Annotated in this window: 78 protein-coding genes and 6 tRNA genes; 65 read left to right on the plus strand and 19 right to left on the minus strand. The window is 39.2% G+C overall.

Features of this window, described 5'->3' with window-relative positions; translation table 11 throughout:
- Nucleotides 1-102 precede the first annotated feature (102 nt).
- Nucleotides 103-178, plus strand: a tRNA-Lys gene (locus BT797_RS15760).
- 203 nt (nucleotides 179-381) lie between these two features.
- Nucleotides 382-1,389 carry a quinolinate synthase NadA gene (gene nadA, locus BT797_RS15765; protein ID WP_045111135.1) on the plus strand — a complete coding sequence of 336 codons (1,008 nt, stop codon included), beginning with the start codon at nucleotides 382-384 and terminating at the stop codon, nucleotides 1,387-1,389.
- An 81-nt stretch (nucleotides 1,390-1,470) separates the two neighbouring features.
- Here nadA and BT797_RS15770 read toward each other — a convergent pair whose 3' ends face one another.
- The 3 genes from BT797_RS15770 to BT797_RS15780 form a co-directional block, all read right to left on the minus strand.
- Entirely contained in the window at nucleotides 1,471-1,860 is a 390-nt protein-coding gene (locus tag BT797_RS15770) for a ComEA family DNA-binding protein (protein WP_045111134.1), read from the minus strand.
- A gap of 246 nt (nucleotides 1,861-2,106) precedes the next feature.
- Nucleotides 2,107-2,652, minus strand: coding sequence for a septation protein A (locus tag BT797_RS15775; RefSeq protein ID WP_045111133.1), 546 nt, complete (start codon nucleotides 2,650-2,652; stop codon nucleotides 2,107-2,109).
- A 113-nt stretch (nucleotides 2,653-2,765) separates the two neighbouring features.
- On the minus strand, nucleotides 2,766-4,214 hold the full coding sequence (locus BT797_RS15780; RefSeq protein WP_045111132.1) for a peptide MFS transporter: 1,449 nt from the start codon (nucleotides 4,212-4,214) through the stop codon (nucleotides 2,766-2,768).
- Nucleotides 4,215-4,559: 345 nt separating this feature from the next.
- On the opposite strand from BT797_RS15780, the gene rfaH reads away from it, so the two are divergent.
- Nucleotides 4,560-5,084: a transcription/translation regulatory transformer protein RfaH gene (rfaH, locus tag BT797_RS15785; protein WP_045111131.1), complete on the plus strand. Its 525-nt coding sequence runs from the start codon at nucleotides 4,560-4,562 to the stop codon at nucleotides 5,082-5,084.
- A gap of 60 nt (nucleotides 5,085-5,144) precedes the next feature.
- Here rfaH and BT797_RS15790 read toward each other — a convergent pair whose 3' ends face one another.
- The gene (locus BT797_RS15790) at nucleotides 5,145-5,540 is read right to left on the minus strand and encodes a type IV pilin protein (protein WP_280173726.1); all 396 of its coding nucleotides are present in this window, start codon (nucleotides 5,538-5,540) and stop codon (nucleotides 5,145-5,147) included.
- A 205-nt stretch (nucleotides 5,541-5,745) separates the two neighbouring features.
- On the opposite strand from BT797_RS15790, the gene glnS reads away from it, so the two are divergent.
- Nucleotides 5,746-7,392, plus strand: a complete 1,647-nt coding sequence (glnS, locus tag BT797_RS15795; protein ID WP_075472720.1) for a glutamine--tRNA ligase — start codon at nucleotides 5,746-5,748, stop codon at nucleotides 7,390-7,392.
- A 116-nt stretch (nucleotides 7,393-7,508) separates the two neighbouring features.
- On the opposite strand, the gene fur is transcribed toward glnS, so the two are convergent.
- Nucleotides 7,509-7,934 carry a ferric iron uptake transcriptional regulator gene (gene fur, locus BT797_RS15800; protein ID WP_045111128.1) on the minus strand — a complete coding sequence of 142 codons (426 nt, stop codon included), beginning with the start codon at nucleotides 7,932-7,934 and terminating at the stop codon, nucleotides 7,509-7,511.
- Nucleotides 7,935-8,115: 181 nt separating this feature from the next.
- Between fur and BT797_RS15805 the strand changes: the two genes are divergently transcribed.
- Nucleotides 8,116-8,604 (plus strand): DUF4442 domain-containing protein, encoded by a 489-nt coding sequence (locus BT797_RS15805; protein ID WP_045111127.1) that lies wholly within the window; start codon nucleotides 8,116-8,118, stop codon nucleotides 8,602-8,604.
- Between the two features lie 153 nt (nucleotides 8,605-8,757).
- Here BT797_RS15805 and fldA read toward each other — a convergent pair whose 3' ends face one another.
- The 4 genes from fldA to BT797_RS15825 form a co-directional block, all read right to left on the minus strand.
- A complete protein-coding gene (gene fldA / locus BT797_RS15810) occupies nucleotides 8,758-9,285 on the minus strand; it encodes a flavodoxin FldA (RefSeq protein ID WP_045111126.1) in 528 nt (175 codons plus the stop codon).
- A 32-nt stretch (nucleotides 9,286-9,317) separates the two neighbouring features.
- A complete protein-coding gene (gene ybfE / locus BT797_RS15815; protein WP_045111125.1) occupies nucleotides 9,318-9,590 on the minus strand; it encodes a LexA regulated protein in 273 nt (90 codons plus the stop codon).
- 72 nt (nucleotides 9,591-9,662) lie between these two features.
- Nucleotides 9,663-9,842, minus strand: a complete 180-nt coding sequence (locus tag BT797_RS15820) for a DUF2788 domain-containing protein (RefSeq protein WP_075472722.1) — start codon at nucleotides 9,840-9,842, stop codon at nucleotides 9,663-9,665.
- A gap of 70 nt (nucleotides 9,843-9,912) precedes the next feature.
- On the minus strand, nucleotides 9,913-10,680 hold the full coding sequence (locus BT797_RS15825) for an alpha/beta fold hydrolase (RefSeq protein ID WP_075472724.1): 768 nt from the start codon (nucleotides 10,678-10,680) through the stop codon (nucleotides 9,913-9,915).
- 170 nt (nucleotides 10,681-10,850) lie between these two features.
- Between BT797_RS15825 and seqA the strand changes: the two genes are divergently transcribed.
- The 10 genes from seqA to nagZ all read left to right on the plus strand — a co-directional run bounded on the left by seqA (nucleotide 10,851) and on the right by nagZ (nucleotide 18,847).
- Complete coding sequence (gene seqA / locus BT797_RS15830; protein WP_045111122.1) at nucleotides 10,851-11,465, plus strand: replication initiation negative regulator SeqA; 615 nt, start codon at nucleotides 10,851-10,853, stop codon at nucleotides 11,463-11,465.
- A gap of 102 nt (nucleotides 11,466-11,567) precedes the next feature.
- Nucleotides 11,568-12,587 carry a vitamin B12 ABC transporter permease BtuC gene (btuC, locus tag BT797_RS15835; protein ID WP_075472726.1) on the plus strand — a complete coding sequence of 340 codons (1,020 nt, stop codon included), beginning with the start codon at nucleotides 11,568-11,570 and terminating at the stop codon, nucleotides 12,585-12,587.
- A gap of 12 nt (nucleotides 12,588-12,599) precedes the next feature.
- On the plus strand, nucleotides 12,600-13,415 hold the full coding sequence (locus BT797_RS15840) for an ABC transporter ATP-binding protein (protein WP_244534204.1): 816 nt from the start codon (nucleotides 12,600-12,602) through the stop codon (nucleotides 13,413-13,415).
- Between the two features lie 34 nt (nucleotides 13,416-13,449).
- A complete protein-coding gene (locus BT797_RS15845) occupies nucleotides 13,450-14,394 on the plus strand; it encodes a pyridoxal-phosphate dependent enzyme (protein ID WP_075472728.1) in 945 nt (314 codons plus the stop codon).
- A gap of 132 nt (nucleotides 14,395-14,526) precedes the next feature.
- Complete coding sequence (locus BT797_RS15850) at nucleotides 14,527-14,919, plus strand: DUF2750 domain-containing protein (protein WP_045111118.1); 393 nt, start codon at nucleotides 14,527-14,529, stop codon at nucleotides 14,917-14,919.
- Nucleotides 14,920-14,972: 53 nt separating this feature from the next.
- On the plus strand, nucleotides 14,973-15,845 hold the full coding sequence (locus tag BT797_RS15855) for a 6-pyruvoyl trahydropterin synthase family protein (protein ID WP_045111117.1): 873 nt from the start codon (nucleotides 14,973-14,975) through the stop codon (nucleotides 15,843-15,845).
- Between the two features lie 225 nt (nucleotides 15,846-16,070).
- The gene (locus BT797_RS15860; RefSeq protein ID WP_045111116.1) at nucleotides 16,071-16,424 is read left to right on the plus strand and encodes an HIT domain-containing protein; all 354 of its coding nucleotides are present in this window, start codon (nucleotides 16,071-16,073) and stop codon (nucleotides 16,422-16,424) included.
- A 49-nt stretch (nucleotides 16,425-16,473) separates the two neighbouring features.
- On the plus strand, nucleotides 16,474-16,965 hold the full coding sequence (locus BT797_RS15865; protein ID WP_075472730.1) for a penicillin-binding protein activator LpoB: 492 nt from the start codon (nucleotides 16,474-16,476) through the stop codon (nucleotides 16,963-16,965).
- Nucleotides 16,962-17,846 (plus strand): phosphotransferase, encoded by an 885-nt coding sequence (locus BT797_RS15870; RefSeq protein WP_075472732.1) that lies wholly within the window; start codon nucleotides 16,962-16,964, stop codon nucleotides 17,844-17,846. Before BT797_RS15865 ends, BT797_RS15870 begins: the two co-directional genes overlap by 4 nt.
- Complete coding sequence (gene nagZ, locus BT797_RS15875; protein WP_045111113.1) at nucleotides 17,834-18,847, plus strand: beta-N-acetylhexosaminidase; 1,014 nt, start codon at nucleotides 17,834-17,836, stop codon at nucleotides 18,845-18,847. The genes BT797_RS15870 and nagZ overlap by 13 nt, the downstream gene beginning before the upstream one ends.
- A 31-nt stretch (nucleotides 18,848-18,878) precedes the next feature.
- Here nagZ and BT797_RS15880 read toward each other — a convergent pair whose 3' ends face one another.
- Nucleotides 18,879-20,711: an ATP-binding protein gene (locus BT797_RS15880; protein WP_082293719.1), complete on the minus strand. Its 1,833-nt coding sequence runs from the start codon at nucleotides 20,709-20,711 to the stop codon at nucleotides 18,879-18,881.
- On the minus strand, nucleotides 20,708-21,607 hold the full coding sequence (locus tag BT797_RS15885) for a PhnD/SsuA/transferrin family substrate-binding protein (RefSeq protein WP_244534205.1): 900 nt from the start codon (nucleotides 21,605-21,607) through the stop codon (nucleotides 20,708-20,710). Before BT797_RS15885 ends, BT797_RS15880 begins: the two co-directional genes overlap by 4 nt.
- A 454-nt stretch (nucleotides 21,608-22,061) precedes the next feature.
- On the opposite strand from BT797_RS15885, the gene fabB reads away from it, so the two are divergent.
- The 10 genes from fabB to purF all read left to right on the plus strand — a co-directional run bounded on the left by fabB (nucleotide 22,062) and on the right by purF (nucleotide 34,465).
- Nucleotides 22,062-23,279, plus strand: a complete 1,218-nt coding sequence (gene fabB / locus BT797_RS15890; protein ID WP_075472734.1) for a beta-ketoacyl-ACP synthase I — start codon at nucleotides 22,062-22,064, stop codon at nucleotides 23,277-23,279.
- Nucleotides 23,280-23,440: 161 nt separating this feature from the next.
- Nucleotides 23,441-24,559, plus strand: coding sequence for a 4-phosphoerythronate dehydrogenase (locus BT797_RS15895; RefSeq protein WP_045111111.1), 1,119 nt, complete (start codon nucleotides 23,441-23,443; stop codon nucleotides 24,557-24,559).
- Between the two features lie 17 nt (nucleotides 24,560-24,576).
- Nucleotides 24,577-25,593 (plus strand): aspartate-semialdehyde dehydrogenase, encoded by a 1,017-nt coding sequence (locus BT797_RS15900; RefSeq protein WP_075472736.1) that lies wholly within the window; start codon nucleotides 24,577-24,579, stop codon nucleotides 25,591-25,593.
- A 254-nt stretch (nucleotides 25,594-25,847) separates the two neighbouring features.
- Nucleotides 25,848-28,091: a FimV/HubP family polar landmark protein gene (locus tag BT797_RS15905; RefSeq protein WP_075472738.1), complete on the plus strand. Its 2,244-nt coding sequence runs from the start codon at nucleotides 25,848-25,850 to the stop codon at nucleotides 28,089-28,091.
- A 152-nt stretch (nucleotides 28,092-28,243) separates the two neighbouring features.
- Entirely contained in the window at nucleotides 28,244-29,035 is a 792-nt protein-coding gene (truA, locus tag BT797_RS15910) for a tRNA pseudouridine(38-40) synthase TruA (RefSeq protein ID WP_075472739.1), read from the plus strand.
- Between the two features lie 347 nt (nucleotides 29,036-29,382).
- Complete coding sequence (gene accD, locus BT797_RS15915; protein ID WP_075472741.1) at nucleotides 29,383-30,339, plus strand: acetyl-CoA carboxylase, carboxyltransferase subunit beta; 957 nt, start codon at nucleotides 29,383-29,385, stop codon at nucleotides 30,337-30,339.
- A 23-nt stretch (nucleotides 30,340-30,362) separates the two neighbouring features.
- Nucleotides 30,363-31,688, plus strand: coding sequence for a bifunctional tetrahydrofolate synthase/dihydrofolate synthase (gene folC, locus BT797_RS15920; protein ID WP_075472743.1), 1,326 nt, complete (start codon nucleotides 30,363-30,365; stop codon nucleotides 31,686-31,688).
- A gap of 6 nt (nucleotides 31,689-31,694) precedes the next feature.
- Nucleotides 31,695-32,279, plus strand: coding sequence for an SPOR domain-containing protein (locus tag BT797_RS15925; protein ID WP_075472745.1), 585 nt, complete (start codon nucleotides 31,695-31,697; stop codon nucleotides 32,277-32,279).
- Nucleotides 32,280-32,382: 103 nt separating this feature from the next.
- Nucleotides 32,383-32,892, plus strand: a complete 510-nt coding sequence (locus BT797_RS15930) for a CvpA family protein (RefSeq protein ID WP_045111104.1) — start codon at nucleotides 32,383-32,385, stop codon at nucleotides 32,890-32,892.
- 58 nt (nucleotides 32,893-32,950) lie between these two features.
- Nucleotides 32,951-34,465: an amidophosphoribosyltransferase gene (gene purF, locus BT797_RS15935; protein ID WP_075472747.1), complete on the plus strand. Its 1,515-nt coding sequence runs from the start codon at nucleotides 32,951-32,953 to the stop codon at nucleotides 34,463-34,465.
- A 96-nt stretch (nucleotides 34,466-34,561) separates the two neighbouring features.
- Here the strand turns inward: purF and lpxH are convergent, their stop codons facing one another.
- Nucleotides 34,562-35,299: a UDP-2,3-diacylglucosamine diphosphatase gene (gene lpxH / locus BT797_RS15940; protein WP_045111102.1), complete on the minus strand. Its 738-nt coding sequence runs from the start codon at nucleotides 35,297-35,299 to the stop codon at nucleotides 34,562-34,564.
- Nucleotides 35,300-35,378: 79 nt separating this feature from the next.
- Nucleotides 35,379-35,876, minus strand: coding sequence for a peptidylprolyl isomerase (locus BT797_RS15945; RefSeq protein WP_045111101.1), 498 nt, complete (start codon nucleotides 35,874-35,876; stop codon nucleotides 35,379-35,381).
- Between the two features lie 249 nt (nucleotides 35,877-36,125).
- Here BT797_RS15945 and cysS point away from each other — a divergent pair, with 249 nt between their 5' ends.
- Nucleotides 36,126-37,517 (plus strand): cysteine--tRNA ligase, encoded by a 1,392-nt coding sequence (cysS, locus tag BT797_RS15950; RefSeq protein WP_045111100.1) that lies wholly within the window; start codon nucleotides 36,126-36,128, stop codon nucleotides 37,515-37,517.
- A gap of 167 nt (nucleotides 37,518-37,684) precedes the next feature.
- Nucleotides 37,685-38,107, plus strand: a complete 423-nt coding sequence (gene bamJ / locus BT797_RS15955) for a BamJ family beta-barrel-assembly machinery protein (protein ID WP_370443636.1) — start codon at nucleotides 37,685-37,687, stop codon at nucleotides 38,105-38,107.
- Nucleotides 38,108-38,236: 129 nt separating this feature from the next.
- On the opposite strand, the gene folD is transcribed toward bamJ, so the two are convergent.
- Nucleotides 38,237-39,094 carry a bifunctional methylenetetrahydrofolate dehydrogenase/methenyltetrahydrofolate cyclohydrolase FolD gene (gene folD, locus BT797_RS15960; protein WP_045111098.1) on the minus strand — a complete coding sequence of 286 codons (858 nt, stop codon included), beginning with the start codon at nucleotides 39,092-39,094 and terminating at the stop codon, nucleotides 38,237-38,239.
- A 155-nt stretch (nucleotides 39,095-39,249) separates the two neighbouring features.
- On the opposite strand from folD, the gene BT797_RS15965 reads away from it, so the two are divergent.
- The 7 genes from BT797_RS15965 (at nucleotide 39,250) to BT797_RS15995 (ending at nucleotide 41,066) form a co-directional block, all read left to right on the plus strand.
- Entirely contained in the window at nucleotides 39,250-39,843 is a 594-nt protein-coding gene (locus tag BT797_RS15965) for an NUDIX domain-containing protein (protein ID WP_045111097.1), read from the plus strand.
- 232 nt (nucleotides 39,844-40,075) lie between these two features.
- Nucleotides 40,076-40,152 (plus strand) — tRNA-Pro (locus BT797_RS15970).
- Between the two features lies 1 nt (nucleotide 40,153).
- Nucleotides 40,154-40,230 (plus strand) — tRNA-Arg (locus BT797_RS15975).
- A gap of 63 nt (nucleotides 40,231-40,293) precedes the next feature.
- Nucleotides 40,294-40,369: transfer RNA gene (locus BT797_RS15980), tRNA-His, on the plus strand.
- 70 nt (nucleotides 40,370-40,439) lie between these two features.
- Nucleotides 40,440-40,524 (plus strand) — tRNA-Leu (locus tag BT797_RS15985).
- Between the two features lie 4 nt (nucleotides 40,525-40,528).
- A tRNA-Pro gene (locus BT797_RS15990) sits at nucleotides 40,529-40,605 on the plus strand.
- A gap of 125 nt (nucleotides 40,606-40,730) precedes the next feature.
- Nucleotides 40,731-41,066, plus strand: coding sequence for a hypothetical protein (locus BT797_RS15995; RefSeq protein WP_045111096.1), 336 nt, complete (start codon nucleotides 40,731-40,733; stop codon nucleotides 41,064-41,066).
- A 133-nt stretch (nucleotides 41,067-41,199) separates the two neighbouring features.
- Here the strand turns inward: BT797_RS15995 and BT797_RS16000 are convergent, their stop codons facing one another.
- From BT797_RS16000 to BT797_RS16010, 3 genes are read right to left on the minus strand one after another with little or no spacing between them, the layout of a single operon-like run.
- On the minus strand, nucleotides 41,200-41,496 hold the full coding sequence (locus tag BT797_RS16000; RefSeq protein ID WP_045111095.1) for a PAAR domain-containing protein: 297 nt from the start codon (nucleotides 41,494-41,496) through the stop codon (nucleotides 41,200-41,202).
- A gap of 2 nt (nucleotides 41,497-41,498) precedes the next feature.
- Nucleotides 41,499-42,068 carry a DUF6931 family protein gene (locus BT797_RS16005; protein WP_045111094.1) on the minus strand — a complete coding sequence of 190 codons (570 nt, stop codon included), beginning with the start codon at nucleotides 42,066-42,068 and terminating at the stop codon, nucleotides 41,499-41,501.
- Nucleotides 42,068-44,074 carry a type VI secretion system Vgr family protein gene (locus tag BT797_RS16010; protein ID WP_075472751.1) on the minus strand — a complete coding sequence of 669 codons (2,007 nt, stop codon included), beginning with the start codon at nucleotides 44,072-44,074 and terminating at the stop codon, nucleotides 42,068-42,070. Before BT797_RS16010 ends, BT797_RS16005 begins: the two co-directional genes overlap by 1 nt.
- Before the next feature lie 554 nt (nucleotides 44,075-44,628).
- Between BT797_RS16010 and BT797_RS16015 the strand changes: the two genes are divergently transcribed.
- The 19 genes from BT797_RS16015 (at nucleotide 44,629) to tssM (ending at nucleotide 69,935) form a co-directional block, all read left to right on the plus strand.
- Nucleotides 44,629-46,044 (plus strand): type VI secretion system protein TssA, encoded by a 1,416-nt coding sequence (locus BT797_RS16015; protein ID WP_045111092.1) that lies wholly within the window; start codon nucleotides 44,629-44,631, stop codon nucleotides 46,042-46,044.
- 217 nt (nucleotides 46,045-46,261) lie between these two features.
- Complete coding sequence (locus BT797_RS16020) at nucleotides 46,262-46,780, plus strand: Hcp family type VI secretion system effector (RefSeq protein ID WP_045111091.1); 519 nt, start codon at nucleotides 46,262-46,264, stop codon at nucleotides 46,778-46,780.
- Between the two features lie 77 nt (nucleotides 46,781-46,857).
- The gene (gene tssB, locus BT797_RS16025) at nucleotides 46,858-47,367 is read left to right on the plus strand and encodes a type VI secretion system contractile sheath small subunit (protein WP_045111090.1); all 510 of its coding nucleotides are present in this window, start codon (nucleotides 46,858-46,860) and stop codon (nucleotides 47,365-47,367) included.
- Nucleotides 47,367-48,845 (plus strand): type VI secretion system contractile sheath large subunit, encoded by a 1,479-nt coding sequence (gene tssC, locus BT797_RS16030; RefSeq protein ID WP_045111089.1) that lies wholly within the window; start codon nucleotides 47,367-47,369, stop codon nucleotides 48,843-48,845. The genes tssB and tssC overlap by 1 nt, the downstream gene beginning before the upstream one ends.
- A gap of 40 nt (nucleotides 48,846-48,885) precedes the next feature.
- Entirely contained in the window at nucleotides 48,886-50,253 is a 1,368-nt protein-coding gene (locus tag BT797_RS16035; protein WP_075472753.1) for a type VI secretion system contractile sheath domain-containing protein, read from the plus strand.
- Between the two features lie 2 nt (nucleotides 50,254-50,255).
- Complete coding sequence (gene tssE, locus BT797_RS16040; protein ID WP_045111087.1) at nucleotides 50,256-50,678, plus strand: type VI secretion system baseplate subunit TssE; 423 nt, start codon at nucleotides 50,256-50,258, stop codon at nucleotides 50,676-50,678.
- Nucleotides 50,671-52,452 (plus strand): type VI secretion system baseplate subunit TssF, encoded by a 1,782-nt coding sequence (gene tssF, locus BT797_RS16045; protein ID WP_045111086.1) that lies wholly within the window; start codon nucleotides 50,671-50,673, stop codon nucleotides 52,450-52,452. The genes tssE and tssF overlap by 8 nt, the downstream gene beginning before the upstream one ends.
- Nucleotides 52,434-53,411: a type VI secretion system baseplate subunit TssG gene (locus BT797_RS16050; RefSeq protein WP_075472755.1), complete on the plus strand. Its 978-nt coding sequence runs from the start codon at nucleotides 52,434-52,436 to the stop codon at nucleotides 53,409-53,411. The genes tssF and BT797_RS16050 overlap by 19 nt, the downstream gene beginning before the upstream one ends.
- Before the next feature lie 15 nt (nucleotides 53,412-53,426).
- A complete protein-coding gene (gene tssH, locus BT797_RS16055) occupies nucleotides 53,427-56,048 on the plus strand; it encodes a type VI secretion system ATPase TssH (RefSeq protein ID WP_045111084.1) in 2,622 nt (873 codons plus the stop codon).
- 112 nt (nucleotides 56,049-56,160) lie between these two features.
- Complete coding sequence (locus tag BT797_RS16060; protein ID WP_045111083.1) at nucleotides 56,161-57,138, plus strand: hypothetical protein; 978 nt, start codon at nucleotides 56,161-56,163, stop codon at nucleotides 57,136-57,138.
- A 135-nt stretch (nucleotides 57,139-57,273) separates the two neighbouring features.
- Nucleotides 57,274-58,440 (plus strand): D-alanine--D-alanine ligase family protein, encoded by a 1,167-nt coding sequence (locus BT797_RS16065; protein ID WP_045111082.1) that lies wholly within the window; start codon nucleotides 57,274-57,276, stop codon nucleotides 58,438-58,440.
- Nucleotides 58,437-60,650 (plus strand): MFS transporter, encoded by a 2,214-nt coding sequence (locus BT797_RS16070; RefSeq protein ID WP_045111081.1) that lies wholly within the window; start codon nucleotides 58,437-58,439, stop codon nucleotides 60,648-60,650. The genes BT797_RS16065 and BT797_RS16070 overlap by 4 nt, the downstream gene beginning before the upstream one ends.
- On the plus strand, nucleotides 60,647-61,798 hold the full coding sequence (locus BT797_RS16075; RefSeq protein ID WP_075472757.1) for an ABC transporter substrate binding protein: 1,152 nt from the start codon (nucleotides 60,647-60,649) through the stop codon (nucleotides 61,796-61,798). Before BT797_RS16070 ends, BT797_RS16075 begins: the two co-directional genes overlap by 4 nt.
- The gene (locus tag BT797_RS16080; RefSeq protein WP_082276070.1) at nucleotides 61,795-62,526 is read left to right on the plus strand and encodes a substrate-binding periplasmic protein; all 732 of its coding nucleotides are present in this window, start codon (nucleotides 61,795-61,797) and stop codon (nucleotides 62,524-62,526) included. The genes BT797_RS16075 and BT797_RS16080 overlap by 4 nt, the downstream gene beginning before the upstream one ends.
- A gap of 1 nt (nucleotide 62,527) precedes the next feature.
- Nucleotides 62,528-63,523 (plus strand): type VI secretion system-associated FHA domain protein, encoded by a 996-nt coding sequence (locus BT797_RS16085; protein WP_045111079.1) that lies wholly within the window; start codon nucleotides 62,528-62,530, stop codon nucleotides 63,521-63,523.
- Nucleotide 63,524: 1 nt separating this feature from the next.
- Nucleotides 63,525-63,998, plus strand: coding sequence for a type VI secretion system lipoprotein TssJ (tssJ, locus tag BT797_RS16090; RefSeq protein ID WP_045111078.1), 474 nt, complete (start codon nucleotides 63,525-63,527; stop codon nucleotides 63,996-63,998).
- A 5-nt stretch (nucleotides 63,999-64,003) separates the two neighbouring features.
- Nucleotides 64,004-65,326: a type VI secretion system baseplate subunit TssK gene (gene tssK, locus BT797_RS16095; protein WP_045111077.1), complete on the plus strand. Its 1,323-nt coding sequence runs from the start codon at nucleotides 64,004-64,006 to the stop codon at nucleotides 65,324-65,326.
- Nucleotides 65,327-65,337: 11 nt separating this feature from the next.
- Nucleotides 65,338-66,477 (plus strand): type IVB secretion system protein IcmH/DotU, encoded by a 1,140-nt coding sequence (icmH, locus tag BT797_RS16100; protein ID WP_075472759.1) that lies wholly within the window; start codon nucleotides 65,338-65,340, stop codon nucleotides 66,475-66,477.
- 8 nt (nucleotides 66,478-66,485) lie between these two features.
- On the plus strand, nucleotides 66,486-69,935 hold the full coding sequence (tssM, locus tag BT797_RS16105; protein ID WP_075472778.1) for a type VI secretion system membrane subunit TssM: 3,450 nt from the start codon (nucleotides 66,486-66,488) through the stop codon (nucleotides 69,933-69,935).
- Between the two features lie 72 nt (nucleotides 69,936-70,007).
- Here the strand turns inward: tssM and BT797_RS16110 are convergent, their stop codons facing one another.
- Nucleotides 70,008-70,658, minus strand: coding sequence for a protein kinase domain-containing protein (locus BT797_RS16110; protein WP_082293720.1), 651 nt, complete (start codon nucleotides 70,656-70,658; stop codon nucleotides 70,008-70,010).
- A gap of 862 nt (nucleotides 70,659-71,520) precedes the next feature.
- Here BT797_RS16110 and fdhD point away from each other — a divergent pair.
- The 12 genes from fdhD (at nucleotide 71,521) to BT797_RS16175 (ending at nucleotide 86,883) form a co-directional block, all read left to right on the plus strand.
- Complete coding sequence (gene fdhD, locus BT797_RS16115; protein WP_075472761.1) at nucleotides 71,521-72,540, plus strand: formate dehydrogenase accessory sulfurtransferase FdhD; 1,020 nt, start codon at nucleotides 71,521-71,523, stop codon at nucleotides 72,538-72,540.
- Nucleotides 72,530-74,845: an FdhF/YdeP family oxidoreductase gene (locus tag BT797_RS16120; RefSeq protein ID WP_075472763.1), complete on the plus strand. Its 2,316-nt coding sequence runs from the start codon at nucleotides 72,530-72,532 to the stop codon at nucleotides 74,843-74,845. The genes fdhD and BT797_RS16120 overlap by 11 nt, the downstream gene beginning before the upstream one ends.
- A gap of 158 nt (nucleotides 74,846-75,003) precedes the next feature.
- The gene (locus tag BT797_RS16125) at nucleotides 75,004-75,354 is read left to right on the plus strand and encodes a hypothetical protein (RefSeq protein WP_045111073.1); all 351 of its coding nucleotides are present in this window, start codon (nucleotides 75,004-75,006) and stop codon (nucleotides 75,352-75,354) included.
- Nucleotides 75,355-75,580: 226 nt separating this feature from the next.
- Nucleotides 75,581-77,050, plus strand: a complete 1,470-nt coding sequence (locus BT797_RS16130; protein ID WP_075472765.1) for a PepSY-associated TM helix domain-containing protein — start codon at nucleotides 75,581-75,583, stop codon at nucleotides 77,048-77,050.
- A gap of 485 nt (nucleotides 77,051-77,535) precedes the next feature.
- Nucleotides 77,536-78,141: a transcriptional regulator BetI gene (gene betI, locus BT797_RS16140; RefSeq protein WP_075472769.1), complete on the plus strand. Its 606-nt coding sequence runs from the start codon at nucleotides 77,536-77,538 to the stop codon at nucleotides 78,139-78,141.
- Entirely contained in the window at nucleotides 78,132-79,595 is a 1,464-nt protein-coding gene (gene betB / locus BT797_RS16145) for a betaine-aldehyde dehydrogenase (protein WP_075472771.1), read from the plus strand. The genes betI and betB overlap by 10 nt, the downstream gene beginning before the upstream one ends.
- 9 nt (nucleotides 79,596-79,604) lie before the next feature.
- The gene (gene betA / locus BT797_RS16150) at nucleotides 79,605-81,296 is read left to right on the plus strand and encodes a choline dehydrogenase (RefSeq protein ID WP_075472773.1); all 1,692 of its coding nucleotides are present in this window, start codon (nucleotides 79,605-79,607) and stop codon (nucleotides 81,294-81,296) included.
- A 321-nt stretch (nucleotides 81,297-81,617) separates the two neighbouring features.
- Nucleotides 81,618-82,835, plus strand: coding sequence for a choline transporter (locus tag BT797_RS16155; protein WP_045112607.1), 1,218 nt, complete (start codon nucleotides 81,618-81,620; stop codon nucleotides 82,833-82,835).
- Nucleotides 82,836-83,006: 171 nt separating this feature from the next.
- Nucleotides 83,007-83,483 carry a MarR family winged helix-turn-helix transcriptional regulator gene (locus tag BT797_RS16160; RefSeq protein ID WP_045111067.1) on the plus strand — a complete coding sequence of 159 codons (477 nt, stop codon included), beginning with the start codon at nucleotides 83,007-83,009 and terminating at the stop codon, nucleotides 83,481-83,483.
- Between the two features lie 164 nt (nucleotides 83,484-83,647).
- On the plus strand, nucleotides 83,648-84,652 hold the full coding sequence (locus BT797_RS16165) for an ABC transporter substrate-binding protein (RefSeq protein ID WP_075472774.1): 1,005 nt from the start codon (nucleotides 83,648-83,650) through the stop codon (nucleotides 84,650-84,652).
- A gap of 109 nt (nucleotides 84,653-84,761) precedes the next feature.
- Nucleotides 84,762-85,652, plus strand: coding sequence for an ABC transporter permease (locus tag BT797_RS16170; RefSeq protein ID WP_045111065.1), 891 nt, complete (start codon nucleotides 84,762-84,764; stop codon nucleotides 85,650-85,652).
- Nucleotide 85,653: 1 nt separating this feature from the next.
- On the plus strand, nucleotides 85,654-86,883 hold the full coding sequence (locus tag BT797_RS16175) for a quaternary amine ABC transporter ATP-binding protein (protein WP_045111064.1): 1,230 nt from the start codon (nucleotides 85,654-85,656) through the stop codon (nucleotides 86,881-86,883).
- A 78-nt stretch (nucleotides 86,884-86,961) separates the two neighbouring features.
- Here the strand turns inward: BT797_RS16175 and BT797_RS16180 are convergent, their stop codons facing one another.
- Nucleotides 86,962-87,150 (minus strand): hypothetical protein, encoded by a 189-nt coding sequence (locus BT797_RS16180; protein ID WP_244534206.1) that lies wholly within the window; start codon nucleotides 87,148-87,150, stop codon nucleotides 86,962-86,964.
- Nucleotides 87,151-87,466: the final 316 nt, after the last annotated feature.

Below are 87,466 nucleotides of genomic sequence, written 5' to 3' on the forward strand. Positions count from 1 at the left end.
AAATCCGGCTCCCGCAACCACTTATTTGTGGTGTTATGTCATTAGAACATAATCTACAAGACTTCTATTTAAGGAATCCTTGATAGAAGAAATAAAGTAAAAGGGCTGTTAGCTCAGTTGGTAGAGCAGTTGACTTTTAATCAATTGGTCGAAGGTTCAAATCCTTCACAGCCCACCACTTTATCACTACTTATTTTCGTTAGAATAGAGAAAAGTAGCACCAAGAATAAAACAAAAAAGCCTCGCTAATAGCGAGGCTTTTTTGTATTCGCCGAAAAAAAATCACGCTAAATTACGTTTTCATGACAATGCCATGTATAATGCCCGAAGATATATTTTTTGAGCTCTGAGTAATTAGCTATGATCCCCAATGTAGTAGAAATGGAATACCCATTCCCAAAAAAACCAGTTCCGTTATCGGCACAAGAAAAACTGGACTATAAAGCCCGCATTAAACTGCTTTTAAAAGAAAAAGATGCAGTATTAATTGCACACTATTATACCGATCCTGAAATTCAAGCACTTGCAGAAGAGACTGGCGGTTGTGTTGCTGATTCTTTGGAAATGGCTCGCTTTGGGAATAACCACCCAGCTAAAACGCTAATTATTGCTGGTGTTCGTTTTATGGGTGAAACGGCGAAGATCTTAGCACCAAGCAAACGTATTATTATGCCTGCATTAGATGCAACTTGTTCATTGGACCTTGGCTGTCCTGTTGAAGAATTTTCAGCATTTTGTGATGCACATCCTGATCACACCGTTGTGGTATATGCAAATACGTCAGCTGCCGTTAAAGCACGCGCTGACTGGATTGTAACATCAAGTATTGCATTGGATGTGGTTGATCACCTTGATTGTGATGGTCAAAAATTAATTTGGGGTCCAGATCGCCATTTGGGTGCTTGGATTGAAAAGCAAACTGGCGCTAAAATGGTTCGCTGGCAGGGTGCTTGTATCGTCCATGATGAATTTAAAGCATCTGCATTAAAACGCTTGAAAGAAGAGAACCCTGACGCCGCGATTCTGGTTCATCCTGAATCACCTGCCGATGTAATCGATCTTGCAGATGCGGTTGGTTCAACGAGCCAATTGATTAAAGCAGCAAAAGAACTGCCACAACAAAAACTGATTGTTGCTACGGATAAAGGTATCTTCTTTAAGATGCAACAAGCGTGTCCTGAAAAAGAAATGATAGCGGCTCCAACCGGTGGTAATGGTGCGAGTTGTCGTAGTTGTGCAATGTGTCCTTGGATGGGGATGAATGGCCTACAAACGATTGAAGATTCATTGGTTAATGATGAAGGTCATGAGATTTTCGTTGATGAAGAAATTCGTGTTAAAGCACTTATCCCGTTAAAGCGTATGTTGAACTTTAACGTATCAAACTAAGTGTTTAATAAGCATTAACGAATTAAGCCTGAATGCTATGCTTCAGGCTTTTTTATCGCTAATAATCGTACTGAGAGGTGTTTATAAGTCTGTTACACTAATTTTCCCCACTAACTTTGTAACAGTTACCTTTCCTATACCATTGACTCTCACTAAGTCTGTTATTGTTCTAAATTCCCCGTTACGTTCACGCCATTGGATTATTTGCACAGCTTTATATTTTCCTATGCCAGGTAAAGCAGTAAGCTCTAGCTCATTCGCGGTATTAATATTTAGTGGCATTAATGATGCGTCACGTGAAATTGACGAATGGCTGAGATCAAAAGCTGTCGTTTCTGTTGGGGTGATGAGTACATGCTCATTATTTATATTAGAAAGTGTTTTTACTTGTTCTGCATTTGCTTGAGGTAAAATAAATAAAGGTGCAGTAACTGCGACGTATAGTGCTAAGCGAGTAATTTTTTTCAACATTGATATTCCTTCATAGTCATGATGATATTGTATGTTCAGAATAAAATTGTAGTGTGATTTTACATTGTTGTTACCGCTAAGTAGTTAGTTGTGCGAACTATCACATGCTCATAGACGAAATTATACGGGGGCTCAAATTGTCAGTATTAGGAAAGTAATAGGGATCTGAAAGGGGGGATTGAGAAGAAGCATCGTATTTAATTCATAGGTTTTTAATCAAATACGATACCTGATACTTACTTAAGCTTATTTATTATTGCTGTTTTCTTTAGGCATATAACGGTATAGGTAAATGACTGTTAACACCGTAAAGGCTAACATGATCCCCAGTACGCCAAAGACTTTAAAATCAACCCATAACTCTTCTGACATGTTAAACGCAATGTAATGATTTAAACCAGCAAGCGAGAGAAAGAATATTGCCCATGCTGTATTCACACGTGACCACACAAACTCAGGTAAAACCATTTCTTTACCTAACATCTTTTTAAGTAAATTTTGTTTGAAGGCATATTGGCTAACCAATAAAACAATTGAAAATAGGCAGTAAATAACGGTTACTTTCCATTTAATAAAACTCGAATCTTGCGTAAATAAGGTAATGCCACCAAACACGGTCACCATTGCAAACGTGATTAATTGCATTTTTTCAACTTTACGGTATTTATACCAGCTAAAGAGTAATGTACATGCCGTTACTATGATTAATGCTGCTGTGGCGGAATAAATATCGTACATTTTATAAATAACGAAAAAGACGATCAGGGGAATAAATTCATTAAATTGTTTCATAAAGTTTTGGCTCACGACTAACGATTAACCCAGTTTATCATGAAAATCGCAGATATAAAAAAACAGCCTCATATGAGGCTGTTTTTACATTTCTTTAAATCAGATTTTCAGTGTTAAGCTATTGCTGCAACAGGTTTTTGATTCGTAGTATCTTCTTGCGTAATAACTTGACCTTCTGCACCGTGCATCCAGTAAATCAGCTTGCGTGCAGATGCAAATAGGATCAGAGATGAAATGACAGCTGCTATTGCAATACCGCCAAAGATAGCTATTGGACCTGCTTCTCCGATTTGTGCGCCAATCATACCTGCAACTTTATTTGCAATCGCGTTAAAGCCAAACCATGCGCCCATCATCAGTGATGCCAAGCGTAATGGTGCTAACTTGGTGATCATAGATAGACCGATTGGAGAAAGACACAATTCACCCATAGTATGGAAGAAATATGCACCAATTAACCAGTACATACTTGTTTTAACTGTTAAATCTCCACCTTGCTCTAATGTTGCAAAGATCATGAAAACAAAACCAATCGCCAGCATTAATAATGCCATTGCAAATTTAACGGGTGATGTTGGTTCTTTCGGGCCCATTTTAATCCAAAGCATACTGACGATAGGTGCACAGGTAATAATAAAGAATGGGTTTAGTGATTGGAACCAAGCAACAGGCACTTCGAAATTACCGATCATACGGTCGGTATAATCATTAGCATATAGGTTCATTAGACCACCGGCTTGCTCGAAACCAGCCCAGAAAATGATCACAAATAGGCCCAAGATTAAGATCACTTTAATACGATCCACTTCAACGGCTGTTAAAGTTTGTTTTTTACCTTTGTTTGCAGCCAATTCTTTCTTCGCTGCTGCTTCAATACCAATATTGCCTAGGTATTTATTAGCGAATAATTTTTGTAAGACAACACTTAATACCATCGCGATACCAGCCATTAAGAAGCCATACTTATAATCGCCAGTGTAAACAACGACTGCACCAACGATGATACCAGATAAGAAAGCACCAATATTAATGCCCATGTAGAAGATGGTAAATGCACCATCACGACGATTATCGCCTTCTTCATACAGGTCACCAACCATCGTGGAGATATTAGGTTTGAACATACCATTACCAGCAATAATGAATGCAAGACCAAGATAAAGACTAGCTGTATTGCTTAATGGTAAAATAGAGTCTGGTACAAATAATGCGAATTGGCCTAATGCCATTAATACGCCACCAATTAAAACACTTTTACGTTTCCCTAGGAAGTTATCTGCTAACCAGCCACCAATAAGTGGGGTGATGTATACTAAACCCGTGTATGTACCATAAAGAGAAAGCGCATCTGCTTGGGTCCAACCTAAACCAGGAATACCACCTTGGTAGTTCGGATCGGTTAATAATGCTGCCGCTTGTTGGTCTTGAGTTATTGAAACCAGAAAAAGAACAAGAATTGCACGCATGCCGTAATAACTAAAGCGTTCCATCATTTCTGTACTGAATAAAAGGAATAAACCTTTTGGGTGTCCCATAAATGTATCTGAATTATTAGGATTCATAATATCGCCTGTTTTATATTTGTTTTTATAATTTTATGCTGATAATTGCTCTATTATCAGATTATTCATTCTTTTATATCCCTTTTACTAGTTGTTAACAAGTGTAAAAATCAATTATAAGAGCTCAGTCTACATAATTTTAGTCCTTGTTCAACATTTGTCTTATCAATGTTAACTGCATGTTATTCTTATGGTTATTTATGGTTATTTATGGTTATTTATGGTTATTTATGGTTATTTATGGTTGATATATGTGCATTTAATGCTGATTCTAATTTAGACTTTAATTTAATATTTTTTAACGTAATATTGGATTGTAATCATGGTTAGGATAATCAAGTTTAAATGATGGAAAGTAAAAATGAGTGGTACTTGCTGTACTGCAAAGGAAAGGAAGAAATTAGAGCTCAAACTAATCTTAAAAATCAAGGGATTAAAAGTTTTTATCCAACGATGAAAATGGAAAAAAAAGTACGAAATAAACTTGTATGTAAAGATGTGGTCATTTTTCCTAATTATTTATTTGTTGAAATTGATACGCAGACGGCTAATTTTAATAGTATTCGTTCTACCCGTGGGGTTATTGATTTTGTTAAGTGCGGTGCAAATTATACCAAAGTACCTGATAATTTGGTTGCAGAGCTAAAAGCAAAACAACAATGTCGAGATAAATCTGAAATTGAAGTCACCTTATTTACCGAAGGCGAAAAAGTGATTATTCAGGACGGTGCTTTTAAAGGTATTGAGGCTATTTATCAATGCAAAGATGGATTAGAGCGTTCAATGCTATTGATTAACCTAATTAACAAAACGACGACAATGAGTGTTGCTAACGCTGAAATTAAAAATAAATCAGAAAACCAACAGTAATTCATCGTAAGTTCAGCCTTATTATTTAGATAAGGCTACTTTCTATATATCTTCTTTTTATTACCAGCATACTTTCGGTAATCGCGTTAAATTATGGTCTAAACTCAATTTTCGGCAGTGGCTATCACTGCGCTGATTACCTATCGCTGTCGCAATCACTTGGTACTGATTATTTGCTGTGATCTTTATGCTGTATTGGTAAGTTTCACTACTAAGATCAATCGCTAAATTATGCAATTCAATATATTCGTGATGCCGACTATAATTATCGGTTTCTAATAAGCTAATTGTTGTTAATGTCATTTTGGCTTGATCACGATGTGTTTTTAACGTGTAGTGTTGGTAATTAGGGAGCCCTATACCGGCTAAAATAGCCACGATGGCCATAGTTATAAGCAATTCGATTAATGTAAAGCCGGGTGAAATTGACCATTTATACATACTATTTTCCGCCATTATTAAGTTATCCTGAGTCTAGGTAATAAATCTGCGGCTGGTGACGTTTTAAACAGTGTTGTGATGGTGATTGTATTAAGAGTAAGGTTAATTACCCTTGAACAAGCCAAACTGACCTGCATTAGCATTTAGTTGTTGTGTCTGAGGCAATTTTGATAGATCATTGTTCACTATTTTATTAAAAATTTACTGTTTGAGGTAAGGAATGAGTCAGGCTGAAGTACGCCCAACGAACTTTATTCGTCAGATTATTGATGAAGATTTAAATTCCGGCAAACATACGAATGTGCATACGCGTTTTCCGCCAGAGCCGAACGGCTTTTTGCATATTGGTCATGCCAAATCTATTTGTTTGAACTTTGGTATTGCTGACGATTACCAGGGACAGTGTAATCTACGTTTTGATGATACTAACCCAGAAAAAGAAGACATTGATTACGTTCATGCCATTCAAGAAGACGTAAAGTGGTTAGGTTTTAATTGGGATGGTGAAGTCCGCTACTCATCTAATTACTTTGATAAATTATTTGAGTATGCCGTTGAACTGATTCAAGTGGGTAAAGCTTATGTTTGTTTCTTGAATGCAGAAGAAACACGCGAATACCGTGGTACGCTAAATAAACCGGGTAAAAATAGCCCGTATCGTGAAACGAGCATTGAAGAAAATCTCGCGCTATTTAACAAAATGCGTGATGCTGGTTTTGCTGATGGTGAATGTTGTCTACGTGCAAAAATTGACATGGCGTCATCGTTCATGTGTATGCGTGATCCCGTTATCTATCGTATTAAACGTGCACATCATCACCAAACAGGTGATAAATGGTGCATTTATCCAATGTACGATTTCACGCATTGTATTTCTGATGCGATAGAAGGTATTTCTCACTCTATCTGTACATTAGAATTCCAAGACAACCGTCGTGTTTATGATTGGGTATTAGACAATATCTCAATCGATTGTCGTCCACGTCAATATGAATTTTCACGTTTGAATATTGAATATACGATGATGTCTAAGCGTAAGCTTAATGCATTAGTGACAGAAAACCATGTAAGTGGTTGGGATGATCCACGTATGCCAACAATTGCTGGTTTACGTCGTCGTGGTTATACAGCTGCGTCAATTCGTGAATTTTGTAAACGTATTGGTGTGACTAAACAAATCAATACGATCGAAATGGGGATGCTAGAAGCATGTATCCGTGAAGATCTTGAAGATTCAGCACCACGTGCAATGGCGGTTCTTGATCCGGTTAAATTAGTCATTACTAATTATCCAGAAAATCAAACCGAGCAATTAATTGCTCCTGCGCATCCTAAACTAGATATGGGTTCTCGTACGTTACCATTTAGTCGTGAACTATTTATTGATCGTGCGGATTTCCGTGAAGAAGCGAACAAGAAATATAAACGTTTAGTATTAGGTAAAGAAGTTCGCTTACGCAATGCATACATTGTAAGAGCCGATGCAGTTGTAAAAGATGATACGGGTAATATCATTGAAATTCACTGTACTTACGATGATGAAACACTAGGTAAGAACCCAAGTGATGGTCGTAAAGCGAAAGGTGTTATTCATTGGGTATCAGCTGCTGATGCTGTTGATGCGGAAGTACGTGTTTATGATCGCCTATTTAAAATAGAAGATCCTGCAAGTGTTGAAACATTAGAAGAAGCATTGAATGAAGAGTCATTAGTTGTTATCAAAACAGCTAAAGTTGAACCGGGCCTTGTTGCTGCACAACCTGCAAGCGCATACCAGTTTGAACGTGAAGGTTACTTCTGTGCAGACAGTAAAGATTCAACAGCGGATAAACTTGTATTTAACCGTACAGTATCTTTACGCGGCTAAGTCTTTTTATAGGACTCACGTAACACCAAGGAATAATATTTATTTCTTGGTGTTATTTAAAGGCAAAAAAAAGGAGCTATAGGCTCCTTTTTGTTTATCTACTGTTTAGTGCGTAATTATTTATGATTACACTTGCCATCTAATGAACGGCCATACAAGTATAAACTGTGGGCTTGTAATGTCATATCATTTTCTGCTGCAATGCCACGTTGGCGATCTTCGATCAGGTCATCATGGAATTCAATTACGTGGCCACAGTCAAGGCATACAAGGTGGTCATGGTGGTTTTGAGTTGCAAGCTCAAAAACAGACTTACCGCCTTCAAAATAATGGCGAGTAACAATACCTGCGTCATCAAATTGGTTAAGAACCCGATATACTGTCGCAAGCCCAATTTCCTCACCTTTGCTGAGCAATTGTTTGTATAGTTCTTCGGCACTGGTATGCTGACTGCTAGGGAGTTGTAATAATTCTAAAATTTTGATTCTTGGCAGTGTTATTTTTAATCCTGCTTTTTTTAATGCGGTTTTTCTATCAGTCATAACGTACTCATTTTTAAAATAGAGAAAAGTATATTTTCTTTACATTCTTAACCATTATATGACGAGACGCAAAAACAATAAACCTCATATTTGTTAAAGCGGGATTTAAATACAAAAAATTAAGTGTTAATCTTGCATTCTTCTGGTCTGGTTCGGCCTATTGTTGTTTAGTGGGGATGTAATGCAACAATTATTTAAATATTCAAAAGTGATTCAATCAGGTCTTAATATGTGGCCCCCTTTTCGTGGGGCTGGTATTCGTATTGATGAATTATCAGCGGATTACCTACGTTGTAGCGTATCACTAAAGTTCCGTTGGTGGAACAAGAATGCGAATCGTACTCAGTATGGTGGAAGTATGTTTTCGATGACAGATCCGATTTATCCACTTATGTTCATGGGTATTTTAGGTAAAGAATACGTTGTGTGGGATAAAGCAGCTGAAATTGAATACATTGCACCCGGTAAGGAACGATTACTGGCTGAATTCGAGCTGAGCCCTCAACAGATAGCTGATATTAGAGACGCAACAAAAACGGGTAGGAAAATATTTCCACAGTTTGATGTGTTAATTAAAGATGCAAATGGTACGGAAGTCGCGAAGATAAAACGTACATTATATATTCGTAAAAAAGAAAAGTACTGTTTATCTGAAACTGCGGTCGCATAATAACGCGTTAGTATGGCTGTATTGGAGAAAGGGATAAGTAGAAGTAAAAGGTAAATAACGGTAAAACACCACTTTACCCTTTACTTGATATACCCTCATTATTTTTAGCTGCTGATTATGCAGCTAAAAATTATTAGGGTATAAACTAAAAGATTAGTCTTCTAGTTCTGCAAGACACATTTCGCTGTGGATTTGGTTTACCCAAGCTTCAACACGTTCTGCTGTTAGTTCTGGTTGACGATCTTCATCAATACCTAAACCAACAAAGTGGTTGTCATCTGTGAGTGCTTTCGATGCTTCGAAATCATAACCTTCAGTTGACCATTCACCGATTAATGTACCGCCTTTTGCTTCAACAACGTCACGTAATGTGCCCATTGCATCAAGGAAGTACTCAGCGTAATCTTCTTGGTCACCACAACCAAAGATTGCAACTAGCTTATCAGAAAAATCAATTTCTTCTAGTGAAGGCATAAAATCATCCCAATCACATTGAGATTCGCCATAATACCAAGTTGGAATACCTAAAATTAATAGGCTGAACTCGTTAATATCTGTCGTTGTTGATTTTGCTATATCTTTAACATCAACAAGTTTTTTACCCAGTTGTTTCTGGATCATCTTAGCAACTACTTCAGTGTTACCAGTGTCACTACCAAAAAATAAGCCTACGCTAGCCATTCTTAAATTATCCTAATAGTTTTAATTTAAACTTATTGCGCTATATGTGTTTGCAGTAATTGTTGTATATATTCACTGCGCGTCATATTAGCACTTTTTGCTTTTATATTTAACATATCAAACAAGTCTTGTTCGACCTTTAATTCAATACGTTTGAATCCATTAGCCTTATCTCGGCTTAATTGATTACGTTTATTCTGTTTCAACTGCTCTTTACGTGATAGCGGATTGGTTTTGGGTCTTCCAGCACGCTTTTCTTCAGCAAAAAGGTCAATCGTCGTTCTATCGAAACTTTCCTTTGCCACGTTATATTCGCCATTGCAGTTAATACGATGAAATTATTAAATCTGGGTTTCCCAGACAGTGATCAATACTTCTTAAAAAACAAAACCAGCCATACCAAAGCAGAGTACAAACCAAACAGCCATACGTCCCAACTGAGGTACGTTACCTTTTTTTAGTACGTCGTGAATTGCCATGCCAATTAAGAAAAACAGCACAACAAAGAACAATTTAGTGCCGACAGATTCAATTAAGTCAATGTATTCATACAACATAACAATGTTCACCTAAAGTACGTAACAGTATCTACTTAGAGTACGAATGTGCAAATATATCACAATGTGGCTAATGACTAAATAAAAAATCGACTATTATTTTGTTAAATATCATCGGTTTTTCTGCATGTAACCAGTGCCCAGTGCCTTGTATTAGTTTTGCCTTCGCTTGTGGAAAATATTTAGCGATAGCTGGTTTATGGTCATTGGTTATGTAGTCAGAATTCATGCCTTTAATAAATAGTACTGGTTTATCATACTGTTTATTTATTTCCGGCCAGTCAGAAATAGAATCGTATTGAGAAATAATAGTATCTAGCGCGTAGTGAAAATCAAATCGTCCTTGCTCATTTTTATATAATCCTTTCAATAAAAACTGTTGAACACCTGCTTCTTCTACATATTCGGCAAGCTTTGATTGTGCTTCACTACGTGTGGTAATATCGCCAAGTGGAATGTTTTTTAATCCTGCGAAGACATTATCGTGTCGAGGTGGGTAATTAACTGGTGCAATATCGGCTATCGCTAAACTGGTTACGCGGGTAGGGAAATTAAGCGCTGTTCGCATGGCGATCTTACCACCCATTGAATGACCGACTAGATGCGCCTGTTCGATCGTCAAATGATCCATCAGCTGAATAATATCATTTGCCATATCATCATAATGCATACTATTATGACGCATAGATAGACCATGGTTTCGAACATCAACTGCGATCACTTGATGATCCGTTTTTAATTGTTTAATTAGCATGCCCAAGTTTGTTGCATTGCCAAATAAGCCATGGATAACGATAACAGGATCACCCTGACCGTATATTTTGTGATTAAGTAACATATATCTCTCCGTTATTGTGGCTGATTCTACCGCAATAATTACGTCATTGTCGTGTATGAATTGTTGATAAATGCATCACAGAGGTAATATTTTTTCTATAAGCATAGAGAGAAATCTATTCACAAGGTATAATTAAACTAAATTTATAAGCAAGGATTTACTAGTTAAATATGAAGATGATCGAGCTTGAAGACGACCTATATCGTTATATTGCTAGTCAAACGAAAGATATTGGCGAAAGTGCATCAGATATTTTACGTCGCTTACTTGGTGTACCTGATAGTGACTGTGCAGATTTAACAAATGTTGAAGTATTGCCACAGCCTGTAGAGAACATCAACAGTGAGACTAAGCAAACGGTAACTAATTCACCGGCAGTAGTAGAGCCGACACCTGTATCTGCACCGATTGTTGTAGAGCCTGTGGTTGTCAGCCATTCTACACTGCCAGCCAGTATCGATAAGCTTATTAAAAATAAGAAATTTAAAGAGACGACTGTTTCGGTGACTAAATTTATACAGATATTATCTGTATTATATGCAGAAAACCCGAAAGAGTTTGATAGTGCGACTGATATTAAAGGCCGTAAACGTATTTACTTTGCAAAATCGGAAAGTGAATTGTTAAGTGCTGGTAGTACGACTAAACCTCGCCATATTGAGAATACGCCATATTGGGTTATTACTAACACTAATACGGGGCGTAAACGTAATATCATTACACAACTAATGGCTGAAATGGGCTATACCCATGCGCTGATTGATGCTGTAAGTCAATCAATCTAATTCGCAGCCTTCTGACAGGGTATCTAAAATGTGCTTAAGCTTCACGCTGACATTATTTGAGATACCTTGTCTATTTTATCCTTCTATATCCTTTCTTAAATTATGATCGACCTGCTTAAGCTACAGCGTGCAAGTACACTAAAAAGTCGAAGCACTCTGATATTTTTATTTATTTTTCTTATTGCCGTTATTTTAATTTCGCTTGCCTCTGGCCGTTTCAATATTAGCGTTAATGATATTTTTGATGGTTTATCACCTTTACAGCAACAAGTGTTATTTGATTTACGTTTCCCACGTATTGTAACTGCAATTTTAGTTGGCGCTGCGTTAGCTGTTGCTGGCTGTATCTTGCAAGTGTTACTCGCTAATTCGTTAGCAGAGCCTGGCGTTATCGGCATTTCATCGTTTGCTAGTTTGTTTGCTGTGTTATCTATTGTCTTCCTTGATACTTTGTTCCCACAGTGGGCGGGCCTACAGCATTATATTTTACCATTATCGGCTTTTATCGGGGCAAGCTTAGTCACGTATTTACTTTATCGAGTGACAAAGAATAACTTACCCACCACAAAGATCTTATTACTTGGCGTTGCGATCGGGATCTTTTCTGGTGCCATTATGACTTGGCTGTTGTATTTTTCAGATGACAGTAGCATGCGACAAATGCTGTATTGGATGATGGGTAATTTAGCATATGGATCTGAACTTATTTATATTGCCGTCATTCCTTTGAGTTTTAGTTTTTTGTGGATCATGCGCCGTATTGATGCGCTGAACCTTTTACAGTTTGGTGAGCTGGGTGCCTTTCAATCGGGTATTGATGTTCCTAAATTACGTATTCAGCTTATTTTATGTGTGGCTGTACTCTCCGGAGTGTCTGTATCGATGGCGGGTGTAATTAGTTTTATTGGGTTAGTGATCCCGCATATTTTACGTATATTAGTGACGAGTCAATTACGTTTTCTTGTACCTGCTTCAGCATTGTTGGGGGCGGCTTTTTTATTACTTGCGGATTTAATTGCTCGTAGTATGTTTGCAACCGCGGAGTTACCTGTAGGGGCGATCACGGCAAGCTTAGGCGCCCCTTTTTTCATCTATTTACTGTTGCGAAAGCAAGTAGTATAGCTACATATCATTATGGATAAATTAAAATATACGATGGGGACATCTCCAATATTAACGTTAACCGATGTTAACTATCAGCAGCGATTACATGATATTAATGTATCGATAAATAAAGGGAGCTGTTTGTTTTTATTAGGGCCTAATGGCAGTGGTAAAAGTACATTACTCTCCATCTTAGCTGGTCATGTACAGCCATGTAAAGGTGCTTACTTATTAGCTGAACATTCTATTTCGTCTTATCCTATTGCTAAGTTGGCTCGCCAGCGTGTCTGGTTACCGCAAGTATCTCCGCCACCTTTCGCCATTCCGGTTTATCAGTTTGTTGCTTTGGGTTTACACCCTCTGGGTATTAACCTTGAAGATGAAGAAGCATGTCGGGTGATAAATCAATTATTATCTCGATTAGATATCACCAAGCTGGTTGAGCGTAATTGCGATCAATTGTCGGGTGGTGAATGGCAGCGGGTGCTTATTGCCCGTACATTAGTACAAGTATCACCGTTATTAAATCAACAATCGATTTTATGTTTATTGGATGAACCATTAACAGGGCTTGATTTAAAGCATCAAATTGAAGTGCTACAGATGTTAAGAGAATTTTCAGAACAAGGCGTTACGATCATTGCATCTATCCATGATCTTAATCTCGCTCTTAATCATGCTTCTGAAGTACTGCTATTAAATGCTGGTACCGTTGTTGGGCAGGGCTCTGCGAGTAAAGTGTTAACCGTAGATTCAATTAAACAAGTCTATGATGTTGATACCGAGATGCTGGCTGTTAATGGTCGCCAATTTATTGTTTCTGCAGCACTGCCTGCGTCTGTTTAACTCTTGAATCTAAGTTATAAATGAGGACACAGCCTTGGAATTACGTAATACACCTGTCGATGACATCGAATTTTTAGGTCATCAGGTTTACGTTAAACGTGATGATTTATTAGATGTGGCTTTTAGCGGTAATAAAGCCCGAAAGTTTTATCATTTCTTACAACAAGATTTATCACAGGTTGATATCTTAATTGGCCACGGTTCTGCGCAAGCTAATTCGTTATATTCTTTATCTGTATTAGCTAAATTAAAGCAATGTCAGCTGCACTATTATGTTGATCTCCTACCTCAGTATTTGATTGATAATCCACAAGGTAATTATCGCGCAGCGTTAGCGCAGGGTGCGAATGTTATCGTTGCTGGCTCGAATGGTGAGTCTGTTATTGAGTATATACAGCAACAAGTGCTACCAGGTTTAAAAGCACAAGGTCAGAATGTTGTTTTTATTCCTGAAGGTGGTCGCTGTCAGTATGCGGAAACAGGGTTAAAAATACTAGCCAATGAGATTATGGCGTGGGCTAAATCAAATTCGTATACTGATATTCGTGTTGTGTTGCCTTCTGGTACCGGAACTACGGCACTATTTTTGCAAAAACATTTACCCTTTGAAGTACAGACTTGTGCTTGTGTTGGCGGTGATGATTATTTACAGCAGCAATTTTTTGAATTGTGTGCCGATGAATCATTACACCCAACGATTATCTCTGCAGATAAAAAGTATCATTTTGGTAAACTTTACCTGCCTTTTTATCATATTTGGTCCGAGCTAAAACAAACCACCAATATTGAATTTGATTTACTTTATGACCCGCTGGCTTGGTTATGTTTGCAGCGTGAATTCATCGAAGATAATGCGAATGCTGCGACGCAACTTGAAAGCGCAGATAAACGCCCCATTCTTTATATACATCAAGGCGGATTGCAGGGTAATGAAACCATGATACCGCGTTATTTGCGCAAGCTGGCATTTGTTAAATAAAATCACCTTGTTTAACTTTTACTATTATTATTGGTATTTATTATTGGTATTTATTAGTGTGCAGCGTACAATCTGCTGCTTTATTATAAACATTATTTGAAACTGCCAACGGTGGTTTCTTGAGAGAAGATTATGACATTTAAAATTCATGACAAGCAAACTGCTGAAGCAGTTGAAAAATCACCAGAAGCGCGTTTCAACTATTTCGTTTTTCGTGCGGTTAAGTCTGAAGAAGTGTGGACATTAGCGGATGCTAACGGTTTTGTTGTTAGCGAAGCAGAAGGTGAAAGAAGTATTCCTGTTTGGCCACATGCTGAGTTTGCAAGTGAATGGATCCAAGGCGATTGGTCTGAGTGTCAACCGCTTAAAATTGAGATGGGTGCTTGGCGTAATAGCTGGCTACCAGGTCTTGCTGCTGATGGCGTTGTTATCTCAGTATTTCCAAAAGCAGGTCAAGATGTAGTTGTTGTTGATAGTGAAGAGCTGATTGCTTCATTTAAAGACGAATACGACGCTCAAAAATAGCGCTAATCAATAATATAAATACCTATTTAGTTACCATAAAGGACAAAATTTAGATGAAACTATTCGTCAAAGATCTTACTGTTATTGATTCTTCAGTATTGGATTATTCACGTGGCATTATTGGCCAAAGCTGGTTAGTGGATATTGTTCTGCATGGTGACTTAAATGAACAGAGCATGATCTTAGATTTTGGTATTGTAAAAAAATTGATTAAATCGACTGTTGATGAATTGGTAGATCATAAGTTGATCGTACCTGCTCATGCTAAGTTTTGTGATGTGATGAGCGATGGTGCATTTACGTATGTTGATGCATGGCGTGAACACAGTGAGTCAATTCATTTAGCATGCCCAGATCAAGCATTTGCATTAATCCCGACAGAGCAAATTACGCTGGCAAATTTAGAGATGTATTTAACTGAGCAGCTCATGCTACGTTTACCAAATAACGTGAAAAAGTTAGACGTTAAATTACGTGAAGAAAAAATTGACGGCGCAGAATACTGCTACAGCCATGGTTTACGTAAACATCTTGGTAACTGTCAGCGTATTGCACATGGTCACCGTTCTACAATTGAGATCTTGCGTAATGATGAACGTGATGCTGCGCTTGAAGCGAGTTGGGCTGAGCGTTGGAAAGATATCTATCTGGCTGAACATTGCGATATGGTGTCGGCATCAGAAGTTTCACTTTCTCGCGCGGGTATGGCTGCATTAACGCCTGAGCATTATTGCTTTAAATATCAAGCGCCACAAGGTGAATTCCAACTTGCGATTAGTAAGTCAATTGTTGAAATTATGCCAACAGAAACAACAGTAGAAAATATTGCACAATATATCGCGGATACATTAGCAAAAGATTGTAGCGATCCACTGACTGTATTTGCTTACGAAGGTGTCGGTAAAGGTGCTATTGCTTCAGCTTAATCAACATTAGCAATTTATAATATCTAAATTTAAGCCCATTACAAACTACACTAGATGTAGGGTGTGATGGGCTTTTTTGTCGTTGATGTTTTGCTTTAAGAGCTGTTTTGGTATTGATCATGAAGTAGTTTGAGTATAGATCATGAACTATTACTGATAGTGAGTGTATTTATCTATTTTTTCACATATTATTGAATAACTTAATTTTGTAATGGAGCGAAACAAATGGCGGAAGAAACGATTTTTCGTAAAATAATTGATAAAGAGATCCCTGCGGACATTCTGTATCAAGATGAATTAGTGACTGCATTTCGTGATATTAGTCCAAAAGCATCAACACATGTGCTTATCATTCCCAATAAACTAATCCCGACGGCGAATGATGTATGTGAAGAAGATGAATTAGCATTAGGGCGTCTCTTCATTGTGGCAAGAAAAATTGCGGAACAAGAGGGGATTGCTGAAAATGGCTACCGTCTCATCGTTAATTGTAATAAACATGGCGGACAGGAAGTGTATCATTTACATATGCATCTTGTTGGTGGTGAGCAATTGGGGGCGATGGTAACAACATACTAGTTGTTATTCTCATCTCATAAACTATCAGTAGCTTTGGGAGGAGTGTTAAATGAAATGGATACTCACACTGGTTTATATATTGAGTGCGTTAGTTGTCAGTGGTTGTACATCACAAGCATACCATAGCAGACAAATTATGATGGCTCCTCTTGAAGTAATTATTGAACACCCATTAACAACGCAGGTGCGAACGTTAAGCGGGCAACTATTACGGCAGCCTTATTTTGTTCAAGGTAGCTTTAAGCATGGCCAGCGATTATATATCGCGCTTCCCAATACGATGGTAACCTTGCCGGTTACGCATAATGAATTGCAACGTGCTAGCGCGGAAACATTCTCAGAACCTGATTGGTTTGATATTCAAATTTTAACAGAGCAAGTATCACCGCATAACTCAGGCCTGACTTATTCCGGCTATTCGTTAGTCATTAATATTTCTCAGGCTGAGAATACTAGCGGTAAACATACGTTAAGTATTGAATTGATCAATAACCGTTTTAATACGGTTGAAGCCCAAGTGAGTAGCATCGTCTTTTTATGATTATAATCCCTGAATTTGTTGTGCGTTTTAGCCCTGAGTCATTTTCTTTACAACCTGTTGCAGGTGGTTTAAGTAACCATAATTATCGTTTGGACTTTCAACTACAAAATTTGAGTTATCACTATTTTGTAAGACAATTTTCAGCGGTTTATAATGACATGGATAATCAAGTAGAACACGAGTGTGCAGCGCAAATACAGGCCGCTGCTATTGGTTTATCGCCAAATATTATTGCCCAATATAAGCAAGGTATTATTTGTGATTGGATCACGGGTAAACACTGGGATCTTAATGAACAAGCTAGCGATGAAAATATTGATCAAATAGCAAAATTAGTGGCCACACTTCATCAGCAGCCTTTACCTGCGCATCACCTTAATATGGTTGAACGGCTTCAGCATTATTATCAAACACTCAAAGCCGAATTTAAAACCGCGCAACTCGATCAGCAACTCTCACTTGTGGTAGATTTAATTGAACATCAGTTACCTTTAAATAGACAGGGTTTTTGTCATCACGATATGAACCCATTGAATTTTATTGTGGATGAGCAAGCTAAGTTGTATTTACTGGATTGGGAATTTGCAGCAGCGGGTCATTGTGATTTTGATATTACAACATTATTTCAGACATTTGCCTGGGGTCATTCACAGCAGGTGTTATTTTTAACGTATTACAACCATTATTACCCTGCAGCCAAAGTGACATTAGAACAATTAGCGGTAATGGCGGTTGTGGTCGAAATGATGACTTTATTGTGGTGTATCGTTATGTACCAGCAAGATGAAGATATCACCTATTTAACCCTGTGGCAGCAATCTGAACGTGCTATAGCTGATAAAATTAATAGATTGAATAAGGAGTTGTCGTGGGACCAGTAGTAGTAGATGTTGACGGTTATGAATTAACGGCTGAAGATAAAGAGATTTTAGCGCACCCATTAACCGGTGGCTTGATCTTGTTTAGTCGTAATTATGGTGATCATGCTCAGTTAAATGCATTAATTAAATCAATTCGTAAAACGGCTCATTCACAAATGGTGATAGCGGTTGATCATGAAGGTGGTCGTGTTCAACGTTTTCGTGAGCAGTTTACACGTATTCCTGCTATGGGTAAGATTGCGACGCTATATGCTGATGATCGTGAAACCGCGAAGCAGTTTACTCAGCAGTGTGGCTGGATGTTAGCGGCGGAGTTATTGGCATTTGATATAGATTTAAGTTTTGCGCCGGTACTGGATTTAGAACGCGGTAGTCAAGTTATTGGTGATCGTTCATTCCATGCGGATCCAAGCTGGGTAACCGATCTTTCGACGCAATTATGCGTTGGTATGCACCAGGCTGGTATGAAAACGACAGGTAAACACTTCCCTGGTCATGGTAGTGTGTTAGTTGATTCACATATTGCATTACCGGTTGACGAACGTAGCTTAGCTGACATTACTGCAACGGATCTATTGCCATTTAAGTCCCTTATTGCCAATGCGCAACTTGATGCCATTATGCCTGCCCATGTTATTTATCAGCAAGTTGATACTAAGGCGGCGGGTTTCTCTCAATACTGGTTACAAACGGTATTAAGACAAGAGCTAGGCTTTAAAGGCGCTATTTTTTCTGATGATTTATCGATGCATGGCGCCAGCGTTGCGGGGAATTATTTAGAGCGGGCAGAGCAGGCTATATGGGCTGGGTGTAACTTATTACTTGCGTGTAATGATCGCACAGGTGTTGAAGCTCTATTAGATGGCTTGGATAATAATTTAACAACCGATGATTTTAACCTTAAGCATACGAGTGATTTTTCATTAGCTGAGCTTAAAAATAGTCGCTTATGGCAAGATACAGCTGCATCGATGGCCAAATTTAATCAGCAGTTTAATTAATGAATGTCATTGGTTAGATTGTCGTTAACATTTAATTTAACCAATGTTGTATTTTCTTCATCAACTGGTCTTCCCGAGCCGGTTTCATCAAAAAATCATTCATACCGACTGCAAGGGTATTCTCTCGGTCTTCGGTCGTTGCGTTGGCTGTCATCGCTATAATCGGTGTGTTTACATTCATATTGGAAGGTTGACGTATTCCCTTTGTTGCATCAAACCCATCCATTTCAGGCATTTGTAAATCCATTAATATTAATTTGTATAGTTGTTTCTCGCAAGCTTCAATGGCCAGTAGACCATTACTTGCGACATCCACAGTATAACCAGCCCGTTGTAAAATAGTTTTGGTAATAAATTGATTTGCCTTATTGTCCTCAACGAGGAGTAAGTGAGGTGGGGTGTCTTTTGTGACGACTGGTGTTTGTGGTATTGGTTGTTCAGCGACTGGTGCCGCCGTATTTTCTAGTTTTAATTTAATTTTGAATTCACTGCCTTGATTTAATTGGCTAGTGACTGTGATGTTTCCTTTCATTAACGTAATCAGTTGTTTTGAGATGGCAAGCCCTAAGCCTGAACCACCGTATTCACGTGAAAAAGAGCTATCAGACTGTACGAAATCATCAAAAATATGCTTTAGTTTATGTTCTGATATACCAATACCGCTATCTTTGACGGTGAAACAAAGCTGTGTGTGGTTAGCCTGTTGTATTGCTTCCATCATCACATAGACTTGGCCTTGTTGCGTGAACTTAATCGCATTATTGGTTAAGTTGATGAGAATTTGCGTTAACCTATTATCATCACCGAGTACCCATAACGGCATTTCAGTATTACTGGAATGGCTTAGTATGATGCCTTTTTTTTGTGCTAATGGTTTAAGGACACCTGTTACATCTTGTAATATCTCTTGAATATTAAAAGCGCGATGTTCGAGTTGTAGTTTTCCGGCTTCTATTTTTGACATATCGAGGATGTTGTTTAATAGGTTTAGTAATATATTGGCTGACTTCAGACTCGTATCGATAAAGTGTCGTTGTTCAGTACTCATTTCACTCTTATTTAATAACGACAATGCCCCTAAAATGGCGTGCATTGGGTTTCTTATTTCATGGCTCATGGTGGCGAGAAAGGTTGATTTTGTTGTGTTAGCATTAATGGCCTGTTCTTTTGCTATTTGTAATTGCTGTTCGCGTTGTTTTTGCTTATCAGTAAACTCCTGAATGAGGTCGACAGACTCATTTAAACGGTCTAGCTCATTCGTTGATACTAGCGTGATCTGTTCACCTGTTTGATGAAATTGAGATAACTGTAATAATCGATTATTAATGTTTGTTATTGGCTTTAATACTGAAGAATGCAGTAATAGCGAAATCGCCAGTGCTAAACATAATAATATTAACGCAATGAGTAGACGAATTAAGTTTACATGCTCTCTTATATCTTGTTGCAAGCTAGCAGTACTGACTGCTATTTGCATATAGCCAAACGTTTCACCACCAAAAGTAACGGGCTGCTGAAATTCTTGGTGTTGTAAACTTGCATCTGGCGGCAGTGTTCCCCAAGTGACTAACACTGTATGTAGCTCATTATAAATAGCAAAGAATGCGATATCAGGGTAGTTTGATGATATCTGTAACATGATCGTTTCAAGTAGTGGGATATCTTCTGTGATCAGACTATCAATGGTTGTTGCGGATAAAATATTAAATGTTTGTTGTATTTGTGAGGTTAAATTATTGGTGAGATAGTTATATTCAAAACGTCTGGCTAATTCTCCAGCCGCTAAACTTGTGATAAATGTTATGCACAATGTAGCGACAAGGATCTTGGACCAGAGTGGTAAATGCTTAATTAGTTGGGTCATTTAATTGATCTTGTTTCAAAAAAACGTTTATCTTTCATCGATTGGCGAATAATGTCATAGTCACTGTCATCACCTAATAGAAATCCATTTTTACTCAATGAATTTTTGTATAATGCGTTTGACTCATTACTGGCGATTAATAATGTTGATAAAGCTTGCGCTATTTCATTATTTAATCCTGATCTTGCAACCCAAGGTTTAGTTACATTCGGAAATCGTGCTATTTCACGTAATAATACGCCTTTACTGCGTAGTTTGTTAAATGTGCCTTCTTTTAATGCGCCTGCATCATATCGCCCTGCTGCAACCGATGCACCAACAGCATCATGCCTATCTAAGTAGTCAAACTTGGCCAAATCTTTCGCGTATATATGATGGTCTGCAAGGTAACTTTGTGAAAGATAACGACCAATTGTGGATTGCTCAGACCCAAATGCAAATCGTTTACCGACTAATTGCTCCGGTTTTGTTATTGGACTATCTGTTTGAACGGCAATAATGCCATAGAATAGTTTTTTGCCTCTTTTGGCTTCGATGGCAAGTAGTTGTAAATTGGTATTGGTATTTTTAGCGGTTATATATGACGCTGGACCTAAGCGAGAAAAATCAACTTTTCCAGTGGTAAGTGCATGTACACCATCATTATAGTTACTGGATATATGCATTTTTATATGGACCAGTTGTTTTAGCTTATCTGTCATTTGCGCTTCGAGCGTATTAATAAAAGGGCGGAATTTAGTAACCATAGTTGTCGGTTTATCTGAGGTGTATAGACCAAAGATCAGATTGATTTCAGCACGGCTGGAAAAACTCAATAGCATGATAAAAAAGAATACTAATGAGTGAACAAATATGGATGAAACACCTTGTAAATAAGAACATGGTGGCTTTGTCATATTTAATTCCTTTAATATTATCTATCAAATTGATGTTATAGATGTCACAAAAGTGGTGATAAAAAATGATTACTACTAATGATTGTTTACACTGACTTAAATTGCCAACTTTGCATTTCATTCGAACTGCTGCGCGACTATCATGGTTGTTTAAGCAGCAAAAGTAACAACAATCGCAGATGATTTGATCACAAGCAATTTTTAAGCGGTGACAATCATAGATAGCAATGGGATACTGGATGTTAACGCTTTACTATAATGAAGGTAGATAGGGCAGAGGCTCTCGCTGGGCGTCTAGCAGATTAAGGCTGATTTTTTTAAATATAAAAATAATGAGTCTATAGGCTCAAAATTAATAAAACGGTCATAATTTTATCTGATTATAGGGAAAGCAGACCAGATGACGTTAAAAAATAAGTAAGAATAACGTAATAATTTTATATTAGGGAATATCATGAAAAGAGCGGTTATAACAGGTATCGGTATTGTATCAAGTATCGGTAACAACAAAGCAGAAGTATGTGAGTCACTGAAAGCAGGTAACAGCGGTATTGAATTTGCACCACAATTTGCTGAACAAAACTTACGTAGCCAAGTCTGCGGAACTGTTAATCTTGATCCTAAGGAAATCATTGATCGTAAAGCAATGCGTTTCATGGGTGATGCAGCCGCTTTCAGCTATATTGCAATGCAAGAAGCGATTGATGATTCAGGTTTAACAGAAGAGCAAGTATCTAATGTACGTACTGGCCTTATTGCGGGTTCAGGTGGTGCATCATCAAAGAACGTTGTTGATTCTGTTGATATAGCTCGTAATAAAAGTGTAAAGCGTGTTGGTCCATACATGGTGACTCGTACTATGTCGAGCACGATTTCTGCTTGTCTTGCTACACCATTTAAAATTAAAGGCCCAAGCTATTCTATTACTTCTGCATGCGCAACAAGTGCGCATTGTATTGGCCATGCAGTAGAGCAAATCCAACTGGGTAAACAAGACGTTGTATTCGCTGGTGGCGGTGAAGAAATTGATTGGACTTTAGCTTTAGAGTTCGATGCAATGGGCGCATTATCAACTAAGTATAACGAAATTCCACAACAAGCATCTCGTACATATGACGCAAACCGTGATGGTTTTGTTATCTCTGGTGGTGGCGGTATGGTTGTTGTTGAAGAACTTGAGCATGCACTTGCTCGTGGCGCAACTATCTATGCAGAAATTACCGGTTACGGTGCAACATCAGATGGTTATGACATGGTAGCGCCATCGGGTGAAGGTGCTGTGCGTTGTATGCAACAAGCATTAGAAACAGTAGACGGTGAAATTGATTACCTAAATACACACGGTACATCGACACCTGTAGGCGATACAAAAGAACTTGAAGCTATTCAAGCTGTATTTGGTCATAAGTCACCAAAAATCAGTGCAACAAAATCACTGACTGGCCATGCATTAGGTGCAGCTGGTGTACATGAAGCAATTTATTCATTGATCATGATGGAAAATAGCTTTATCGCTGCAAGTGCAAATATTCAAGAACTTGACGAAAAAGCGAATGGTCTAGATATCGTTTCAGGTCAGGCAATTGATGCAGAACTCACTAACGTAATGTCGAACAGCTTTGGTTTCGGCGGTACGAATGCGACGCTAGTATTTAGTAAATTTACTAAATAATTGTGCATTAAAGTGCTTAAATAAAAACGTTTAAGTGACGGTTCATACAACCGTGATGAAGACAATGTAAGCCCATTTATCAGATTATTGATAAATGGGCTTTTTTTTTATCTTCACAACGCGCAAAATAACCCTAGTCGTATTATTGAGGGAATACTTAAATGAAGATCGTAGTTGATGAAAATATGCCTTATGCAACCGAATTGTTTTCTCAGTTTGGTGAAGTAGTTCCTTTATCTGGCCGTACAATTCAAGCTGAGGATTTACACGATGTAGATGCCTTGATGGTACGTTCAGTCACGCAAGTTAACGACGAGTTACTTGCTCAAGCCAATAGATTAGCCTTTGTGGGAACTGCAACGATTGGTATCGATCATTTAGACCAAGCATGCTTACAACAGCGAAATATTAAATATACCAATGCGCCAGGTTGTAATGCGGTATCTGTTGGTGATTATGTTTGCAGCGCATTATTAGTGTTAGCTGAACTGCAAAGTTTTGTATTAGCGGATAAAAAAATCGCCGTTATTGGTGTTGGTAATACAGGTTCGCAAACGGTCAGTCGACTAACGGCTCTCGGTGCTCAAGTGATGCTATGCGATCCTCCTCGCGTAGAGAAAGAAGGCCTAACGGGGTTTGTTAGTTTAGGACAAGCATTACAAGCGGATATTATTTGTTTACACGTACCATTAGTTAAAACAGGTAATTATCAAACTAAGCATCTATTAACTGCTGAATTACTGGCGGGCATAGCGCCAGACGCGATCCTTGTTAATAGCGGTCGTGGTGATGTGATTGATAATCAGGCTTTATTAGAGCTAAAACAAGCTGGGCACGGGATAACCCTTGTATTGGATGTATGGGAAAACGAACCTACGCCACTGCTCGAACTTATTCCTCATGTTGCTATTGCCACTCCCCATATTGCGGGTTATAGCTTAGAAGGTAAAGCGCGTGGTACAGAGATGATTTATCAGGCGTATGCACAATTTCTAGGTCAGCAAGCTGAACGTACTATTAGTGATATCTTACCTATACCTGCTGTCAGTAGCATTGATATTAACCAAAGTGCAGATCAAACATTCGCTAAAAATTTGGTTCATTTGGTATACGATGTGCGCCGAGACGACGCTATTTTTAGAAAAAACATAATGAGAGCGGGTAGTTTTGATGAAATGCGTAAAAATTATCTCGAAAGAAGAGAATTTTCCTCATTGAGGCTAGTAAATGAGTCACATTATGCGGTAGAGTCATTGTATCAACTTGGGTTTGCCAAATAATTTTTTAGGAGTCGTTGATGAGTCAACTATATGATGTTGCAGTACTAGGAGCAACAGGTGCCGTAGGGCAAATGATGTTGGAAATTTTACAGGAACGTAAATTTCCAATCGGTAATATTTATCCATTAGCAAGTAGCCGTAGTGCTGGTGGTAAAATTACCTTTAATAATAAACAAGTTGAAGTATTAGATGTTGATAATTTCGATTGGACACAAGTTCAAATCGGTTTATTCTCTGCTGGTGGTTCGGTATCAGAAAAATGGGCGCCAATCGCAGCCGATGCGGGTGTAGTTGTTATTGATAACACATCACAGTTCCGTTATGACGAAGATATTCCTCTGGTTGTGCCAGAAGTAAACCCAGAAGCAATTGCGCAATATACAAACCGTGGCATTATCGCAAATCCAAATTGCTCAACAATTCAAATGCTAGTTGCATTAAAGCCTATCCATGATGCAGTGGGTATTTCACGTATTAATGTCGCAACATACCAAGCCGTATCGGGTTCTGGTAAAAGCGCAATTGATGAACTAGCGGGTCAAACTGCAAGTTTATTAAATGCACGTGAAGTAGAAACAAAAGTATATCCTAAGCAGATCGCATTTAACGTGATCCCACAGATTGATGTGTTTACTGAAAATGGCTACACCAAAGAAGAAATGAAAATGGTGTGGGAAACACAGAAAATTTTTGGTGATGAGTACATCATGGTTAACCCAACAGCAGTACGCGTACCGGTATTCTATGGTCACTCAGAAGCTATCCATTTAGAAACACGCACACCGATCAGTGCTGAAGAAGTACGTTCACTGATGCGTCATGCGCCAGGTGTTAAACTGATTGAAAATGAAGAAGACTATCCAACACCAGTGTCTGACTCTGCAGGTCATGATGACGTATTTGTTGGTCGTATTCGTGAAGACATCTCACACGCTAGCGGTATCAACATGTGGGTTGTTGGCGATAACATCCGTAAAGGTGCTGCAACCAACAGTGTACAGATTGCAGAACTATTAATTCGTGATTATCTGTAAGAGTAAGTTTTAGCCCTTGGCTATAAATTTATCTAAATTGCATGTTTAGCACCCAATATTGGGTGCTATTTTTTTTATTTGTATTTTATTTTTCTGATTTATATCATAGTTTCAATTCTCAATTTTTTTTTATTGAAATTAACCATTAGAATAGTTAAGTAGAAGATACCAGTGAATTCATGTGTATACTGATATTTTGTATATGTTATATTAATTTTAAGTGTGTTGGTGTTGTTTCATAGTAAGGGTTAACAATGATATCGGGTTTATCGAAATTAAAATGGGTTGTTTTATTTCTGCTGATTCCTATGGCGGGTATTGCTGCTAATTCAAATGGATTTGTTCTTCAATTAAAAGGCCCTGAAGTGCATACCCCTTCTTCGCCTAATAATTACGGCCCTGTTGTGAAGGCTGATACGTTATGGTCAGTTGCAACTGCCACGAGACCAGATAGTCGCTTAAGTTTATACAAAACGATGACCGCCATTTTTGCGCTTAACCCTCATGCATTTTTAGGTGGTGACATTAATAAAATGATTGATGGTAGTTTTCTTAAGATCCCCAGTGCAGCTGAAATACAAGCAACTGACGGTTCAGCCCTAAAAAATGCGCTTACGAAAAAATCAGGTACTAAAAAGAAACCAACCCCCTCGATCAATATTACTAAACCAAGCGTGAAGGTGATTGCCGGAAATAAAATCGAACGTGATAAACTTGCTTTATTACAAGGTGAGCTAACTGAAAGCAACGAGCATCTTTTATTATCAAGTGAAACTAATCGTCGCCTTAAATTACAGCTAGAAAGTATTCGTATAGAATTAGCGGAACTTAAAGAGCAAATGGCGGTTAACAATGCATTGAAAGCAGATTTAAAAGCATTAATCGAACAGCAAAGTACACGGATTGATGAACAGCAAGTTACAATTGATAATGCAAAAAAGAAATCGGTGATGGAAGCTGAAAGCTATAACAATTGGTGGTTAATTGGTGGTGTTTCTGGTGTATTTTCATTACTGTTTTTAGTTTGGTTAGGCCTATGGTTAAAAAATAGAAATGATCAAAAGAATAATATTGAAGATAGCGTGATGTTTGATGCGGATAATACCGTTGATGAACTCAGTGATTATCTTAATGCTGAAAAATTTGCACCTGATAGTGCGATGTCTGTGTCTGAAGAGGCTAAAGCACCCGCAGAAAAGCCTGCTGATGAGATAAATACATTTGGAGCGCCAGACTTAGAAGAGCCCGATTTTAATTTACAGCTTGATGCAGAAGAGACTGTATTTTTAGATGAACCTCATGACTTGCCGATGGATTCTATTACGACTAAACCGGCAGCGCCTATTATGCCGGAAATTATAGATCAAGCGCCTGTCATGCCAGAGTTAAATTTAAATGATAATGATTTTAGTGATATTGACTTAACATTAGATGATGAAAGCACAAGTTTTGAAAATGATAGTGTGGAACCTGATTTAAGTTGGCGTGAAGAGTTAGATGAACCTAGCTTGATCCCTGACCTTCCGACAAATAATAAAAATACATTAGATGCTGATTTAGCTGAAGTCGATTCAATGTTAGAGCAGTTTAAACTCAGTAACTCACAGGCTCCTGGCGCTCAAACTTCTGAATCAAAAATGTCTGACTTTGATTCATTTGACGATATTGAGGTTACCGCAAGCAATACACCAGATCCTGTTTCAGAACCATCGCCAGTCGTAAATGATGAATTTGTGAATATGGACGATATTGACAGTATCTTAGCTGAAGCTGAATTAGAAGCGATAGCGAGCAAGGTACCGGATGTTCCAGATGCGAATCAAGTTGTTGATATGGACGATATTGACAACCTTTTAGCCGAAGCTGGTTTAGATGACATTGCCCAAGCTAATATTGACAATATTGCACCGAAAATAGAGAGTCAACAAGTCGTCGACATGGACGATATCGATAGTCTGTTAGCTGAAGCTGGTGTTGAAGTCAATTTACCACAAGCCCACGGACAGACTGTTGATGAAATGCTAGCTGAACTTGATGGGACCGTGAGTGAAAAACCTGAAGCTGCAAAAAAAACTGATAATGCTGATGAGCCGCTAGATGATATTGAAGCTATGTTGGCAGAATTCAGTCCGAATGCATTTAGTTCAGCGCCAAGCGAGCAGCCTCCGATTGATGTCGCAGCAGCGCAAGCAGAAGAGTTTATTGATATCGATAAATTGTTAAATGAAGTATCGCAACAGCCAGCTAATATCGAAGATGAACCTTATGATAAAGTAAAATTGGATGTAGGTCTTGATGGATACAGCAATAGCTTACTTGATAGTAACGCGGTTGATATTGATGATGAGAATAACCGCTTTGGTGCGCAATTAGATCTTGCGCGTGCTTATCTTGAAATTGAAGATAAAGATGGCGCTAAATCTATTCTAGAACCATTGGCGGGCACTGGTGACGCAGTGCAGCAAGCTGAAGTGAATCAACTCTTGAGTCGATTGTGATCTGCTGATTAGGTTAGAAGTGCTAGTTGCTTTCAAGTTGTAACTTGAAGCGGTATAATTGGGTGATATAATTATTATATAAAGTAAAGCGGTGGCGAGAGTCACCGCTTTTTGTTTTAAAAAATTAATGAAAGTATAAAGTTGGAATAAAAATGCGAATTGCACTCGGTATAGAATATGACGGTAGTAAATATTACGGTTGGCAACGACAAAATGAAGTGATCAGTGTACAAGAAAAATTAGAAGATGCATTGTCACGTGTTGCGAACCACCCTGTGAGAGTGCACTGTGCTGGGCGTACCGATTCTGGTGTTCATGGAACTGGACAAGTTGTGCATTTTGATACTGATTCTATACGTAAAGAGGTAGCATGGACACTCGGTGTAAATGCTAATTTACCTGATGACATAGCAGTTCGTTGGGCGCAAGAAGTCGATGAAGAATTTCATGCCCGTTTTAGTGCAACGGCAAGACGTTATCGCTATATTATTTATAATAACAATTTGCGCCCTGCAATTTTAGGTTCGGGTGTGAGCTATTACCATGGTGATATTGATGCTGAATTAATGCATGAAGCAGCACAGCAGTTAGTGGGGGAGCATGATTTTACTTCTTTCCGTGCCAAGCATTGCCAAGCCAAAAGCCCTGTTAAAACGATGCACCATATCAAAGTAACCCGTCAAAATGCGTATATTATTATTGATGTGAAAGCGAATGCATTCTTACACCATATGGTAAGAAACCTAGCTGGTTCATTAATGGAAGTGGGTAAAGGTAATAAACCCATTTCGTGGATTGGTGAATTATTGGCCGGTAGAGATCGTTCTGTCGCAGCGGCAACAAGCAAAGCAGAAGGTCTTTACATGATTGAAGTAGACTATCCAAGCGAATTTAATATACCAAGACCTGCTGTAGGACCATTATTTTTACCTGAAAACTTTTAATTGTTTGATTTAATAACAATAAAATACTGATTTGCGAAAGGTGACTTATCATTGATAAGAGAGTGATGAAGCGATTGTAAGCTGTTATTATTTATGTCGCTTTATCATTTTTTATTGATTTCTGATGGTGAGTCACAAGGGTATGACCAGTTTTAGATAAACTTATTGGATAATCTGTGATTTAATTGTGTTACACGATAAATGTGGAGTATTGTTAAGTTCGACAGATATCGACTTAACGCATTAATTTTTGTTAATTGGTTTTGGATTTTTGTTTCACTATCGTATTAACAACGCATTTAACATCTTATACTTCAATTAATTAGAACAAATTATAAGTAGGGTTCATGAGCTGGATTGAAAAAATACTACCAAAAAGCAAGAGCGCAACAGCGCGTCGTAATATTCCTGAAGGAGTGTGGACTAAATGTACCTCTTGTGACCAGGTTTTATATCATGCAGAACTTGAGCGTAATTTAGGCGTTTGTCCTAAATGTGATTACCACATGCGTGTGAATGCACGTGAGCGTCTCAATAAATTACTTGATAAAGATGGCCGCATTGAAATCGGTGCTGAATTTGAACCAAGTGATAAATTAAAATTCCGTGATACCAAAAAATATAAAGAGCGTTTATCTAGCGCGCAAAAAACAACAGGCGAAAAAGATGCGTTAGTCGTAGAGAAAGGGACGATTAAAGGTATTCCTGTTGCCGTTTGTGCATTTGAATTCTCATTTATGGGTGGTTCAATGGCAACCGTTGTTGGTGCTCGTTTTGTTGCTGCAATTAATGAATGTATGGCTGAGAACCGTGCGTTGATTTGTTTTTCTGCAAGCGGCGGTGCGCGTATGCAGGAAGCATTATTCTCATTAATGCAAATGGCGAAGACGAGTGCGGCATTAGCGAAATTATCAACAAAAGGTTTACCTTACATTTCTGTACTGACAGACCCAACAATGGGTGGTGTATCTGCAAGTCTAGCTATGTTAGGTGATATTAATATTGCTGAACCAAAAGCACTGATTGGTTTTGCTGGACCACGTGTTATTGAGCAAACGGTACGTGAGAAGCTACCTGAAGGTTTCCAACGTAGTGAATTTTTGTTGGAGAAAGGTGCGATCGATATGATTGTTGATCGTCGCCAAATGCGTGATAAACTTGCAGGCTTATTAGCGAAGATGATGAACTTGGAAACGTCTGATAACATCGCGACTGCATCAGCAAGTACAGAAACAACTCCCATAGTTGTACCTGCAGCGGATGAAATTAAGACTCCAAGTGACGCTCAAAACATTAACGAGTAAACACTAACGAGTAACTATTACCGATGTTGAACAGTATTAATAAAAGCCAGTCTCTCGCAGACTGGCTTTGCTATTTAGAAAGTATTCATCCTGTTAATATTGAAATGGGATTAGGTCGTATAGGACGCGTTGCTGCTGATTTAGCATTAACGACATTTGATGCGAAAGTCATTACCGTTGCAGGCACAAATGGTAAGGGCTCTACCTGCGCATTTTTAGAACGAATTCTCCTAGATGCTGGTTACAATGTTGGTGTCACCAGTTCCCCTCATATACAAGATTATCGAGAGCGTGTACGTGTTAACGGTGAGATGCTCAGCGCACAAGCGCATGCTGATTCATTTGTCTTTATTGAAGCTGGGCGCGGTGATACCACATTAACTTATTTTGAATTTACGACATTATCCGCATTGAAATTATTTCAAGATGCAACATTAGATGTTGTGATCCTTGAAGTTGGATTGGGTGGTCGTTTAGATGCTTCAAATATTGTTTCTGCTGATGTTGCTGTTGTCACTACGATTGATATTGATCACGCTGATTGGCTTGGTACAGATAAAGCCGTTATCGCACGTGAAAAATCGGGTATTTTCCGCGCCAATAAAAAAGCCATTTGTGGTGTGATTAATCCGCCATCTACCATTGCTGAGTATGCTGATGAAGTCGGTGCGGAACTGATTGCTGTTAATCGTGATTATTATTACACGCAGCATGCTGAAAGTTGGGACTGGCAAGTGAGTTCAACAGAACAACAGACTAATATTGGATCTATTTTTTCTGACCTGATTATTCCCCAGTTACCTTTGCAAAATGGCGCTACGGCAATTGCCGCAATTCAAGCGTTAGGATTAGCTGTACCTGAATCTGCCATTCGCAGTGGTGTTGCAAATGCAAGGTTACCTGGTCGTATGCAACGATTAGGTACCTCGCCACAACAATTCTTGGATGTTGCACATAATCCTGAGTCCGCGGGTTACCTCGCAACACAACTCACATGTTTAAAGCAGCAGATTCATTCACCGGTTAAGATTATTGCTGTTGTTGGCATGCTTAAAGATAAAGATATTGCAGCAAGTTTGGCGGCTTTAACTGACGTTATTGATTGTTGGCACTTGGCTGCACTCCAGGGGGAGCGTGCAGCGTCTTGTCAGCAAATCGAGCAGGGATTAGTTGACGCGATGGAGCTGAATGGGAAAAGCCGTGATAGCCTTAGCCAGCAGCCTATGAGTCATGATACAATAGCGCAAGCTTGGCAATCTGCAAATCAAAGCGCTGATTGTAATGACATTATTATTGGTTTCGGCTCATTTTTCACCGTAGCAGAAATTATCCAACATATAAGTGGTTAAATAGACGTGGCATCGACATTTCAACACCGTTTAGTCGGCACTATTATTCTAGTGGCGATTGGCATTATCTTTTTACCTGACTTGCTAGATGGTCAGAAGGTCACGTATCGTGAGAATGCAGCTAGTATTCCTTTGCGTCCTGCGTTAGTTGAACTTGCTGAGCCCGTTAACTTTGAGTCATTTGATAATGAAGTCGCCGAATTACTCATTGAACCCGCACCCACAGTTAATTTAACGGAGGCTAAAAAGGTGGAATCGGCAGCACCTAAACCTATCACTAAAGCCCCCAAACTTGTCCCATTAGTTAAAGCTGTCGAAATTGTAAAAGTCATACCGCCAGTTGGTCATAGTTGGAATATTCGTTTAGGTACCTTCAAGAATTCAGTCGCTGTTGATGATTTGGTTGAAAAAATTAGAAAAGCAGGCTTTGATGCCTATCGATTACCGCGTCATAAACAGGCTGGCCAGTTAAATCGATTATATGTAGGGCCTAACGTAAATAAAAATGAGTTAAAACGTTTATTGCCAAAATTACAGAAAATCACTGGTTTGAAAGGTGTAATTGAGAAATTTGACCCTCGAGACAAGTAATTAAAAAGCCGACATTTATGTCGGTTTTTTTTGTTTATAACTATTATCAATCTCGTATTTAACTTGTTACAATGGCGCGAATTTCAAATGAGTGGAACAAAATATGGCATGGATTGATTATCTTATTTTAGGTATTGTTGGTTTATCTTCAGTGATAAGTTTAGTGCGTGGTTTTGTCAAGGAAGCGTTCTCTCTTTGCACTTGGTTTTGTGCCTTCTTTATATCTCGTTATTATTATCAAGATATTGCTGCCTACTTAGAAAATTTCGATGCATTTAGTTCTGCATTCAGCGAACAATTAGTTAAAAATGGCGTTGCGATAGCGCTATTATTTATTTCGACCCTTATATTAGGGGCTTTGCTAAATTACATACTTGGCCAGCTAGTGGATAAAACTGGTTTATCAGGTACGGATAGGTTGCTCGGTGTATGCTTTGGTATTGCCCGAGGAATATTAGTGGTGTGCGTGTTGCTGTTATTTTTACAGCTATTCACCAGTTTCCCGGAAACGGCTTGGTGGCAGGGTTCGCCACTAATAGCTGAGTTAAAACCACTCATTAAATGGTTTTTTGAACATCAAGCTTCTGCATGGGACAATATGCAGGGTTTATGACAAGCGAAACGTTATAAATAGCATTTTATCGAAAGCACAGTAAACGAGGATTTAGGTTATGTGTGGAATTGTTGGCATTGTTTCTACAACCCCTGTTAATCAGTCTATCTATGACGCATTAACAGTATTACAGCATCGTGGACAGGATGCTGCTGGGATTGTAACCTTAAGTGATGGAAACTTTAGGCAGCGCAAAGCGAATGGTTTAGTGAGCGATGTATTCGAAGCTAAACATATGCAACGCTTGAAAGGTAATATTGGTATTGGACATGTTCGATACCCAACAGCAGGAAGCTCGAGTGCCGCTGAGGCTCAACCTTTCTATGTTAACTCCCCGTTCGGTATTTCCCTTGCTCATAACGGAAATCTAACCAACGCCGCTCAATTAAAAGAAGATCAATTTCATAAAGCCCGTCGTCACATTAATACAACTTCTGATTCTGAAGTATTGCTTAATGTTATGGCTCATGAATTAGATAAATGCCCAAGTTTACATTTGAGCTCAGAAGATATTTTCACTGCTGTTACCGCTGTACATAAGCAAGCACGCGGTGCTTACGCTGTGGTATCACTGATTATTAATCATGGCCTTGTTGCTTTCCGTGATCCTAACGGTATTCGCCCATTAGTATTGGGTATGCGAACTGAAGGTGCTCGAAAAGAATATATGGTTGCTTCTGAATCTGTTGCACTCGATGCAGTTGGTTTTAACTTTGTACGTGATATTGAACCAGGTGAAGCTGTTTATATTACTGATGAAGGTGAGCTATTTAGCGCGCACTGTGCTGAAAATGCAAAGCATAACCCATGTATCTTCGAATTTGTTTATTTTGCACGTCCAGACTCAACCATTGATAAGGTATCGGTTTACGAATCACGCCTTGCAATGGGTGAGAAGCTCGGTCATAAAATTAAGCGTGAATGGGCTGATATAGACATTGATGTTGTTATCCCAATTCCTGAAACGTCATGTGATAGTGCGTTAGAAATTGCAAAAGTACTCGATTTACCGTATCGCCAAGGTTTTGTTAAAAACCGTTATATTGGCCGTACGTTTATCATGCCAGGACAAACTTTGCGTCGTAAGTCTGTACGTCGTAAATTGAATGCAATTTCATCTGAGTTTATAGGTAAAAATGTACTGTTAGTCGATGACTCTATTGTTCGTGGTACAACATCAGAACAGATCATTGAAATGGCACGTGAAGCAGGCGCAAATAAAGTTTACTTAGCTTCCGCAGCCCCTGAAATACGTTATCCAAACGTATACGGTATTGATATGCCTAGCACTGAAGAGCTAATCGCCCATGGTCGAAACGTCGATGAGATCGCAACGATGATCGGTGCAGATGCACTTATTTTCCAAGATTTAGATGATTTAATCGCTGCAGTTTCAAAATGTAACCCTGAGATTAAAAAGTTCGAAACCTCAGTGTTTAGCGGTGAATACGTAACGGGTGATATTGATGCTGATTATTTACAGCGTCTTAACGATGTTCGTAGCGATGGTGCTAAAACAGTCAAAGAAAAAGAAGAAATTGCTAATCTAGAAATTCATAACGAAGGCGGATAAGCTTAGTGTGAGTTAAACAACTTAGTTCAGTGATTTAAAAAGGAGCGTAACGCTCCTTTTTTTGATCTTTAATTCACAAAACCGATGTTATCTTTTTTACGCGTCTTTTAAAAATGCACGTTGTTGGAGGTCATATTGGCCATCACGCCAAATAAGTACGCTGCCTTGATCAAACCAGTCTCCCAATACGATCCGTTTTCCGAGTTTGTCTGCTGTCAATTGAACATCATGGATATTCGGTTTGTGAGTATGACCGTGAATTAAAATGTCACAGTTATATTCTTGCATTTTATCGACAACTTCAGATTCTGTTACATCCATAATTGTCATGCTTTTTTGCTGATTACCTTCTTGGCTATGGCCGCGTATTTTATCGGCAATCGCTTCACGTACAAAGATAGGTAAGCAGGAAAATAGTTTTTGGCGCCATGGGATATTTACGGCGGCACGAAATGCTTGGTATTTTTCATCTAACGTACAGAATGTATCGCCATGTGCAATGAGCACCTTTTGGCCGTCAAGACTTATCGCTGTATAATCGCCGAGAATTGTTACGCCTGTACGTTTAGCAAAGCGTTTACTGACCAAGAAGTCTCGATTCCCTTTAACTAAGAAACATTTTACGCCACTGTCAGTTAACGCTTTAAGTCCATCTTGAACGCTGTCGTTAAGTGGGTTACTAATGTCATCACCAGACCAGAATTCAAATAGGTCGCCTAAAATGTAGAGAGCGTCAGCTTCGCGCGCTTCGGTAACAAGAAAGTGTAAAAATAACTCGGTAACTTGCGGACGGCGCTCATCAAGGTGCAGATCTGAAATAAACAAAGTAGTCATATGGTGGTTCCATCCTTGTCGGGAATAAATAAATACACTACCTAAGCAGTGTATTTATTTTAAGGAACTGAGTGAGCGATTAAGCTTCTTCTACAGTTACTTTAGTAATGATAATATCTTCTAGTGGTACATCGCCGTGGCCAAGTTTGTTGCCTGTCGCTACTTTTTTGATTTTTTCAATCACGTCCATACCTTCAACAACCTCAGCAAATACGCAGTAACCCCAACCTTGAGACGTCTTACTTGTGAAATCTAGGAAGTTGTTGTCTTTCACGTTGATGAAGAATTGTGAACTTGCTGAATGCGGGTCCATAGTACGTGCCATTGCTAATGCACCACGTTTATTAGACAGACCATTGTCTGCTTCATTTTCGATCGGTGCATTTGAGCTTTTCTCTTCCATACCAGGAAGCATGCCGCCGCCTTGAACCATGAAGCCATCGATTACACGGTGAAAGATAGTACCTTCGTAGAAACCGCTTTTTGCGTATTCTAGGAAGTTAGCTGCTGTTTTTGGTGCACTTTCAAAGTTAAGTGCAATTTTGATATCACCGAAATCTGTATGTAGAGTTATCATCTTAATGATCCTTTGGTTAATTAACGAGGTAAATTCTATCCTAAAGGTCGACAATGGCAAAGCTTTTAGGGAAAGAAGGGGTGGGAAGGGCTTATTTTTGTGCTTTCATTTGACTGATTTATACACTTTTTTGGTTGTTCAGTTAAATTTTGGCCTTTTATGCTGTTGCAAAGCTAGTAATCATTAATGCTAATGGTAAAATCAATCAATTATTTGCATTTTTACTGTTTGCGCAAGGATCACTATTCGATGTTGAAGATTTACAACACACTGACTCGTCAAAAAGAACAATTTAAACCTATTACTGAAGGTGAAATAGGTATGTACGTATGTGGTGTGACTATCTATGATTATTGTCATATTGGTCATGGTCGTACTTTTGTGGCGTTTGATACTGTGGTGCGTTACCTTCGCCATCGCGGTTATGCGGTTAAGTTTATTCGTAACATTACGGATGTCGATGACAAGATCATTAAGCGTGCAAACGAAAATGGTGAAACTTGCGATCAGTTAACAGCGCGTTTTACTCAAGCCATGCATGACGATTTTGATGCGCTGCACATGATTCGCCCTGATATCGAACCAACGGTAACAGGCCACATGCCAGATATTATTGAGATTATCGAAAAATTAGTAGAAAAAGGCCACGCTTATGTTGCTGATAGTGGCGATGTATTATTTGAAGTGAAGACGTTTGCTGACTACGGTAAGTTAAGTGGGCAAGACTTAGATATGCTACAAGCGGGCGCGCGCGTTGAAGTGGAATCAAATAAACGTAACCCGATGGACTTCGTGTTATGGAAAATGGCGAAGCCAGGTGAACCGAGCTGGGTTTCTCCTTGGGGTGAAGGCCGTCCTGGTTGGCATATTGAATGTTCAGCAATGAATAACAAACTGCTGGGTGAAGTATTTGATATTCATGGTGGCGGCTCTGACTTGATGTTCCCACATCACGAAAATGAAGTGGCACAATCATGCTGCGCACATAACGGTGAATACGTGAATACCTGGATGCATTCGGGTATGGTTCAGATCGACAAAGTTAAAATGTCTAAATCATTAAATAACTTTTTCACTATCCGTGATGTATTAGAAAAATACGATGGCGAGTCTGTACGTTATTTCTTACTTTCTGGTCATTATCGTAGTCAGCTAAATTACTCAGAAGATAATTTAAAACAAGCTCGTGCAAGTTTAGAGCGTTTATATACGGCATTACGTGGTGTTACTGTAGCTGACATCGATGGTTTTGCACCGGGCTGCGAAACATACATTGAAACGTTCAAAGCGGCAATGGATGATGATTTCAATACACCTGAAGCATTCCCTGTTTTATTCGAATTAGCGAAAGAAATTAACCGTATTAAAGAAACGGATGCGAAACGCGCAGGTGAATTAGCTGCACAGTTAATTTCATTTGGTAATGTACTTGGTCTATTGTCACAAGAGCCTGAAGTCTTCTTACAAGGTGATGCGGGTGAGGATGATGAAGTAGCTGAAATCGAAGCGCTTATTAAACAACGTAACGATGCACGTGCAAGTAAAGACTGGGGCATGGCGGATGATGCTCGTGACAAGTTAAATGCCTTGGGTATTGTATTGGAAGATGGTGCTAACGGTACTACTTGGCGTCGTAAGTAAAGTTGGTGCTGTAAATAAAATTGAATTAACTTTAAATGTTGATGACTGATTGTTTTTAATTTAAGTTTTGAATTTAAGCCGTCATCGGCGTTTTGTTTACTAGATAGGGATTAATCATGTTTAAAATTATTTCAGTGATAATCGGTTGTGCGTTGGTTTTTTTCCTTATGCAGCGCATGGGGGGGAATAAAAAACAAGCCGCTGAAAATATAGCATTAGGAAAAGAGTTCTTAGCTGCGAATTTAGAAAAAGAAGGTGTTGAAGTAACGGCGTCAGGCCTACAATCGAAAGTACTTACTGAAGGTACCGGCACTGAACATCCAACCGGTCGTTCTAAAGTGACGGTTCATTATCACGGTACATTATTAGACGGCACTGTGTTTGATAGCTCAGTACAGCGCGGCGAGCCGATTACATTTGGTTTAAATCAGGTTATTCCTGGTTGGACTGAAGGTGTGCAGTTAATGGTTGTCGGTGAGAAGCGTCGCTTCTTCATCCCAAGTCGTTTAGCGTATGGCAACCGTGGCGCTGGTAGTATCCAAGCGGGTTCAACACTTATTTTTGAAGTAGAACTGTTAAGTTTCAAATAAATAGCTAATTAAGGTTAAGCGCAGAGCTTAGCTTACAAAAAAGCCGCATGACCTGAAGGTGATGTGGCTTTTATTATTTATAATACGTGATGATTTATGACGTACTATTTGTAACTGGTTGCTTATTGATTACTTTGAATGGTAATCACGGCAAGAGATTAAGGTATTCTCGATCAAGCTTGCAACTGTCATTGGACCAACACCACCTGGTACAGGGGTAATGAAAGAAGCATTTTCTTTTGCTACTTCAAAGCCAACATCACCAACAAGTTTGCCATTTTCTAAACGGTTAATACCAACATCGACTACCATTGCGCCTTTCTTGATCCATTCACCTGGAATAAAGTTAGGGCGACCAACTGCAACTACAACTAAATCGGCACGACGTACATGCTCTTCTAGGTTTTTAGTGAAACGGTGACATGTTGTCGTTGTACAACCTGCAAGTAATAATTCAAGCGTCATAGGGCGACCAACAATATTCGACGCGCCAACAACAACAGCATCTAGACCATGTAAGTCAACACCTGTTGATTCAAGTAGTGTAATAATACCTTTTGGTGTGCAAGGACGTAATGCAGGGATACGCTGTGATAAACGACCTACGTTATAAGGATGAAAACCATCAACATCTTTGTCTGGGCGAATATGTTCCAACACAACAGTGGTATCAATATGCTCAGGTAAAGGCAGCTGCACTAATATTCCATCAATCGTGGTATCTGCATTTAGCTCATCAATTAATGCTAATAAAGTCTCTTGTGAGCTATCTCTTTCAAGATCGTAAGATTTAGAAACGAAGCCTACTTCTTCACAGGCTCGACGTTTACTCCCAACATATACTTGTGATGCCGGATCGGCACCCACTAAAATCACAGCAAGACCCGGGGCGCGTAATCCTTGAGCAGTACGCGTAGCCACTTCTTCAGCTACATTCTTACGAACTTGCTGAGAAATATTTTTTCCATTAATGATTTGAGCAGTCATTGAGTTTATTAATCTCTTGGTTAGAAAGTTGGGCCATTTTCGCACTAAAACACCAGTTTGTCAGCAATTGATATAGATAAATAATTATCTAATTGGAGTGACAAACAGGGCGTATTTGGTTATAAAGATGCTTTGAATTATTTAGGTAAGTAACAGTGAAACACCAAGAGCATATTATTTCCGTTTTTGCAGACGTAGCAGCACCCTCGACCCGTTTAATTGACAGCTCAACTGTTAATATCGAAAGTAAAGATGTTGTTATTATGCAGCGTGCACTGTTAGAAACAAATCCTAAATTCCGTCAGCTTATTCCTTATGTAGTTGTAAAGCAGGGTGATAAATACCTAGCATACGAGCGTTCTGTATCGGGTGGTGAATCTCGCTTACATAATTTATTCAGTATTGGCATTGGCGGCCACGTTGACGCTGTCGATGCGGTTTATGATGCAAAAGGTGTATTCCAACTAACAGATACGTTACGCACTGGTATGTATCGTGAATTACATGAAGAGTTAGGTCTAACTGAGAGTGATTTCCTAGGGATGACAACAATTGGTTATCTTTCTAAAGACGTCACACCGGTTGATGAAGTACATTTAGGTATTGTATTAGTTGCTGAAGTACATGCAGACCTTGTTGTGACGAGCAAAGAAGACGCGTTGAACTTAGCTGGTTTTTTAGCTGCGGACGAATTAGCAAAGCTAAATTTAGAATCATGGTCTGAAACTGTGGTTGCAGAGCTAGTATAAGCAGATTAGAACGTCGCTCAGTAGGTTAATTGAAACCTGCTTTGTTATTGATTTGCGTTACTATTTAGTAAAAAGTCTGCAATTAGTCCTGAAATCATGCATATTGTTGTTATAATCTCGCTTGGTGTATAAGTATTAGGCAGTTGTTTCTTCACTTAGATAAACTATTTGACGAGTACAGGGCAACTCTGTAATATGCACCCTCGTTGACAGACGTAGTCTTCAACACTTTCGGTGATTAGCGCAGCTTGGTAGCGCACCTGGTTTGGGACCAGGGGGTCAGAGGTTCGAATCCTCTATCACCGACCACGACCCCTTAGCTCAGTTGGATAGAGCAACGGCCTTCTAAGCCGTAGGCCATAGGTTCGAATCCTATAGGGGTCACCATATTATCTACGTAAAAGTAGAAGTTGATTCGTTTACCAAAACGGGTTGATGTAAAAGTTTGTGGCGGTTGTAGCTCAGTTGGTAGAGCCCCGGATTGTGATTCCGGTTGTCGAGGGTTCAATCCCCTTCAGTCGCCCCATATTTGATAACTCACTAATGTGACGTTATCTACCCTTGTCAGAGTTACCGCTGATAAGTTGATAGTTTGTGCGGAAGTGGCGGAATTGGTAGACGCGCTAGATTTAGGTTCTAGTATCGCAAGGTGTGAGAGTTCAAGTCTCTCCTTCCGCACCATGTTCGGTGATTAGCGCAGCTTGGTAGCGCACCTGGTTTGGGACCAGGGGGTCAGAGGTTCGAATCCTCTATCACCGACCACTTATTTTTCCAAGTGATTGGAATTTGGAAAAGCCTGCTCATTGAGCAGGCTTTTTTCGTTTTGACGTTTTTCAAAATCGTGCTACTTATTGTTTAAGTAAGCATTTAACAACAAAGGCCTATTTATGACTGACAATACACAATTTTTAGAAAAGTTAAACAATGATATCGACACTAAATTACAGTTCGTTGATTATGCTGAGTTAAAAGTAAATAAACACCTAGCTAAAAAAGACCAGCCTGAAACAAAACACTTTGCGATTAACATTGCATTGCTAGCGCTAGAAGAAGAGCAAAACACAGCGACTTACTCTGCGTTATTGAAATTGTTAGTGGTACAGCTTGAGGCTTATCTAGTACTACCAGGTGCAACAGTTGCTGATGATTTCCGCAGTGAAATCAAAGACACTGTTGCGCAACTGAATGCGCTTGTAGCTGAAGTAGAAGCTGCTGCGCTTTAAGAGGCTTTTAACTGGAGTGCCGAGACATGTTCCAGTAGTTTGTATTAGTGAAAAAACTAAAGCCTGCTTAGATGAAGTAACCTCGACGACTGCCGGATGTCAATACGGGTAAATTCAACCGTTATGTTTGAATTTATCCGCCAATTAAGACCGTTGGCATACCTATGATAATAACTCCTCCGTGTGCGGTAGTATCACCCATTCGAGCTGCTGGTTTACTGTTAATAAGCACTGTAGCACTACCCTTGACCACACTGTCTGGTGGCCCAACGCAAATACATGGTTGACCTAATGTCGCGGCTGGCATATTACCAATTAAAACAGTAGAAGGCAGAGGTAATAAAGGTCCTCCTACATGCGGGATGGGAACGATGGCTGGAGTCTGCATTGGGCATATATGCATATCAGTTGCTCTGGCTGCGGGTAACATGATTAAACTCCTATTTGACCATTACCGCCATGAGCGATATTTAACCCCATAGCAAAGTAATGCGAGTAACGTTCTTTTGCGTCTAATCCATCTGGCATTACAGCTGATAGGTTTATTGCACCTGCAACGGCATGTGAATATAAGTATTCAGGAGGAGCTATAATAGGTTCTCCGATTGCAATCATGCTGCCGCCACTCCAAAATGCAGCTTGAGCAACCCAGCCTGCACCTGTTTGTAATTCTGCTTTGATTGCCATTTTTTCCGCAAATCGACGTGATGTTTCATCGGGAGCATTAACCCAAGCTTTAGCTGCTCGGATAGCATTTTCCTCATCGGTGCTCCAATCGTCACGTTGCTCTGCACTGCAACAGGCCCACCAGATCGCTTCTCTGACTGGAAGGGCGTGTGCTAGAAAAATTACAATATCACCGAATAGCTCTGCGTCGATGCCTGCTTCAATCAATGTTGCCGGCTCATTGTACTGTGTCGCTAACTCTTTGAGTTCATCGCTCGGCTCATATAAGCGTAAAATTTCATTCGCTGTTTTATGGGGGATTTTTAAATAAGCCATTAATTAACCTTCGCAATTGCGCCTTGAATTTGTACCATAGCACCTGCTTTAACTTGTGTCATGGCACTGCCATTTATTTCTACGATTGCGCCTTTGACGCTCGCTTTTGCCTGACTCTTTATATCGATCAAGGCGGCTTTGATGTCTACTTTCGCCTTACCCGCGATTGTTATTTTAGCGCCTGATAGTGTAATGCCATCCTGACTTAATTCAATAGAAGAGCTACCAACTGATAATGTGATCTTCGATTTAGCTTTTAGTTCGATAGATTGACCATCAACGCTCACTTTTGAGGATGCACTAAGTTCATTGTTTTTACCCGCACTGCTGCTGATTGTAGCATCTGATTTTAATATTAGATCTTTGGTTGCGCTAGCACTTAACTTTTCTTCCGTAGCAAGTGTCATGGTTTCTTTACTTTGCCAATTCATTGTTTTTTCAACGTCACAACGGGCAATGCCTTTGATAGTTTGCTTCAAGTCATTTTTGATATTCATAGTGAAATCTTTTTCCGCTTGCAGAAAAACTTCTTCTTTGTCTTTTTTATCTTCAAAGCGCAGTTCATTGCCTGTGTTGGCGCTACCATTGGGCGTCGTGCGAGTTTTTATTCCGCTTTGGGTTGCGGTATTATAAGGAGGTTTATTTTTACCGTTATAAATAGAACCTGAAACTACGGGACGATCTGGGTCTCCATCAATAAAACTGACTAACACCTCGTCGCCAATACGAGGTATAAACTGTACCCCGAAACCATTACTTGCTGTTGCTTGTGCAACTGGGATCCAGCAAGAACTATTTTCGTCTTTTTTAGCGTCTCTATCCCAATGGAAATGAACTTTTATTCGACCCAACTTATCTTGGTTAACGTCTTCGCCACTAGGCCCTGTTACTTCTGCGCTTTGAATGTGATTTATGCTCGGTTTATTAATAAAAGGAGGACGCAAAGGAGTACTGAAAGGAATACATTTGAAACTATTTTTATATTCAACGTTCGCTCCATTTTCATGGGCTTCAAAATAATGTTCTGCTTGGATGATGACATATTCTTGGTTGTAGTCTGAATCAGTATGTTCGGTGAGATTAAAGCGTAAACCTGCGCCTAAAGAGGGAATAGCTGATTGCGCTTGGAATAATGTTTTTTGACAATCTACACTTTCCATTTGGCGTTTTGCTGCGTCGCGAATACCATTTTTATTGGTATTACCTTGCCCAAAAAAGTATTCACTTAATACAATGTTGTTTACTTTGGCCGTAGTATTTCGATTTCCACTATTAAAGCATTCAGCTAGTTCTTCGCTATGATCAGAGAGGTATAGTTTCGTTGATCCTAACTGGTTGCGGCAATGCCACTGGGTAATCGCAAATACTTTATCGTTGGCTTGAATGATGAAAGGTATTTTATCATTGTCAGCTTTACCAAAGTCTTGATTACTGTCTGCAATCACAACAGACGGTTGGTTGCCTGTGTGATTGCAGTGATAATGCCATCCTTCAAAGGCCATTAATCGTTTAATAAAATTTAAATCGGTTTCATTAAACTGAATACAATAGTCGTGTTTGCTACCTGCCGTCCGGGGGGACAGCTTAAAATAACCTTTGAGCCCAGAATCAGATAACACATTTTCTATTATTCGTTTACTTGTCATTCCTTGAAAGCTGCGACTTGTAGTTCTAAAAGCAAAGATTGATAAAGGATCAATAGCTTCAATACGATATTTATAGAGCTGCTTTTCAACACTAAATTCAATGTTCTCAAGGGATGAAATCAGAGCAAGGAAACGTCGAGTATTTTTTCTATTCCCTTCAATCCCTGCTGAATATTGAATCAAAATGCCTTTGCCAAGTAATTTTTCTGAGATCTTCTCTCTAGATATGAGAGATACGATAAAGTGGGATGAATCAGAAATGGACTCTTTTACGGTTAACTGAGTGACAATGAAAGGCCCTTTGCCATCTAGCTTTGCAATAATAGGACGTTGTTCTTCATTATAGTGGCTAGCTGACATGTCGTTACTCACTTTTCGTTATAAAATTGTGATAAAAAAATTAGATTATTGTATTGGTTAACCTTGCTTCATGCGTTGATAATATATTGATTATCTTCCTGCTATAAAAATGTTTATTATTTAAATTTTAAATTCAAATAATAAACAGTAACAAATTGTAACGAACTGTAACAAATAGTAATAAGTTGTAGCAAGTAATAGCAAGTGGATGTTCCAATACCAATTTATAGGTACTCTTAATAAGTTGAATAGATATTTTAACCTTAAATAATCTATTTTGTGTTTATTATTTTTAGTTTATTTTTAAAATTAGCGTTTTCAATTTTAATTACCATAGTACATGTGTGGCTTAATCTGGTCCGATGAGATCTTTAATATTATTTAATTGATATTCTTACTGATATTATCTTTAAAAGTAGAGTGTAATTAATTTTAAATAATTTAAGCTGTAAATATTATCACATCGAATAATGATATTTATTTAGAGTATAAATATTATATTTCATTATTAATGAATGAGTCAGTTATTACTAATTAATGAGAGTTGCGAAATAATGAAATTTAATGTAGCAAAACGTAATGCATTACAAACACCGTTAATAGCTGATAATTTTTGTGGTGTGTATTTAAAAGCAGATAAACAAAAATTTAGACCATTACGTAATGAATTTAATTTAGCACAAACCTCATTGAGAAAACTGACTACGCATCCCGAGGCTAGTGAACTAGATTCTTTACTTGAAGAAAATAGCCTGAATTGGGGTGAATTAGCACTGAGTCTTAACGATGTTTTTACTCATACGACTCGTGATATTGAGCTCTCTGGTTGGATGTTAGCCGCGCAAATTATTATTGATCCAAGCTTGTCAGGGGCAAAAGAAATGGCGTTGTGGCTACAAGAATTAGTCAGTCAACATTGGGATACGCTCCAGCCTGTATTGCCAGAGAATAAGATAAAGTCAGACGATCCGAATGAAAAAAATAAAGAAATTAATGCATTCAAAATAAAAGCATTTGTTCAGCTTGTCGGGGAAAGTGAAGAAAGTGGGTTATTACATGCTCCCTTATTAATGGTCCCTTTAATTGGTGATCTAGATTATGCCCGTTACCAGAGCGCAGAACATAAAGGGAATTTAGCTGAATTACGGAGTCAATACCATCAACAGGCATTGTCGGATCGAACTCGAGTTGTCGCGCTAATCGATAATTTAACCGAAATTAAAAAAAGCGTAGGGATGATAGATCAGAATATTATTGAAATCTGTAAACAATCTCAATTGTCACCTATTGGTTTTAAATTTGTTATTGATCTTATAAGCAAGATGCTTACCGCAATTGAGTTTATAAGTGGGCTGAAAGCAAAATTAGAGAAAACAAACGATGACATACCACAAATAGATGTTGCCGGAGTTGTTCCCGACATTGAACCTGAGAATGATGTCAGCCACGTCGAATTAACGAATAAAGCTTCGCAGCAGGCGGATATAAACCACGTATCATTTGGCTCACTTGCAGAAACTCAAGGCTGTAATCGCGATCAAGCATTTCATCAACTTCGTGAAATTGCAGATTACTTTAGAAAAGTTGAACCGCATAGTCCGGTTGCGTATTTACTTGAGAAAGCCATTCGCTGGGGTTATATGCCATTACCTGAGTTAATGAGTGAATTGCTTTTAAATCAAGCTGATACGATTAATCGAGTGTTTAATCTAACAGGGTTGGATGAAGACGGTAAAATTGCATTACCAGAAGTGGCAAAAAAAGTTTACCAGGAACCGATATCCAGACCGGTTGTAAATGTAGCCTCGTTTAAAAAAGAAACATCAGTTGACGCCGCTGTAGCTAACGAAAGTCGCGAAATTATGACTGATAAATCCACATCTAACGTTATTGATACGGAAAATGTTAACCGTAACGTAGTGCAAAAAGCGGAAACTAATTCAAGTTCCAGTAACTCTTTGTCGTGGTAACTGATTCGTTGGTTATGTTTAGTTAGCTCTGTTAAAAGCACGCTCTGAGATTCGGAATAAAATTAATTGTAAAAATAAAACCTGTTTTGTCTGTGATGATTACAAATAAAACAAATTATATGAAACCACAAAAACAGAACAGAAATTAACTCTAAGCAATGTGCTGATGAGAAATTTATACTGTTACTGAATTTTAATTAAAAAGAGGATAGTAATTATGGCTAGTATTTATATGCGTATAGATGGCGTTAAAGTTGACGGCGGAGCTACGGCAGAAGGTTTACCTGGAGAGGGTTGGTTTGCATTAAATTCATATAGCTGGGGCGCGGTGCGTTCTGTTGCTATGGATATTGGTAACGGTACAAACTCTGACTCAGGTATGGTCGCTATGAGTGAAGTTAATATCTCGAAAGAAGTTGATGGTTCTTCTGAAGATCTTTTATCGTTTCTATTCAGCCCTGGTCCTGAAGGTAAAAATGTTGAAATCGTATTTACCAAACCAGCTCGAGATGGCTCTGGTGCAGACATTTATTTCCAAGTAAAACTAGAGAAGGCTCGCCTTGTTTCATATAACGTGAGTGGCTCTGATGGCGGACAGCCTTTTGAAAGTATCGCACTTTCTTACATCCAATTAGATCAGTTACATTGGCATGAAGCGAGTGGTGGTAAGTTAGAAAAAGGTGGTCTTGTTTCTTATAATGTACCACAAGGTAAAATGCTTTCTGGCTCTAAATAATGTGTTGTTATGCGCTACTATTTTGTGGCGCATAACCACGATTTCATTCAGTTCTCATAATATAAAGGTAGGGAAGCATGGCTCTCAATTCGCAACATAAGCGTGTTAGCAAAAACCGCGTCAGTATTACATATGACGTAGAAACCAATGGTGCAACAGAAACAAAAGAACTACCTTTTGTTGTGGGTGTAATTGGTGATTTCTCTGGTCATAAAGCAGAAAATGATAAAGTAGACTTGGAAGAACGTGAGTTCACCGGCGTAGATAAAGATAATTTTGATACAGTGATGGGCCAAATTAACCCATCTTTATCTTACAAAGTTGATAATAAATTGGCCGATGACAACAGCCAATTTGAAGTGAACTTGAACTTCCAATCGATGAAAGATTTTCAACCAGAAAATGTGGTTGACAAAATTGAACCGTTAAAACAGTTGGTCGAAACGCGAAATCAATTAAAAGTACTGCTAAGTAAAGCGGATAGATCTCGTGATTTAGAGCGATTATTAAAAGAATTACTGCAAAGCACAGACGCGATACAACATCTGGCTGGTGAACTTGGTATTCAAAACGGAGACGCTGAATAATGTCGACTGAACAAGAAAATACAGTGCAACAAGCTACTGTTGAAGGTGATGTTAGTTTCTTGGAACGAGCGATTTCAGCAACAACGCAAACACCTGTAGATACTACAAAAGAACTTCTGTCTGTACTGATGTCACAAGCACTTGAAGGTACAGTGACTTGGGATAAAAACTTAACTTTAACTATCGAAAAAGCAATTGCTGCACTTGATGTTAAAATTTCAGCTCAATTGTCTACTGTGATGAAAAATAATGCGTTCCAGAAACTGGAAGGTACTTGGTTAGGTGTACAAAAATTAGTTAAAAATAGTGAGCTTGGTGCAGATTTAAAAATTAAACTAGCTGATTACACTAAAGATGAATTACTAGAGCAGTTTGAAGATGCGCCAGCGATCGATCGTAGCCGTTTTTTCACCATGGTTTATCAAGAAGAGTTTGGGACTGCAGGTGGTCAACCTTATGGCGCACTATTAGGTGATTATGAATTCGGTTATGGTGATGAAGACGTAGCATTGTTACGTTACATGGGAGAAGTAGCCGCGGCTTCTCATGCTCCTTTCATTGCAGCTGCAAATTCAAGTATGTTTGATTTTAAATCTTTTGAAACCTTTAACGAAGGTAAGCCTATAGCTGCTGGTTTTGATTCTCCTGCTTATGCAAGTTGGAATGCATTCCGTGACAGTGATGATTCACGTTATGTTGCATTAACATTGCCAAAAACTATTGCTCGCTTACCTTATGGTAAGGATACTGTAGCTGTTGCTTCATTTGATTTTGAAGAATTTAAAACAGACGAAAGTGGTAAAGCTGTTCCAGAATCACAAGATGATTTTGTATGGAGCAATGCGGCTTATGAATTTGGTTTGTTGTTAACACAAGCCTATACCAAATATGGCTGGTGTACTGCTATCCGTGGTACGGATAATGGTGGCAAAGTTGAAAATCTTGCTAACTTTGTCTATCACTCACCAGCGGGTGATTTAGTGCAGCAGTGTCCGTCAGAAGTTAATCTAACGGACGAGCGTGAAAAAGAGCTGAGTAATCTTGGCTTCCTTCCTTTAGTTCATTATAAAAATACGAATTACGCTGTTTTTATGGGTGGTCAGACTACGCATAAACCTAAAACATATACAGATCCAGATGCGACGGCAAATGCTGCTATTTCAGCGCGTTTGCCTTACACCATGGCAAGTAGTCGTATCGCACTATATTTGAAAGTGATGGGGCGTGACCGTATCGGTTCCAACATTGATTCGGGTAATATCGAAAAAGAATTGACCGATTGGATTCAACAATATGTGAACCCTAATGCTATTGGCAATGAAGCAAAGGCGAAGTATCCGCTTGTGGAAGCTCGTGTCACCGTTGCTGAACAAGTTGGCCGACCTGGTTGTTATTCTGCAATCGCGCACTTGCGTCCATGGTTACAAATGGAAGAGTTAACAACATCATTACGTATGGTTGCTAACATACCTGGCTAATGCTTAATCTCGAGGGTGAAAGCCCTCGAGTGGAGAATCTATGATTGTAACTAATCCAACATTATCCACCAGAGTCTTAACCGATTTAGGGCCATGGCGGATGCTGTTAGAATATGCTAAACAGCAAGATACAGCTCTTTTTAAAACCGTTATTACTAGGATGATCAAACAGCTAGATCAGCAGATGAGCGCGCAGCTTTCTGCCGTTATTCAAGCTGATGAATTTAAAAAATTGGAAGCAACCTGGTCTGGTCTTCATAGCTTAATTTCGCTACAAGTATCAAGTCGCAGGATCAAAGTCAAACTACTTGATTTCAGTTGGAGTATGTTATCAACAGATCTTAATCAAGCCTTTGAGATTAAGCGTAGTGCGTTATATAAAAAAATTTATTCGAATGAACTTGATACAGCTGGTGGACAGCCATTTGGCTTGTTAGTTGTCGATCATTATGTTCATTCTGAACTTGATGAAAACAATGATTTTGATGATTTATATACGCTGCAGCTGGTTGCGGAATTAGGTGAGCATTCATTGTGCCCTGTTGTGATGGGTGTTAATAACCATTTTTTTGGTGATGAACCTGCCAGATTAATGCATGACCACACTCGGATAAAGCGTATTTTAAGCAGTTTAGACCTACAGAGTTGGGCGTTGTTGAGAAGCCGCAGTTCGAGCCGTTTTTTACATTTGGTATTACCTGAGTACCGTATTCGTCAACCAAGAAAAAATTATGCAGCGGGATTTGTATTCAACGAGCACAATATTAATGCCAATGTTCTTTGGGGGAACGCCGCTTATTTATTAGCAATTAATGTTATTCGCGAGTTTGATCGCATTAGCTGGTTCGGTTTTCTTCGTGCTCACGACAAAGTCGGTAACCATGGAGCACTCATTAATCTTAAGGATGAGAGTGGCTCGTTACTAAAAACGAGCATTGATATCTTTAGTGAAAGTGATGGTTTTTGGGCAGAGCAGGGCTTTGTTCCTGTATCGAGCATTTATTTAAGCAAGCAACTAGGTATCTTTAGTAACCAGTCCGTCTGGAACCCAACAAGCGAAGTTAATAAAATGAGTGGCATGTTGCAGACTAACCTTATGGCTTGTCGATTTGGGCATTACATCAAAGTTAAAATGCGCGATCGAGTCGGACGTTTTGATAGTGCGGCAACTTGCCAGCACGATCTCAAGCGTTGGTTAGAAACTTATATTAGTAACCTTGATTATGGCGATGAAGCGATAATGGCTCGTTATCCACTGAAAAGCGCGGATGTTCAATTTATTGAAGACAGTTATGATTCAACACGTTATCACTGTCAGATTAAACTTCAACCTCAATATCAATATGAGATGTTGGATTCCCACATTACACTGATGACTGATGTATCGTCTGATAAATTGGGCGGATGAAAATGAGTTTACTTTCTAAAATTAAAGGCCAATGGCGTGGTGATATTGATGATGTGCGGGACGCTATTATTGAAAATTTAGCAGCGTTATTATCGGCACGAGCTCCTGTTTGGCATGACCTTGAGTTGGGGGAACATACGGAAGGTTCAATCGCTAATTTTGGTATGGTAAGTTCTTTACATAGCCAAGGTCAGAGTAGCAGTGATTTGATCTTACATGATGTGAAAAGTCTGATTATTCAATTTGAACCGCGTTTAAAAGCTGTCATCGTTGAGTTGGATGAAAGCTCTGTGGCGACAAACAAATTAAAATTTCGTATTGAAGGTCTCATTAGCTGTAATTTCAGTGAAGAGGTGGTGGTATTTGATTCAAGCCTTGATTTTACTACGAACAGTTTAGATGTAAGGAAAACTAACCTTGTCTAATTCATTATTAAGTTATTTTGAACAAGAATTGGCGTTTATTCGTCAAGAAGCTGGGGATTTCTCTCGTCGCCACCCCGGTTCAGCTAAATCTTTAGGGATTTGCGATGATAGTATTGATGATCCGCAAATAGCACGTTTGATTGATAGTGTTGCATTATTAAATGCGCGGTTACAACAGAGACTTGATGATTCCTATCCTGATTTGACAGATAGCTTGCTACGTTTGTTATTTCCTCACTACCTTAGGCCTATTCCGGCATTTAGTGTGATGAAAATGAAACCGTTAGATGATGTAAGCGCTAAGCATTTTATCCCGCAAGGAACACACCTTGGGATTTCTGATACCGATATTGAAAGTATGGTATTTCGTACTTGCCAAGATGTAACATTATTTCCTATCCATCTTGATTCGGCTCAGGTAGCCATTGCACCATTTAATGTGGAAAAACCAAAAGGTGCAGAACAAGCTAAAGCAATGCTTGAAATTAAATTACGGACAAGCGATCCGAGTATTTTATTTTCCGACCTTGATTGTCACTCGTTGGAATTATTTTTACGTGGCGAAACTCAATCGGTATTACGTTTGTACGATAATCTCTTATCTGGAGTACAACAGATATGCGTACATTATAGTGACCAACGGGTATTATTAGGCGCTGAAGCCTTGCAATCTGTGGGATTTGATGAGCAGCAGCAAGTATTACCTTATAGTGCTCGTAGTTTTGGTGGGTTTAAATTATTAACTGAATTCTTTAGTTTTCCTGAACGTTTTCATGTTGTTGAATTGAACCTTGCAGACTCGTTACGCTATGCTCAAACCGATGAGGTTACGATTCAGATTTTTATTGAAGATATGGATATTGATTTATCACGTAGCTTAAGTACGGATAATTTCCATCTATTCTGTACGCCTATCGTTAATTTACAAACATTAATAACGGAACCGCTCACTATTGATTTTGACCAAACTCAATATCCGATTGTGCTTGATGCGGGTGGCCGTCAGCAATTGCAATTATTTTCTATTGATCAAATTACCGATATAACAAGTCAGAAAATTTATAATGTACCGCCTTTATATGGTGATAAATACCAAGGTTCAGAGACAGGATTAAGATGGCAGTTAGTACAACATTGGCAAACTGATGCTCACTTGCAGAGTTTTTTACGCGTGGCAGACCTTGATCATCAAAGTGCGAATTCTGAAAGCAGGACATGGTTGGTATCGGCGACTTGTTCCGACGGTCTATTAGCGGGTGAGCTGTCGATGCAGAGTCAGGTGACTTGCCGTGACTCTATTTCGCTACCTGCTCAGTTGCAGTTATTACGACGTCCAACGAATCAGATTCGGATCAAAGCTTCAGAACAAAATGCATGGCCGCTGTTAGCGCATTTACATTTTAATTATCATGCATTACTCGGTGCTGATGATCCTGTGTCAGCTTTAAAAGAAATGTTAAATCTTTATAACCATACCGAAAGCTCACAAAATAATGCTTATATTGCTGCTATTCAACACTTAGAGCAAGAACAAGTCGTGGCGCCAGTGCGTATATCTGGAAAAAGTTGTTTTGCTTATGGTACACGGTTAAGTGTCACATTTAATAGTAGAGAGTTGGGTGCTGGTATTGAACTTTTATCTCAGCTGTTAGATCGCTTTTTTGCTTATTTTGCTGGTTTTAACAGTTTCACTCAGCTGGTTATTTTAATTGAAGGTATCGAAGGCGAATATAAGGTGTTTCCAAGGAGGTCTGGGTGCCGAAACATGCTCTGATACAGCTACGGAATGAACCTTATAGCTTTGAGCTACACTGTGCTATGCAATTGGTTAAGCACGAAGCCGCTATATTAGGAAAAAGGCCTGCAGTTACATTTTTAGCCAGTTTATTACCGACTTATCAGCAAGCTGATATTGTTGAGGTTCGCAATCCTATAGCCGGAAAATGGACATTTAGCTGTGATTTACCGGCATTATCCGGTGGGCAAGGGGTGATGCCTCGCTACAGTTATAGCGAGTCGCTAAAGGTATTGTTTGAACAGGGTAATTATGCGCTGGTGGATTTTTTTAATGGTTTTAATAACCGTTATTATCGCTTGCATTGTCAAACCGAATTAAAAAATAATTTAACAGCGCAAGCTGAAGAGGCGCACTTCAGTTGGAATCGTCACGATTTATCGTTAACGAGAATGTTGACCTATTTATACGGTGATTTAAATAACAATGGCAGTTTACCTGCTGCGAATTTAATTCAATATTCAGCTTTGATGGGATTAAAATTATCATGCCCACGTGCTCTTAAAGCAATACTCTGTGATTATTTTGATTATGATTTTGATGTGGAATACGGTGATGTTGAGTATGTACCGTTATTGCCCTGCAGTGTTACTAAATTAGGTATAAACGGTCAAAATAATCAGTTAGGTATTGGCGCTTTAGTGGGGAAAAGTGCAGTTACTGCTTTTAATCGTCTTGAAGTCATGATCAAACCTAATAATAACGCACAATTTAATAAAATTAGACACGATGAAAAACTAACCCAGGCCGTAAACTATTTTGTTCGTCGTTATATTGGCGTCGATATAAAGTTAAAAGTTATGATTAAAGTTGATGGTGAATATCTGCCAGGCTTGAAGTTAACAACAAATAATAAGACCGATATTCGTTTGGCCCAATCAACTTGGCTTGCGCCAAAACAAGCAGCTAAAGAACATGTGGTCATGCCACTAAAGTAAATTCAAGGATACAAAATGATCAATGTTGAACTACAGAGTTTAGTTAAACGACTCGCATCTCCCTTAAAAAGTGCACTTGAAGCCGCTGCGGGCGATTGTATGGCTCGAACGAATTTTAGTATTGAGCAAGAACACTGGTTTTATCAGTTGTTGAATGAACCCAATTGTGGTTGGACTGCATTATTACAACAAGGACATATTGGCCGCGATCAGGTTGTAGATATACTGGTTCGTCACTTAAATGAACTACCACGTGGTAATAATTGTGCGCCAGCATTATCGCCGGGATTAGTTGAGTTATTAAAAGATGCTTGGCTGTTGGCATCGGTTAATCATAGCCACGGTGAAATTAACGGTAATCACATTTTATTAGTACTGAAGCAACGTTTGGCGCAAGGCGGATATAATGGAGAGCTTAGTGCTTGGCTAAATAGTTTATCAATGGAATCATTGAAATTAAATTCAATGAGAAACACACACACTTATCAGGGGGATAACGTAGCATCAGATTCTTTGATAAGTGGGGATGCAAGTACTGCTGCATTGGATAAATATACACACAATCTGACGGCGGCCGCTAGAAATGGTGAGCTTGATCCTATTTCTGGGCGTAATCCTGAAATTAGAAAATCAATCGATATTTTATGCCGAAGACGCCAAAATAGCCCTATTTTAGTGGGAGATCCCGGCGTCGGTAAAACGGCCATCGTCGAAGGTTTGGCACAGCAAATTGTTGATGGGAATGTCCCCTCATCACTAGCCAATGTTGAATTACGTACGCTGGATATGGCTCTTCTGCAAGCTGGCGCAAGTATTAAAGGTGAGTTTGAAAACAGATTAAAAGATGTATTAGCAGAAGTGAAGCAGTCACATCATCCTATTATTGTGTTTATTGATGAAGCGCATACCCTAATTGGTGCTGGGGGGTCGGCAGGTCAGAATGATGCCGCTAATTTGTTAAAACCAGCTTTAGCCCGAGGCGAGTTCCGTACTATTGCCGCGACAACGTGGGCTGAATATAAACAATATTTTGAAACTGATGCTGCTTTAACACGTCGTTTTCAATTGATTGCAGTTAATGAACCTAATGAAACTGATGCGATACAAATGTTACGTGGCGTGAGCCGTAGTTTAGAAAATCATCATAGCGTGAAAATCTTAGAAGAAGCAATTGTAGCAGCAGTGCAATTGTCGATACGTTTTCTACCAGAACGTCAGTTACCGGATAAAGCAATTAGTTTGCTCGATACGGCTTGTTCGCGTATTGGTTTAAGTCAAAGTGCACTACCACAACAACTGGATAGCTTAGCGGAGAAAATTAGTTATGTGAAAAGTGAAATTATTTCAGTGGAACGTGAGCATGCCATGTTGGCCAATGGTACTGATAAATTAGCACTACTTACTGAAACACAGGTTCAGTTAGACGATGAATATACGGTGCTAGAGCAACGTTGGTTCGTTGAGAAATTACTTGTCACTGAAATTATAGAACTGCAAAATCAGATTGATGAACAATACCTTGCTGAAGATGTATTTAGTGAGGGTAAGTGGGTTGATAATTCATCTCAACAATTATTAGCTAAAAAAATGAGTTCACTTCATGAGCTGCAAGGTGAGTCACCTTTGGTTATCCCACAAGTCGATACACAGACTGTGGCAGAAGTCATCTCTCTCTGGACTGGTATTCCTGTCGGTAATATGGTTAAAGATGAGGTCGAACGCTTACTGCATTTAGAGCAGCGCATTGGCGAACGAGTTATCGGACAAATTGCGCCAATTGAAGAAATTTCGAAAGCGATACGTATGTCACGTGCGGGTTTAACTGATCCGCGTAAACCGATTGGGGTTTTCCTCATGTGTGGGCCAAGTGGTGTGGGTAAAACAGAAACTGCATTGGCTTTGACGGATTTACTTTATGGTGGTGAGAAAAATATAACTACGATCAACATGACAGAATTTAAAGAAGAACACAAAATATCGATGCTACTGGGCTCTCCAGCGGGTTATGTGGGCTATGGCAAAGGCGGTATATTAACAGAAGCTGTGCGCAAGAACCCATATTCTGTTTTACTGCTTGATGAGATGGAGAAAGCCCATCCGGGAGTTCATGATCTATTCTACCAAATTTTTGACAAAGGAGCTATTTCAGACAGCGAAGGTCGCCATATTGATTTTCGAAATACCATTATTATCATGACTTCGAATGCAGCTGATAGTGCTGTTGTAGATGCCTGTATAGAAGAAAGACCTAACATTTTAGAACTGACAAAAACGATTTTTCCGGCTCTACTGGATTACTTTAAACCAGCTTTTATTGGCCGTTCGACTGTGGTGCCATATTTCCCATTGAATAAGGATGAAATGGAACAAATTGCCAGTTTATCACTACGCAGCATTGAAAAACGAGTCAAGAGCCATTATGGAGCTACGTTTGGATATAGTGATGAGCTCATTGCATATTTGGTTGAGCAAAATACGTCACCAGAAACTGGCGCGAGATCCATTGAACAAATCATAAATCGAACGCTAGTGCCTGAACTTGCGACGTTATGCATTACTCGTTTGAGTGAGGGGCTACTGATTAATACTATTTATATTCACTGTGAAGGTAACAGGGTTAGTTTCCATATTGAATAACTGGAGCTGGTAATTAAAAGTAGTTTACTGTTTTAAGATTATCCTAAACTAGTTAGTGTTATTTTATTATTTTATTATTTTATTATTTTATTATTAATTTGAGGTTGTTTGTATGAGTGAACATTTATTAGCTGGCTTTAGTTTTGGTTCTGGTGTAAATGAATATTTAGGGAGTGATAAGACACTTTCTGATCGTGTTGGAGTAGCTGGAACTGGAATTGATTTAGCCACACACATTCTTGACTCTACACCTGTAGGAGCGCTTCTCAATATGGCTGTTGAAAAAATTGATGAGCGAGGAATAGCTCAACTTGAACGTACTAAAACTATTCAGAGTATTAAAGCAAAATTTTCTGGTAAAATTAGTAGAGTGGTTGCTCAGAAGATGCATGCTTCAACGATGGCTAAGGGGACTAAACATTTAGCTAATGTACATTCGGAACAAAATTTTATGGACAAAAGTAAAGAAGCTTTTGATAAACATCAAGTAGGAATGTCGCATAAAATAAAACGAAAGCTACACGATCAATTTCATGCCGATACGAAAACACCAATGAAGTTTCTGATGATTCCACTGGGGTTTATTCCTGATGGTGGTATTACTAAGGCTGCAGTCAGTAGTCTTCAGTATCTCGGTAATAAAACACTTGATGCGCGTAAAGGCCGTAAGAAAAATGGTTATTCAGCTGGAAATCTAAGTGTTCTTGAGAAGCAGATGGGTAAACGAGAAGCACAGCGAAAAATTGCTAAATGGTCAGCTAAAGATATTGGCGAACTAGGACCTAAATTACAGAGAAACTTACATAAGTTGAAGCAGTCTGTTGCGTTGCTTGAAAGCCGAGAACAGATAATGAATGCGCACGCTCAAGCTAATAGTTCTATGGGGTTAAATCCATTATCTCGCTCTCATATGGAGAATTTAGGCATGAGTTTTTATGAGACTAAACACTATATTGAGAAAGTGTCTGATATGTGCAAAGTAATGGAACAAACAGCGCTTGAAGTTCGTACACATATGGTATTTTTAGATGAATTATTAAAACAAACGGAATTAGCAATTAGAGCTAATGCAAGCTCTATTTATAAATAAATTTATATCTAGATGTCTTTCTCCTCTATGTTAACTAAAAAGGGGAAAGACACTTTAATATAGACGTGGTTTAGATTGTTTTATGCTTAACCATGCGAAAAAATGACTTTATGAATTAATTATTGGGATACATAAGTGAAGAATAAGACATTTACAACAGAGCAAATTAAATGGATTCGACGTACGCTTAAAATTGCAGTTGTGCATGGCGGTGAAAAATCACAATCAGATAGTTATATCTATGAAAATTTTAGCCCACGTTCAACGAAGACATACGAGCCTGTTGCGTATGATATTGCGGCTGCTCTTAATGAGTCGGGCTTTGAGCATGTAGAAGTTCTAGCTGAGAATATTGATTTACCATCGAAATTGAAAGTACTTGGTATTGATCTTGTTATTACCAATAGTGGTGGGCTACAAGGGTTTGATTCCATGTGTCACTTACCGTCAATACTAGAAATGCTGGGTGTACCTTATGTAGGCCATTCACCAATGACTGCTGGAGTGTTAGACAACAAGCACCTGTTTAAACATGAAATTCATGCTGCTGGGATCCCAACTGCGCCTTTCGTTACCATTGGGCATGGAGAAAACGTAAACGATGACGCCAAACGAATAATGCTCGATCTGATTGAACAAGAGTTTGGTGAAGTCTTTATTGTTAAGCCTGTTTCAGGACGTGCTTCAGTTCATGTTTATCCTGTATTTAACCGTGCAGACTTAGCTGACATGGTTGAATTAGTCCAGAAAGCGACCCGTAATACCGTTATGATTGAACCTTTCTTATCCGGTCGGGAATTCGTTGTTGCTGTTGCTGGTTCAACAGTATTCAAAGACGGTGTCTTAGTTGTTCGTGACGAGCCGTTTACATTTTCTATTACTGAACGCGTATTAGCGGAAGGCGAGGCAATTTTCACATCTATGGATGTTAAGCCAATTACTGATGATCGTTTATTAAAAGTGGAAGAACCTGAGTTACGCTCTGCACTGGCTGAAATTGGTTCCAAAATATACACTCAAATGGGGTTGCAAACTTTAGTGCGCGTTGATCTAAGAATGGATGCGAATGGTAAGCTATTTGTCCTCGAAGCTAATCCTAAGCCTGATTTGAAGCGCCCTGAAGGTAGTAAGTTGAGTATTGTATGTCATGACCTTTCTGGTGAAGGTATGACTTATCATGATTTGATCCAATCACTGGTCTTTAATCGACTGGGCTATCTATATAACCACCGCTCTACCACGCTCGCACACTGTTTCACTGATGAGTTTTTTAGCTTAGCAACCGCATATGAGTCGCTGTGAGAACGGTAAAAGACAAAGCTCGACTCATGCTCGGGGTAACAGTGGTGACTCTATCATTACTGTTAGTATTTGTTGTGGGTTATGGTCAAGCGCTTAAAAGTTACCGTCAGTTGGCAACTGATACTGTTATGGCGCAAACAGAAGCTGCGCGCTTGGGCATTGAACAAATTCTCCATTCAGGGGTACAGCTAGAAGACATTGCAGGTTTAAGTAAAGTATTGCAACCGATCGTTGATTCCGATCTATCTGTTACGGGGTTACGTTTGCTATCTGGTCAGCAGCAACTTTATTTGTTTGGTAATGTGTTTGATTATGATACGAGTATTTCAATTGCCCTTAATAATAAGTTTACTCAAGTAGGCACTTTACAAGTTCAATTGAGTGATAAATTGGTGCGGGAGATAGTCTCGAAAAACTTTAAGCCTTTTGGATGGTTGATTTTTTTCTTATTGATAATATTTATCGCTAGCGTATTGAAAAGCAGGCGACGAGCGGTTTATTTGACCAGTTTTACCATTATATTTATGGTGATGTCAGTCAGTGTAATGCTATTGGTCGGTAGCCTTTATCGTGATGGTTTACAGAGTAAAGCTGTCTCTCTGGCTGATGCGGTAAGTCAACGCCTATCACCTATATTGTTACACAATGTGGATCAAAACTTAGTCGTTGGAGTAGAATCGATGTTAGATAATTTTCGTCATTCTAATCCCGAATTATCTAAAATTGGAGTCTTTAAAGAAGCGCGATTAGTCGCGAGTAGCCAGCAAGGTGATGGCATGGTTGAAGCATTGTTTGAAAATGATGTTCTTGAATATGTTATCGCTACCTCAGCGTCAAGCGAGGTACGTTTATCCTATCAAGCTAAAGTGTTATTAGCACAATTAATGCGTATTTTAAAGAATTTTGCAGTGCTCTTTTTTGCTTGTGGTTTAGTGTGTTTTGCGTTTATTAGGCTATTAAGTGGGGAAGCAGAACAAAATGAAAATGATCAAGTATTAGAGCGGATCAAACCTCTTTTTTTGGGCTCGGTATTAATGGAGTCGTTGATGGCACCTATTATGCCTCAGTATATGACAGCTGTGGCTGAGTCGGCTGGACTGGGTTCGAGTGCATCTTCGATTTTCTTTACGTTATATTTTATTGGCTTTGCGCTGACGTTACTACCAGCAGCTAAGTTGATTGAAATGTACGCAATGCGTAGGGTGTTGGTATCAGGTATTTTATTGTCGAGCCTAGGCTGTGCCTTATTAGTTATGGACTTTGGCTTATGGGCTATTTTAGCCGCTCGTTTAATTTCAGGTATTGGCCAGGCGTTGGTCTTTATTTCTGTGCAAGGTTACATCTTGAAATTCAGTAACAAAGATAACAAAACCCAAGCTGCTGGAATTATAGTTTTTTGTTTTAATGCTGGTTTTATCGCAGGTGCAGCCGTTGGTGCGTTGCTTGCCGATTATTTGGGGGATCAAGGCACGTTTGTACTGGCTGCTTGTATTGGAGTGATTATGAGCCTGTTTAGTTTTGTGTTGCCCTTAATCCAAGTCCAGCAAAAGCGGAATGATGCTCTTCTCGAAAATGTGTCAGCAATGATGGCTGATTCATGGCGTTTGATGAAGGTGCCAACTTTTATCCGAACCATGTTGTTGGTAGGGATCCCAACAAAAATGGCGTTAACCGGGATTGTCTCATTTGCTGTGCCATTGTTACTGGCAGAACGTGGTGTAAGTAAAGAAAGTATCGGTCAAGTGCTGATGTCATATGCTGTGATCGTGTTGCTAGTTAGTCATAAAGTCGGTCCATGGGTGGATAAGTGGAATGGCAGTAAAAAAGCACTCAGCTTTGGTAATCTTACCGCCGGTTTGGCTTTAATGTTACTCGCTATAGCGGTTATGATGCCTGAAGACTGGCAAATTATTACTTTGATGACACTTGCAATGATGCTGTTAGGTTTTGCACATGGCTTGATTAATGCGCCAGTAGTTACACATGTGGTGATGAATATGAGTGATAGTAAAGAACCTGATTCTGTGATTGCTGCAACGTACCGTTTTATTGAGCGATTAGGTCATGTGTCTGGATCTATTATTGTGGCGCAAATGCTAATGTGGTTTGGTACTGAGATTGCTATGTTAGTGCTTGCTGGGTTCTTTGTCGGGGCTTTTGTACTGTTCTCTGTTTTTGAACATCAAGGCCGGAAGGTAGTGTCATCATGATCCGATGTTTATGTGTTATTGCAATATTGTGGAGCTCATTTTCCATTGCACAGTGGCCAGCCTGGATTGGTGATGAACTAAAGCCTAAGGAAAGTAGTCACTGGAAAGTGAAAGCAGATAGTGATGGGGTTGAATTTGTACCAGTACAATCAGTGCCTCGCGTTTTGATTATTATATCGAGGAAAGCCGCGTCTTATGATGTTGCACTACAAACGTTACTGGACATATATGCCCGAAAACTACCGCAAACCCATATTTTAGTTAAAAAATTGCCAGTTACAAAGTTGGAGACGGTGCAAAAAGGAGAGCTGAAAAATTTGCTGTTAGGTGCGGAAGACGACGTTAATCTTATTTACACTGTTGGCTCAAAAGCCACAGTGGCTGTGCGTCATGCTTATCGGGGCGGTAAAATACCTGTCGTATCTGTGAATGCAAAAGATCCCGTGCAGCTGGGGCTACTCGATAGCTATCAAGGTTCGGGAGATAATTTTGCTTTTACTTCGTTAAACTTACCCGCTGATGTGATTTTAAAATTTATGAAGCGGTTTAATCCATCATTACGACAGATTGGTGTGTTATATGCTAAGAATAACCAAAGTGCTTATCGAACTCAGTACTTACCATTAAAGGCTATTGCGGAACAAAGTGGTGTTGATATTATTCCCATTATTATCGATAAAAGCATGCCTTTTTCAACGCTAAAAGTGGCTATGAAAATAGCGATAAAAAAATTAAAATATGGAGACCCAGCATTAACAGACAGCTTATTATGGTTGACGGGTAGCTCAAGTCTATTATCTAGAATGGCTGAAATTAATAGCCATGCAGATGGGCTAGCGGTCATTTCTGCAGTACCTGATGTTGTTAAAGGTGGTCAAGACAGTGCATTGATGTCATTTGGTGTGAGCTTTGTGAATAACGCACATCAAGCTGGTTTATACGGGCTACAAATATTACAAGATAATGTGAATCCGGGTGATTTACCTGTTGGGCACATATCGCCACCTGATATCGCCGTGAGTTTTGAACAAGCTCTGCGCATCAATCAGAAAATTCCTTTTGTGTTAATGGAAATGGCGAGTAAAGTTTACGACACCAATGGTCGTGTTATACGTTCAAAAGGGCAATCTATGCAGGAGCAACGATGAGTTTAGTTAGACTAATTAAGGCTCATAAAATTCAACATATATTGATTTTATCACTTGTTTTTGGTGTGTGCTTTAATGTCAAAAGTGAAGCACGCCCTGAGCGACTATTATTAGCCACACAAGAGTGGCGACCGTATCAATATCAAGAAGATGGACAGATGAAAGGGCCGGGTATTGACAAATTAAAATGCATAATGAAAGTCATGGAACAGCCATATCAGTTAACGATGACAGACTGGGACCGTGCACAGTTACTGGTGGAAGTCGGTGAGCAACATGGCTTTTTCTTGGCATCGTCGAATAGATTTAGAGACAAATATGCTGATTATTCTTCACCGGTTATGAATCAAGTTTGGAGCTGGTTTAGTCTATCAGAGTCGATTGATCCGGAAAAAGAAATGTTTAAAGAAGAGGTTGCCGTAACTGCTCTATTTGGTTCTAATAAATGGCTTTGGTTGCACAAAGCTGGATATAGAGTTGAAAAGAAACCGCGTCAACCTGTCGCCCTTGTTGAACTATTATTAGCAGGTGAAATTGGGGCCGTATTAGCTAATGATTTTGTTATGCAAGAAGCTATTAAAAGTTTAGGTATTAGCCACCGTTTTATTACTCGTAGGGTGATGAAAGAGAAACCGTTAGGTGTCTATTTTTCAAAAGAATTCATCAAGTTGTACCCACAATTCATGCGTGAGTTTAATCAAGCTATAGCTCAATGTAAGGAGAGATAATATGCCATTATCACTTAGAATTATAAGCTCTCCCGATGGAGAACCTGTATCTGAATGGACCAAGGTTTTTCCTGAAGAAGGCGGTAATATAGGTCGTTCTTATGGTTCAACAATGCAATTGTCTGATGCATCAAGAGCAATTTCGGGCACTCATGTGATAATCAACCGAGGTAGTCGTGGTTATCAAGTAATGGATGTCAGTACTAATGGTTTATTTATTAATGGGAGTAACCAAGCACTTGGGAAAAATAATAGCGCTAGTTTAAATGATGGTGATGTGCTTGATTTAGGCCACTACCGTTTAATGGCTTCATGTTTTGTTCCTGAAAAGGCGATGATGAAGTCTTCGGTTAGTATTGAGTCATCCTTAGGTGAGTGGGGAGATGATCCCTTCGGAAGTGAAGAGGCTACTTTACTAAAACAAGATCGTTCGACTCCTAGTCACTGTCATGCGAGCTTATCATTTTCGGCATTATCAGATCCTACGATGCCAGAGGCCATTGTCGCGGATAGCGTTGAATGTGATCCGTTTATTGAAAGTGGGTCTGAAGTGACTCCAGCGTTAGAGCCTGCTCACATCAACCAATTCAATGATGAAAGCTTTGATGATGACCCATTTATTTCTGATAAAACAGAGCAACTTAATGCCGTATCAATAACGAGTCAAATGCGCTCGTCGAGACGACAAGGCTATATCGCACCACCCACTGGCATAGACCCGCAGCAAATTATCGAGATGCAAGCTAATCAGCAAGAGATAATGATAGAGGCAGTTGAAATGGCTTTTGGACGATTGATGGGGGAAATCGCGCCGACTAATCTTGAAGCGATGTTTAAGGATTTAACCCAGCCTAGCATCTTTAGTCGTAAACCTGATTATTGGGAAATGTATAAACGCTATTTCCAACGTCAACATGATAATCAAGATTGGCAACTGAAATTTAAAGCTTATTTTAGTGAAAGTTTACGTATTAAGCAGTCACTTGGAAACAAATGATATGACAAAAAAAATAAGCATGGTGTTCGCCATGTTGCTACTTAGCGGCTGTAGTTATTTGAAATTTTGGGATCGTTCGTCTTTATTGCAAGTTGTTGTCAATATTGAAGCGGCTGGTAACATTAACCCTAATGTTGATGGTTTAGCTTCGCCATTAGAAATTCGTATCTATCAATTACAAGATAGTGAGGCGTTTAATCAGGCTGGTTTTATTGATTTATATAACGATGATCAGGGTGTTTTAAAAGCTGATCTGCTGTCAAAGCGTAATTTAGACAGTGTGCTACCCAATGAGAAGCGCCAAATCGTACTGCCTTTGATTACCGGAACTCGGTTTGTTGCTGTGGTCGCTGCATTTGCTAATTATCGAGAAGCAAAAAATAAAGCAATTTTAACTGTACAGGCAGGAATACCTATCATTATTGATGCCCGAATTGATGGCATTAATGTCAGTATTACTGGTCAAGAGGACTAACCAAAATGGATGATAAAAAAGTAATTTGGTCAGAAGGCATGTTCCTTAGTCCGCAGCATTTTCAGCAGCAAGATCGCTACCTTGAAGGTTTTGTTAAAGGCTATAGTGAATTTATGAATCCGAATCGGTACGGATTAGCAGACTTAGAGTTTGATAAGCGGCTAAATAAGATCGGCAAGGTGGGAATAAAAAATGCGAAAGGTTTATTTCCTGATGGTACACCATTTGATATTCAAAATGGTTTAGCACTTGAAATTCCGCCCGGTACTCATGACAAACTTGTTTACCTCGCATTACCGATCTACCGTTCTGGAGTCGTTGATGTTGGTGACGAGCAGGATAAGCATCGCCGTTACCACCGTCTTGATCATAATATTTTTGATACTAGTCGTGATCAGAGTGAAGCTGTACAACTTGAGTTAGCAGGGCTTAACATCGAGTTGAAATTAGAAGGACATGATCTACAAGATTACACTTTGATTCCGATCGCGCATGTGTCAGAGCATAAATCAGATGGTGAAGTCGTTTTAAATAAAGCATTTATTCCGGTTTGCTTGTACTTTTCTGTATCTGATTATCTGCAAGATAATATCAATGATATTTATGCGCAGATGCAGTATCGGGCACGTAGTATTTCACAACGTTTACAAGTTGAATCTGCAAGTAAAAGTCATCAAGCCTTGATCCGTGATTACCTCTGGTTACAAGCGTTAGGGCGATGGTTACCAAGTGTTAAATCTTGGCTGGACATTGGCACGGTAGCACCACAAACCGTTTATTATGCTTGTTTAAATATGGTAGGTGAAATGCAAGGGTTAGAAGGTGAAATGCCACAGGAGTATGAGCGTTGGGAACCTAACCGATTATATGCAATTTTTTCAGATATGTTTTCAGATATTCGTATTTTACTGCGAGAAGTACAACTCGATAACTTGACAACCTTAGCGTGGGATTCAAGTTTATTTGAAAAACGTCGTCTTTTACGCACTCTGGTGCAAGACCGATCGCTGTTTAATGCAGGCAGATTTGTGTTGGTGGTTTCATCTTCACTAGGCGCTGTCAAACTTAGCGAGCAATTTCCATTGGTCAGTAAGTTGGCGGGAAATAGCACGATAGCAGATCTAGTGCGTAATGCACTATCTGGAGTCCCTTTACGCGCACTACCTGTACCACCATCAGAATTAAAAGCCCGCAGTGATGCCGCTTATTTTGAAATCGATACTCAGTCTACGTTGTGGCGTGAGTTAATTCAAAAAGACGAACCTATCGCATTGCATGTGGATACAAGTATGGGTGATGTTGGTATTGAATTTTTTGTGATTCGTTAGGAACTCAGTACATGACATCATTATTTAATGAACAAGAAACGATTTCGATTCGTCGTTCTGAATCTAACCGTAAGGCTAATAATGATAGCCCTACGGTATCGCTTGATTTAAGTGGCACTCAGAAATCAATCGAGAATTTAGCTATTTACGATAATCCATTGCTAAACGCAAGTAGCGAGTTATTGGCTTTATTAGTTAGCTTATCTCGGCAAGGTACCCCACGGGATATTGATGATTTTCGCCAGCAATTGTTAGATAGTATTGCTGATTTTAAACGTCGTGGATTATTTTTAGATTACCATCCAAACGTGATTGAGAAAAGTTGCTTTGTGCTTTGTACTGCATTTGATGAAACGATTTTATATACGGTATGGGGAGAACAATCTGGCTGGGAGAATAACTCACTCTTAAGTAAAGTGTTTAATCAACGAGATGGTGGGGAAGTTTTTTTCCATTTATTGGAACAGGCTCGTCGACAACCATCTAAACTGGTTGATTTTTTAGAGTTGCAGTATGTATTGATTATGTTGGGATTTTTAGGTAAATATCGACACTCGGATCGACGTAAGATCAATGAGCTAAAATCTGAACTTTACAGTGTTATACGTCATTATCGAGAAGATTCGGCGTTATCGGTACCTCAAGTTGATAACTTACCTGAAATTAAAACTCCCTGGTGTTTTCTTAGCAGTTCAAAGTTACTATTTATTGGTTTGCTTGTGGTTGTTGTTTCATACTTTTTTTCTGAATTTTGGTATGAAAGCCGCAGTGAGTCAACATTACTTGCTTTTAGCTCTTTGGATATGGATGGGTTTATTCATACTAACCAAAAGGATGAGCTGATCTATATCAGTACTGATGAGGATTTAGGATTAGTCGAAAAAGCTACAGAGCAACCAATAATGAAGGTGGCTGCTGAGTTAGAATGGGAAGTCGTATTAGCGAGTTTTACTGAGCTAAGTGATGCTGAACGGTTAGCAAAAGATCTTAAATCTGCGGGTTATACGGTCAAACTAAGAGATATAGCTGGTGGCGCAGAGTTGATAGTACCTAATCAAACAGATCTGGCGAAAGCGAAGTTACTTAAAAATGAACTTAATGTTCGCTTTGGGTTTAACGCAGCAGTACGTCGAAATAGGCAGTTACAATAATGAGAACTATGAAATTAAATAAACCATTACTTTTACTATCAGTAATTCTAATTGCTTGTGGTTGCGCTGCATGGTTATGGATACCGGCAGATTCTGAATCATACACTGTATTAAAGCCTGTTGTTACGTTAAGTTGTTTGCTTGCAGCAGCTGCCATCTTGGGGTTTTGTTATTGGTTAACCCCTAAAAATAAAGATCAACAACACGATCAAGAGGTTTTACTTAAGCAAGATATTAAAACAATTCAGCAGTTGTTTGTCGCAGCAGTAAAACAACTTCGCGGAGTGCGTGGTCATAAACTTAAGCATTTATATGAATTGCCTTGGTACATAGTGATTGGTGGCGAAAATGACGCAAAAAGTAGTTTATTACAACAAAATAACTTAGAACCAGTATTACACCGTTCTCAAGATGAAAGTGATACTGATCAATATGTACGTTTCTGGAGTAATGATAATGCGGTTATTATTGAAGTTGGTCACCGTTTATTTGATAGTGAAGGTATTGATGAAGCATTATGGCGAGTGCTTGCTAAGCAGTTATTAAAGTATCGCCCCCGTCAGGCCATTAATGGTGTCATTACCGTAATCGGCTGTGATCAATTTTTGCAATGTGACAAGAAAGCTCGTCGAACGTTAAGCCTAAATTTCCAAGATGCCATTCTTGAGCTAGGTGAACATACAGGATTATCACTTCCTGTGTACAGTATTTTTACCAAAGCAGATACAATTTCAGACTTCATGCCTTTTTTCTATAACTACTCAGGGTGTGATGTTGAAAATCCATTTGGTATTACTTTTTCATTGGATGATAACCATTATTTCAAGCTCAAAGAGTCAGAGCTCGCATGCCAAAATCTATTAAAGAATTTAGCGCTACAACAATTTCAATTATTACGTGAAGCACGTAGGGATGAAACTGATTCAATTATTGCACTGCCGTATCAATTAGGGATTTTCTTTGAACGTGCGAATGAATTACTAACTAATATTGGACGAGAAAACCGGGTTCGTCAGGCTGTTTGGTTACGTGGTATGTATTTGGTATCAACGGGTCAACGTGGTGCAAGCTATGATCTATTAACTCAATTAGTTGCTGAAAAGTCTGCGTTTAATGCAGATGCGATTCAACCACAATTTGAAGGCCGACAAACCTTATTTTCTAACCGTATTTTAAGTCATGTTTTGTTACCTGAAGCAAGTATTGTCGGGGTTAATAAACAGCGTCACTATGGCTATATTGCAGGGCGTAGTTTGTTAGTTTTGGGATTAGCCGGATTTATTACATTATTTGGCTTGCAACTACGTGATAACTGGAACCTGGATGAAGCGTTCCGAAGTCAGGCAACAACAGAATTGAGTTTATATCGTAATGATATTAATCGCCTAAAAGAAGGTAATAAAGGGCTTGCTGAGCTTGTTACTGTATTGAATGAATTGCGTAATGTGGCTCAAGAAGGAAAGAAACCGTTACCTTGGTATCAAAAAGTAAGTACCAAGCAAGGAGATACTGCAGCGCAAATCAATCAGGTTTATCAACAGCAATTACAATTATTTCTATTACCTCAGCTTGCAGATCTACTAAGTAGTGAATTATATGTTTACGTTAATTTAGGTAATCCAAGCAAGGTATTTGAATTACTGCGTTATTATCAGATGCTATTTGATCCACGTCGTTTAGCACAAAATGAAATGATTAACTATCTGATTGATACCTTGGATGATCAAGGTGATATATCTGCCGATAGTCTCAGTAACTTAAGTTTATTGATGGATGATTTGTTTGACAGTGATTATAGTCATGTGCTTAAACCAAATGACGAATTGATTTCGGTTGCGGTACAAAATTTAGAAGGCTTGTCATCCGAGCGGTTAATTTATGCACGTTTAAAAGCGTTGCCTGAATATCGAAATCGTGTTGATATTCGTCGGCAGTTAGGTGATAAATTTACCTCAATATTCAGTTTTAAACCTGGCTTTCATGGTTATCTTTTACCTGAACTTTATACAAAGCAAGGACACGCAAAGATTGATTTGTCAGTAAAATCATCTTTATTAAAGAAGCAACTCGATGAATTCAAATCTATTCAAGGTGATATGACCGGTGCTTCCGTAGCTGAGTTAGCTGAGTTGAGTAAGAAAGTACAGCGGCTTTACTATTCCGATTATGTGTATCAATGGGAAGAATTGATAAATAATATTGAAATTAAAGACTACGTTAGTATGGAAGATCTGGCTTATGCGATAAAGGTTGCTCGTGAACCCGCGAATAGTCCATTTATTGACGTACTTGAAGCCGTCGTTATTAATACCACTTTGGCTGCGGAAAATGATGCTGATACAAAAGGAAATACTAAAGTTGCAAGACAGTTAGGCCTGAAAAAATCAGCAAAAGTACTGAAGAAAGTCGATAAAATTAACCGTATTGCGGGTGATAAGTTAGTTCGTCTCCAACCCTCTTATGTAGTCAATGAGGCGTTTAGTCATTATGCTTCGTTTATGGTTAATCAAGGTAAGAGTGCACCAATTGATGAATTGCTTGATGGATTAGATAATTTAAATACTTATTTTGATAGTGCTTTGACAAGCAGTGAACCTGAAAAAGCTTTATATGAGAAAGCCAAAGCTCACGCTGCGGGTAGCCAAGATGCATTAGTCACTTTCCGCAGGGTCTCGAGCAAAGCACCGGGTCAAGTTGCTAGATGGATTAAAACACTCAATGAGCAGGCATGGAAACGTGTTATTAGTGGTGGTGTTGGTTATCTGGATAAGCAATGGCAAGAACAGATTTATTCATTTTATCAGCAAGCCATTGAAGGACGCTTTCCATTTTCTTTACAAGGGCGAGGTGAGGTTGCCATTGATGACTTTTCCAATATGTTTCAACCACAAGGACGACTGGATAAGTTTGTTTCTGATACCCTTAAACCATTTGCTTATTGGAGTAATGGCACGTTGAAACTGGCTGAGTTTGATGGTGAGAAATTACCTTTAAGTGCTGAAACACTGAAACAAATTAATCATGCAAAAGACATTAGAAAACTATTTTTTGGTCCAACCGGGCAAGAATTGGCTCTACAGCTACGGGTAAAAGCGAGCTCTATGAGCACATCCACGACCAAGTTTGATATCAGAGGAGCTGAAAGTTTATTTTCATATCGACATGGTCCTAGATTGTGGCAAAATATTGCTTGGCCGATAACGGGCAAAGAAGGTTATCTTTCTATTAATTTTTATAAAGGCGAAAACCGTATAGCCAGTCAATCCTATACTGGTCAATGGGCGTTATTTAGAATGTTATTTGATGGTAAGTCAAGTGCGACAGGCGATCGTCGAATTCGTCATCTGGTTTACCACCTTGATAACGAAGATATTGTCTTATCCTATACACTAAAAGACAGTAATGAAATTTTAACTAAAGGGTTATTCAGTCGTTTCTACCTACCTGCAACACTCTAGGCAACGATCGAATTAATAATTAAAGATGTTTGATGTGGATGTTCACATTAAGCATCTTGTATTATTTCTTGTTTAGTTGCATTTAGAATGAAGCCATCTAGTCCAATTCAGAAATTGATGTTTATCTCTGTTTGATAGTGAAGCATGATCAATTTGCTCCAACCATTGTTTTAATGCATACCAATCATCTTTAGCTTCTATTATTCCTATACCTTGCCGCTTAAGAACACTCGTAAAACCAGGTGTTAATTGCCACTCATCCAATATAGATAATGGTGTATTTGCTGGTTGAGCTGCACCAAAATCAATTAATGTTATTAATTGATACTTAGATAAATATAAAACATTGGATGGTTTAATATCACCATGTACCCAACCTGCTTGATGTACGCTCTGTATCGCTCGAACAAGTTGCGGTATGATGGCAATGAACAAACTGGATTGCTCTAGATTAAATGTTAATAAACTCCTCCCTTCGATGTACGGTAATACTAGTAATGTAGGAAAATGAGCAAGGGGTTGAATGGTATAGGGAGAAGTGCAGTCCATCATACAGTGCAATTCTCTTTGCAATTGTGCTTCTTGAGCTTGCTTCAGCACTACCTTGTTACCAGACTCATAATCGAGTGCTACAAATATGTGTGGTGCTAATTTTTCAAGTAAGATAAAGCGGTTGAGCAGTACCTTGCCTGGTATTAAGGGGTTCAGTTCTTTAATATTCATCTACTAGATTATTTTTAGGGAAGGTAAATAGCCTTACCGATATTATCAGATACCTTGTGCTATATGCCATTGCTTTTGTCTGTTATTTATCATAATGCCTGCTTGTTTAATACGATAAGCTACCGCTTTTAATAGGTTGCCACTAGTATTTCAACTTGTTAATAGTGTTTAGTTATATCTATTCCTCTTGTTTATCTATTTGGGTGCTGTTGCCGGCACCCATATTTACTCCTATTACACCACTGTTAAATTCAGCTCGTTTTACTTACCCCATTGGTGTTTTAGTGAGCCTACTTTATCTGTTGCTCACATTTAACCTGTAGCCCAGATAAAAGTTCTAACTCCCTCTCAATAAACCTAAAATACTTCATCCTTATATCTTCAGTAATATTTATTCTACGTCTTTTTTGTCAGGCTTTAATCTTAAAATACCTTTATATTTTTATGGTGAAGAGACCTAGGTCACATGAAAAAATAGAATGCATAGGCTTTGATTCGATTTAACTTAACTTTTAACTTAAGAAGCTAGTTAAAAATTATACCCATTATATCAAATCGAGATAATGGGTATTTATTGATAGTCCCGCAAACGTCACGACTCGAATCTTCTTAGACCACCATCACAGAATGACTTAATGTTTAAATTTGATATGCATCGAGAATGTTTGATGAGCCCTTTATGCATCTTATATTGAGCTAGCTGATAAGTTTTTCTTATCAAATGAAAGAATTTTCCCGTTATGTTTATTGCTCTGTAAAAGGTAGTGTAAAGCACTTATTTAACGAATGTTAAAGCTCACCGTAAAAATGCTTGTGGAGCATCCTCCGTTTTTAACATCAATCTATTAAGTGAGGCATGCCCATGGCTGAACAGAAAATAAATCCAGAAGACTATTCGTTAGTTGATAGAGAGTCAGCCTTTAATGCTGCTCATCAACGAAATGGCAGTCGAAATAACCATGCTAATAGTCAGCAAATGCATCAATCAAGCTTGCTAACTATTGGTGTTGTGGCATGTTCTATACGACAGATAAATGGTACAGAAGTCAGCTTGTCAATTGACTCCGTGATTATCGAAGAGCCTTTAGAGATACACCTCATTTATAGCGACTGTGCGGGCAAACAGAAAGAGCGTGTTTACCTAGTGGCGATGCGTACACCGGGTGACGATCTTAATCTGGTTACAGGCCTGTTGTTAGCAGAGGGTATTATCAACAACGCTAGCGACATTGTTTGTATCAATGAGCACTTTGATTCAGATGAAATGAACCAAAATGAAATACATCTACGTTTATCATCAGATGTTGTTGTGGATTGGGCATTAATCAATCGAGATACTACATCCTTCTCCAGTTGTGGAGTGTGTGGGAAATCCTCAATACAGTCTTTAGAGCTACGCGATATTCCCGATTTAGATTCGACCGAAGGGTGGTTGTCGGGCCTTATTATTCCTCATTTCAGCGACTCATTACGTCAGTATCAATCGATGTTTAACCAAACTGGCGGGGTGCATGGATGCGCCTTATTCGATGCTAAGGGGACTTTATTACTGAGCTGTGAAGATGTAGGACGTCACAATGCATTAGATAAATTGATGGGGGTATTAGCAAGACGCCCAGAACTTGATCCACAAAAGAAAATTGTATTTCTAAGTGGCCGTATTAGTTTCGAGTTGGTTCAAAAAGTACTTGTTTCTGGTATTTCGGTACTGATAGCAGTAGGCGCGCCATCCAACCTCGCGATCAACATGGCGAAACGCTTTAATTTAACACTGATTGGCTTTAGTCGTAATGGTGGGTTTAACGTCTACCATGGTGCTTTTCGTTTAAACCTACTTAATGACTATAGAAAGTCTGATACAGAGAATCAACATGACAATTAAAAAATATGAAGGGTCTGCTGGTGGCTGGGGAGCCTTATTAAGTACGACCAAACATCTGGTGAAAAGCGAAAATGTGTCACGAAATATTCGAAACTTACTCAAAACAAACCAAGATAAAGGATTCGATTGTCCGGGTTGTGCATGGGGTGAGTCAAAAGAACAAACTCGGTTTCGATTTTGTGAAAATGGTGCTAAAGCCGTTAATTGGGAAGCCACAAGCCGACGTGTTACACCAGAATTTTTTGCAAAACATCCGGTCAGTTGGTTAACCCAGCAAAGTGATTATTTTTTAGAATCGCAAGGGCGGCTTAGCCATCCTGTTCAGTATAATCGTGCAACGGGTTGCTATGACGCGGTTAGTTGGCAGCAGGCATTTACACTGATCGCGAAGCACTTAAATGCACTTGAAAACCCTGATCAGGCAGAGTTTTATACATCGGGTAGAGCGAGTAATGAAGCGGCTTTTTTGTATCAACTTTTTGTGCGTAAATTTGGTACCAATAACTTTCCTGATTGTTCCAATATGTGCCATGAAGCAAGTGGTGTCGGCTTGAAGCAGGCTATTGGTATCGGTAAAGGTACGGTAACACTGGAAGACTTTGAGCATGCTGATGCTGTTTTTGTGTTTGGCCAAAACCCTGGCACAAACCATCCACGCATGCTAGATACATTAAGGCAGGCATCGCGTCGCGGGGCGGCTGTTGTTACTTTTAATACCTTAAAAGAAAGAGGGTTAGAGCGTTTTACTAACCCACAATCAGTGAAAGAAATGCTGACTGATAGTTCGACACAAATTAGTCAGTGTTATTTCACACCTAAGCTTGGCGGAGACATGGCTGTGGTACGCGGTATGGTTAAAGCGCTTGGTGTGATTGATAGCGCCGAATTGGCCGCTGGACGAGCCTCTATATTTGATCATGCATTTATTGTTGAACATACTCAAGGACTCGATGAATACTTAACCGCCGTTGAAGCAACGTCATGGCATGAAATTACCGATCAGGCTGGGTTATTGCAATCTGAAATAGAGCAAGCTGCTCGCATTTATCGTCAATCTAAGCGGGTGATTATCACGTGGGCGATGGGGATCACTCAGCATAAGCATTCGGTGAAAACCATCCAAGAAATTGCCAATTTACAGCTATTGTTTGGGCAGTTAGGGCAACAAGGTGCGGGATTGTGTCCAGTGCGTGGGCATAGTAATGTACAGGGCGATCGTACGATGGGCATTGATGAAAAGCCCAGTGCTGCGTTCATCAAAAGCATATCGGATGAATTTGATTTTAAAGCCCCTTCAGAACCTGGACATAATACGGTTGAAGCGATTAAAGCGATGCTTGCAGGGGAGAGTAAAATATTTATTGGCTTAGGGGGCAACTTTGCTGCTGCAACGCCAGACACTGCGTTAACGCAACAAGCGCTATCCAACTGTAGCTTGACGGTTAATATCGCGACAAAATTAAACCGTACGCATCTTGTGCCGGGTAAAGACTCGCTCATATTACCTTGCTTAGGGCGCACTGATATTGATATGCAAACATTTGGGCCACAAAGAATCACCGTTGAGGACTCGTTTAGTATGGTGCATGCTTCTGCGGGCGTGGTGGCAGGTGATATTGGTGAAATGCGATCTGAGCCTGCTATTATTGCGGGTATTGCAGAAGCAACGTTGGGCAAGCAGCCCATTGATTGGGGTTGGGTCATTGAAGACTATGCTCGGATCCGAGATTTGATTGAAAAAACGATTCCTGGTTTTAGCGACTTTAATCGCAAGATAAAACAGCCTGGTGGTTTTTATCTTGGTAACAGTGCTGCGCAGCGACAGTGGCAAACAGCGTCGAAAAAAGCACAATTTATGCAGCATGATCTGCCTGTTCATTTACTACCAGCAAACTTACGAGAACTTAGTAACAATCCTGTACTCGTATTACAAACCATGCGTTCACATGATCAATACAATACCACTATTTATGGTTTTAATGATCGCTACCGCGGTATATCCGGTGAACGTAAAGTCCTTTTTATTAACGAGAATGACATCGCTGCATTAAAGATGGAGAATAACCAATTAGTCGATATTGAATCGCTGTGGCCGGATGGTATTGAACGTAAAGTGTTTGGTTTTAAGCTAGTGGCTTATGACATTCCAGAAGGTAATATTGCGGCTTACTTCCCTGAAACCAATCCATTAGTATCTCTCGATGGGAAAGGGGATTTGAGTGACACGCCAATTTCGAAAGCGATACCTGTTGTGCTATCCGCGACGGTATTAAAGGGTGATAAAATAGAAACTGTTACTGCTTAATCCTGTCTTCACAGTATTAAACGGCTGATTAGTTAGCCGTTCGATAGTTATCTTTTTAGACCTTAGGGTGATAAGTGTCTAAACGTTAACCATATGTTACTAATTTTGCGATGTGTTATGGATTTGTGTACACTCCGTACAAATCTATAGAGTATCGTATGAAACACAGTTCTTATTTTAAAAAATTAATGTTGCTTGCTAGCCTGCTTAGTTGGGTTTTAGTCACGCTTATGCCTGTGATTAACGCCAATAATAGCGTTGGTGTATGGGCGACGTTGTGTACCGTTAATGGACTGGAACTGGTTCAGATCGAAGAAGGTAAACCCCAAATCCATGAGGGAAAACCTTGCCCATTCAGCCATTATTCTTCTTTTCATGATCTTGAGTTATTACCCGTGCCTGTATTGGCTCGTCTTAGTGTTTCAGTTCAAGAGCATTATTCATTTTTAGCGCATAACGTGCGTTATCAATGGCAAACTCCTCGCGCACCGCCAGCAGTCCTTTCGTAACTTAAATTATCATTGTACTACCCACTGTAATAGTCACAGTAATAGTACACAGAAATCACGTTATCAATATTCCGCTAAACTTTTTCGTTTAATCGGGGATTGATGACGAAAAAATTTAGCTATACCAATTGCATTAAATAATGGTCATCTATTTATTGTGATTGGTATTAATATGGATGACCTTCGTTAGCTCGATAGGGATTTTGTAGAAAGGAAAATACAAAGAATGTCGAAAATTAATCAGCCTGTAAATAACACTTCGTCTAACCGCGAGGAACTTGCACGCTCAAAATCACGTTACTTCTTAACTTGGCGTTGGCATTTTTATGCTGGGCTATTTGTGATCCCGTTTATGTTAATGCTGAGCTTAACGGGTTTAGTTATGTTATTTGATGACGAAATTGAATTTAGTCGTTATCAATCAATGCTAGAAGTAACACCAGAGGCTTCGACTCTAACTATTTCACGACAAATGGAAAATGTACTTTCTGCCTACCCTAATGCAATGGTAACTCAGTTTATACCAGCTAAAAGTAGTGATCTTGCGAACCGTTTCTCAATTAAGCTTGAATCAGGTCAGACGCTGTTTGTTACAGTTAACCCTTATAACGGAGAGGTTCTAGGTACGATAGATCGCAGTGATAGCTGGTATGAATTAGCGAATGATATACACGGCACCTTATTACTGGGTGATTGGGGTGATTACCTTATTGAAATTGCAGCAAGTCTAGGTGTGATCTTATTAGTGACGGGCGTTTATCTGTGGTTGCCACGGGACAAGGCCAGTAAGGCTGGTTTTCTTAAAATAAGAATGACAAGTGGACCACGTATTCTTATGCGCGACCTACACGCAAATATTGGTGGGTTATTATCGTTTGTATTGTTATTTTTCTTTATTTCAGGTCTTGCATGGGCAAGCATCTGGGGTGGGAAGTTTGTGCAAGCATGGAGTAGCTTCCCTGCTGAAAAATGGAATGATGTACCTTTGTCTACACAAAATCACGCGTCAATGAATCATGGCAGTGAAGAAGAGATGCCGTGGAACTTAGAGCAAACACTGATGCCTGAATCACATGATCATACAGCGATGTTAGCAGCAGGAACTGGCGCTATGCTGCATGATACAAAGGTGGCTAATGAGATGTACATAGAGGCTAAATTTGGTGTCGATCAAATATTAGCGCAAGCGAAAATACTTGGATTTACCCAGTTTAAGCTTAACTTTCCTCGAAGTGAGATTGGGGTTTATACGCTAGCAGCAAATACCATGAGCGGGGATATTACTGACCCTAGATTAGATAGAACAACACATATAGACCAGTATTCAGGTCGGATTTTAGCAGATGTAACGTGGAACGAATACAACCCAATGGCCAAGTTCATGGCTGCAGGTATCGCATTACATCAAGGTGATGTTAGCGTGGTGAATAAAATCGTTAATGTTTTCTTTTGTCTTGCATTTATCTTCATTGCGATATCTGGTGCTGTAATGTGGTGGATCCGTCGTCCTGCTGAGAAGAAAGCTCTCGGTGCGCCCCCACGATTTGAACATGCGGGTGTTTGGAAAGTGGGTTTAATCACTATCGTTGTATTATCGTTTATGTTACCAATGGCTGGTGGCACTATTGCCTTAGTATTATTTGTTGATTGGCTTGTGTTTAGTCGCGTAAATAAATTAAAATTGGCGTTGAATTAGTTTTTTAACGCTAGAGTTATACAGATTAAAATAAATAAAAAGCCTGTTTGAAAGCAGGCTTATCTTGTTTTAATTTCTCAACGTTATATTTCCACAGTTCAATCGCTAAGCGGTATAAAGCATGTTCCCTCTCTAAATAAAATTGACCTATCAATATCGGTGTTAGTTCTTTGTTGCAATTCATTCTAATACTTACATTTCTAATGATTATGGCTGAAACTATTAATTTATTTACGACTATTTTACTGCTAATCAACCGAAAATTAACGCCTTATCAATACTCTTTTAAAACAGTTGTTTAACCTTGTTCGTATCGCTGGTTTATGTATGAATTATTTTATTGTAATTATGCGACTGACAAATATAGGGGTTGATAGTTACAGCTCTAACTATTATAGTTGTTGTTAATTGAACGTTCAATTAACAACTTTTAACAACAGTTAAGCATTGAATTATCAACAACCAAACATGGATAGTTACTTTTTATGCCCAGACCAGCAATGAAAACGGTAAGGCAACAGCAGCTGATTGACGCGACGTTAATCTCTGTTGAACGCCACGGTTTACATCACACAACAATCAATACCATTAGTGGTCTAGCTGGACTGTCATCTGGCCTTATTAGCCATTATTTTGGTGGAAAGCAAGGTCTCATTGAAGCAACTCTAAAATATTTACTCGATGAACTAAAACAAGCGTTATTAAGCCGTATTTTAGGTAAAAACTTATCCGCAGAAGCACGCTTATCGATGATCGTAGAGTCTAATTTTACTGAATTTCAACGCTCAACAGCAGCAACTAAAACCTGGTTAAGTTTTTGGTCCCAAGCAGTCCACGATCCTGGGCTAGCCAGATTGCAACACGTCAATTGCCAACGTTTGTATAGCAACCTCGCATTTTCATTTAAACAATTAATGCCAGAGAATGTCGCGATTCATTCTGCGAAACAAACTGCAGCGATGATTGATGGTTTTTGGTTGCGTAGTGCCTTGAGTCGTTGTCCTGAAAAAGAATTCGAACAAGCCCAAATTTTATGTAAAGCCTTTATCGAGGCTGTGATAATGCAGCACGGAGAAAATAAATGTCGTTAGTTACTTATAAAAATTATGTCCACGGACAGCCTCTCTCGAATGACTCAGGTGAAACCTTTGAAGTCATTAATCCGGCTAACGGAGAAGTAAGTTATTTAGTTGAAGTTGCTGATGCGAGTATTCAGCAAGCGACAATTGAAAGTGCAAAAGCTGGTTTCGCTACCTGGTCTAAAATGACGCCAATGGAGCGTAACCGTATTTTATTAAAAGCAGTTGCTTTGTTACGTGAACGTAATGACGAACTTGCTGTTATCGAAGTTCAAGACACAGGTAAGCCTTGGCAAGAAGCTTCAGTTGTTGATGTTGTAACTGGTGCAGATTCAATTGAATTTTTTGCCGGTATAGCGCCTAGTATTGAAGGTAATCAACAACAGGTCGGTGATGATTTTTATTATACCCGCCGTGAACCATTAGGTATTTGTGCAGGTATTGGTGCTTGGAATTACCCGCTACAGATTGCATGTTGGAAATCAGCACCTGCGCTTGCTTGCGGTAATGTCATGATCTTTAAACCATCAGAAGAGACACCACGCGGCGCAATCAAGTTAGCTGAAATATTTACCGAAGCGGGTGTACCAGATGGCGTATTTAACGTTGTTCAAGGCGATGGTCGTGTTGGAGCTTGGTTAACAACACATGACGAGATTGCTAAAGTATCGTTTACTGGTGAAGTCGGAACAGGCAAAAAAGTGATGGCTGCTGCAGCGGGCTCACTGAAAGAAGTCACAATGGAATTAGGTGGTAAATCACCGCTAATCATCTTTGATGACGCTGACATTGATAATGCCGTATCAGCAGCAATGCTGGCGAATTTTTATACCCAAGGTGAAGTGTGTACGAACGGTACGCGTGTATTTGTGCAAGACGCCATTTACCCACGCTTTATCGAGAAACTGCGTGAGCGTACTGAAAACAACATCATCTGTGGCGACCCGATGGATCCAGAGACTAACTTTGGTGCGTTGATCTCGAAAGAGCATCAAGACAAGGTTCTGGATTTTATTGAAATAGGTAAATCAGAAGGTGCTGAACTACTTACTGGTGGTCATGCATTACAACCTAAGAATGCGCCGAATGGTTACTTTGTTGCGCCAACCATTTTCACCCAATGTACCGATGAGATGACATTAAGCAAAGAAGAAATCTTTGGTCCTGTTATGTCGGTATTAACCTTCACTGATGAAGATGAAGTAGTTCGCCGCGCTAATGATACTCGCTTAGGTTTAGCGGCTGGTGTATTCACTCAGGACATTACCCGTGCTCACCGTGTTATTCATCAAATAGAAGCTGGTATCTGTTGGATTAATGCGTATGGCGCGTCACCTGCAGAAATGCCTGTCGGCGGCTATAAGATGTCTGGTATTGGCCGTGAAAACGGTAGCGAAACTTTAAAAGCGTACACTCAGATTAAAGCTGTGTATGTTGGTATGCAACCACTTGAAAGTCCATTTTAGGGAGCTGACATGACTAAACCAAAAGGCCTATATGATTACATTATTGTTGGCGCTGGTAGTGCGGGTTGTGTATTAGCCAATCGCTTATCAGCAGATCCTGCTAACAAGGTACTGTTATTAGAAACGGGTGGCAGTGATAAGAGTATTTTTATTCAAATGCCGACTGCATTATCTATTCCAATGAATAGTGCGAAATATGCGTGGCAGTTTGAAACTCAAGCTGAACCTTATTTGGATAATCGCCGTATGCATTGCCCTCGCGGTAAGGTATTAGGCGGTTCATCTTCTATTAACGGTATGGTCTACGTACGTGGCCATGCTCGCGATTTTGATGAGTGGCAGCAAAGTGGGGCAAAAAATTGGAATTACGCTAATTGCTTACCTTACTTTAAAAAGGCTGAAAGCTGGGCGTTTGGCGGCGATGACTATCGTGGTGACACTGGTCCCCTTGCTGTGAATAACGGCAACAACATGAAAAACCCTTTGTACAAAGCCTTTGTTGATGCCGGTATTGATGCGGGTTACATGGCAACCAATGACTACAATGGTAAGCAGCAAGAGGGTTTTGGCCCTATGCACATGACCATTAAGAATGGTGTGCGTTGGTCGACTGCTAATGCGTACTTAAAACCTGCGATGCACCGGAGTAATTTAACAGTTATTACTCATGCTTTGGTACACAAGGTATTGTTTGAAGGTAAACAAGCTGTTGGATTAGAGTTTGAGCGCAAAGGTAAGCTAACGAGACTGCATTGTAATAAAGAGGTCATCCTTTCTGCTGGCTCGATTGGTTCTCCACATATCCTGCAACTATCGGGTATCGGTAAAGCAAGCACGCTAGCTGAAGCCGGTATTGACCAAGTGCATGAATTGCCGGGAGTGGGAGAGAACTTACAAGATCATCTTGAGTTTTATTTCCAATTCAAGTGTCTTAAACCTATTTCACTTAATGGCAAACTTGATCCATTAAATAAGTTGTTCATTGGTGCGCGTTGGTTCTTTGACAAGTCAGGTTTAGGCGCAACAAATCACTTTGAATCTTGTGGTTTTATTCGTTCAAAGCCTGGATTAGAGTGGCCTGATTTACAATATCACTTTTTACCTGCTGCAATGCGTTACGACGGTAAAGAAGCGTTTGCTGGGCATGGTTTTCAGGTGCATGTGGGTCACAACAAACCGAAGAGCCGAGGCTTTGTAAAAGTTGTCTCTAAGGATGCACATGTTGCGCCGCATATTCAGTTTAACTATCTTTCTCATGCCGAGGATATTGAAGGTTTTCGGGCTTGTGTACGCTTAACACGTGAAATCATTAGTCAACCAGCGTTGGATGAATTCCGTGGTGAAGAAATTCAACCGGGAACCAATATTCAAACGGACGAAGAGATCGATAGTTTTGTGAGAAGTGCGGTAGAAAGTGCTTATCATCCTTCTTGTTCGTGCAAGATGGGCGAAGATCCAATGGCCGTTGTTGATTCAGAAACAAGGGTACACGGTGTTGAAGGGCTAAGGGTTGTTGATTCATCTATTTTCCCGACAATCCCTAATGGTAACCTTAACTCTCCGACTATCATGTTGGCAGAGCGCGCAGCTGACCTAATTTTGGGTAATATACCGCTTGAGGCTGACGCGAGCAGTGTAACCGTGGCGCCTGAATGGCAGAACACACAACGATTACAGGCGCCAAAACGCGAGTCTGTATAACGATACTACGCTTAATAACGTTTTAACGGTTAATAGACCTAGTGTGCAGTGAAAGCAGCGCATTAGGTATCTAGGTATCTGACCAGCCTAAGCCACTCTGGCTGAATGGTCTTTTAATGCCAAACTCAATTCATCAGGATTTAAATATCGGCAATTCGATATTTAAGGTTTGAGGGTGTATGCAATTTTAATTTTTATTACAGTCTTAATACTTTATTACAGACTTTATTAGATTACACACTTAAACGTTGGGCTAGGCTATTTAAAACATAAGAAGGATTAAACTTATGTTTTATATAAAATTTACATGGAGTTTAAATGATGACTACTTGGCTTAGCATCGGTATTATATTTACCTTTGTTGCAATTGCATTTGTAATTTTTCGTTGGGGGAATGTGCGCTGTGTAGGTGTTACGCCTGTGCGTACATTTACCTTTATCGCGATTCTATTTACTTCCGGTCTGGACGTGGGACTTATCATGTTTCCGCTTACCGAGTTTGCTGGTTATGCAAACCTTGCGGCAAGCCCTGAATATAGCTTTAGTAATCCTTTAGCGATTGAATTTGGTTTCTGGGCATTTCTTATCTGGGCATTTTACTTTTTAACTTGTTTCTATTTTTGTGTCATTGAACCAAGAGTTAAATTCTTTGAGATCCCATTAATTAAATTCATCAATAACCTTATTATTATAGGTACTTGTGCCTTTACTGCTTACTTATTGCTGACTAATCTACCTTGGTATTTACCTGAATTAGGTGATGGCGAAACGATAGTGAGTAGTTTCTATCTCATTGTTTTTGTCGTCATTGCTGCGGCAGTTTACTCAAGTACTAGTATTCGTTATGTACGTATATTGAGTTTAGCGAGCACCTGGTTATTTTTAGGTCTGATCGTCGTGATGTGGGCTGGCGCGTTCTTATCTGAAGAATCAAGTGTAAGTGAATTTACAACAACCTTTGCGTTGATTGGCGATTACTTTGGTAATATTCATCACTTTGTTTTACCAATGAATGATTACCATGAATTTTACTTATTCTGGTGGTTTTCTTGGAGCATCATGATCGGTCAATTCACTTCCCGTTTTGTTGGTGGTATGAAAACTTATCAAGTATTGATTGCAATGATGGTCTTCCCGTCTATTCCAATCGCAGTATGGTTCTCAGTACTTTACTACTACAGCGTGAATGAGATTGCGACAACAGGCTTCTATAACCTCGCGATGATATTAGTGGGCATCACCTTTGTAATTAACTCGCTGGATTCATTAGTGCGACTTTATACTGATAATTTAAACTTAACTGTAGAGCGTTTTGGTAAGGCTAAATATATTATTGGTAATGTTGTATTAATGAGTGGGTTGACGTTATTGTTCAAACTGGACTTCTTACAAATTCAGTGGGTTGGCGCATTAGCAATCGCATTGATTATCGGTTGTTTCGGTTATATTCTTGCGAAGAAATACAAGCAGGTTGCAGCGATTGAACGTTCACCTGAAGAAAATGAAATTGACTTTAATAAAATTGAGTTAGCGAACTAACATTCTTTCCACGCTCGTTTTAATGCGTTAATTAGTTCGATAGTGGTTAGGAATACAACAAAAGCAAAATAACGTATAGGCGTTATTTTGCTTTTTTTACATTTGCAGCATGAGTCTGGTGCACATTTCTGTTATTGTTTCGCAAAATGAGGGGCGAATTATGGAAGGGTTATGGAAAAGTATGAAGAATTATTAGTATCATTGCGTCAAGTGATCAGAGCCATTGATATACATTCTCGTCAGCTGAATAAACAGTCTGGTTTAACTGGTCCTCAACTCATGGTGATGCAAAATATTGCCATGCTTGATGCACCACTGGCGAAAGACATAGCGAAAGAGATCGCCTTAAGTGCTGCGACAGTCACGACGATTATTGACAGACTTGAGAGTCGGGCATTGGTGATTAGGACGCGAAGTGAAACCGATAAACGTAAAGTGCATCTGTCGCTGAGTGTATCAGGTAAATTATTACTGAGTAGTTCACCCAAGCCGCTTCAAGACCATTTCATCAAGCGTTATCAAAATCTTGAAGAGTGGGAACAAAGTCAGCTATTGTCAGCTGTCGAACGCATTGCTTCAATGATGGATGCAGAAAAACTAGATGCTGCGCCAGTATTATTTGTTGGTCAAATTCAGGCGGAAGAATAACTCATTTACTTAACTGATTTTATAACGTTTTTATCTTTTATTAGTATTAATTACCGTAAGATGTTTTAGTCATGTTTACGGTTTTTAGTACTTATCTAAGCTTTTAGTCGCGATTTCCTGTAGTATTGTTGGTACTTCATTACAATAATAAGGATATTATTCATATGCGGAAGATTTTCGCTACCTCACTACTTCTTGCTTGTTCATCTCTTTCTACCTTCGCTAATGCAAATGAATGCGGCAGTGTTACCATTGCTGACATGAGCTGGAATTCAGCCACAATCATCGCTAATATTGATCGCTTTATTTTAGAGCATGGGTTTGGGTGTGATGCTGAACTCGTACCTGGTGATACAATGGCAACCGGTACGGCTATGATCGAAAAAGGTCAGCCTGATATTGCGCCTGAATTTTGGAGTAATGCCATGAAATCAGCCCTTGATAAAGGTGTTGAAGAAGGGCGAATTCGTTATGCTGGTGCCACCCTAACAGATGGCGGTGAAGAAGGATTTTGGATTCCTGCTTATATGGTCGAAAAAGACCCGAGTTTAGCAACTATTGCAGGCATTAAAGCCAACGCGAAACTATTTAAGCACCCTGAAGATCCGGATAAATCTGCATTTATGATTTGTCCATCAGGTTGGAACTGTCAAATTACAACAACGAATCTATACGAGGCTTTGGATCTTGCCGATGACGGGTTCGATTTAATTGATCCGGGTTCTGGTGCTGGCTTATCTGGCTCTATTGCCAAAGCCTATGAGCGTAAAGAAGCTTGGTTTGGTTATTATTGGGCGCCGACAGCTGTATTGGGTAAATACGATATGGTTAAGGTTGATTTTGGTTCAGGTATCGATGAAAAACATTTTAAAGAGTGTATTACTCAAGAAGATTGTTTAGAACCTAAAGTGACTATGTTTCCACCTTCTGCTGTAGATACTGTCGTGACTGAAAAGTTTGCGGCAAGAGCACCTGAAGCACTGGCTTACCTTACAGCCCGCTCATTCAAGAATGCTCAGATGAATGAATTACTTGCTTGGATGGAAGATGAGCAAGCTGATGGTGAATACAGTGTTGAGTACTTCTTAACAAACTATGAAGATACTTGGTCACAGTGGGTTGATTCAGCTACTGCGAAGAAAATCAAGAAAGCAGTCTCAGAACTATAGCCTTTCACTATACCCAAACCACTTCAGTTGGCTTATTGTGCGCCTTGAAGTAGCTTGGGTATATATAACCCGACTTATTCGGGTTTTTTTATTTTAGGAAATAAATAATATGTCAGACAGTTCATGGCTTTCGGAAATACCGCAGCTAGATCGTCGCCAATTACTTGATATTAGGAAAACATTGGACGGCGCTTATCGTAGTTTTTCGCGTGAATACGGTGATAGTATTGAAGCGTTTTTTGATCCCTTACTTAGTTTTCTTATTTGGTTTGAAAAATTGTTACTTGGCAGCCCTTGGTGGCTAGTTATAGCCGTGTTAGCTGTTTTTGCTTATATTGCTAGCCGTTCTTGGAAATTAACCTTAGGTGTCGTTTTAGCCTTCTTCCTCATCGGATTCTTTGGGATGTGGGACAATACCATGCGAACCATGAGTATTATTCTTGTCTCTACCTCACTCGCGGTGCTTATTGGTATTCCTATCGGGATCTCGATGGCTCGTTCTGATCGTGTACAATCCGTTGTAACACCTATTTTAGACATAATGCAAACCATGCCCGCCTTTGTGTATTTGATCCCCGTGGTGATGCTATTAGGTATCGGTAAAATTCCGGGGGTTATTGCCGTTATTATTTACGCTGTACCGCCTGTTATTCGTTTAACGAACTTAGGTATCCGTCTTGTAGACAAAGAAGTACTAGAGGCGGCAACGGCTTATGGTGCTAGTCCTATGCAACGTTTGTTTGGTGTGCAGTTACCATTGGCAATGCCTAATATTATGGCTGGTATTAATCAGACTATTATGATGGCACTCGCTATGGTTGTGATTGCTTCTATGATTGGTGTAAAAGGTTTAGGTCAACCGGTATTAAAGGCAATCACCAACCAATACTTCACACTTGGTTTATTGAACGGCTTAGCCATTGTTGTACTCGCTATTATTTTTGATCGGATTTCGCAAAGTTACGCAAAACGTACGCTACAAAATTTGGGAGGGCACTAAGATGAGTTTAAATGAGAATAAAAGCCCGTTAATTCGTATTAAAAATTTATATAAAATTTTTGGTAAAAATGAAAAGAAGGTACTTGAGCTAGTCAAAGCAGGTAAATCAAAAGATGCTATTTTAGCGGAAACGGGTCATACCGTTGGTTTGTCGGATATTAACCTGGATATTTATCCGGGAGAAATATTTGTAATCATGGGCTTATCTGGTTCGGGTAAATCTACCTTGATCCGTCACTTTAATCGCTTAATTGAACCTACAGCCGGTGAAATCGAAATTGCGGGTAGTGATGTCATGCAATTGAAGAGCAAAGACCTGCAAGATTTTCGTCGTAATAAAATGTCGATGGTATTCCAACGTTTTGGGTTAATGCCACATCGCACTGTGTTAGACAATATTGGTTATGGCTTGCAAGTGCAGGGCGTCAAGAAAGCGGAACGAAAGAAAAGTGCAACGCAATGGTTGGAAACTGTGGGTTTGGACGGTTATGCCAATCAATATCCAAGGCAGTTGTCCGGTGGTCAGCAGCAACGTGTCGGTTTAGCGCGGGCATTGTGTACCGATGCCGATATTCTGTTAATGGATGAAGCATTTTCAGCATTGGATCCTTTGATCCGCAGTGAAATGCAGGACCAGCTGATTGAACTACAGGAAAAGCTACATAAAACCATCGTCTTTATTACCCATGATCTCGATGAAGCACTACGATTAGGTGATCGCATTGCTATTTTGCGTGATGGGGTATTAGTACAACAAGGCTCACCTGTTGATATCTTACTTAACCCGATTGATGATTATGTTGAAGCCTTCGTCAAAGATGTAAATCGCGCGCGTGCATTGACGGTGGAAACTGTAATGCAACCGCAAATCTTCCGCATTTCGGCCGAGACAATCGGTGAAGCTGTATTGCAAATGCGCAAATCAAAGCAAGATTATGGTTATGTTGTTAACGAGAATGGCTATCAAGGGGTGATCACACAAGATACCTTAGATAATGTTGAAAAAAGAGATTACAGTAATGTCCTTGATGCGTCTTTATTGGACGCAGTGCCAGGCGTGCAAAGTGATGCGTTACTGGAAACTGTGATCCCTGAAATGCTGGATAATCAATTACCACTGCCGGTGTTAAATGTGGATGGTGATGTTGAGGGGCATTTGTGTCGTTCTACACTTGCCGAAGTATTAAGTGATCAACCGAGTGTGGAAAAGGATAAATTGCCTGACGCTTAATGTGCTCACGCTAATTATCGTATTTAAGTGAGTTTTATTAAATAAAACCTGCTCTAGCAAGCAGGTTTTCAACATCTATTAGGTGATAACGAATTGTTTTGCTTGTCTTGCTTCGACGATATATCTTCTTTTTAATTTTTTAGCCATATCAGGTGTTAGATCTGAATGAAGTAGCTCTAACGTGCTTTGGCCTTTGCTTTTTAGGTAAGCTGCAACTAATGGTCGCGTTGGGTCTGCGTGATTCTTAGCCCATTCATAGCTTTTCACTGCATTTGCTGGTGGTGTTTTTTCGATGCGATATAAACGCTACCATCAGGAAAAGATACACGGTAAATATTGATCATTTTGTTCTCACTTTCATCTTAGTCATCAAAATACTAAATTTTATAGCCATAGTATGACAGCTTTTTGAGTGTTAAACAGAATTAACCGATCTTGGAGGCATAACTGACGTAATATTAAACGTTGATGGTAGGAATTATTAAAACACTTTACTGTCAAAAAATTGATAATCTCGGGGGGGGGGGGGGATTATCAATTCGTGTCGGGGTTAACAATAAAGCCCTGTGCAAAGTCGAAATAA

This window comes from Moritella viscosa (assembly GCF_900120065.1).
In the GTDB taxonomy this organism is placed as follows: Bacteria; Pseudomonadota; Gammaproteobacteria; order Enterobacterales; family Moritellaceae; genus Moritella; species Moritella viscosa.

Bases quoted from the DNA above. Each gene is read 5' to 3' on its own strand.
- BT797_RS16120 (WP_075472763.1), top strand. From the start codon at position 72,530: ATGACAATTAAAAAATATGAAGGGTCTGCTGGTGGCTGGGGAGCCTTA.
- cysS (WP_045111100.1), top strand. From the start codon at position 36,126: ATGTTGAAGATTTACAACACACTGACTCGTCAAAAAGAACAATTTAAA.
- BT797_RS16010 (WP_075472751.1), bottom strand. From the start codon at position 44,074: ATGTCAGCTAGCCACTATAATGAAGAACAACGTCCTATTATTGCAAAG.
- nadA (WP_045111135.1), top strand. From the start codon at position 382: ATGGAATACCCATTCCCAAAAAAACCAGTTCCGTTATCGGCACAAGAA.
- BT797_RS16165 (WP_075472774.1), top strand. From the start codon at position 83,648: ATGCGGAAGATTTTCGCTACCTCACTACTTCTTGCTTGTTCATCTCTT.
- lpxH (WP_045111102.1), bottom strand. From the start codon at position 35,299: ATGACTACTTTGTTTATTTCAGATCTGCACCTTGATGAGCGCCGTCCG.
- tssM (WP_075472778.1), top strand. From the start codon at position 66,486: ATGAAATTAAATAAACCATTACTTTTACTATCAGTAATTCTAATTGCT.
- betA (WP_075472773.1), top strand. From the start codon at position 79,605: ATGACTAAACCAAAAGGCCTATATGATTACATTATTGTTGGCGCTGGT.
- seqA (WP_045111122.1), top strand. From the start codon at position 10,851: ATGAAGATGATCGAGCTTGAAGACGACCTATATCGTTATATTGCTAGT.
- BT797_RS15790 (WP_280173726.1), bottom strand. From the start codon at position 5,540: ATGGCGGAAAATAGTATGTATAAATGGTCAATTTCACCCGGCTTTACA.
- BT797_RS15860 (WP_045111116.1), top strand. From the start codon at position 16,071: ATGGCGGAAGAAACGATTTTTCGTAAAATAATTGATAAAGAGATCCCT.
- tssE (WP_045111087.1), top strand. From the start codon at position 50,256: ATGAGTTTACTTTCTAAAATTAAAGGCCAATGGCGTGGTGATATTGAT.
- folD (WP_045111098.1), bottom strand. From the start codon at position 39,094: ATGACTGCTCAAATCATTAATGGAAAAAATATTTCTCAGCAAGTTCGT.
- fdhD (WP_075472761.1), top strand. From the start codon at position 71,521: ATGGCTGAACAGAAAATAAATCCAGAAGACTATTCGTTAGTTGATAGA.
- rfaH (WP_045111131.1), top strand. From the start codon at position 4,560: ATGATGGAAAGTAAAAATGAGTGGTACTTGCTGTACTGCAAAGGAAAG.
- BT797_RS15995 (WP_045111096.1), top strand. From the start codon at position 40,731: ATGACTGACAATACACAATTTTTAGAAAAGTTAAACAATGATATCGAC.
- tssC (WP_045111089.1), top strand. From the start codon at position 47,367: ATGTCGACTGAACAAGAAAATACAGTGCAACAAGCTACTGTTGAAGGT.
- BT797_RS15775 (WP_045111133.1), bottom strand. From the start codon at position 2,652: ATGAAACAATTTAATGAATTTATTCCCCTGATCGTCTTTTTCGTTATT.
- BT797_RS15930 (WP_045111104.1), top strand. From the start codon at position 32,383: ATGGCATGGATTGATTATCTTATTTTAGGTATTGTTGGTTTATCTTCA.
- BT797_RS16170 (WP_045111065.1), top strand. From the start codon at position 84,762: ATGTCAGACAGTTCATGGCTTTCGGAAATACCGCAGCTAGATCGTCGC.
- BT797_RS15865 (WP_075472730.1), top strand. From the start codon at position 16,474: ATGAAATGGATACTCACACTGGTTTATATATTGAGTGCGTTAGTTGTC.
- BT797_RS16085 (WP_045111079.1), top strand. From the start codon at position 62,528: ATGCCATTATCACTTAGAATTATAAGCTCTCCCGATGGAGAACCTGTA.
- BT797_RS15870 (WP_075472732.1), top strand. From the start codon at position 16,962: ATGATTATAATCCCTGAATTTGTTGTGCGTTTTAGCCCTGAGTCATTT.
- BT797_RS16155 (WP_045112607.1), top strand. From the start codon at position 81,618: ATGACTACTTGGCTTAGCATCGGTATTATATTTACCTTTGTTGCAATT.
- BT797_RS15900 (WP_075472736.1), top strand. From the start codon at position 24,577: ATGAGTCAACTATATGATGTTGCAGTACTAGGAGCAACAGGTGCCGTA.
- icmH (WP_075472759.1), top strand. From the start codon at position 65,338: ATGACATCATTATTTAATGAACAAGAAACGATTTCGATTCGTCGTTCT.
- BT797_RS15770 (WP_045111134.1), bottom strand. From the start codon at position 1,860: ATGTTGAAAAAAATTACTCGCTTAGCACTATACGTCGCAGTTACTGCA.
- BT797_RS16075 (WP_075472757.1), top strand. From the start codon at position 60,647: ATGATCCGATGTTTATGTGTTATTGCAATATTGTGGAGCTCATTTTCC.
- BT797_RS16005 (WP_045111094.1), bottom strand. From the start codon at position 42,068: ATGGCTTATTTAAAAATCCCCCATAAAACAGCGAATGAAATTTTACGC.
- BT797_RS16080 (WP_082276070.1), top strand. From the start codon at position 61,795: ATGAGTTTAGTTAGACTAATTAAGGCTCATAAAATTCAACATATATTG.
- BT797_RS15805 (WP_045111127.1), top strand. From the start codon at position 8,116: ATGCAACAATTATTTAAATATTCAAAAGTGATTCAATCAGGTCTTAAT.
- BT797_RS15905 (WP_075472738.1), top strand. From the start codon at position 25,848: ATGATATCGGGTTTATCGAAATTAAAATGGGTTGTTTTATTTCTGCTG.
- truA (WP_075472739.1), top strand. From the start codon at position 28,244: ATGCGAATTGCACTCGGTATAGAATATGACGGTAGTAAATATTACGGT.
- BT797_RS16130 (WP_075472765.1), top strand. From the start codon at position 75,581: ATGTCGAAAATTAATCAGCCTGTAAATAACACTTCGTCTAACCGCGAG.
- BT797_RS16060 (WP_045111083.1), top strand. From the start codon at position 56,161: ATGAGTGAACATTTATTAGCTGGCTTTAGTTTTGGTTCTGGTGTAAAT.
- tssB (WP_045111090.1), top strand. From the start codon at position 46,858: ATGGCTCTCAATTCGCAACATAAGCGTGTTAGCAAAAACCGCGTCAGT.
- BT797_RS15895 (WP_045111111.1), top strand. From the start codon at position 23,441: ATGAAGATCGTAGTTGATGAAAATATGCCTTATGCAACCGAATTGTTT.
- fldA (WP_045111126.1), bottom strand. From the start codon at position 9,285: ATGGCTAGCGTAGGCTTATTTTTTGGTAGTGACACTGGTAACACTGAA.
- BT797_RS15825 (WP_075472724.1), bottom strand. From the start codon at position 10,680: ATGTTACTTAATCACAAAATATACGGTCAGGGTGATCCTGTTATCGTT.
- BT797_RS15880 (WP_082293719.1), bottom strand. From the start codon at position 20,711: ATGACCCAACTAATTAAGCATTTACCACTCTGGTCCAAGATCCTTGTC.
- BT797_RS16035 (WP_075472753.1), top strand. From the start codon at position 48,886: ATGATTGTAACTAATCCAACATTATCCACCAGAGTCTTAACCGATTTA.
- BT797_RS15820 (WP_075472722.1), bottom strand. From the start codon at position 9,842: ATGTTGTATGAATACATTGACTTAATTGAATCTGTCGGCACTAAATTG.
- bamJ (WP_370443636.1), top strand. From the start codon at position 37,685: ATGCAGCGCATGGGGGGGAATAAAAAACAAGCCGCTGAAAATATAGCA.
- BT797_RS15945 (WP_045111101.1), bottom strand. From the start codon at position 35,876: ATGATAACTCTACATACAGATTTCGGTGATATCAAAATTGCACTTAAC.
- tssJ (WP_045111078.1), top strand. From the start codon at position 63,525: ATGACAAAAAAAATAAGCATGGTGTTCGCCATGTTGCTACTTAGCGGC.
- BT797_RS15885 (WP_244534205.1), bottom strand. From the start codon at position 21,607: ATGACAAAGCCACCATGTTCTTATTTACAAGGTGTTTCATCCATATTT.
- fabB (WP_075472734.1), top strand. From the start codon at position 22,062: ATGAAAAGAGCGGTTATAACAGGTATCGGTATTGTATCAAGTATCGGT.
- btuC (WP_075472726.1), top strand. From the start codon at position 11,568: ATGATCGACCTGCTTAAGCTACAGCGTGCAAGTACACTAAAAAGTCGA.
- BT797_RS16175 (WP_045111064.1), top strand. From the start codon at position 85,654: ATGAGTTTAAATGAGAATAAAAGCCCGTTAATTCGTATTAAAAATTTA.
- BT797_RS16110 (WP_082293720.1), bottom strand. From the start codon at position 70,658: ATGAATATTAAAGAACTGAACCCCTTAATACCAGGCAAGGTACTGCTC.
- BT797_RS16125 (WP_045111073.1), top strand. From the start codon at position 75,004: ATGAAACACAGTTCTTATTTTAAAAAATTAATGTTGCTTGCTAGCCTG.
- tssH (WP_045111084.1), top strand. From the start codon at position 53,427: ATGATCAATGTTGAACTACAGAGTTTAGTTAAACGACTCGCATCTCCC.
- purF (WP_075472747.1), top strand. From the start codon at position 32,951: ATGTGTGGAATTGTTGGCATTGTTTCTACAACCCCTGTTAATCAGTCT.
- BT797_RS16020 (WP_045111091.1), top strand. From the start codon at position 46,262: ATGGCTAGTATTTATATGCGTATAGATGGCGTTAAAGTTGACGGCGGA.
- BT797_RS16160 (WP_045111067.1), top strand. From the start codon at position 83,007: ATGGAAAAGTATGAAGAATTATTAGTATCATTGCGTCAAGTGATCAGA.
- BT797_RS15840 (WP_244534204.1), top strand. From the start codon at position 12,600: ATGGATAAATTAAAATATACGATGGGGACATCTCCAATATTAACGTTA.
- BT797_RS15855 (WP_045111117.1), top strand. From the start codon at position 14,973: ATGAAACTATTCGTCAAAGATCTTACTGTTATTGATTCTTCAGTATTG.
- BT797_RS15850 (WP_045111118.1), top strand. From the start codon at position 14,527: ATGACATTTAAAATTCATGACAAGCAAACTGCTGAAGCAGTTGAAAAA.
- betI (WP_075472769.1), top strand. From the start codon at position 77,536: ATGCCCAGACCAGCAATGAAAACGGTAAGGCAACAGCAGCTGATTGAC.
- betB (WP_075472771.1), top strand. From the start codon at position 78,132: ATGTCGTTAGTTACTTATAAAAATTATGTCCACGGACAGCCTCTCTCG.
- accD (WP_075472741.1), top strand. From the start codon at position 29,383: ATGAGCTGGATTGAAAAAATACTACCAAAAAGCAAGAGCGCAACAGCG.
- fur (WP_045111128.1), bottom strand. From the start codon at position 7,934: ATGACTGATAGAAAAACCGCATTAAAAAAAGCAGGATTAAAAATAACA.
- BT797_RS15780 (WP_045111132.1), bottom strand. From the start codon at position 4,214: ATGAATCCTAATAATTCAGATACATTTATGGGACACCCAAAAGGTTTA.
- BT797_RS16000 (WP_045111095.1), bottom strand. From the start codon at position 41,496: ATGTTACCCGCAGCCAGAGCAACTGATATGCATATATGCCCAATGCAG.
- BT797_RS16015 (WP_045111092.1), top strand. From the start codon at position 44,629: ATGAAATTTAATGTAGCAAAACGTAATGCATTACAAACACCGTTAATA.
- folC (WP_075472743.1), top strand. From the start codon at position 30,363: ATGTTGAACAGTATTAATAAAAGCCAGTCTCTCGCAGACTGGCTTTGC.
- tssK (WP_045111077.1), top strand. From the start codon at position 64,004: ATGGATGATAAAAAAGTAATTTGGTCAGAAGGCATGTTCCTTAGTCCG.
- glnS (WP_075472720.1), top strand. From the start codon at position 5,746: ATGAGTCAGGCTGAAGTACGCCCAACGAACTTTATTCGTCAGATTATT.